Annotated in this window: 95 protein-coding genes and 1 tRNA gene; 82 read left to right on the plus strand and 14 right to left on the minus strand. The window is 57.2% G+C overall.

Annotated features, from left to right (window positions below; translation table 11 throughout):
• Positions 1–372: 372 nt before the first annotated feature.
• The 3 genes from VL197_04575 to prsR all read left to right on the plus strand — a co-directional run bounded on the left by VL197_04575 (position 373) and on the right by prsR (position 4,664).
• Positions 373–1,686: a nucleotide sugar dehydrogenase gene (locus tag VL197_04575; GenBank protein HUJ17247.1), complete on the plus strand. Its 1,314-nt coding sequence runs from the start codon at positions 373–375 to the stop codon at positions 1,684–1,686.
• Positions 1,687–1,695: 9 nt separating this feature from the next.
• Complete coding sequence (gene prsK / locus VL197_04580; GenBank protein HUJ17248.1) at positions 1,696–3,183, plus strand: XrtA/PEP-CTERM system histidine kinase PrsK; 1,488 nt, start codon at positions 1,696–1,698, stop codon at positions 3,181–3,183.
• Positions 3,184–3,269: 86 nt separating this feature from the next.
• Positions 3,270–4,664: a PEP-CTERM-box response regulator transcription factor gene (gene prsR / locus VL197_04585; GenBank protein ID HUJ17249.1), complete on the plus strand. Its 1,395-nt coding sequence runs from the start codon at positions 3,270–3,272 to the stop codon at positions 4,662–4,664.
• Positions 4,665–4,716: 52 nt separating this feature from the next.
• Here prsR and VL197_04590 read toward each other — a convergent pair whose 3' ends face one another.
• Positions 4,717–5,127, minus strand: coding sequence for a hypothetical protein (locus VL197_04590; protein ID HUJ17250.1), 411 nt, complete (start codon positions 5,125–5,127; stop codon positions 4,717–4,719).
• A 462-nt stretch (positions 5,128–5,589) separates the two neighbouring features.
• Here VL197_04590 and VL197_04595 point away from each other — a divergent pair, with 462 nt between their 5' ends.
• On the plus strand, positions 5,590–6,198 hold the full coding sequence (locus VL197_04595; protein HUJ17251.1) for a Crp/Fnr family transcriptional regulator: 609 nt from the start codon (positions 5,590–5,592) through the stop codon (positions 6,196–6,198).
• A gap of 134 nt (positions 6,199–6,332) precedes the next feature.
• Here VL197_04595 and VL197_04600 read toward each other — a convergent pair whose 3' ends face one another.
• From VL197_04600 to VL197_04610, 3 genes are all read right to left on the minus strand, one after another.
• Complete coding sequence (locus VL197_04600; protein ID HUJ17252.1) at positions 6,333–8,147, minus strand: GAF domain-containing protein; 1,815 nt, start codon at positions 8,145–8,147, stop codon at positions 6,333–6,335.
• A 72-nt stretch (positions 8,148–8,219) separates the two neighbouring features.
• The gene (locus VL197_04605) at positions 8,220–9,587 is read right to left on the minus strand and encodes a sigma-54 dependent transcriptional regulator (protein HUJ17253.1); all 1,368 of its coding nucleotides are present in this window, start codon (positions 9,585–9,587) and stop codon (positions 8,220–8,222) included.
• Positions 9,584–10,396: an ATP-binding protein gene (locus tag VL197_04610; GenBank protein HUJ17254.1), complete on the minus strand. Its 813-nt coding sequence runs from the start codon at positions 10,394–10,396 to the stop codon at positions 9,584–9,586. Before VL197_04610 ends, VL197_04605 begins: the two co-directional genes overlap by 4 nt.
• A gap of 1,948 nt (positions 10,397–12,344) precedes the next feature.
• On the opposite strand from VL197_04610, the gene surE reads away from it, so the two are divergent.
• Both surE and VL197_04620 read left to right on the plus strand, forming a co-directional pair.
• Positions 12,345–13,118 (plus strand): 5'/3'-nucleotidase SurE, encoded by a 774-nt coding sequence (gene surE / locus VL197_04615; protein ID HUJ17255.1) that lies wholly within the window; start codon positions 12,345–12,347, stop codon positions 13,116–13,118.
• The gene (locus VL197_04620; protein HUJ17256.1) at positions 13,118–13,759 is read left to right on the plus strand and encodes a protein-L-isoaspartate(D-aspartate) O-methyltransferase; all 642 of its coding nucleotides are present in this window, start codon (positions 13,118–13,120) and stop codon (positions 13,757–13,759) included. Before surE ends, VL197_04620 begins: the two co-directional genes overlap by 1 nt.
• Before the next feature lie 27 nt (positions 13,760–13,786).
• On the opposite strand, the gene VL197_04625 is transcribed toward VL197_04620, so the two are convergent.
• The 3 genes from VL197_04625 to crcB form a co-directional block, all read right to left on the minus strand.
• Entirely contained in the window at positions 13,787–14,383 is a 597-nt protein-coding gene (locus VL197_04625) for a phosphatase PAP2 family protein (GenBank protein HUJ17257.1), read from the minus strand.
• Positions 14,384–14,393: 10 nt separating this feature from the next.
• The gene (locus VL197_04630; GenBank protein HUJ17258.1) at positions 14,394–14,732 is read right to left on the minus strand and encodes a DUF190 domain-containing protein; all 339 of its coding nucleotides are present in this window, start codon (positions 14,730–14,732) and stop codon (positions 14,394–14,396) included.
• A 144-nt stretch (positions 14,733–14,876) separates the two neighbouring features.
• Positions 14,877–15,251, minus strand: coding sequence for a fluoride efflux transporter CrcB (gene crcB, locus VL197_04635; GenBank protein ID HUJ17259.1), 375 nt, complete (start codon positions 15,249–15,251; stop codon positions 14,877–14,879).
• Between the two features lie 177 nt (positions 15,252–15,428).
• Here crcB and VL197_04640 point away from each other — a divergent pair, with 177 nt between their 5' ends.
• The 11 genes from VL197_04640 to VL197_04690 all read left to right on the plus strand — a co-directional run bounded on the left by VL197_04640 (position 15,429) and on the right by VL197_04690 (position 26,567).
• Positions 15,429–15,653 (plus strand): NifU family protein, encoded by a 225-nt coding sequence (locus VL197_04640; protein HUJ17260.1) that lies wholly within the window; start codon positions 15,429–15,431, stop codon positions 15,651–15,653.
• Between the two features lie 299 nt (positions 15,654–15,952).
• A complete protein-coding gene (rsxC, locus tag VL197_04645; protein ID HUJ17261.1) occupies positions 15,953–17,287 on the plus strand; it encodes an electron transport complex subunit RsxC in 1,335 nt (444 codons plus the stop codon).
• Positions 17,288–17,403: 116 nt separating this feature from the next.
• The gene (locus VL197_04650) at positions 17,404–18,447 is read left to right on the plus strand and encodes an RnfABCDGE type electron transport complex subunit D (GenBank protein ID HUJ17262.1); all 1,044 of its coding nucleotides are present in this window, start codon (positions 17,404–17,406) and stop codon (positions 18,445–18,447) included.
• Entirely contained in the window at positions 18,444–19,031 is a 588-nt protein-coding gene (locus VL197_04655) for an RnfABCDGE type electron transport complex subunit G (GenBank protein HUJ17263.1), read from the plus strand. Before VL197_04650 ends, VL197_04655 begins: the two co-directional genes overlap by 4 nt.
• A complete protein-coding gene (gene rsxE, locus VL197_04660; protein ID HUJ17264.1) occupies positions 19,028–19,657 on the plus strand; it encodes an electron transport complex subunit RsxE in 630 nt (209 codons plus the stop codon). The genes VL197_04655 and rsxE overlap by 4 nt, the downstream gene beginning before the upstream one ends.
• Positions 19,658–19,768: 111 nt before the next feature.
• Complete coding sequence (locus VL197_04665; protein ID HUJ17265.1) at positions 19,769–20,353, plus strand: Rnf-Nqr domain containing protein; 585 nt, start codon at positions 19,769–19,771, stop codon at positions 20,351–20,353.
• A gap of 85 nt (positions 20,354–20,438) precedes the next feature.
• Entirely contained in the window at positions 20,439–21,599 is a 1,161-nt protein-coding gene (locus tag VL197_04670; GenBank protein ID HUJ17266.1) for a Fe-S cluster domain-containing protein, read from the plus strand.
• A 193-nt stretch (positions 21,600–21,792) separates the two neighbouring features.
• The gene (gene gcvH, locus VL197_04675) at positions 21,793–22,182 is read left to right on the plus strand and encodes a glycine cleavage system protein GcvH (protein HUJ17267.1); all 390 of its coding nucleotides are present in this window, start codon (positions 21,793–21,795) and stop codon (positions 22,180–22,182) included.
• 100 nt (positions 22,183–22,282) lie between these two features.
• The gene (gene lpdA / locus VL197_04680; GenBank protein HUJ17268.1) at positions 22,283–23,683 is read left to right on the plus strand and encodes a dihydrolipoyl dehydrogenase; all 1,401 of its coding nucleotides are present in this window, start codon (positions 22,283–22,285) and stop codon (positions 23,681–23,683) included.
• Positions 23,684–24,346: 663 nt separating this feature from the next.
• Positions 24,347–24,820, plus strand: coding sequence for a DUF2844 domain-containing protein (locus VL197_04685; protein HUJ17269.1), 474 nt, complete (start codon positions 24,347–24,349; stop codon positions 24,818–24,820).
• Positions 24,807–26,567, plus strand: coding sequence for a DUF3443 family protein (locus VL197_04690; protein ID HUJ17270.1), 1,761 nt, complete (start codon positions 24,807–24,809; stop codon positions 26,565–26,567). Before VL197_04685 ends, VL197_04690 begins: the two co-directional genes overlap by 14 nt.
• Positions 26,568–26,627: 60 nt before the next feature.
• On the opposite strand, the gene mazG is transcribed toward VL197_04690, so the two are convergent.
• Positions 26,628–27,401 carry a nucleoside triphosphate pyrophosphohydrolase gene (gene mazG / locus VL197_04695; protein ID HUJ17271.1) on the minus strand — a complete coding sequence of 258 codons (774 nt, stop codon included), beginning with the start codon at positions 27,399–27,401 and terminating at the stop codon, positions 26,628–26,630.
• 142 nt (positions 27,402–27,543) lie between these two features.
• On the opposite strand from mazG, the gene VL197_04700 reads away from it, so the two are divergent.
• The 3 genes from VL197_04700 to VL197_04710 all read left to right on the plus strand — a co-directional run bounded on the left by VL197_04700 (position 27,544) and on the right by VL197_04710 (position 34,293).
• Positions 27,544–27,963, plus strand: a complete 420-nt coding sequence (locus VL197_04700; protein HUJ17272.1) for a hypothetical protein — start codon at positions 27,544–27,546, stop codon at positions 27,961–27,963.
• Positions 27,964–28,135: 172 nt separating this feature from the next.
• Positions 28,136–30,628, plus strand: coding sequence for a [protein-PII] uridylyltransferase (glnD, locus tag VL197_04705; GenBank protein ID HUJ17273.1), 2,493 nt, complete (start codon positions 28,136–28,138; stop codon positions 30,626–30,628).
• A gap of 35 nt (positions 30,629–30,663) precedes the next feature.
• Positions 30,664–34,293: a translocation/assembly module TamB domain-containing protein gene (locus VL197_04710; GenBank protein ID HUJ17274.1), complete on the plus strand. Its 3,630-nt coding sequence runs from the start codon at positions 30,664–30,666 to the stop codon at positions 34,291–34,293.
• A gap of 74 nt (positions 34,294–34,367) precedes the next feature.
• Here the strand turns inward: VL197_04710 and polA are convergent, their stop codons facing one another.
• On the minus strand, positions 34,368–37,058 hold the full coding sequence (gene polA, locus VL197_04715) for a DNA polymerase I (protein HUJ17275.1): 2,691 nt from the start codon (positions 37,056–37,058) through the stop codon (positions 34,368–34,370).
• A 1,104-nt stretch (positions 37,059–38,162) separates the two neighbouring features.
• Here polA and VL197_04720 point away from each other — a divergent pair.
• The 23 genes from VL197_04720 (at position 38,163) to hemB (ending at position 63,574) form a co-directional block, all read left to right on the plus strand.
• A tRNA-Thr gene (locus VL197_04720) sits at positions 38,163–38,237 on the plus strand.
• A gap of 152 nt (positions 38,238–38,389) precedes the next feature.
• Complete coding sequence (locus VL197_04725) at positions 38,390–38,914, plus strand: CDP-alcohol phosphatidyltransferase family protein (protein ID HUJ17276.1); 525 nt, start codon at positions 38,390–38,392, stop codon at positions 38,912–38,914.
• 93 nt (positions 38,915–39,007) lie between these two features.
• Positions 39,008–39,442, plus strand: a complete 435-nt coding sequence (locus tag VL197_04730; GenBank protein ID HUJ17277.1) for a hypothetical protein — start codon at positions 39,008–39,010, stop codon at positions 39,440–39,442.
• Positions 39,443–40,735, plus strand: a complete 1,293-nt coding sequence (locus tag VL197_04735) for a DUF512 domain-containing protein (GenBank protein HUJ17278.1) — start codon at positions 39,443–39,445, stop codon at positions 40,733–40,735.
• Positions 40,732–41,583, plus strand: a complete 852-nt coding sequence (locus VL197_04740; GenBank protein ID HUJ17279.1) for a shikimate dehydrogenase — start codon at positions 40,732–40,734, stop codon at positions 41,581–41,583. The genes VL197_04735 and VL197_04740 overlap by 4 nt, the downstream gene beginning before the upstream one ends.
• Before the next feature lie 107 nt (positions 41,584–41,690).
• Positions 41,691–43,532 (plus strand): type IV-A pilus assembly ATPase PilB, encoded by a 1,842-nt coding sequence (gene pilB, locus VL197_04745; protein HUJ17280.1) that lies wholly within the window; start codon positions 41,691–41,693, stop codon positions 43,530–43,532.
• A gap of 46 nt (positions 43,533–43,578) precedes the next feature.
• Entirely contained in the window at positions 43,579–44,682 is a 1,104-nt protein-coding gene (locus VL197_04750) for a type IV pilus twitching motility protein PilT (protein ID HUJ17281.1), read from the plus strand.
• Between the two features lie 27 nt (positions 44,683–44,709).
• Complete coding sequence (locus tag VL197_04755) at positions 44,710–45,921, plus strand: type II secretion system F family protein (protein HUJ17282.1); 1,212 nt, start codon at positions 44,710–44,712, stop codon at positions 45,919–45,921.
• Between the two features lie 86 nt (positions 45,922–46,007).
• Positions 46,008–47,639, plus strand: coding sequence for an ATP-binding protein (locus VL197_04760; GenBank protein ID HUJ17283.1), 1,632 nt, complete (start codon positions 46,008–46,010; stop codon positions 47,637–47,639).
• 4 nt (positions 47,640–47,643) lie between these two features.
• Entirely contained in the window at positions 47,644–49,005 is a 1,362-nt protein-coding gene (locus tag VL197_04765) for a sigma-54 dependent transcriptional regulator (protein HUJ17284.1), read from the plus strand.
• A 54-nt stretch (positions 49,006–49,059) separates the two neighbouring features.
• Entirely contained in the window at positions 49,060–50,529 is a 1,470-nt protein-coding gene (locus tag VL197_04770; GenBank protein ID HUJ17285.1) for a menaquinone biosynthesis decarboxylase, read from the plus strand.
• A 51-nt stretch (positions 50,530–50,580) separates the two neighbouring features.
• Positions 50,581–51,930: a hemolysin family protein gene (locus VL197_04775; GenBank protein HUJ17286.1), complete on the plus strand. Its 1,350-nt coding sequence runs from the start codon at positions 50,581–50,583 to the stop codon at positions 51,928–51,930.
• Positions 51,908–52,792, plus strand: coding sequence for a phosphoribosylaminoimidazolesuccinocarboxamide synthase (locus VL197_04780; protein HUJ17287.1), 885 nt, complete (start codon positions 51,908–51,910; stop codon positions 52,790–52,792). The genes VL197_04775 and VL197_04780 overlap by 23 nt, the downstream gene beginning before the upstream one ends.
• Positions 52,793–52,903: 111 nt before the next feature.
• Entirely contained in the window at positions 52,904–54,391 is a 1,488-nt protein-coding gene (gene lysS, locus VL197_04785) for a lysine--tRNA ligase (protein ID HUJ17288.1), read from the plus strand.
• 138 nt (positions 54,392–54,529) lie between these two features.
• Positions 54,530–55,765: a lipoprotein-releasing ABC transporter permease subunit gene (locus VL197_04790; GenBank protein ID HUJ17289.1), complete on the plus strand. Its 1,236-nt coding sequence runs from the start codon at positions 54,530–54,532 to the stop codon at positions 55,763–55,765.
• A gap of 49 nt (positions 55,766–55,814) precedes the next feature.
• Positions 55,815–56,066, plus strand: coding sequence for a hypothetical protein (locus tag VL197_04795; GenBank protein ID HUJ17290.1), 252 nt, complete (start codon positions 55,815–55,817; stop codon positions 56,064–56,066).
• Between the two features lie 41 nt (positions 56,067–56,107).
• Positions 56,108–56,746, plus strand: a complete 639-nt coding sequence (locus tag VL197_04800) for an ABC transporter ATP-binding protein (GenBank protein HUJ17291.1) — start codon at positions 56,108–56,110, stop codon at positions 56,744–56,746.
• Positions 56,747–56,928: 182 nt separating this feature from the next.
• Positions 56,929–57,741: a c-type cytochrome biogenesis protein CcsB gene (ccsB, locus tag VL197_04805; GenBank protein HUJ17292.1), complete on the plus strand. Its 813-nt coding sequence runs from the start codon at positions 56,929–56,931 to the stop codon at positions 57,739–57,741.
• 12 nt (positions 57,742–57,753) lie between these two features.
• Positions 57,754–59,109, plus strand: a complete 1,356-nt coding sequence (gene hemA, locus VL197_04810; protein HUJ17293.1) for a glutamyl-tRNA reductase — start codon at positions 57,754–57,756, stop codon at positions 59,107–59,109.
• A gap of 182 nt (positions 59,110–59,291) precedes the next feature.
• Positions 59,292–60,260: a hydroxymethylbilane synthase gene (hemC, locus tag VL197_04815; GenBank protein ID HUJ17294.1), complete on the plus strand. Its 969-nt coding sequence runs from the start codon at positions 59,292–59,294 to the stop codon at positions 60,258–60,260.
• A gap of 101 nt (positions 60,261–60,361) precedes the next feature.
• Positions 60,362–61,894 carry a uroporphyrinogen-III C-methyltransferase gene (gene cobA, locus VL197_04820; protein HUJ17295.1) on the plus strand — a complete coding sequence of 511 codons (1,533 nt, stop codon included), beginning with the start codon at positions 60,362–60,364 and terminating at the stop codon, positions 61,892–61,894.
• Positions 61,895–62,013: 119 nt separating this feature from the next.
• Positions 62,014–62,388 carry an iron-sulfur cluster assembly accessory protein gene (locus tag VL197_04825; GenBank protein HUJ17296.1) on the plus strand — a complete coding sequence of 125 codons (375 nt, stop codon included), beginning with the start codon at positions 62,014–62,016 and terminating at the stop codon, positions 62,386–62,388.
• A 211-nt stretch (positions 62,389–62,599) separates the two neighbouring features.
• The gene (hemB, locus tag VL197_04830; GenBank protein ID HUJ17297.1) at positions 62,600–63,574 is read left to right on the plus strand and encodes a porphobilinogen synthase; all 975 of its coding nucleotides are present in this window, start codon (positions 62,600–62,602) and stop codon (positions 63,572–63,574) included.
• 95 nt (positions 63,575–63,669) lie between these two features.
• On the opposite strand, the gene VL197_04835 is transcribed toward hemB, so the two are convergent.
• Positions 63,670–64,083, minus strand: coding sequence for a PilZ domain-containing protein (locus VL197_04835; GenBank protein ID HUJ17298.1), 414 nt, complete (start codon positions 64,081–64,083; stop codon positions 63,670–63,672).
• Between the two features lie 245 nt (positions 64,084–64,328).
• Here VL197_04835 and VL197_04840 point away from each other — a divergent pair, with 245 nt between their 5' ends.
• Both VL197_04840 and VL197_04845 read left to right on the plus strand, forming a co-directional pair.
• The gene (locus tag VL197_04840) at positions 64,329–64,754 is read left to right on the plus strand and encodes a hypothetical protein (GenBank protein HUJ17299.1); all 426 of its coding nucleotides are present in this window, start codon (positions 64,329–64,331) and stop codon (positions 64,752–64,754) included.
• Positions 64,755–65,457: 703 nt separating this feature from the next.
• Entirely contained in the window at positions 65,458–65,952 is a 495-nt protein-coding gene (locus VL197_04845; protein HUJ17300.1) for a WbuC family cupin fold metalloprotein, read from the plus strand.
• A 45-nt stretch (positions 65,953–65,997) separates the two neighbouring features.
• On the opposite strand, the gene VL197_04850 is transcribed toward VL197_04845, so the two are convergent.
• Positions 65,998–71,478 carry an AAA family ATPase gene (locus VL197_04850; protein HUJ17301.1) on the minus strand — a complete coding sequence of 1,827 codons (5,481 nt, stop codon included), beginning with the start codon at positions 71,476–71,478 and terminating at the stop codon, positions 65,998–66,000.
• A gap of 331 nt (positions 71,479–71,809) precedes the next feature.
• Between VL197_04850 and rimP the strand changes: the two genes are divergently transcribed.
• The 12 genes from rimP (at position 71,810) to VL197_04910 (ending at position 84,785) form a co-directional block, all read left to right on the plus strand.
• Positions 71,810–72,274, plus strand: a complete 465-nt coding sequence (rimP, locus tag VL197_04855) for a ribosome maturation factor RimP (GenBank protein ID HUJ17302.1) — start codon at positions 71,810–71,812, stop codon at positions 72,272–72,274.
• A 146-nt stretch (positions 72,275–72,420) separates the two neighbouring features.
• Positions 72,421–73,749 carry a transcription termination factor NusA gene (gene nusA / locus VL197_04860; GenBank protein HUJ17303.1) on the plus strand — a complete coding sequence of 443 codons (1,329 nt, stop codon included), beginning with the start codon at positions 72,421–72,423 and terminating at the stop codon, positions 73,747–73,749.
• A 24-nt stretch (positions 73,750–73,773) separates the two neighbouring features.
• Positions 73,774–74,358, plus strand: a complete 585-nt coding sequence (locus tag VL197_04865; GenBank protein HUJ17304.1) for a DUF448 domain-containing protein — start codon at positions 73,774–73,776, stop codon at positions 74,356–74,358.
• Positions 74,359–74,399: 41 nt separating this feature from the next.
• Positions 74,400–76,979 (plus strand): translation initiation factor IF-2, encoded by a 2,580-nt coding sequence (gene infB, locus VL197_04870; GenBank protein ID HUJ17305.1) that lies wholly within the window; start codon positions 74,400–74,402, stop codon positions 76,977–76,979.
• 38 nt (positions 76,980–77,017) lie between these two features.
• Positions 77,018–77,299, plus strand: a complete 282-nt coding sequence (locus VL197_04875; protein HUJ17306.1) for a DUF503 domain-containing protein — start codon at positions 77,018–77,020, stop codon at positions 77,297–77,299.
• Positions 77,300–77,381: 82 nt separating this feature from the next.
• Positions 77,382–77,759 carry a 30S ribosome-binding factor RbfA gene (rbfA, locus tag VL197_04880; GenBank protein HUJ17307.1) on the plus strand — a complete coding sequence of 126 codons (378 nt, stop codon included), beginning with the start codon at positions 77,382–77,384 and terminating at the stop codon, positions 77,757–77,759.
• A 1-nt stretch (position 77,760) separates the two neighbouring features.
• On the plus strand, positions 77,761–78,753 hold the full coding sequence (locus VL197_04885; GenBank protein ID HUJ17308.1) for a bifunctional oligoribonuclease/PAP phosphatase NrnA: 993 nt from the start codon (positions 77,761–77,763) through the stop codon (positions 78,751–78,753).
• Entirely contained in the window at positions 78,737–79,615 is an 879-nt protein-coding gene (gene truB / locus VL197_04890; protein ID HUJ17309.1) for a tRNA pseudouridine(55) synthase TruB, read from the plus strand. The genes VL197_04885 and truB overlap by 17 nt, the downstream gene beginning before the upstream one ends.
• Positions 79,616–79,735: 120 nt before the next feature.
• Positions 79,736–79,999 carry a 30S ribosomal protein S15 gene (gene rpsO / locus VL197_04895; protein ID HUJ17310.1) on the plus strand — a complete coding sequence of 88 codons (264 nt, stop codon included), beginning with the start codon at positions 79,736–79,738 and terminating at the stop codon, positions 79,997–79,999.
• Positions 80,000–80,028: 29 nt separating this feature from the next.
• Complete coding sequence (pnp, locus tag VL197_04900; GenBank protein ID HUJ17311.1) at positions 80,029–82,125, plus strand: polyribonucleotide nucleotidyltransferase; 2,097 nt, start codon at positions 80,029–80,031, stop codon at positions 82,123–82,125.
• A gap of 202 nt (positions 82,126–82,327) precedes the next feature.
• The gene (locus tag VL197_04905) at positions 82,328–83,554 is read left to right on the plus strand and encodes an NAD(P)-binding protein (protein ID HUJ17312.1); all 1,227 of its coding nucleotides are present in this window, start codon (positions 82,328–82,330) and stop codon (positions 83,552–83,554) included.
• 73 nt (positions 83,555–83,627) lie between these two features.
• Positions 83,628–84,785 (plus strand): hypothetical protein, encoded by a 1,158-nt coding sequence (locus tag VL197_04910; protein ID HUJ17313.1) that lies wholly within the window; start codon positions 83,628–83,630, stop codon positions 84,783–84,785.
• 59 nt (positions 84,786–84,844) lie between these two features.
• Here the strand turns inward: VL197_04910 and VL197_04915 are convergent, their stop codons facing one another.
• The 3 genes from VL197_04915 to VL197_04925 all read right to left on the minus strand — a co-directional run bounded on the left by VL197_04915 (position 84,845) and on the right by VL197_04925 (position 90,138).
• Positions 84,845–87,286, minus strand: coding sequence for an ATP-dependent Clp protease ATP-binding subunit (locus VL197_04915; GenBank protein HUJ17314.1), 2,442 nt, complete (start codon positions 87,284–87,286; stop codon positions 84,845–84,847).
• A gap of 201 nt (positions 87,287–87,487) precedes the next feature.
• Entirely contained in the window at positions 87,488–89,389 is a 1,902-nt protein-coding gene (locus VL197_04920; GenBank protein ID HUJ17315.1) for a hypothetical protein, read from the minus strand.
• A gap of 98 nt (positions 89,390–89,487) precedes the next feature.
• Positions 89,488–90,138, minus strand: coding sequence for an Ig-like domain-containing protein (locus VL197_04925; GenBank protein ID HUJ17316.1), 651 nt, complete (start codon positions 90,136–90,138; stop codon positions 89,488–89,490).
• 155 nt (positions 90,139–90,293) lie between these two features.
• On the opposite strand from VL197_04925, the gene VL197_04930 reads away from it, so the two are divergent.
• The 25 genes from VL197_04930 (at position 90,294) to VL197_05050 (ending at position 115,178) form a co-directional block, all read left to right on the plus strand.
• The gene (locus tag VL197_04930) at positions 90,294–90,749 is read left to right on the plus strand and encodes an N-acetyltransferase (GenBank protein HUJ17317.1); all 456 of its coding nucleotides are present in this window, start codon (positions 90,294–90,296) and stop codon (positions 90,747–90,749) included.
• Positions 90,750–90,844: 95 nt separating this feature from the next.
• Entirely contained in the window at positions 90,845–91,975 is a 1,131-nt protein-coding gene (gene hemW / locus VL197_04935; GenBank protein HUJ17318.1) for a radical SAM family heme chaperone HemW, read from the plus strand.
• 79 nt (positions 91,976–92,054) lie between these two features.
• A complete protein-coding gene (gene bamA, locus VL197_04940; protein ID HUJ17319.1) occupies positions 92,055–94,421 on the plus strand; it encodes an outer membrane protein assembly factor BamA in 2,367 nt (788 codons plus the stop codon).
• A 44-nt stretch (positions 94,422–94,465) separates the two neighbouring features.
• On the plus strand, positions 94,466–95,020 hold the full coding sequence (locus VL197_04945) for an OmpH family outer membrane protein (GenBank protein ID HUJ17320.1): 555 nt from the start codon (positions 94,466–94,468) through the stop codon (positions 95,018–95,020).
• Between the two features lie 28 nt (positions 95,021–95,048).
• Positions 95,049–96,080 carry a UDP-3-O-(3-hydroxymyristoyl)glucosamine N-acyltransferase gene (gene lpxD, locus VL197_04950; protein HUJ17321.1) on the plus strand — a complete coding sequence of 344 codons (1,032 nt, stop codon included), beginning with the start codon at positions 95,049–95,051 and terminating at the stop codon, positions 96,078–96,080.
• A gap of 13 nt (positions 96,081–96,093) precedes the next feature.
• Complete coding sequence (fabZ, locus tag VL197_04955) at positions 96,094–96,531, plus strand: 3-hydroxyacyl-ACP dehydratase FabZ (GenBank protein HUJ17322.1); 438 nt, start codon at positions 96,094–96,096, stop codon at positions 96,529–96,531.
• Positions 96,528–97,325, plus strand: coding sequence for an acyl-ACP--UDP-N-acetylglucosamine O-acyltransferase (gene lpxA / locus VL197_04960; protein ID HUJ17323.1), 798 nt, complete (start codon positions 96,528–96,530; stop codon positions 97,323–97,325). Before fabZ ends, lpxA begins: the two co-directional genes overlap by 4 nt.
• Positions 97,326–97,346: 21 nt before the next feature.
• Entirely contained in the window at positions 97,347–98,159 is an 813-nt protein-coding gene (gene lpxI / locus VL197_04965; GenBank protein HUJ17324.1) for a UDP-2,3-diacylglucosamine diphosphatase LpxI, read from the plus strand.
• Between the two features lie 43 nt (positions 98,160–98,202).
• Positions 98,203–99,153, plus strand: coding sequence for a Gfo/Idh/MocA family oxidoreductase (locus VL197_04970; protein HUJ17325.1), 951 nt, complete (start codon positions 98,203–98,205; stop codon positions 99,151–99,153).
• Positions 99,154–99,195: 42 nt separating this feature from the next.
• Positions 99,196–100,296: a DegT/DnrJ/EryC1/StrS family aminotransferase gene (locus VL197_04975; protein ID HUJ17326.1), complete on the plus strand. Its 1,101-nt coding sequence runs from the start codon at positions 99,196–99,198 to the stop codon at positions 100,294–100,296.
• Between the two features lie 33 nt (positions 100,297–100,329).
• Positions 100,330–101,490, plus strand: a complete 1,161-nt coding sequence (gene lpxB / locus VL197_04980; protein ID HUJ17327.1) for a lipid-A-disaccharide synthase — start codon at positions 100,330–100,332, stop codon at positions 101,488–101,490.
• Positions 101,477–103,219, plus strand: a complete 1,743-nt coding sequence (gene msbA, locus VL197_04985; protein HUJ17328.1) for a lipid A export permease/ATP-binding protein MsbA — start codon at positions 101,477–101,479, stop codon at positions 103,217–103,219. The genes lpxB and msbA overlap by 14 nt, the downstream gene beginning before the upstream one ends.
• Positions 103,216–103,866, plus strand: a complete 651-nt coding sequence (locus VL197_04990) for a lysophospholipid acyltransferase family protein (GenBank protein ID HUJ17329.1) — start codon at positions 103,216–103,218, stop codon at positions 103,864–103,866. Before msbA ends, VL197_04990 begins: the two co-directional genes overlap by 4 nt.
• A 10-nt stretch (positions 103,867–103,876) precedes the next feature.
• Positions 103,877–105,142, plus strand: a complete 1,266-nt coding sequence (locus VL197_04995) for a 3-deoxy-D-manno-octulosonic acid transferase (GenBank protein ID HUJ17330.1) — start codon at positions 103,877–103,879, stop codon at positions 105,140–105,142.
• The gene (gene lpxK, locus VL197_05000; GenBank protein ID HUJ17331.1) at positions 105,129–106,205 is read left to right on the plus strand and encodes a tetraacyldisaccharide 4'-kinase; all 1,077 of its coding nucleotides are present in this window, start codon (positions 105,129–105,131) and stop codon (positions 106,203–106,205) included. Before VL197_04995 ends, lpxK begins: the two co-directional genes overlap by 14 nt.
• Positions 106,175–106,801, plus strand: a complete 627-nt coding sequence (locus VL197_05005; GenBank protein HUJ17332.1) for an HAD family hydrolase — start codon at positions 106,175–106,177, stop codon at positions 106,799–106,801. The genes lpxK and VL197_05005 overlap by 31 nt, the downstream gene beginning before the upstream one ends.
• Before the next feature lie 16 nt (positions 106,802–106,817).
• Positions 106,818–107,981: a glutamate 5-kinase gene (gene proB / locus VL197_05010; GenBank protein ID HUJ17333.1), complete on the plus strand. Its 1,164-nt coding sequence runs from the start codon at positions 106,818–106,820 to the stop codon at positions 107,979–107,981.
• Positions 107,978–108,484, plus strand: a complete 507-nt coding sequence (locus VL197_05015) for a TlpA disulfide reductase family protein (protein ID HUJ17334.1) — start codon at positions 107,978–107,980, stop codon at positions 108,482–108,484. Before proB ends, VL197_05015 begins: the two co-directional genes overlap by 4 nt.
• Before the next feature lie 15 nt (positions 108,485–108,499).
• Positions 108,500–109,756 carry a glutamate-5-semialdehyde dehydrogenase gene (locus tag VL197_05020; GenBank protein HUJ17335.1) on the plus strand — a complete coding sequence of 419 codons (1,257 nt, stop codon included), beginning with the start codon at positions 108,500–108,502 and terminating at the stop codon, positions 109,754–109,756.
• Positions 109,757–109,844: 88 nt separating this feature from the next.
• Entirely contained in the window at positions 109,845–110,501 is a 657-nt protein-coding gene (gene nadD / locus VL197_05025) for a nicotinate-nucleotide adenylyltransferase (protein ID HUJ17336.1), read from the plus strand.
• On the plus strand, positions 110,494–110,871 hold the full coding sequence (rsfS, locus tag VL197_05030; GenBank protein HUJ17337.1) for a ribosome silencing factor: 378 nt from the start codon (positions 110,494–110,496) through the stop codon (positions 110,869–110,871). The genes nadD and rsfS overlap by 8 nt, the downstream gene beginning before the upstream one ends.
• A complete protein-coding gene (locus VL197_05035) occupies positions 110,868–111,338 on the plus strand; it encodes a 23S rRNA (pseudouridine(1915)-N(3))-methyltransferase RlmH (protein HUJ17338.1) in 471 nt (156 codons plus the stop codon). Before rsfS ends, VL197_05035 begins: the two co-directional genes overlap by 4 nt.
• Positions 111,339–111,393: 55 nt before the next feature.
• Positions 111,394–112,701 (plus strand): tetratricopeptide repeat protein, encoded by a 1,308-nt coding sequence (locus tag VL197_05040; GenBank protein HUJ17339.1) that lies wholly within the window; start codon positions 111,394–111,396, stop codon positions 112,699–112,701.
• Positions 112,702–112,846: 145 nt separating this feature from the next.
• A complete protein-coding gene (gene gpmI / locus VL197_05045; protein HUJ17340.1) occupies positions 112,847–114,385 on the plus strand; it encodes a 2,3-bisphosphoglycerate-independent phosphoglycerate mutase in 1,539 nt (512 codons plus the stop codon).
• A gap of 70 nt (positions 114,386–114,455) precedes the next feature.
• A complete protein-coding gene (locus VL197_05050) occupies positions 114,456–115,178 on the plus strand; it encodes a ComF family protein (GenBank protein ID HUJ17341.1) in 723 nt (240 codons plus the stop codon).
• The last annotated feature ends 165 nt before the right edge of the window (positions 115,179–115,343 follow it).

Genomic DNA, 115,343 nt, shown 5'->3' on the forward strand with positions numbered 1-115,343 from the left:
CTTTTTCATGTGATAACAATCACACGAATTGGCAAAGCAATGTAGACCCGGTTTTTCACATTATCCAACTTTGGTTGCAGCGCAATATTTTCGAATTCACATCCAATTTATAGGAGTGAGATTAGCAGAATGGTGAAAAAGTAACGGTGATTCAAGTCACACGCGGAAATTAATCAAAAGATGACCCATGGAATGTCGAAGTCACAATACCCCGGCCGGCATCTTATTGCAATGACTTAATCCGCTTCGTTCGCAAAATCTGCGAATCTGGTATCTGACGTGCCTCCGCTGTTCTCAACGAATAAAAGTACACTTATGGGCCGTTCAAGATAAATAAGCCCGATATGATATTTCCTTCTAAAGGAGCGCGCCATGGATCTTCTCACTAAGATCAAGAATCATTCTGCTACAGTAGGGGTCATCGGCCTCGGTTACGTGGGGTTGCCTCTCGTCATTCAGTTCGTCAAGGCCGGGTTCGGCGTGACCGGCTTCGATCTGGACGAAGAAAAGATCAAGTTCCTGAACAGCGGCAAGTCGTACATCAAGCACATCCCCGGGGAAGACATCAAGGCGCTGAAGGAGAGCGGCACGTTCAAGGCCACGACGGACTCCGCGGCCCTGAAGGGCATGGACTGCATCATTATCTGCGTGCCCACGCCGCTGACGAAGCAGCTGGACCCGGACCTTTCCTATGTGCTGAACACGACGCGGACGATCGCCAAATACCTCCGCAAGGGTCAACTCGTCGTGCTCGAGTCCACGACCTATCCGGGCACCACGGACCAGGACATGCGCTCGATCCTGGAGGAGACGGGAATGAAGGCGGGCAGGGATTTCTTCCTTGCCTTCTCTCCGGAGCGGGAGGACCCGAACAACAAGAACTTCAATACGCATACGATCCCGAAGATCGTGGGCGGGTATACGAAAGCCTGCCTGGCCAATGCCGACGCTCTCTACAGTTCCATTGTCGAAAAGACCGTGCCGGTATCATCGACCCGGGTGGCCGAGGCGGCGAAGCTCCTGGAGAACATCTATCGCGCGGTGAACATCGCGCTCGTGAACGAATTGAAGGTCCTCTTCGACCGGATGGACATCGACGTCTACGAGGTGATCAACGCCGCCAAGACGAAGCCCTTCGGCTTCCAGGCGTTCTATCCCGGGCCCGGACTGGGCGGCCACTGCATCCCCATCGATCCCTTCTATCTTACCTGGAAGGCGCGCGAATACGATTTCCACACCCGGTTCATCGAGCTTGCCGGCGAGATCAATACCAGCATGCCGTACTATGTCACCGGCAAGGTCGGCGAAGCATTGAACCGTCAGGGGAAGAGCATCTCCTCGTCGAAGATCCTGATCCTGGGGCTCGCCTATAAAAAGGACATTGATGATACCCGCGAGTCGCCGTCCCTGAAACTGATCGAGCTCCTTTCGGAAAAGGGGGCGCAGGTTGACTTTAACGACCCCTACATCCCGCGGACGAAGAAGATGCGCAAGTACGACCTGAAGAAGAGCTCCGTGCCCCTTACGGAGGAAACCCTCAAGAGCTACGACTGCGTGGTGGTCGCGACCGACCACTCCTGCTACGACTATAAGTTCATCCTCGACCACTCGCAGCTCGTGGTCGATACGCGCAATGCCATGAACGGGGTCGTCAAAAAGGGCCAGTCCAACCTAGTAAAGGCGTAGAGCGTTCTCATGATAGAATCCACGCTGACTGCTCTCGCCGTCTTCCTGCTCCTGCCGCTCGCAGGGTATTCGCTGTATGCCAAGCTGTTCCGGAGGAATACCGTGCGGGTCGTGGTTTCCCGCGGCGTCATGTACCGTTCGATCACGCTCCTTTCCGTCGGCGCCTACTTCATAGCACTCGGGCTCATCAGCGGAGGGCTGAAGCATTTTGAAGTCTCTTTCGCCCGCTCGATCACGATCTTCTTTGCCTTTGCCGGTGCGATCGCATTGACCGCGCTGTTCCTGTCGGAGCGGCTGCGGCGCCGGGTGAAGGTCTTCATCAACAAGCATTTTTATGAGCAAAAGCACGATTACCGCCGGACATGGATGGCTTTGACCGGCCGGCTTGCTTCCTGTACGACGCTCTCCGACATGGAAAACGCCATCCTGGAGATGTTCCGGGAGACCTTCGGCCTCCGGGGCGTATCGCTGTATCTCTATAATCGAAGAAGCGGCGTCTATGCCCCCGCGATCGATCATTCCCTGCCGCGCGCGGAAGCGGGGCTCAGGCTTTCGGCGGGACTGCTCGGCTATTTCCGGGACCGGGATCGGGTCTGGAACCCTCTTGACAAGGAGTACGTTCCCGATGATGCTGAGGCATCCTTTGTCAGCTCTGCGGGCGCCCGGCTGGTCATACCGCTGGTCTCCGGCAGAGAGGTGGAAGGCGTCGTGGTCTTCGGAGAGAGGATGGCCAGGGAGCCCTTCACCTACGAGGATTATGATCTCATGAAGATCATGGCGAGGCAGTCGGCGCTGCTGCTGAGCAATCAACGGCTTACCGAGGAGCTTGTCGAGACGCGGGAACTTGCCGCGGTCGCCCGGGTGTCCTCTTTTGTCATCCACGACCTCAAAAACCTGACCCAGACGCTGTCGCTCATCATGGACAACGCCGATGAGCACATTGGCAATCCTGATTTTCAACGCGACATGCTGGCCAGCGTGAAGCAAACGGTCGGGAACATGAAGCACCTCATGCAGAAGCTGAACGCGATCCCCGGGACCGGCAAGCCGAACCTGGTGCGATACGATATACGGCTCCTGACCACGACCGTCGTGGGGGAATTGGCGAAGACACGTCCGGGGAAGCGTGTCGTCTGTCTCGGCACAACCGCTCCCTGCATGGTCGATACTGCAGAGATGAGCAAGGTCATCGTGAATCTCGTGCAGAACGGCCTCGACGCTACGGAAGAGGCCGGAATGGTCAAGGCTGAGACGGGCGCGAACGATGGCCGCGTCTTCCTCAGGATATCCGATACCGGCTGCGGCATGAATGGAGACTTCGTGCTGCGCCAGGTGTTCAAGCTCTTTCGGACCACGAAGGGGGAGGGGCTCGGGGTAGGACTCTACCAGTGCAGGCAGATCGTCGAATCGATGGGCGGTACGATCGAGGTGAAGAGCGAGGTCGGTAAGGGATCTGAGTTCACCGTGTACCTGCCCGCGGTTCGGCAGGATGCGTGAAAAGCGAAATAGAAGGCAGGCCGTTGCCGCTCTTCTCTGCGTCGCCATACCGGGGCACGCACAAGACCGAAAAAAGGAGCGTTTTTATGGAGAAGCTGCTGATCGTCGATGACTCCGAAGACATCTGTAAACAGCTGAAGTGGGGCTTCGGGACCGAGTATACCCTGTTGTTCGCAGGTGACCGGAAGGAGACGCTGACGCTCTTTCTGAAGCATCGGCCCAAGGTTGTCGTGCTCGATCTCGGTCTGCCGCCGCACGCAGACGGCGCAACGGAGGGGTTCCGCTGCCTTGAAGAGATGCTCGCAGGAGACCTTTTTGCGAAGATAATCATCGTGACCGGGCGCGACGACACGGACAGCGCGCTCCACGCCGTTCAGAACGGGGCCTACGATTACTTGCAGAAGCCGATCGACCTGGGGGAGTTGAAGGTCATCATCAAGCGCGCCTTCCACCTGTATGCCCTGGAAGAGGAGAACCGGCGGCTGCGGACCGTGCTGGGCAGGAAGAGCAGCGCCCTGTCGGGCATTATCGGCCAATGCCCCGCCATGCTCGACGTGTTCGCGACGGTGAGAAAGGCAGCTTCATCGGATGTGTCGGTGCTGATCCAGGGGGAAAGCGGAACAGGCAAAGAACTCGTCGCGAGGGCTATCCATTCCATGAGCCCGCGGCGCGAGCGTGACTTCGTGGCGATCGACTGCGGAGCGATCCCGGAAAATCTTCTCGACTCAGAGCTGTTCGGATGCGAGAAAACGGCCTTTACCGGCGCGCACGTCCTGGTCAGGGGCAATGTGGAGTATGCTCATGGGGGGACCCTCTTCCTCGACGAGATCGGCGGGCTCCCGGGCCCGCTGCAGGCCAAAGTGCTCCGGCTTCTTCAGGACAAGACGGTCCAGCGGTCCGGCGGGAGGGAAGAGATCACCGTTGATGCGAGGATCATAACAGCTACAAACCGGAATATCGCGGAAGATATGACAGCGGGAAGGTTCAGGGACGACCTTTACTACCGGATCGGCGTGATCACGATCAACCTGCCGCCGCTTCGGGAGCGGAGGGAGGATATCGCGCTCCTGGGTACGGTCTTCCTGATGCGCTTCGGCGAGGAGTTCAAGAAAAGGGTCAAAGGGTTCAGCTCTGCCGCCCTGAAGCAGATGGAATCCTACTCCTGGCCGGGAAACGTCGGGGAGCTCGAGAACAGGCTCCAGCGGGCCGTCATCCTGTCCGATACCGCGCTCCTAGAACCCCATGACCTTGGTTTCTCGCCAAAGCCGGCGGAGCCCTATGACACATTTCCGAAATCGGAAGGCATGACGCTGAAGGATGCGCGGGACCGGGTCGAACGGGAAATGATCATGCATGCCATGGACCGGTCCCAGGGGAATATAGCCCAGGCCGCTGAAGAGCTCGGGATCAGCCGGCCGACGTTCTATGACATCATGAAAAAGCATGGGCTGTTTCATGTATCGCACCAGCAGGCCCGGTAGGCCCGCGGCGCGGTGAAACAGCCGAAAGGGGGAAGAGACTGCGGGAGAAACCTTACTGGACGACCTTGCTCACCTCGTTCGAATAGCCGCTTTCCATGCCGCTCGTATCATAGGACGTTAGCGAGAAGTAGTAGGTTCCGGAGGTGAGATTATTGATCGAATAGCTCGTCACATTCCCGATGGTAATGGTATTCGGATAGGACCCGTGCGTCGTCCCGTAATGCACCTTATAGCCTGCAAGATCAGTCAGAGGCGTTCCGTCGGTGTTCGTCGTCGGCGCGCTCCAAACAAGCGTGGCTGTTCCTAATGTGGTACCGCCGCCTGTTCCGCTGCCACCACCGCTCGAGGGGGAGCTGGCGGGGAGCAACGAAGTCGTGGTGCTGCCGCCACTACCACATCCCGCTCCTGCTGACAGGATAAAGAGCAACAGTAAAAAGATAGATAAAAAATTCCTGACGGCCATGATTATCTCCTTATACGTCTGAGCAGATGAAGAAGAGAATACCATTATGACTCCGTTACCTGCTAGTGGAAAGGGCCATAAAACTCTCAAAATATTGTCGCTATAGTATCATAAATCGAAACAAAATATGTGAGCACAATCACATTTGCAACGACTTTTTTCGCATTTACTGCATTAAATCACATACTTTGGTTGTATTTGAGCACCGCGAACCTTTACTCAGGGAAGGTGATGAGCAACACGCGGAAAATAACCTTGCGACGGGGCGAGTATTCAGTATAATAATTAAAAGGTCCTATGAATAAAGTGCGTGATCATAGTGTGAAGCAGAAAAACCCTACGCGGAAAAGCAGGAGCGGACCAGGACCGGGACCGGGAAGTTCTTTAAAAGACCTTCACCGACATAATGGTCTGAACAAGATAGAAATATTCTCCTCCCTGACCGAAGCTGAATTGCATCAAGTGCGCGACCAGGTCACCATTAAAAAATTCAAAAAGAACGACATCATCCTTCGTGAAGAGAATACGAATGAGTACATGTATATTATTCTTGAAGGTGAAGCAAAGGTCGTCCAGGTGACCGATGAAGGAAAAGAGATTATCGTAACGATGCACAAGATGGGTGATTTTTTTGGCGAGCTTTCCCTGATCGACGGCAGGACCGCCCCGGCAACCGTGACGGCGATCAAGGATTCCGTGACGGCCATCATCTCAAAAAGGGACTTTTATTCGCTGCTCTACGGCCAGAAGAAGGTGCTCGATAACCTGCTCCATATCCTGTCGTCCAGACTTCGCGAGGCGTGGAAGCGGATACAGCTTCTGAACTTCAACAACGCCTCGCAGCGGGTAAAGATGCTCCTGATCATGCTTTCCGAGACCTACGGGATTGAAACACCGACCGGCACTGAATTGAATATCAAGCTTATCCACCAGGATATCGCCGATATGACCGGTCTTACCCGTGAAACGGTTACCCGAGTATTGGACAAATGGCAAAAAACGGGCGAGATAACGGTTCTCAAGAACAAACATATCATGCTTCGGCCGGAGTTCGAGTCGATATCGTTCTAGGGCGATTCAGGGAATCCATGCCCGTGAGCCGTGGGACACAAAAACGGGCAGGTAACGACAGGCCGGTTTCGAGAAAAAAAGCCGCTGAATGAGATTCAGCGGCTTTTTCGTTGAGGGAACGTTCTCATTCTTGCTCAGGGATTCGCAGGCGTACCATCCACGAGGCTCGGTGCCGCGTGCTGCAGTTCCTGACCGGGTTTGCCCCTGTCGAGCAGACGGTTCAGGGACGTCAGAAATTTCGAGAACTCATCTTTGGTGCAGGGACCGGCCTTTATCAGTCTCAGGAAGTAGGCGATCCTTTCACTCAGGACAGAGGCGATGTAAAAGTCGCGCAGGGTGAAGGGCTCGGACGTCTTTTTGTTGTTCAGGTTTAGCACCCCGACGACCTGGCCGTCTATTTTGAGGGGCAACGACATGAACGACTTCGAATTATACTGCGGGATGCTCTTCTTTGAGAAGCGGGGGTCGCTCTCGATGTCCTCGACAAAAAGAGGTTTGCCCTCGAGCGCCACCCAGCCGGCTATCCGGTCGCCGAACTTTACCCGTGTCCGCTTAACGACCTCGTCGTCGAGACCTCGAGCGCTCTTAACGGTTAATTCGCTCGTCGCTTCGTCGCTCAGCATGATGGAACAGATATCAAGGTCGAGCAACTCCGCAATGAATTCGACAAAAGAATCCATGCTCTTGTTCACGAAGACGTCGACCCGCTCCCGCGCGCTCGTTGGGATCGTCAGTGAAACGCTGCATCCATGGTCGCTGTTGATCGCCAGCAGTTTCCAGCGATGAAGACCGGCGGCGCTTCGGGCAAATGCAATCTTCAACAGGTCCTCGTCATGATCGGTCAGCGCTACGTCGCGTGTAGCGTTGAGAGCTGACAGGACCGCCTCAGGCAACGCTCGGGAAAGATCAAGATGAACGGACACGACATCGGCTCCATGGACGTTCAGATCAATCTTGTCCTCCGGCTCGAGGCTGGGGATAATGCCCAGGATGAGATTGGTGAAGAGTTGAAGTACAGTTCCCGCGTCCCCGATTACGTCGGGGAGCCCGTTTTCCGCAGGAAGGGTCAGGTGGATCCGTTTGGTGGCCAGCATGACCTTGAGCACGGGTGCGTTCGCCACCCTCTCGAACAGTTCTCCCAGCCTGATCACGTTTTTCTGCAAAAGTCTGGTCTCGTCCTCGAGCCTGAGAAAGTGCAGCAGGTTTTCCACGATACTAATGAGCTTGTCGGTCTCAGCGGCGATGATGGATTGGAACTCTCGCCGGTCCTCTTTTGGCAGGCGGTCCGCCTGCTGTTGCAGGTGGTAAATGGCGCCTTTGACGGAGTTCAGCGGCGTACGAAGCCCGTGAGAGACGCGGGTGAGGAACTCTGTCTTCCCGATGTCGGTCTCGATAAGCCGCCGGTTTATCGCCTCGAGCTCGTCGGCCTTCGTCTTCAGCTGGTTTAGGAGAAACGCGTTTTCCAGTGCAATGGCGGCATGGTTGGCTATGACCGTCAGGAGTTCGAACTCATCGGCGGTGAAGGAGGTCCCGTCCTTTTTGTCATTGATGTTGAGAACGCCGAGGAGCCGTTCCTTGCTCACCAGCGGACAGGAGATGAAGGACTTGGTCCGGTAGCGATCCCGAGTCGTGCTGTGGAACCGACTATCGGCATCTATGTCTTCCACCAGGACCGGGCGCCGCTCTTTGGCGACAATGCCGGCAATTCCTTCGCCGATCTTGCTGCGGTATATTTTTACGAACTGCGGGTCGATGCCCTTGGCCGCCAAGATGAAGAGCTCGTCGCAGTCCGTGACGAGCATGAGGGAACCCTTTTCAGCGCTCGTATAGCTGACGCCGAGGTCAAGCATGAGGTTTGCCAGAGAACCGATATCCTCAGACACGACAAGGGCGCTCGATATTTCCTGGAGAATGGAAAACTTCTTTGCGAATAAGTCCCGCTTATCCATAGATGAACCTGTTAATCTTGCGCCGGAGGGAACAGGGCTTGAGGTTGCAACCACGGTCTTTTTGCGCGCGCATCATCTGCTGCCGGGAAAGGAATGTTGGGATGAGGATTCGCGGAGCCTCGCGTAAAAGGCTTTTCTCGATATGCCGAGCGTCCGGGCGGCCTTCGATTTGTTTCCCTTGCATTCGCGAAGTGCGTCGTGGATCGCCTGGATCTCCAGTGCCTTCAGGGGAGTGATCGAGCGGGCGCCCGTGTCGGTGCGACGGCTGCGGCGCAGCTCGTCGGGAAGTTCCTCGGTGGTGATCTGTTTTTCCCGGGCGAGCACGACGGCGCGCTCGATGACGTTCTTGAGTTGCCGCACATTCCCCGGCCACGGGAATTCCCTGAAGAGATCCATCACCTCGTCGGACAGGGTGACCGGTTTTTTCTCCCGGATGCAGAATTGGGAAAGAAATTCAGCGGCAAGGAGCGGTATGTCGTCCGGCCGCTCCCGCAACGGCGGCACATCGATCTGCACCACGTTGAGACGGTAGAAGAGGTCTTCCCGGAAGGTTCCCGCCTGTATGTCATCCATCAACATGCGGTTCGTCGACGAGATGAGCCGGAAGTTGACCTTGATCTTTTTGTTGCTCCCGATCCGCTCGATTGTCCGCTCTTGCAAAACCCGCAGCAATTTCGACTGCAAGGAAAGCTCCATCTCGCCGATCTCGTCGAGAAAGAGCGTGCCGTCGGCAGCTTCCTCGAACTTGCCGATCCGCTGCGCTACAGACCCCGTAAAGGCCCCCTTTTCGCAGCCGAAGAGCTCCGCTTCGATCAGTTCCCGCGGGATCGCCGCACAGTTTACGGTAACGAAGGGCCTGGTGGAACGGTTGCTGCAATAATGAAGGTTGCAGGCAACAACCTCCTTGCCGGTGCCGGTCTCACCCTGGATAAGGACGCTGCTTTCGGAATCCTTTACCGCCGCGATCGTTTGACGGACGCGGGCCAGCGCAGGGGAAGCGCCGATGATGGGACTGGCGTTGTTCTCTGTCAGCCGCCGCAGCTGCGCCTGCTCGACCTCTTTTTGCATCGCGTGCTGTCCGACAGCCTGTTCCAGGACCGACTTCAGCTTGCCGTAATCGGGTGGCTTGATGAAATAGTAAAAAGCGCCGTTGGTCATCGCAGAGACCGCGGATTCCACCGTGCCGTAGGCGGTGAGGAACATGACCGGTATGTGCGGGTTATGCTCGTGGATATAGTCGAACAGGTGGAAGCCGTCCCGCACCGGCATCTTGACGTCGGTGATAATGGCGTCTACCGCCTCGTCGCGAATGATCCCGATCGCCCGGTCCACGTTCACCGACTCCCGGGTCGTGTAGCCCTCTTGCCGGAGAATTGCCGATAGGACCTTCAAAGCGTTCGGTTCATCATCTACGATCAATACCGTTCCCTTGTCCGTCATATCGCACCTGCCCGCGACTCCGCCAAAGGCAGATAGAGCCGCACGGATGTCCCTTCGTTTTTCTTACTTTCGATTTTCAAATGACCGCCGTAATATTTGAGCACTTCATAAGCGATGAAAAGACCGAACCCTTTGCCGGCGCTGTTCGTGCGCTCGGAGAGGTTGCCCATTGTCTGGTCGGTCATGCCTGGGCCTGTATCGGATACGCCGATGACGACAAAGGTCGAGTCCGACATCGTCTCGGTGGAGGTCCTGACCGTGAGTGTCCCTCCCCCCTTCATGGCGTCGATTGCGTTATTGACCACGTTCAGAAGAGCCTGCTCAACGTGGAAAGCGTCGACCGTCACCAGGGGAACCTCGCGAAGATCGAAAAACGGAGTGATATTCTGAGCAGAGACCTGATACGCCGTGAACACCTGTATTTTCTTCAGAAGGGAGTTGATGTCGGTGGATGCCCGTTCGGCATCGGAGAGAGAGGAACTGAGGAACCGCGAGATAAAAAGCTCAAGCCGGGAGATTTCCTCCTCCATCATCTTCGTGAACTCAATGAGCGGCGCTTCATAGCTGTATTTTTCCCGGAGGTATACGACCGATCCCTTGATCGCATTCAACGGATTGCGTACTCCGTGCGCGAGCGTTGATGCCATCTTGCCGATATCAATGAGCCGCTGAGAGTCCGTAAGTTTCTTGGCGATTGAGCATGGCGTTTGGGGTCGCACCGTTACCCTGATCTCGTTCACAACGCCATTGCCGTTCCACGCGGGATTGATCGTAATGTCAGCGCTGAAGTGAGCATAGAGGCAGGGCAAAGAATATCCTTCCAGCTGAACAGGATGCTTTCGTTGCGCAGCGACTGACAGGGCGTCATCTTCGCCGAGAAAGATCCGGGGAAATATTTCATAATATTTTTTGCCTTCCAGCTCACTCCCCGAAGATCCGCGCAGCTCATCCCCACCGCTCTCTTGCCATGAGCGTAGATTGAGTTCTCCATCGGTGGAAAAAGTAATTGCTTTCATAAGATGAATGATTTGTTATGGAACATGCCCGGCTCAGGGATTCAGACCCTGCCAGACTTGCTCCTCCAACGGCAAAATGTCCAAGCCAGCCGTTTCCTGAGTTAAGTCAGATGAGCAGGATTGACGCCGCCCAGGGGAATCATATATATTCCAAGTTACGCTCAAAATTACTTGGGTGAATGTTTATAAGAAGAAGGTAAATCTTTTACATTGCAATAACATGACAAAAGTAGAAAATTTGCTGCTAGGCGCCTTTTTTCGTCTGATACCCGGGATAATACCAATTTGCTGCGATTAGAAATAAAATTATTTGTCTGTAATCAAATTTAACAAAAATTAGCTGAATGTCAAGCCAGCGTATCGTTTCCCGACATAGTGGGCGTGTACCGTTGTGATCATAAACCTTTAATCCTAAAGATATGCCCGGAACTCCCTGAAATGGATATCGTTCTGGCTAAGAAGTACCTGTTTCTATTTCAATTGTAGCTGGCAACACAGATCCGAAATATTGTGATAATAAATTAATACAAACAATACTTTTTGTTTGATACTTTATAATTATGCGTTTTATAATCTCAATATTAAATAGCAAAAGCAATACCAAAATTACAACACCAAGTGAATGTTTTCATATCAAATAATTACGATCAATGCCTTAAATAAATCTAAAGTAAGAGGGTCAATATGAGTGGCCATATTAGACATGGGGATTCATTTTGAATGAGTTGTTTATATCTCCTGTATGAGTGATTATTTTAACGAGTCGGTGCTATTAAACAGTGATCTCTGGCCAAAGCCGTTACAGATTGAATCGAGATGATACCATTATCTCTTATCTTATCATGTATCGATACTATCATTGTCTGCTACCCCAGGCTAGATTCCACTATGGTCTAGGTGTTATCTTCTGGATATCAATAGTCCACGATAGGGTTCCTATGCAATCTCGAAGGGGTTTTAGCTCTTGTACGCTATTATGAATAAATTTAATTAACTTAACTATAAAATTCAATGCGTTATGTATGTAGGTGACTATTAATTATGGATAATTATGGAAAATAACAATACATGTGGAAAAATCAAAAAAATAATGTCATGCAGGTTTAGGTGATTCTATAGCATAACCGAGTTGAGTGCAATCATTAAATTGGGGTATTTATTGGTGAAGACTATAGTATTATATAAAAGCAGTTGTATAGCTTGAATCTTTAAAAAATGATAGTTAGTTTTTGAGGAAGCAAATATTGATTGAACATATCGTGTCATCCGGTCGGTGTTGGACAATCAGGATTGCATGGGCTGACGATTCTGCGGCCAGAATTGCTCTATCTTCATCAATTACCGGAAATGGGATTAGCATTCAGAAGAATGCCTCCACAAACTCATTGCAATGGCGATAAATATGATATAAAATCGCCGTCGTACCTACAGCAGTCTCCGATGTCTCTCTCACATTTAGACTTCCGCCGATGGATTGACAAGCCATGGATATGAAACCAGAGCTCCAGTATCAATCTATACCAAAGTTACATGATGCAGGGGAAGTCGAGGCGGCTCCGTGAAGAAGAGACCCGCATGACCGGACGGCCAACTGTCAATACGAACAGACGTAATCTCAGCTTGCATCGCTTTGCGTCAATGGTTCATCCCGCTCCTTGTCTTCGTCATCTATAAGATAATTAGATATTTATGCCATAGCGTATCCTGGCTGGCGGTCAGAATAATTCCAGGGGAAATACTCATGATCCTCGTAACCAATGACGATGGTGTCTATTCGCCGGGAATCCAGGTGCTGGCCAAGCGGCTGCGCGAACTGGACTCCGTCGTCATTGTCGCGCCTGATCGAGAACGGAGCGCTGCCGGCCATTCGATGACCCTGCACCGCCCGCTCCTGATCGAAGAGATCAGGGATTCCCTGTACTGCGTAAACGGCACGCCCACGGACTGCGTCAACATCGCGGTCAAGGGGCTGCTGAAGGAGGCGCCGAAGCTGGTTGTTTCCGGGATCAACAAAGGGCCCAACCTGGGAGATGATGTGACCTATTCGGGCACCGTGGCCGGCGCTATGGAAGGGATCCTGCTGGGGATTCCCTCCGTGGCCGTTTCTCTTAATGGGCGCGAGGATTTCCGTTTTGCCGAGGCAGCGGAGGTCGCGCTCAGCACAGCCCGTCAGGTACTGAAACAGGGGCTCCCGGCAGGGACTCTCTTGAATATCAACGTCCCGAACCTTCCGATGGAAGAAATCCGGGGGACGCGCATCACCCGTCTGGGCAAGCGCATCTATCACCAGATGACGGTCGAGCGTCTCGACCCACGGGGAAAGAAATATTACTGGATCGGCGGCGGAGAGCCGGACTGGGAGCGCGAGGAGGGGACGGACTTCGATGCCGTGGACCGCAGGATGGTGTCAATAACACCGCTCCACCTCGATCTTACGCATTATCCGTCGTTCGATCTGATCCGGAACCTGGAGTCCCTGGATTACGCGCGTATTGTGCGCAGGGAGCCTGAGTGATCAACGCTGAAAAAGAACGCATGCGGATGGTTGAGGAGCAGATCGTCGCACGCGGAGTCAGGGATGAACGGGTCCTCGCAGCCATGCGCAAGGTTCCCCGCCATGTGTTCCTGCCCGAGGCCATGCGGGGAATGGCCTACGCCGATAACGCGCTTCCCATCGGAGAAAACCAGACCATGTCCCAGCCGTACATGGTTGCGATCATGAGCGAGCTTCTCGGCCTCAAGGGCACGGAACGCGTGCTCGAGATAGGGACCGGCTCCGGCTATCAGGCGGCCGTGCTTGCAGAGCTGTGCGCGAAGGTATACACCGTCGAGCGAGTCAAGATCCTGGCCGAGAAGGCCCGGTCCACGCTTGACCGGCTGGGTTATCAAAGCGTTGCGATCAAGGTCTATGACGGCACCTACGGCTGGAAAGATGCGGCCCCCTTCGACGCAATTATGGTCACTGCAGGCGCGCCTGATGTGCCGTCGCCACTGGTCGAACAATTGAAGGTGGGCGGCGGGATGGTGATCCCCGTCGGTGACCGGTTCGGCCAGCGGCTCATGAAGGTGGTCAGGACCTCAGAAGGCCCGGTGACCGAATCGAGCATTCCCTGCGTGTTCGTGCCGCTCATCGGCAACCATGCGTGGAAGGAGTAGAGTAGCCGTCATGAGTACATTCCCCTCTTAATGCTTTTCCCCTTTCACCATCTCTTCCGAAACGATCACCTGATACAGAACCGACAACGCCAGCCCGATGGCCCCTCCGAGAACAGCCCCGACCAGGACATCCGTAGGATAATGAACGCCGAGATAGACCCTCGAAAACGCAATCAGCGAGGCGAGAACAAGAGGATACAAGCGTCCACCGGGAATGATATACTCCCGCGTCAGGTAAAAAAGCGGAACGGCGAAGGCGAAGGAACTGATAGCGTGGCCGGACGGCATAGAGTATGATTTCGGACAGGGGAGGATGAGCCTGACTCCTTCGAGGGCGCGGCACGGCCGCACCCGTGCAACAGCATCTTTCATCCAGTCCTCCACGAACCCTACTATATATACTGCGCAGCAGGCGACCAGAAGGGCTCCTATTGCCGTGCCGAGATAGGTTTTGCCCCGGTTGTTTTTCTGATATGCCGCCCGCAGGAGCATGGCGAGCAGAAAGGGGAGAATGAGAAGGTAGCCCCGGAGTGAGAGGGAAGGCATGAGGATGTCGAATCCCGGGTTTGTCAGGCCATGATTGACCAGGAACAGGAGCTGCGCGTCGAGGGACTGGAGTGTCATCGCCGGATACTTACTCCTGCCGGCTGCAACACTTGATGACGTGCGTGTCGCTCACCTCGATAAGCCCGTTTTCAACGATGGCGGAGATGTCCTTCAGGACTTCGTTGATCATCTCTTCCGAATCCACGACCTCGATCTTGACCGGGAGAGAGGTGGAAAGCTCGAGGATCTTGGCGGTGTGAAACACCCTGTCGCTGCCATATCCTTCGACCCCCCGGAACACGCTCGCTCCGGAAATCTTCTTTTTATAGAAGACGTCCAGAAGCGCTTCGTACACAGGCTTGCCGTGGGTCTTGTCCGCTTCTTCGACGAAGATCGTGAGTTTCTTCGCAGGGCCGCTCTTGATCATGAGATTCTCCTTTGAAATTCAGTCACGGACACACACGGAGAGGGTCTGAAATGGAACATGACGGGAATTGCGGGCTGCTATCGCCGCCTTTACACTACTTTTCAACTTCCGCTCTTGTTTGCCTCCGTGTCCCTGTGGCTGGCATCATGTGCTTTTTGCCAAGACCTCGCCGAGCTTCAACGCGATAAAGCCGACAAAAACACTCAAGACTACGTTCAGGCTCGCGTAAAGCCACTCACCATCCTTGAGCAGGGTTCCGGTTTCATATTCGAAGGTGGAGAATGTCGTGTAGGCGCCGAGGAATCCGACAACAAGGAACAGCCGCCATTGCGGGTTTTCAATGATCCGCTCGGTCATGAGGGTCATGAGGAGGCCGATGATAAAACTTCCGCTTACATTAATAATGAACGTCCCGAGCGGAAAGCTCCTCCCCCACCGTTCGCCGATCCAGACCGCGACAAGATACCGAACGACGGCGCCGATGAACCCGCCGATCCCTATGATGAGAATGTTTAGCATGAACGCAGGGCGAAAGGAACAGGTACGGCTCATTCATAGCAAAGTATCGCGTTGAAGTCAACCAAAATGGTTTCCGCAGGGTAGGGGAGTATGATGGCCGTCATAGAAAATGCTGCAAAAGAGGTTTAAAAAGAGATATAATAAATCAGCAAATCCATAGGCCAAGGAGAACCGGACATGAAGGAAAAAGTTGAAGAGGCACTGAAACAGGTTAGGCCGGCGCTGCAACGGGACGGAGGAGACATCGAACTCGTGAGCGTCGATGAGAAGGGCACGGTCAAGGTCAGGCTGAAGGGCGCCTGCGGAGCATGTCCGATGTCGACGATGACTCTCAAAAACGGTGTCGAGAAATACCTTAAGCAGCACATACCGGAGGTCAAGGAAGTGGTCCAGGTGGCATAGTCCGCCTGAGGGTGGACTTTTCGGAGCATTACCTTTGTGCATGCGGTGTACCTTCATATAGAGCAGAGGGGGCAGGCGGGCAATTCTTGTTCAACACCACCCCCTTTTTTTTCGCCACTCCAAGAATCAGCTGCCCAATTCAGCACGATTATTCCTCTTCTGTTTCTGCTCGTAACACCCCGCCCGGCTCACCTTCGTCCGAGAAATTGCTTGACACATCAGCATGGTTCTGTTATAAATTTTGCGGCTTTTTAAATATTCTCAAGCTGTAATTTCATAGCGATGGCAGGTGAGACCGAATGGAAGCCACGACTGAAAAAGCACGCAGCACGTTCAGCGGAGGTGTGCATCCTGCTGATAACAAAAGCCTCACAGCGCACAAGCCTACTGTCACCGCAGCGATCCCCAAGCGAGCAACCATCCCCTTGAGCCAGCATATCGGCGCTCCCACCAAGCCCCTCGTCGTCATCGGACAGGAAGTCAAAAAAGGCGAGAAGATCGCCGAGACGACCGGGTTCGTGTCCGCTCCGGTTCACGCGTCGATCTCAGGCAAGGTCGTGGCAATCGGCAATTTCCCGCATATCCTCGGCTCCGAAATGCCCTCGATCGTGATCGAGAGCGACGGGAAGGACGAATGGGTCGCAGGGCTCAAGGAAACTTCGGACTACGACAAGCTGAGCCCCGATGAGCTCAAGAAGATGGTCCAGGACGCCGGCATCGTGGGCATGGGCGGGGCCACCTTCCCGACACACGTCAAACTGTCTCCACCGAAAGAGAAGCCCATCGACGTGGTGATCCTGAACGGCGCCGAGTGCGAGCCCTTCCTGACCTCCGACCACCGTCTCATGCTGGAAAAGCCGAAAGAGGTCATCGAAGGCCTCAAGATCCTCATGAGGATACTGGGCGTCGGCAAAGGCTACATCGGGATCGAAGCCAATAAGCCTGACGCGATCGATACCATGACCAGGTCCGCTGTGGGTTCGCCCGAGATCAAGGTCTGGCCGGTCAGGGTGAAATACCCGCAGGGTGCGGAAAAGATGCTTATCAAGGCCATCGCCGGGCGGACCGTTCCGGCCGGCGGCCTCCCCATGGATGTCGGCGTAGTGGTTCAGAACGTGGGCACGGCCGCCGCGATCTATGATGCAGTCCGTTCCGGCAGGCCTCTCATCGAACGCTACGTGACCGTGACCGGCAGGGGTGTGAAAGAGCCCAAGAACTTCCTCGCCCGCATCGGCACGCCATTTTCGCAGCTCATCGAGGAAGCGGGGGGATTGACGGAAAATGCGGCAAAGGTGATTTCCGGCGGCCCCATGATGGGCATGAGTCAGTATACGCTTGATGTGTCTGTCATCAAAGGGACCTCCGGGATCACGGTGCTGCCCAGGAGCGAGGTGGGCACGGGCTCCTACGGCCCCTGCATCCGCTGCGGCAGGTGCATTGACGCCTGCCCCATGAAACTCCAGCCTTCCTACATAGGACTGTATATCGAGAAGGGACACTATCAGGATGCCAAGGACTACAACCTGATGGACTGCTTCGAGTGCGGGTCCTGCACATTCGTCTGTCCCGCCAACCGCCCGATGGTCCAGTGGGTAAAGAAAGCAAAGAAAGAGCTGGCGAAGAAAAAGAATTAGAGGACGGATAAAGGACGCACAGAGAACCGGCTGATTCCTGAGGTTCGATGCCATACGCATCAGCTTGAATTCCGTCTCCTGTCTTCTGACATCTGAAGAGAACGAGGGCCAATAGAATGGAAGCACCAGCACAGGTACAAGCGAAAGAGCCGCCGAAGGAACAACCCAAGCTTATCGTCTCGATCGGGCCGCATATGCACGACACCGAGAGCACGGCAAAGATCATGTGGACGGTGAGCGGCGCGCTCCTTCCGGCAACCCTCATGTCGGTCTACTATTTCGGCATGCCGGCGCTCATGGTCATTCTCGTCTGTCTTGCGACTTCTCTTGCTGCAGAGGCCGGGATGCAGTGGCTGCTGAAGAAGCCTATCACGCTGTCCGACGGGAGCGCGTTCCTGACCGGCCTGCTCCTTGCCCTGAACCTGCCGTCCAATGCGCCGCTCTACATCCCCTTTGTCGGGTCCATTGTGGCGATCATGATCGCCAAGCACCTCTTCGGCGGCCTCGGCTACAACATCTTCAATCCGGCGCTCGTCGGACGCGCCTTTGTCCTGGTCAGCTTCGCGAAGATCATGACGACCTATGTTGCGCCGGCGGCCCAGTTCATGGCTGTGGATGCCAAGACCACGGCCACGCCGCTGGTCCTCCTGAAAGAGGAGGGAATGTCGAAGCTCCTCGAGGTCTTTCATACGAAAGCGGCCCTGTATCAGGACCTCTTCGTGGGATACCGGGCCGGGTCTCTCGGCGAGACGTCGGTCATTGCGCTGCTGCTCGGCGGAGCCTTTCTCCTGATGAAGCGCTACATCACCTGGCATATCCCCATCCCCTTCATCGCCACCGTCGGCGTCCTCACCTGGATATTCGGCGGCAAGGAAGGTCTCATGACCGGTGACCCTCTCCTCCATATGATGTCTGGAGGGCTCATTCTCGGAGCATTTTTCATGGCGACTGACTATGTCACGGGCCCCTCGGTGCGCGGAGCGCAGGTGGTCTTCGGCATCTGCGCCGGAGCGTTGACCGCGCTCATACGCCTCAAAGGCGGATACCCCGAAGGCGTGATGTTCGCCATCCTCCTGATGAACTGCTTTGCGCCGCTTCTTGACCGCGGGATGAGGAGCCCGGTCTTCGGCAAGGCCGAGGCCAAGGGGGTGAAAAAATGAAGGATATGCTGAAAATAACTCTGAGCCTTGTCGCCATCTTTGTGGTTGCAGGCTTGATCATGGGGCTTACCTACCGATATACCTACCCGGTGCGCTTCGAGGCTGAAAAGAAGGAAAAGGAAGAGGCACTGAAAGAGATGGCCCCCGATGCGGCTGACCCCATTAAGATGGCGGGGAACTGGTCCGCAGACAACAAGCCCTATGAATATTTTGAGGCGACCACCAGCGGCAAACCGGTGGCGTATATCGCAAGCACTGCAGGCAAGGGCTATTCTAGTTATATCAAGATGCTCGTATCTCTTGGGACTGATCTCAAGATCAGGGACGTTAAGATTCTCGGCCATGAAGAAACTCCCGGCCTGGGGGACCAGGTCGAGGACAAGAGTTTTCTTGACCAGTTCAAGGGGAAGTCCCTTGACCAGATCAAACTGGTAAAGGGAGAGACAAAGGAAAACATCCAGGCCGTATCCGGCGCCACCTATTCGAGCCGCGGAGTGACGAAAGGCGTTAAGGAAGCCGCGCAGCTGCTCATCGATAAGTACGGCGCGGGCATCAAGTCGGCGATGCAAGAGGTGACGAAATGAGCAATAACGTCAGTTACTGGGCACTGTTCAAAAACGGCATCTTCGGCGAGAACCCGGTCTTCAGGCTCGCTCTCTCGCTCTGCCCGGCCGTGGCCGTGACGAGCGGCGTGAAAAACGGTTTCCTGATGGGCGTCGCGGTTCTCTTCGTGATGACCATGACGAACGTGACGGTTTCCCTGCTGCGGAACTTTATCAGCCCGAAAGTCCGGATTCCCTCCTACGTGTTCATCACCGCCACATGGGTTACCGTGATCGACCAGGTCATGGCGGCCTACCAGAGAGCGGTATACAAGGAAATGGGCCTCTATATCATGCTCATCGTCGCCTTTGCCATTATCCTTTCCCGCGCGGAGATGTTCGCGAGCAAGAACAAGCTTCTGCCTTCCTTCATTGACGGGGTAGGCATGGGACTGGGCTTTCTGCTTGCCTTGGTGCTGCTCGGCGTGTTCCGGGAATTCCTGGGCAAAGGGTCGCTCTGGGGCGCCCATATTTTGGATTCAAAACCACTGCTTATCATGATCATGCCGACAGGGGGGTTCTTCGCCATGGGTCTCATGATGGGCTGGCTTAACTGGATCGACCGGAAGTTCTTCGGCGGCTCGGGGGCAAGCAGCGGAGGACATTAGAATTGCGGATTGCCCCGGCTCTTGCGAAAGCGCCGGGACAGGCGGAATTCGGATTACCGAGAAAAATTCCTTTAAGCTGTAAATCCGAAATGAATTTAGTTGGAGGGTTCTATGTGGCAGCATGTCCTGACCATATTCATCGCATCAGCGCTCATTAATAACTTCGTGTTTTCCCGCTATCTCGGCCTTTGCATCTTTTTCGGCGTGACGAAAAAGATGGAAACGTCCATCGGGATGAGTTTTACCTTTACGACGGTCATGCTTATTTCCGCATCCCTGAACTGGCTTATTTATAACTACGTCATGGTTCCCTATCATCTAGGGTTCTTAAAGATTGTTATTTTCATCGGCGTGATCGCCGCCTTTGTGCAGGCTGCGGACACGATTATGAAGAAGGTCGCTCCGGCGTTGTACTACAAGCTGGGCATCTACCTGGCGCTGATCGTGACAAACTGTGTCATCCTGGCGGTGCCGCTGCTGAACGCCGATGAAAATTACAGTCTGTTCGAGAGCATGGCCATGGCAGTGGGCTCCGGTCTGGGGTTCAGTCTGGCCCTCATCATCATGGCGAGCATTCGCGAGAAGCTGGAACTCGCCGATGTGCCTAGGTCATTCCAGGGGCTTCCCATTTCATTCGTCCTGACCGGACTGATAGCCCTGGCATTCCTGGGCTTTTCCGGCATGATCACGCTGTAAGATCAAGGCGGAATGCGGAGTGTCAATCCCTCTGTGTCTCCCTTTGACCTGTTGCTCCAAATAACCACGTTGAAGGTGCAATGCCATGTATGAACAACTCATTTCTATCCTGATCCAGACGCTCACTCATGCGCTGAACATCGTTGCGAACAAGCTGGTGCCTCTTGCGGAAGCCGGCGGTTCGGCAGCTGCGGGAACGGTCCCCGCGTCTACCGTTTATGTTACCCTGATCGTGCTTGCAGGGCTCGGCGTAGTCTTCGGCGTTGCTCTTGCCATCGTAGCTGCCCGGTTCGTGGTCAAGGTCGATCCGAAGGTGGAACAGGTTCGTGAGACCCTGCCCGGTGCGAACTGCGGCGCCTGCGGTTTCGCGGGCTGCATGGGCTATGCCGAGGCGGTCGTCGGCAATCCGGACGTGGCTGTTCACATGTGCGCGCCAGGGAAAGCTGCTGTTGCCGAGAAGATAGCCGTGATCACCGGCAAGAAGGCTGAGAAGGTGGAGCCCAAGATCGCGCGGGTGTTCTGCCAGGGAGGCACCTCCCTCAGCCAGCGAAAGTTCATCTATACTGGCGTGAAGGATTGCACCGCTGCCGTTCTTGCGGCGGGAGGCGACAAATCCTGTGAATACGGGTGTCTCGGTTACGGAACCTGCATGCGCGCCTGTCCTTTTGGCGCCATTACGATGAGCGGGGATAATCTGCCGATTATCAATCCGGACAAGTGCACGGCCTGCGGCAAGTGCGTAGCCGCCTGTCCCAAGCAGGTGATCGAACTGGCCCAGATGTCCAAGGCCGTGGTGATCAGTTGCCACAGCAGGGACAAAGGTATCGATGTCAAGAAGAAGTGCCAGGTGGGATGCATTGCCTGCGGTATCTGCGTCAGGACCTGCCCCGTGGACGCCATCAAGCTCGAGAACAACCTCGCGCGGATCGATCACGGCAAGTGCATCGTCTGCGGTCTCTGCGTCAAGAAGTGTCCCACGAGTGCCATCTATGATTACATCCCGGTCCGGTCGAAGGCCTTTATCGATCCGGCGAAATGCGTCGGTATCGACGTCTGCGAAAAGGTCTGTCCGGTGAACGCGATCTCCGGCGCCGTACGGGAAGTCCACCGGGTCGATCAGTCCAAGTGCATCGGGTGCGGCATGTGCGCTCCGCGATGTCCGAAAAAAGCGATCGACATGGTGCAGGCTTCTTCGGGTGCCGGGCGACAGAAGCACGTTAAGGCTCAGGAGTCGGTTCGTGCGTGATCACCGCTGAGAAAACGTTAAACGATCACACCAAGGGATGCAGCCGCATCCCTTTTTTTATTTGCACCTTCGGCAAGCGGCACGCTCGCATGCCACTTTTTTGCTTGACAAATTATTTTGCATAGGCTAAAAACAAGTCACTTTACAAGCCATCGAAAAGATTTCGCCATACCCGGTTTCGCGGAGGTGCCCCATGAATCCCGATGACATAAAATATCACAGAGAGCATGCGTGGGTGCGCACGGAAGGAAAATCCGCTACGATAGGAATCACTGATTTTGCCCAGGAGCAGCTCGGCGATATCGTGTATGTCGATCTCCCGGAAGCCGATACTGAAGTTGACGCTGACTCGGAGCTCTCTGAGATTGAGTCGACGAAGGCCACTTCTCCCGTTGTCTCGCCGGTCTCGGGAACCGTAACTCAAGTAAACGAGGACCTCGCTGATTCACCGGAAATCATCAATGAAGATCCCTACGGCAATGGATGGCTTGTCGTTATCGAGATGAGTGACCCTTCAGAGCTGAACGATCTCATGACGAAGTCGGAATACGAGAAATTTCTCAAAGAGGAAGAAGGCAAGTAGCGCCTCATCATGAAGGTTGCAGGGAGGGGAGAGTGGAAACTCTCCCCTTTTTTAGTTCTCACAAAGCCCTTTCCCCCGTTCGATCGCGAGGAGGTGTACGATGACGATGCGACTGACAATCCTGGGTGCCGGCCCGGGAGGCTACGTAGCGGCGGTGCGGGCGGCCCAACTGGGCGCCCGCGTGACCGTCATAGAAGATACGGAGGTCGGCGGCACCTGCCTCAACAGGGGATGCATCCCCACGAAAACCATCATTGCATCAGCTGCGATCTTTGACCATGTCAGACACGCGGCGGATTTCGGCATCGAGGTAGCCGGTCCAGTCGTTTTCAGCCCGGGGCGGGTCCGCGAACGGAAGGACAAGGTCGTCGCCACTCAGGTGAGGGGGGTTAGAGGTCTGCTGAAGGGCTGGGGCGTGGAAGTCATTGAGGGCCGTGCTTCGCTCTTGAACCCCCGGAGCGTCCGCGCTCTGAGAAAAGACGGCACGACCACCGATCTCCCTACCGACAGGGTTATTATTGCGACGGGCTCGAGGCCGGCCCGGATCCCGGGATTTCCCTTTGACGGCAAGACCGTCATCACAAGCGATGAGGCGGTCCAGCTCAATCATGTACCCAAAAGCCTGCTCATCGTCGGCGCCGGCGTGATCGGCTGCGAGTTTGCCTTCATCTACCGGACCTTCGGCGCCGAGGTGACGGTCGTGGAGATGATGCCCCGCGCGCTTACCACGGAGGACAAGGAGATATCGGCGCTGATCGAGCGTGAAATGAAAAAGGCAAAAATACGGCTGATAACGGGTGTGAACGTACAGCAGGTGACCCAGGGCGGCAACGGCATGCTGGAGACGCGGTTATCTGATGGGCAGGAGCTGAAGCCTGAGCAGGTGCTTGTGTCCATCGGACGTTCCCTCAATTCTGAGGGTATCGGACTTGAGGAAACAGGTGTGGGCATTGGCAAGCGCGGCGAGATCCTTGTCAATGAAAAGATGGAAACGAACATTCCGGGCATTTATGCCATCGGCGACGTGACCGGCAGGTTCATGCTGGCGCATGTGGCCTCCCATCAGGGGCTGGTCGCGGCGGACAATGCGTTGGGAGGCAATTCGACGATGGACTATTCCGTGGTGCCCGCGGGCATCTTCACGATGCCGGAGATCGGCAGCGTCGGCATTCGTGAACAGGAGGCCGTTGCCCAGGGAATCGAGCATCGTGTGGGAAGGTTCCAGTTCCGGGCGCTGGGCAAGAGCCACGCGATCGGCGAGATAGCCGGCATGGTGAAAGTCCTCTCTCGGGCCGACACCGACAGGGTTATCGGTGTGCATATCTGCGGCGCTCATGCGACAGATCTGGTCCACGAAGGTGCACTGGCGATCAAGATGGGAGCCACGGCAAAGGACCTGGGCTCCATGATCCACGCCCACCCCACGCTTGCTGAAGCGGTCATGGAGGCCGCCGAGGATATCCATGGCACATCCATCCATGCGCCCAAACACCAACACTGAGGACTGGATTTCCGCCAGGAATCGTGACCCCGGACCTGTTCCCGGGTGATCGGCCCAGGCGATGAATGACTATCAGCCGCATCCCCGCTTTCAGGTCAAACACTGCCTGAAAAGACCTTCATTATGATGGGGTGCGGAAAGCCGCACACGTGATGAAGAGATATTTTTCTTCCTGTGTCTGACGAGAGCGCCCTTCGAAAATAAGAGCATTTTGTGCGTCACGATGGGGCTCGACCAATTTTGTGATTGTCTTCCTTAGTAGTTTAAAGAATCATTTATTCATGTACAGACAGCATTGTCTACTCGAATGGTTCAATCTTATATCCCCGTGTACCGAGCGAACTCTATTTCGGCCCCCTGTGTGATTCTAGCGTTATGTGTTATGAAATTGGATTTGACATTCACGGCGCTAGGCTTGCTTTTACAGCCTCATCCATGGGCATCTTCCATGTTTTCTCTTGATTTTATCCTGACGAGACAGGTATCATCACCAGGTTATTCGTGGAACCCTGGAGACTGATGTGTGTTTCCCTTACCCGCGATTCAAGGCATTATCTGGTCAATCAGGGTCAGCCGGGAAGAGGAGATATGATAACCGGGAGAGATGGTTAGTCATCAGGGTGACATGCGACATCTCAATCTCAATAGGGCGGAGCATATCATATGACCATAAAAAGAAGCCTCGAAGTCCCGTTGTTCTGCCTCGGATTGCTCGTTGCTTTGATGGGAGCAGCCCGGCCGGCCCATGCCGTGCTCGGCGAGCCGGCCGATTCGATTGCTTCTGACCGCAAGGCAATGGCGGCGCTGCGCAGCGCGACCACGGTGCGCAACGGCTATACTGTCGAGGAGGTGGTATCTCAATCGACCACCGTCAGGGAATATATCGCGCCATCCGGCATCGTGTTCGGTATTGCCTGGAATGGCCTGGTCCATCCCGACCTCTCGATGCTACTGGGTTCCTATTCGGGCGAATACCAGAAAGCGCTGCAGCAGCCACGCATACCTGGCCAGAGGTACAGGCGGGTGAAGGCGAACGGCGTTGTTGTCGAGAAATGGGGGCATATGCGGAACCTGCGGGGTCGCGCTTATGCGCCAGCCTTGATTCCCCAGGGAGTGAATGTCGATGATATCAAGTAGAATACAACTCATATTGGTCCTGGCTCTTGTGGCTGGTTGCGGAGGAGGCGGCTCCGGCGGTGGATTTATCATTCCTCCCCCAACGCTCAAATCTATCGCTGTCACGCCGGCAAACCCGAACGTTGCGCTCGGGATCACCGAACAGTTCACGGCAACGGGGACATATTCGGACAACTCTCTGCGGGACATTACCACATCGGTGACATGGACGTCGTCAGCACCCAATGTCGCGTCGATCAGTAATACGGCGGGTTCGGAGGGTCTGGCCGGCTCGGGCAGCCAAGGTCAGACGACCATTACGGCTACGTTGGGAATCGTCTCGAATTTTACCGATCTGACCGTGACCCCGCCTGTGCTGGCGACCATTGACGTGGATCCCGCAAACCCAAGCATCGCTCTCGGGTCAGGACAACAGTTTACTGCTACGGGCCATTACTCGGACAACACGACTTCGGACCTCACGACATCGGTGACATGGACTGCATCAGCACCGGACATCGCGATTATAAGCAATGCGACGGGATCGCAAGGATCGGCCACCCCGGTCGCGGCGGGAACTACTGCGATTATTGCAATATCCGGCCCTGTAAGGGGCGCTGCCGTCTTGACGGTGACCGGAGGCGTACCCACGGCAGCCAATGTGCTTCCCATCACGGTTAACGGCTCGCTCTGCTCTTCCAACTCATACCCCAACAAGCCGTGTATAAGCGTTACCGTCTGCACCCCCGGAACCGCAACGTGTCAGACCGTCAATGACATCGTAATGGATACCGGAAGCTCTGGCCTGCGCATATTTAAGGTGGCCCTGAACGGTCTCGCTCTTTTGCAGATTACCAGCGGCTCCGGTTCGCTGGCTACGTGCGCTCAGTTTGGTGACGGTTCATCGGAATGGGGGCCTGTACAGAGCGCAGACGTCATATTAGGGAATGAACCCGCTGTTAAAGTACCGATCCAGGTCATCGACGCGACATTTGACGCTATTCCCGCAGCTTCAGGATGCCAAAATGCAGATGCAACCCCGACAGCCGCAGGTTTTAACGGCATGCTGGGAGTGGGCCTCTTTAACCAAGATTGCGGCCCCTATTGCGAAGACCCTCATAATTTAAATATCAAAGGCTTGACTTATCCATATTTCTCGTGCACGGGCAAAAATTGCACTCAAGTCACGGTTTCGCTTGCCGATCAGGTACAGAATCCTATCGTGAGTCTTCCCACTGACAGCAACGGCGTGATCGTGCAGCTGCCGAGCGTTGTCTCGACCGGTACAACCTCGGTCAATGGTATACTCGTGCTCGGCATCGGCACGCAGTCCAACAACATTCCTTCGGGAGGAGTCACCGCATTTGCAGCCGATCCATTCGGAGATATCCGTACGATTTTCGGTGGTAATATCTACGGCAGCTTCATTGATAGTGGATCGAACGGATTGTATTTTGATGCCTCTTCCACGAGCGCGCTTCCCGACTGTGGAGGTTTTTATTCAGGCTTATTCTGCCCGCAATCTCTCTATACCAGCCCTGCCACTATCAATGCGAGTTATACAGGCTCGCCGAGCAATACGGTCACATTCCAGATCGACAACGCCATTACCCTCTTGAATTCGCAAAACAGCGTACTTCCTGATCTGGGCGGGTCTGCGCCGGGCATGTTCGACTGGGGTCTTCCGTTTTACTTGGGACGAAGTGTCTATGTTGGGATTGACGGGCAAATATCCGCTCTGGGTACCGGACCATACTTTGCATATTGAACGTGAGGAAAAGGCACAGTCGGCGTTACGCTGAAGATGCCCCCAACTCTAGCCAGGGAGTTATTTCCCCTTCGCCTCCTGCCACAGCTTCTCCATCTCGTCGAGTGTCATCTCGTTCAGTGACCTGCCCGAGTCGGCAGCGGACTCTTCGATATATCTGAACCGCCTGATGAACTTGCCAATGGTCTTCCGGAGCGCTTTGTCGGGGTCGACAGCGAGGAACCGGGACAGGTTCACGAGCATGAAGAATATGTCGCCCAGTTCTTCTTCTATCCTGGCAGCGTCCTCCGATTTCAAGGATTCTTTGAACTCCGCGATCTCCTCGTCGAGCTTGGGAAGCGCCTCGTCGATCCTGTTCCAATCGAAACCGACGCGGGCCGCCCGCTCCTGGAGTCTGTGCGCGCGGGTGAGCGATGGCATGCTCCGGGGCACCCCCTCGAGGATCGATTTGCGATGCTCGGAACCCCTTTCCTTTTTCTTTATCTCCTCCCAGCTTGCTATAACCTCCGTGTCGGTTGAGAGCTTTTCCCCGCCGAACACGTGGGGGTGCCGACGGATCATCTTCTCGACGTTCGTTTCGATCACGTCCCGCATCGTGAATTCACCCTTCTCCTCGCCGATCCGGGCATGGAAGATGATCTGGAACAGGAGATCGCCGAGCTCTTCCCTGACCTTCTCAGGGTCTCCCTCGTCAAGAGCATCGATCACTTCATAGGCTTCTTCGATCAGGAAAGGCTTCAGGGACTCGGTGGTCTGCTTGCGGTCCCAGGGACAGCCATCGGGACTTCGCAGCTTTGCCATGAGATCGACGAGCTTGCTGAGACTATCCGGCATAGAACTTACCTCGCATAGGGGGTAACGTTACACAAACAGCATGGTGTTTGCAAGCTTTTTTCTTGAAAGCCCTTTGTCAATATGGTAATCTTACACGTGCGAGTGGCGCCCGTAACTTTCTGATTCTGAAAGGAGTTCGAACATGTTGAGGCGAGCATTGACCGTCATCCTGCTGCTGTCCATCGTTGTTCTGCTCACTGCCATGGGAGGAAAGGGCGGAGGGTTCGAACGGGTGCCCCGTGTGGAAAAGGATTATGCAGTAGTGGTGACCGATGTTTCAGGCAGGAAGATCGATGGCGAGAAATTCAGCTGGGAAGGCCGTATCCGTTTTTCCGGCTACATGGGGATGGCCGAGGTGAACATCCCCTTTGAGAGAATAAAAGAAGTGACGGTGGGAGAGAAGCGGGACCGGAAAGTGCCGGTCACGGTCCGCCTTTCCGACGGCAGCGAAACAACCTTCGAGGTCGACGCGGACTCGCGCTGCTATGGAGAGGCAGGCTTCGGCAGTTTCATGCTTGTGATGAGCGATATTAAAGCAATCGGTTTCAAAGGCCTTCGCTAGGCGAAGCGCAGTGGCAGCGGGGTAAGCAGAGGAAAGCCCCGGCGTCTCTGAGTCCCCGTGGCGCACCTTTTCCGTCCGGCTTCCTATCGTGGAACCCTTGAATCAACAAATTCCCCAATCCCAGGAAAACAGTCTTAAAACCTTCCTTGCCGAGGAGAACGCGGTAATCCGGGTGGCGCATTTTGCGGGTGCGTCAGGCAGCGAGGTGGTCCAGCGGCGAACTAGCCTGATAGACACGATACTGCGCGATGCTCACAGAAAGGTCGCTGCATCAGGCCCTATGCCGGTGCTTGTTGCCATCGGCGGCTACGGCAGGGGAGAGCTCAACCCCCATTCCGATATCGACATCATGTTCCTCTGTAGGGACGAGTTGGACAGAAAACGGGCGCCGGAGCTCCTGTACCTGCTCTGGGACGCGGGACTCGACATCGGGTACAGCGTGCGCACGATCAAGGAATGCGTGACGCTCGCGAGGCAGGATATCAAGATCCGCACCTCGCTCCTCGAGTCCCGTTTGATCGCCGGGGAACTCTCCCTCTACCAGGTTTTTCTCGCTGCCATGCAAAGCGACGTGTTTTACTGGAAGGCGTCCGCGTTCATCGCTGAAAAACTGTCTGAACGGAGCAGCACCCGCAGGAAGTACGGCGGGTCTGTTTACCTGCGTGAGCCGAACATCAAGGACGGCGAGGGCGGGCTGCGTGACGTGCACACGGCCCTGTGGATCGCCTTTGCCCACTTCAGGATATCATCGCTCGCCGGGCTGGTACCCCGGGGTATCATCACGCAGGGACAGTATGACGTGTTCCTGCGGTCCCGCAACTTTCTCTGGAACGTAAGGAACGAGATTCATTACCTCTCCGGCCGCAAGAACGACCACATCACCTTCGACCTTCAGGAGCAGGCGGCCCGCGATCTGCGGTATCGTGATTCCGCACACCTGTTCGCCGTCGAACGGTTCATGAAGGCCTACTTCATCCATGCGAGGAACATCAGGGAATTCTCGAACCTGGTGGCCGAGGCCGTGCTCCCGAAACCCGCGCGCCGCTGGTTCGAGCGGACACGGGCGCTTGGGCCGTTCACGCTCGTCGGCAGGACGCTTATTATCAGCGGCAATGGAACGTGCCAGGGGGACGTTTCACTGATCATGCAGGCCTTCGAGGTCGCGAAGTCCCGCCGTGCCGTCTTCTCGGACAGGCTCCGAGACATGATCCGGTCCTGCAGGATCGAGGATGAAGCCCGGACATCGCCCGACGCAGCGAAGACCTTTCTGGCGATCCTGAATGAACCCGAGAATCTTCCGGACACGCTTGCGCTGATGAAGGACCTCCGGTTTCTCGGCCGCTACCTCCCGGAGTTCCGGGCAATCCAGGCGCTGGCGCGCCATGATTATTACCACATGTACGCCGTGGATGAACATATCCTGCTGGCCATCCGGAACCTGGAGATGCTCTGGTCGGGGAAATTCCCGTCGCTCGCGACGCTCCGCGATGCATTTGCCGGCCTCACCAAGCGATGGCGTCTGACGCTGGCCGTGCTGCTCCATGACCTGGGCAAGGTGTACCGTGCGGACCATGACGTGAAAGGAGTCGAGATCGCCGGACGGGTGCTCGACCGCCTGGGCGTTGAGGGTGATGACCGGGCTCGCATCATGTTCCTGGTCAAGAACCACCTTGTCATGTCGAGCCTGTCACAGCGGCGCGAGCTCGATGACGGAAAGGTGATTGCGGATTTTTCCCGGCTCGTCCGGGACCGCGAGAATCTGTCCATGCTCTACCTGCTCACCTATGCCGATATCTCGGCAGTGCATCCCACGGCATGGACGCAGTGGAAAGCGACGCTTCTCCAGGACCTCTATCTGCGGACGTTGAATCACCTGGAGTCGAGCGAGCAGGAGACGGAGATGGCGCAATCGCGGCTCGTCACGGCGTCCATCAGGATCAGAAACGCGGCCCAGGGGCTCTTTACGCCTGAGGCGATCGATTCCTTCCTGGTTTCGATGCCCGATCAATACCTCCTCTTTACCTCGCCTCGCCGCGTTGTCGACCATATGAACATGATGCTGAGGCTCCCGGCGGAAAAGCTGGTCATCGAGTATTATCATCGCCCGGAAAAGGGATATACAGAACTTACGGTCTGCGCCTATGATGCCTACGGCATGTTCTACCGCACAGCGGGCACGATCGCGTCCAAGAACCTGAACATCCTGAGGGCGCAGGTCTACACGTCCCGGACGGGCGTGATGATCGATACGTTCCAGATCACCGACCCGGAAGGGAAACTCGCCGCCTATGACGACGCGTGGGCGAGTCTCCTCATCGAGCTTCGCAAGGCCCTGATGAACGAGAGCAGGCCTCCCGAGCCGGGCCTGTACGCCGCTTCGCGCTACCTCGCCGTCAGAGTGACTCCCGACGTCGCCTTTGACAACGAAACATCGGATGCCTTCACCATCATCGATATCACGGCGCGGGACATGGTGGGCTTCCTGTACCGGGTCACGAGGACGCTCTTCCTGCTGAACCTCGACATCGCATCGGCTAAGATTGTGACTGAAGGCGCCCGGGTCATGGATTCCTTCTACGTGACGGATATGTTCCGCAAGAAGATCGTCGACCATGAGCGGCTCGATAAGATCAAAGAGGCGCTGCTCAAGGTCGTCGGGGAATAGCGCCGCTCCCGGCGAGCACTGCAGTCGACCTTACCATGATGAAACGAATACTGGTCATAGCATCGATCTCCCTTCTCGTGCTGCTCGCCGCTGTCGAGCTCTACGTCCAGAGCGATTCCTTCGCAGTCCGGCTGCGCCCCCTCGTCATTCAGCAGTTGAAGGACGTGCTGGGCGAGGAGGTCGGAATCGGCTGGGTGCGCGCGAATTTCATCCCGCTCTACGTCGAAGCGCGCGACATCGTCCTCCTGGACGCGAAGGGCGGGCAGGCCGTTGCCGTCCGCAAGGTCAAAATATACATCAACCCACTTCCGCTCATTCTGAAAAAGGTTAGCATCACATCGGTCTCCTTGCTGGAGCCAAGGATCTTTGCCGAACGCTCCAGCGCGGGAGACATCAATCTCGTTCCCCTCGTGGAGCGAATACGCGCGAACCTGAACCGGATGCAGGCACACGGTCCTTCCGGATACAGCATCGTCGTGCGGACAATCACGGTCAGCCAGGGTGCCATAACGTGGCAGGATGCTGCCACACCGCTGCTGGCATCCGTGACCGGGCTGCAGGCGAGCAGCAGAGTGAACGTGGCAGGAGACAGTTTCGCGCTTGCCCTGAAGAACGCTGCTGTCAGCGTCGCTACGCCGGCGCTGCCGGCCATGACGGGCAGGTTGAGCGCTTCCCTGCGCTATGATAGCGGCCTCGTTCGCTTTGATGCCGTCGATCTTAGCAGCGCCGACACGAAGATGTCCCTTTCGGGCACCATGGGCCTCCTCCCAGAAGGTCTGCTCAATCTGCGGTTCAGGGCCCGGTCGGGTCCGCAAACCATCAACCGGTTCGCCAGCCTGTTGAAACAGTTGAAAAAGGAAAGCATGTCCCGTCTCGAGGCTTCGGCAACGATCGAGGGCTCCATCAACGCGCCTTCGATCGCTGGAACCCTTCTGCTTCCCGCGATCGGGTACCAGGGGGTGCAGTTGAAGGACGCGGCGCTGTCCTTCTCCTACCGCAACAGGCACCTGGCGATTAGCGGCGAAAAATGGAAGGTCGTCCGCGGCGCCCGGAGCGTCGTGGTGAATAACATCGTGGCAGAACTCGGTTACAGCGCACAGGGATTCGATATTCAGCGTTTCGATATCCGGACCGAGGATCTCTCCGTCACCCTCTCCGGAAGGGCCGATCCTCAGAGGGGCTTTGACGTAGTCCTGGATGCGGAATCCCGCGACAAGGGGCAGGCCCTTTCATTGCTGACGACCCTGCCGATCGAAGGCGGGATCAGGGCCACCGGCTCCCTGACGGGTCCGCTCAACGCTCCGCTGTTCGATGGCTCCGTGTCCGCGCGTAAGCTCAGCGTTCGCGGGATTCTGTTCGACGAGGCCTCCGGCGGGCTCCGGTACCGCTCGAAAAAACTGAGCCTCGAATCCGTCGACATCCACCAGCAGGCATCGCGGTTCTTCTTCGACGGTTCTGTAGAGCTTGGCACGAAGGACCCGCTTTTCGCCGCGAAGCTCAAGGTTGTCCGGGCCGATGTGGCGCGCGTGGTGGCCCTTTTTTACGAACCGCTCCCGCTTCATTTCTCCGCGACCGGCGAGTTCTCCTTCTCAGGCACGGCCCGGGACTTCACCGGGAGCGCACGTCTAGCGCTCGATTCCGGGACGGCCTATCATGAAGCTTTTGCGCGGGGCGCAATCACGGCGCAGCTTACCAGGGACAGGATCTTTTTTTCGGAAGTCACGGTCCAGAAGGGTAGCGGCATTGTCAGCGGCACAGGATGGATAAGCTTTAATGGCACCTATCAGGCATCGATCCACGGGCAGGGCGTCAAGTTGTCCGAAGTCAATCTGATCGCACCGGCCCCGGTGGACGGCGCATTCGACCTTTCCATCGAGTCGGGAGGCAGCTTCAGACGGCCTGTCGTGACAGCGACCCTGGATATGGACGAGTTCATCCTGCGCCACACCGAATTGGGAGGCTTGAAGGCCGAACTGCTGATACAGGACGGCATCCTCACCGGCGCGTCATCGGTTGCCGACGACCGGATCATGCTGTCAGCACGGATGGTGCTCAGCAGACCCTATGCATGGACGGCAGACCTCCGGTTGAAGGGGGAGCGGCTCGATCCGCTCCTCCTGCTGGGCAAGAGCGAATTGAGGGGGCGCCTTCTGGCAGCCGTTAATGGGACCGTCACGCTCCGCGGGAACGGCGTCGATCCTGCATCCCTGGCGGGAAGCGCCCGCTTTCAGCAATTGGGCATCATGATCGGTGATTACCCGATCGAGAACGACGGGGCAGCCGTCGTTTCCATCCGGGGAGACCGTCTCAGCATCGCTTCGCTGAATTTCAAGGGGCAGGGGACCCAGCTCGCGGTCACCGGAGGTGCCCGCTTCCTGAAGGATGTCGATTGTTCCTTTCGGGGAACGGCCAATCTGTCGCTCCTTCGCCCCCTGTTTCGGGATCTGGAGTACAGCGATGGGGCGGCCGAGGTGAAGCTTACGGTCCGCGATGACTGGGAAAACCCCGATGTGGCGGGCGAATTGACCATCCGGAACGGCGAGGTCAAGATAAGGGACATCCCCCAGAGATTTTCCTCGTTGAACGGTAAACTGACCTTTGACCGGCAACGGATGGCCGTTGACCGGTTCACCGGTCAAATCGGCGGGGGCACGCTTACGGCGTCCGGGAATGCCGAACTCGAAGGCATCGGGATCCGGGATTTTTCGACGCGGGTCGTCTTCGAGAATGTGACGGTCAAGTATCCGGAAGGACTGACATCGACGCTTTCAGGTGATCTCTCTTATGACGGCAATATCGCCGAGCAGTCCCTGACGGGAGATGTGCTGATCAGACGGGCACGATACGAAAAGCGCGTGGAATGGAAGAGCATGCTCGTCGACATCGGGAAGGGGCTCTATCAACGGAAGAAGACCGAGGCCGGGTGGGTTGGCGACACGCAGATCAATATCCGGTTCAGCGGCAAGGAAAACATCCTGTTCCAGAACAACCTGGCCAAGATCCCGCTCGACGTCGACGTTTTCCTGCGAGGGACAGTGAACCATCCCCAACTCCTGGGAAGGATTGAGGCCCAGCAGGGATCGGTCTATTTCCGCCAGAATGAGTTCAAGATCCTCCACGCCTCGGTTGATTTTGTCGATCCCAGCCGGCTGAACCCCGTGCTCGATATTCAGGCTGAGATCCAGATACGGGAATATCTTGTCCGCCTCGCCGTCGCCGGAACCGCGGACCGCGCGGTGGTAACGTTGTTGTCCGATCCGTCGCTTCCCGATTCCGACATACTGACGCTGCTCGCGCTCGGAAAGACGGGAAACGAGCTCAAGGGGAAGGAGGCTGGCGTGGGCATGAGCGAGGCGGCATCGTTTGCGACCGGACAGTTCCAGGACATCTTCGAAAGCCAGGCCCGGAATCTGACCGGACTCGACCGCTTCCAGGTCGATCCCTACGTCAGCAAGGGAGACACGTCCGTTCCCCGTGTCACGCTCGGCAAGGAGATCGTACAGGACAAACTATATCTCACCTATTCATCGAACGTGGGAGCTACGACACCGGAGCAAATCTTCCGGATTGAGTATATTCTGAACAGGCATTTTTCTCTGGTCGGAGAGCGGAACGAACTGGGGAACACCGGCGCGGACATCAAATACAGGTTCGAGTTCAGGTAAAGTACGAGTCTGGAATGAAGAGCGTAACAGAATGGGGGGAATGAAAGCCTCCCTTGCTGATCCGGCATGGCCGCTCAGTGCGCTTCATCCCAGTTTCTGCCGGCTGCCAGATCGATCTTGACCGGGACGTCGAGCCGGACGACGCCCTCCATTTCCTCCCGCACCAACTTCTTCATGATCTCGATCTCGCCGTCGGGTACTTCGAACACGAGCTCGTCGTGGACCTGCAGGATCATCTTCGTGGACAACCGCTCACGGGACATCCGCCGGCTGATGCGGATCATCGCGATCTTGATCATATCTGCAGCCGTGCCCTGAATAGGCGTGTTCACCGCTGTACGCTCCCCGAAATTCCTCACCGGCGCCGAGGATGAGGACAGCTCCGGGATGAAGCGCCTGCGACCGAACAGGGTCGTGACGAAGCCGTTCGTCCTGGCATTCTGGATCGTCCTGTCGATGAACGCACGCACGTTTGGATAGCGACCGAAATAGTTGTCGATGTATCGCTTGGCCTCCGCATTCGATACGCCGATATCCTGGGCCAGTCCGAAGGCCGAAATGCCATAGATGATGCCGAAGTTGACCGCCTTCGCCTTGCGTCTCATCTCCGGAGTGATCTCCTTTGCGTCGAGTCCGAATATCTCTGAGGCTGTCCGGGTATGAATGTCCTCGTCGTCTAGGAAGGTCCGGATCAGCACGGGATCGCCGCTCAAGTGGGCAAGCACGCGGAGCTCGATCTGCGAATAGTCCGCTGAAATGAGGCTCGATCCCGACTCGGCGATGAACGCCTTTCGGATTTCCCTGCCGAGGTCGGTGCGGATAGGGATGTTCTGCAGGTTCGGCTCGCTACTCGACAGTCTGCCCGTCGCCGTGACCGTCTGGTTGAACGACGTGTGGAGCCTGCCGGTCCGCGGGTTGATCATGGCAGGCAGGGCGTCGACATAGGTCGATTTGAGCTTAGCCAGCATACGGTATTTCAGTATCTCCGCGGGCAGGGGATGCAGGTGGGCAAGATCCTGGAGGACGTCTACGTTCGTGGAAAATCCCGTCTTCGTTTTTTTGGTCGGCGTCAGCCCGAATTTACCGAACAGGATATCAGCGAGTTGCTTCGGGCTGTTGATGTTGAATGCGGTGCCCGCGAGCTCATGGATCGTTGTCACGATCTTTGCCGTCTCCGTTTCAAGCCTGACGGACATGGATTTCAGGAACCCGGCATCGACCTTGACACCGGTCCGCTCCATCTCGACAAGAACTTCCATGAGTGGCATCTCGATTTCGCGGAACAGGACATCGAGCTTATGGTCTCTCAACTGAGGCTCAAGCACCTGCTTCAGTCGCAGCACGATTTCAGCGTCTTCTCCCGAGTATTCCGTAGCCGTCTTGACATCGACTTCTGAAAAAGGGATCTGCTTTTTGCCGGTTCCGGTTATGTCGGCGTAGGTCGTGGTCTTGTAGTTCAGGAACTCGAGTGCCAGGGCATCCAGGCCGTGGGATGGTCTCTCCGGATGAAGAAGGTACGACGCTATCATGGTGTCGAAGTCGATTCCCTTCACGTCGATTCCGTAGTGGCCCAGCACCAGAAGGTCGTATTTCAGGTTCTGGCCGACCTTTCTGATGGACGGGTCAGCGAGGAGAGGCCCCAGTCGCTCGAGAACGTGCTCCAGGGCCAGCTGTCCCTGCGCGCCGGGGCCCGTGTGGCGGAGCGGCAGATAATAAGCCACGCGCGGCTGCACGGCAATGGATATGCCCACCAGCTCTGCCAGGAGAGGATTCACCGACGTCGTCTCCGTATCCAGGCTGATTTCCTTCGAGGCGGACAGCAGGGCAAGCAGCTCATCAAAATCTTTTTCTCCGAGCACGGACCGGTACTCTTTACCCTGCTCGGGCTCCTGCGTGACATACTTCAGAAGTGAGGGAAACTCAAGCTCGCGCAGGAGAGCCAGAAGGGCCTGGCTGTCGGGCTCTTTCAAGGCCAAGGCATCGAGATCGATCTCGATCGCAATATCGGTGTGCAGCAGCGCGAGCTCGCGGCTCAACCGGGCCAGTTGGGCGTTCTCGATGAGCGATTGTCTCAGCTTCGGCCTCGCAATATCCTGTGCATGAGCAAGCAGATTCTCTATGGTCCCGTACTCCCTGATCAGGGCCTGGGCGGTCTTCTCGCCGATGCCCGGGACGCCGGGAATGTTGTCCGACGCATCGCCCATGAGCCCCATGACCTCGACGACGCGGTCAGGCCCCACGCCGAACCGTTCTTCCACGTCCTTCGCTTCGTAAACCTTCTCTTTGAGCGTGTCGTATACTTTGATATCCGGCCCCACGAGTTGGAGCATGTCCTTGTCCCCGGTGACGATAGTGACGGCGATTCCTTCAGCAATTGCCTTCCGGGCCAGCGTCGCGATCACATCATCGGCTTCCTGCCCGTCCCGGACGTAGACGGGGATGCGGAATGCATTGACCAGTTTATGGATAAAGGGGATCTGTGACGCGAGGTCCCGCGGCATCGGGGGTCGGTGAGCTTTATAATCCCTGAATTCGACATGCCGACGCGTGGTCCCCTTGGGATCAAAAGCGAGAGCGACCAGATCGGGCTTCTTTTCCTTGATCACTTTCATCAGCATATTAGCAAAGCCGAATGTGGCATTGGTAGGAAGGCCATATGATGTAGAGAGGTTCTTGATGGCATAAAAGGCGCGGTAGATATAAGAATTGCCGTCGATGATATAGAGGATTGATCTTTTTTTGCTGTTATTCTTATTTTGTGTCATGGCCGCGAGTATAAACTAAAAACATTTTAAAAACAATAAGATAAAAATCAGCTTAAATAAAGACTAAGTGGTGGATTTCGCTCACCATGCTCACTATCGCTCAAAAAAGATCTTGAATTCGACACTGATGGTTTATTATAACACATTGAATTATTAGGTTAAATAAATAACATGACCGTGGTATCTATATTGCAGCTAACTGCCTGGCAAACAAAGGTTTTTGGAGAATGAGATGGATTGCTTCGTTAAAAATGCTAACTTTGAACGGGTTGTGGCCGTTATGGACAGATTCCTGAGGGAACGGTATAAGAAGGTCTGTTCCTGTCCTCGTTGCGTAAATGATATTGCGGCGATCGCACTTAACTATCTACCACCCCATTATTATGGAAACCAAGAAGCCAGCAGGGAGATCGGTTCACCTTGGGTGATGGTTGAGGCCGCGGTGGTTGAAGCGATTGATCGGGTCATGGAGAATCCGCACCATCCTGAACTGTTGAGACACGCAAATTTATCCGATTCCCCAGTGATGACGTGTTGACATTATCGAGGGGGAATGTTATCCCTGTTTCGTTGTGAAGAGACTTCTCTGGACAGAATCCTGCGACCGATCTCTGCTACAGGTGTCATCGCGCGAACGCCTAGTATCTTGGAACCAACCACCTCGACCGGAACAGAACAAAGAATTTTCATTACGATCGTATGAATCCGGTGAGTCTCGCTTACAAAAACACCGTACCCAGGAGATGCAGCGGCTGTCATAGAGTCTGTACCACGGCTCACACAGGAGCCGTATCGCATTCTATACTGCTGACGGGGCACCCTTAAGGTACGAACTCACCACTGACGCGGTATACTTACCCCGGCTCGGGGCTCTTTGAACGGGGCAGTTGTTCGGCTGCGGCCTGTTATGTAGGCGCCCATCTCTAGAAGATGACAGCGCCGGGAAATTGATCGTACAGAAAGGGTAAAAGATCGGGCGCATCTCCCCGATGAATTGTTGCGGTGGGAATTCGCTCCCACCGTTTTTTGTTTGGGCAATTATAGACTTGACATGACGGGACAAAATGTTGTATAAGCAATCTCTCGCGAGCCCCTTGCATACATGCCGGCGTAGCTCAGTGGTAGAGCAGCTGATTCGTAATCAGCAGGTCGGTGGTTCAATCCCACTCGCCGGCTCCACTCCGTGTCATTGTTCCTCTGTTCTTCCCTGTGTCCCGCCTCGCAATTTTCTCTGGTAAAAAAGCGGCGAACAAAAAGAAAAATGTTGACAATACAAATAAATATGTTATAAATATACCATATTTTTTGTTCGACACCGCCAGGGGCTGCCGATGAACATTCCGAACTACATCACTCTGCTCAGGGTGATCTTGATCCCTTTTTTCGTTAATTTCATGATTTACGGCTATTACGGGGGAGCGCTCTTGGTTTTCGGGGCTGCCTGCTTGACCGACGCGCTTGATGGCCTCATTGCCCGGATGATGAACCAGAAGACCGCTCTTGGCGCTTTTCTCGACCCTATGGCGGACAAACTGCTCATCCTGGCCGCTTTTGTGACACTGGTGCTGCTTGGCAAGCTTCCAGTGTGGCTGGTCATTATCGTTGTGAGCCGAGATGCCATTCTGACGATGGGAAGTCTGATCATTTATTTTACGACCAATGAGTTGAAAGTCCAGCCCTCCCTGACCGGTAAACTGACCACGGTCATGCAGTTGGCAGTCGTGGTCTTGTCGCTGCTTTCCATGACCTATGATGCTAAGATGGAATTCGTGCGCTATCTCGAGTGGGGCACGGCCGCGGTCACGATCGCTTCGGGCACCCAGTATTTTCTGAGAGGATTGAGACTGGTAGAATAAACCGATCGCCGGGCCCTCCAGCAGGTGCTCGAGGCAAGAAAGAAACTGAAAGATGATCCCCTCATCGACCTTGGAGAATAACGGAGGCAACCTATGAAGATTTCAGAAATGATCAGGCAGGCACTGGAAAAGAAAGGTTTCCGGAACCTGAAGGATGCGTCAAAAGTCCTGGGGATAAGCCCTGAACTGCTTCGGGTCACGATCAATAAAGGCCACATCCCAAAAGACAAGACGCTCATCATGATCGCCAACAAGCTGAACCTCGACAAGTCGGTGCTGATCCTTGCCGCGCATCAGGAAAAAGTGCCTGCAGAGGTGAAGGGGTTCTTCCTGTCGCCGTCCCAGGCCAAGTTTCGGAGGGGGAAAAGGAAATACCCTCTTTCTGAAGAACAGATCAATTATCTCGAGAAGATCATGAGCGCCGACGAGATCCTCATGCTCAGAAAGTATCGCCAGGTCTCCGATGAGGCCAGGACCCAGATCACGGGCTACGTCGATTATATGTTCGCGTCCAAGAGGAGCGCATGATTGCTTGAGATCGTTCATGTCCAGCCCGGAAGTACAGCAGCGCGGTCGGGCCTCAATCCCGGCGACCGCATCGTATCAATCAATAACCAGAACGTCAACGATGTGATCGACTTTCAATTTCTCGTTGCTGATGAGAAACTGGCGCTGGTCGTCAGAACGGCTGCCGGCGCCCAGCGCAGGATCAATGTCCGCAAGCATCCTGATGACAGGCTCGGTCTTGCCTTCCCCCCGCTCCCGGTAAAACGCTGCCGTAACAAATGTATCTTCTGCTTCGTGGACCAGATGCCCCGGGGATGCCGGAAGACGCTTTACGTGAAGGACGACGATTATCGGGCGTCGTTTCTGTATGGCAATTTTATAACGCTGGGTGCACTTTCTGAGACGGATTGGGAGCGGATATTCCGGCAGCGGTTGAGCCCTCTGTACATTTCCGTGCATACGACCGACCCCGGGCTGCGGTCGTCCCTGCTGAGGAACAAGCAGGCTCCGGATATCATGCAGAGCCTGAAGCGTCTGGCCGCGGGCGGGATCAGGATGCACACGCAGATCGTACTGTGCCCCGGGATCAACGACGGCGAACACCTGTCCCGGACCCTCTCCGATCTGGCCACTCTCTTCCCCGCAGTCGCTTCGATCGCCGTGGTCCCGGTCGGGGTCACCCGGTTCAGGAAAGGCCTGTTCAGTCTCAGTTCCTTCACGCGTCGAAGGGCTTTCGCGGTTCTGCGCTCCGTCAACAGCTTCGGTGACCGGTTCAAGAAGAGGTACGGGACTCGTCTGGTCTTCCCTTCCGATGAATTCTATATCAAGGCTCAGGAACCCATTCCGCCTCCGTCGTTCTACGAGGACTTCCCGCAGATCGAGAACGGCGTCGGTTTGGCTGCAACCTTTTTGCGCGAGGTCTCAAGGAGCCGGCTCCCGTCGCGGATGCCTCCGGTCTCTGCCACGGTCGTTACCGGCGTTTCCGCCAGCGGCATTTTGGACATCGTGCTCGCCCGAATGAGAACGATCGAGGGAGTGACGATGCGAAAAATCATCGCGAAGAACCGTTTCTTCGGGCCCTCCGTGACCGTGACGGGTCTCCTGACCGGTTCCGATATCCTGCATGCCCTGCGAGGCAAACGGCTGGGTGATGTGCTTATCATCCCGTCGTCAGCGCTGAACGAGGATGAAGCCCTGTTCCTGGACGGTATGAGCCTTGAACAGCTTCAACGGCAGGTTCGGGTGAAAGTCGTGGTCGCTGAGGGGTTCAAAGGGATGATGAAGGCGCTGCGAAGCACAGGGGGACGAGCATGATGATTTCCGGCAAGACGAAGATTTTTGGCATATTCGGCCATCCCGTCGAGCACACCTTTTCACCGGGGATGCACAACGCCGCATTCAGGAAACTGGGGATGAACGCATGCTATGTTCCGTTTGCGGTCCATCCCGAACGGCTTGCCGAGGCGGTCGGGGCCGTCGTGCCGCTTAATCTCCGGGGAGTGAACATCACCGTGCCGCACAAGGAGAAGGTCATCCCCTATCTCCACGAACTTTCGCGGGAGGCGGGGCTCATCGGCGCGGTGAACACCCTGGAGATACGGGAAGGCAGACTGATTGGTCATAACACGGACGGGAGGGGATTTCTCCGCTCTCTCGGGGAGCAGGCGCGCTTCAACCCGAAAGGCAAGTCATTTCTCTGCATCGGTTCAGGAGGCGCGGCACGTGCTGTGGGGTTCAGCCTCGCGCTCGCGGGTGCATCGTGTATCCGGTTCCATGATCTCGATCACGATAAAGCGGGGACGCTCGCCCGGGATATCCGTATAAAAACCCGTGTCGACGTTCAGGCAATCACCCGGGAGTCGCTTGCGACAGCCGCGGCCGGTGCGGACTGCCTGATCAACGCTACCCCCCTTGGTTTGAGGAAGGCGGATGCACTTCCGCTGCCCTCCTCCCTCATTCACGCACGGCATCTCGTGTGTGATCTTGTATACAACCCGCCGCAAACGCCCCTGTTGAAGCAGGCTCGTGCCAGAAAAGCAAGGACCCTCACGGGACTCGGAATGCTTCTGTATCAGGGTGTCATCGCATTTGAAATCTGGACAGGAGTAAAGGCGCCGGTGACGGTCATGCAGTCGGCATTGAAGCGGCAGATCCGGGACTGAAAAACTCCCGGGCGAGCCGTATGCCGGATCCGAGGTCTTACCTTGACAGGACTGGAGTATTTCAGTAATATTATGTACTATATATTTATGAAGGAGTTGCTATGGCTATGTCCGGTAGGCTCGGCGCGATGCTGGTATCGTCGGGCCTGATCACTGATGATCAATTGAAAAAGGCGCTATCCTCCCAGAAGACGGAGGGCGGCAGACTGGGGTCGATTCTCGTAAAACTCGGCTTTGTGCAGGAAGACAAACTGATGACCTTTCTGAGCAAGCAGTACGGCGTCCCCTATGTGGATCTGAACAAGTTCGAGATCAATCCCACCGTCATCAAGCATATCCCCGCCGACGTAGCCCAGAAATACCGGATCATGCCCATCAACCGGGCGGGCGCGACGATTACGATCGCCATGGTAGACCCGTCTAACATCTTCGCCATTGACGACATCAAGTTCATGACCGGTTACAACGTAGAAGCAGTGGTGGCAACCGAGGGCGCGATCGTTGAGGCCATCAAGAAATACTATGGCGGCGGCAAGGCCCTGGTGACTGCCCGTGGCGGAGCCGCGGTCGCGACCAAGGATGACAAGAGACTCACCCTCGATGCCAAGGATTACGATATGACCGACGAGAGTGAGAACGAGTTTGTTGACGAACTCGATACCGGCGGCGAAGTAGACATTGATGACTTTGACAGCCTTGTCCACGGCGCGGTCGATGAACTCGAGGTTGTCGAGGATCAGGGCCTTGATCAGCTTTCCGCGGAGGTCGAGGCTCCGATCGTCAAGCTCGTGAACGGGATCCTGCTCCGGGCGGCGAACATGGGAGTGAGCGACATTCATATCGAGCCCTATGAGAAAAAATTCAGGGTCCGCTATCGGCTCGACGGTGTCCTGACGACGGTCATGGGACTTCCCATGAAAATCAAGAACGCCATCATCTCGAGGGTGAAGATCATGTCCAGCCTCGACATCGCCGAGCGGCGGCTTCCGCAGGACGGCAGGATCAAGCTGAAGATGGGGAAGAGCAAGGTGATGGACTACCGTGTTTCGGTGCTTCCCTGCCTCTTCGGAGAGAAGATCGTGCTTCGTCTCCTGGACAAGTCCAACCTGCAGCTGGATATGACCAAGCTCGGCTTCGACGAGGACCAGCTCAAGGACTTCAAGGACGCGTTGAACAGACCATACGGCATGGTCCTCGTGACGGGTCCTACGGGAAGCGGCAAAACGACCACGCTCTATTCGGCCCTGAGCGAGCTCAATACCGACGATGTCAATCTCCTGACCGCGGAGGACCCGGTTGAGTTCAATCTCATGGGCATCAACCAGGTACAGATGAAGGACGAGATCGGGCTTAATTTCGCCGCGGCCCTCCGCTCGTTCCTCCGGCAGGACCCGGACATCATCATGGTGGGCGAGACCCGAGATTATGAGACGGCAGAGATCGGCGTGAAAGCCGCCCTCACGGGACACCTTGTCCTCACGACGCTCCATACCAATGACGCACCGAGCACGATCAACCGAATGCTGAACATGGGTGTTGAACCCTTCCTCGTGTCATCGGCGGTGATCCTGATCGTCGCCCAGCGTCTCGTGCGAAAGGTCTGCCAGAACTGCAAGAAGCCTGAGAAGATCCCCGTGCAGGCGTTCATCGATGCGGGGTTCGATCCCGAAGAGGCGAAGACGGTCGTCAGCCATAAGGGCGAGGGCTGCACCGTGTGCAACAAGACCGGGTATAAGGGCAGGGTCGCGCTCTACGAAGTGATGCCGATCAAGGACGAGATCAAGGAGCTGGTCCTGCAGGGCGCGTCGGTCTTTGATATCAAGAAGCAGGCCATTACCGGGGGCATGAAGACGCTCCGGCGAAGCGGCCTGTTGAAGGTAAAGAGCGGTCTGACCTCACTGGAAGAGGTCATTGAAAATACCTTCCCCGACAATCAGGAAAGCAGGTAGTCAGGCTGGTCGGGAGTTCACATTCCGGGAAGAAGGGGTTCTGTTCATGGCCAATCTGCACGATCTGCTGAAGTATATGATAGAAAAAGGGGCTTCCGATCTCCATATCACCACGGGAATCGCGCCGTCCATACGCGTCGACGGCAAGATGAAGCCCATCCCCGGCCTGGAGCCCCTTACCGGGACGCAGACCAAGGACCTCTGCTACAGCATCCTGACCGATGCCCAGAAGCACAAGTTCGAAGAGAACAGCGAACTTGATCTCTCCTTCGGCGTCAAGAACCTCTCCCGTTTCCGCGCGAACATGTTCGTGCAGCGCGGCGCCGTTGCCGCAGCCATCAGGACAATCCCGTTCAAGATAAAGACCTTTCAGGAACTGGGGCTTTCGGAAGTCGTGTCCGATCTCTGCAAAAAGCCCCGGGGGCTCGTCCTGGTCACGGGCCCGACGGGAAGCGGCAAGTCGACGACGCTTGCCTCCATGATCGACAAGATCAACAGCGAGCGGCAGGAACATATCATAACGATCGAAGACCCCATCGAGTACCTCCATCCGCACAAGAAGTGTCTCGTGAACCAGCGCGAGGTGAATGCCGACACCAAGTCATTCAAGGATGCGCTCAAATATATCCTGCGTCAAGACCCTGATGTGGTGCTCGTGGGTGAGATGCGCGACCTCGAGACCATTGAGGCCGCCCTGACCATCGCCGAAACCGGCCACTTGACCTTTGCGACACTCCATACGAACTCTGCCGCTCAGACGATGAACCGCATCATTGATGTGTTCCCGCCGCACCAGCAGTCCCAGGTTCGGGCCCAGCTGTCCTTTGTCCTCGAAGGCGTGATGTCGCAGCAGCTCATTCCGAAAATCGGCGGCGGCCGCGTGCTCGCTCTCGAGATCCTGGTCCCCAATTCGGCGATCCGCAACCTGATCCGCGAGGACAAGATCCACCAGATCTATTCGCAAATGCAGACCGGACAGTCAAAGTTCGGAATGCAGACATTGAACCAGTCGCTGTATGACCTGTATGTGAAAAAGATGATCTCCTATGAGGATTGCGTGGGCCGGTCTTCGGTCCCGGATGAGCTCATTCAGATGCTGAGCCGGTCCGGTCTCGCGTCCAGTCAGGTTGTTCAAAAGGATTATCGCTGATTCATTAAAGGGGACCTGGGGTAAACTATGGCTACCGTATTCACGTGGGAAGGGAAAACCCGGCAGGGGACCGTGCAGAAAGGGGAGCTGTCTGCCAGCAGCAAGGAGGAGGTCTTTACCCTGCTTCGCAAGCAGAACATCCTTCCCATCAACGTTTCGGCAAAGTCCAAAGAAATCAAGCTCAGCTTCGGAGCTCAGAAGATCCAGGACCGGGATATCGTCATATTCACCCGCCAGCTTGCGACGATGATCGACGCAGGATTGCCGCTGGTCCAGTGCCTCGACATCTTGGGAGCGCAGACCGAGAACCCGACGCTCGCGAAGACCATTGTGCAGGTAAGGACCGATGTCGAAAGCGGTTCCACCTTTGCGGATGCACTGAAGAAACATCCCAAGGCCTTCGACAACCTGTACGTGAACATGGTGGCCGCTGGCGAGGCAGGAGGCATCCTGGACACGATTCTCCAGCGGCTCGCCGCCTATATGGAAAAATTCGCGAAGATCAAGAAGCAGATCAAGTCAGCCATGGTCTACCCGGCGGTCATCCTGTTCGTCGCCGTTGCCGTCGTCGCCCTGCTGCTGGTCGTCGTCGTTCCGATGCTCGCTGCCATGTTCGCCGAATCGGGCCAGGCGCTGCCGCTGCCCACGCGGATCGTCGTTACCGCGAGTAATTTTTTAAAGGGGTGGGGCGGGCTGAGCGTTCTCATAGTGCTCGTCGGCCTCTTCATCGGCATCAAACAGGCGAGGAAAACCGAGAAGGGTCTCAGGGCAACCGATGGGATTGCCCTTAAGATGCCGGTAGCGGGAGATCTGATCCGCAAGGTAGCGGTCGCCAAGTTCACCCGGACGCTCGGGACGCTCATGACCAGCGGCGTGCCGATCCTGGAAGGCCTGCTGATCGTGGCCAGGACTGCGGGCAACAAGGTCGTCGAGGAGGCGATCCTCACCACGCGGCAGAGCGTCAGCGAGGGTAAGACCCTGGCGGAGCCGCTCACCAAATCGAAGGTATTTCCGCCCATGGTGACGCAAATGATCTCTGTGGGAGAGGCAACGGGCGCGCTCGACAGCATGCTCACCAAGATCGCTGATTTCTATGACGAGGAGGTCGATGGCGCCGTCGCCACGCTTACGTCGCTGCTCGAACCCATACTGATGATCTTTCTCGGGACGACGGTCGGCTTTGTCATCATCGCCATGTATATGCCCATCTTCCAGATGGGTTCTGTTGCGGGTAAATAACCGACGTGAACCGGGAATCCACAAGGAACAGAGAGGAATACTACGGGAGAATAAAGTGGCTTATCGTTAGCAGGGCCTCCCTGGTGATGCTGCTGCTCGGCACCCTGATCTTTTTTCAGCATGAATACAACATTTATCCCATCCGGACCGCTTTACTCTCCTATTTCGTTTTTGTCGTCGCCCTCCTGACCTGGATCTACTGGTACCTTCTGCAGAGAATCACGAACCTGCCCCTGTTCGCCTATGTCCAGATCGGCGTCGACATCTGTCTTGTAACGATCCTTGTCCATCTCACCGGGGGGATTGACAGCAACCTGTCGATCCTCTACCACCTGACGATCATTTCGGGAAGCATCGTCGTTTATCGCCGGGGAGGCTATATTGCGGCATCGCTCGCCAGCATACTGTATGGCGGAATGCTGGACATGCAGCATTACAGCGTTCCGGGTTTTGTCCGGAGCCTGAACTTCACCGCGATGCAGGTGCTGTCCCTCGTCTTTATCAACATCCTCTCCTTTTACAGCGTAGCTTTTCTGAGCGGGTATCTCGCCGACCGGCTTCGCAAGACCCGGCAGGAACTCAGGGAAAAGAGCATGGACTTTGAGGACCTCCGCGCCCTGCAGGACCATATCCTGAAGAGCGTGGGCAGCGGCATCATCACCATGTCCCTGGAAGGCACGATTACCTCCTGCAATCCTGCGGCGGAACAGATCACCGGGTACAGCTATGCCGAGATCAAGGGCAGGCTTGAAGACATTTTCGGAAACAGCATCAAGGGGCTGTTCGGGCACACGGAGGACCTCAAGGAACGGCCTTTCCGGTTTGAGGGCGAAATCATCAAAAAAGACGGACACACGGCTATTCTGGGCATGGTCGCTTCGCTCCTGAAGGACGAAATGAACAGCGTGCGGGGCATCATCCTTATTTTTCAGGACATCACCAAGATGCTCCAGATGGAGGAGCAGGTCAGGAGACAGGACCGGCTGGCCACGGTCGGAAGCCTCGCCGCGGGCATCGCCCACGAGATTCGCAACCCCCTGGCCTCCCTGAGCGGATCAATCCAGGTCCTGCAGGGTGAATTGGACCTGAAGGGCGACAACAAGCACCTGATGGATATCGTGGTGCGCGAGACGGACAGGCTCAACTCGATCATCACGGAATTTCTGGAATATGCCCGTCCGAAAGCGAACCAGGATGAGCCGATTGTGCTGTCGTCGCTGCTGGCCGAGACGTGCACGCTCTTGCGGAACAGCAAGGAATTCGTTCCCGGTCTTGCCATCACCTGCGACGTCGATCCCCGGATAACCCTGCGCGGTGATGCACAGCGCCTGCGCCAGGTCTTTTGGAACCTGCTGATCAACGCGTGCCAGGCCATGCCGCGGGGGGGCTCCCTTCGCGTCACGGCATTCCCTTTTTCCCACATCGAGGACGACTCCAACTGGTGTGAGATCATCATCGCGGATGCGGGAGCGGGCATTGCGCCAGAGCATCTTGGGCGGATATTCGATCCCTTCTTTACGACCAAAAAGGGGGGGACCGGTCTCGGCCTTGCCATTGTCTATCGCATCATCGAAGACCACGGAGGGACCATAACGGTGGACACCCGGGAGGGGCAGGGAACGAAGTTCCGCATCAGGATTCCCATGATAGAAGAGATCCCGATCGCCGAGATGAAGAACGGAACGACGGGAAGTGCCGCCCTGAAAGGGGTTGTGTGACGGTATGAGCGCGATACTCGTTGTCGATGATGAGCAGAGCATGCGTGATTTTCTCGCGATCATGCTGAAAAAAGAAGGCTACGACGTAGTGTCCGCCGAGACCGGCGCCGACGCGATCAAGGCCGTGCAGAACGAGATATTCGACCTGGTTATCAGCGATGTGAAGATGCCGGGGATGGACGGCATCGACGTACTGAGGACGGTCAAGGAGCTGTCTCCGGAGACCGTCGTGATCATGATCACCGCCTACGCCACAGCCGAGACCGCCGTGGAAGCGATGAAGCTCGGCGCTTATGACTACATCACGAAACCCTTCAGGGTCGACGAGATCAAGCTGATCATCCAGAAGGCCCTTGAGAAGCGCCATCTGAGGAAGGAGAACATTCTCCTCAAACGGGAGATGGAGTCGCGGCTGGGATTCGAGAACTTTATCGGCGGCAGTGTGCCCATGCAAAAGGTCTTTCTGCTCATCAGGCAGGTGGCGGACACGGGCAGCACGGTGCTGATCACCGGGGAGAGCGGGACGGGCAAGGAACTGGTGGCCCGGGCGGTCCACGCCAACAGCTCGCGGAAGGACAAACCCTTTGTAACGGTCAATTGCGGGGCGCTCCCCGAGACGCTGCTCGAGAGCGAGCTGTTCGGCTACATGAAGGGCGCATTCACGGGAGCCGTATCGAACAAACAGGGGCTCTTCGAGGCGGCCAACGGCGGGACGATCTTTCTCGACGAGATCAGCGCCACCACGCCGGCCCTCCAGATCAAGCTGCTTCGGGTCATCCAAGAGCGAGAGTTCATGCGCGTGGGCGGGACGACGGACATCAAGGTGGACGCGCGGGTCATCGCGGCCAGCAACCGTGACCTGCATGCCGAAGTGGCAAAAGGAGCCTTTCGGGAGGACCTCTATTACCGGTTGAACGTCATCCCGGTCCATCTCCCTCCCCTCCGCGAACGGAAGGAGGACATCCCGCTGCTCGTGGACTTCTTCCTGAAAAAGTTAAGTGCGGGCAGAACGGCCAAAAGAATTGCCCGCGATGCCCTGAAGATACTCATGGGTTATCGCTGGCCGGGGAACGTGCGCGAACTCGAGAACGCGATCGAACGGCTGGCGATCCTCTCGGCCGGCGAGGAGATCACGGCAGAGCATATGCCGGAAACGGTGATGGCTTTGCAGCCGCACGCGGATCTGGTCCCGGTCGAAATCCCCGATGAAGGCATCGACCTTGAGCGGCTTCTCGGCAACGCGGAACGTACGCTGCTCCACAAGGCGCTCGAAAAGGCCGGCGGCGTGAAGACCGAGGCGGCAAGACTGCTTGGTCTCACGTTCCGGTCCTTCCGGCACAGGCTCCAGAAGTACGAAGCATCCTAGGCCCGCCCCTTTTCTATTGCAAATCGATCATGATTCCGCTACAATTCTTTTTCTATGGCATATGAAAATCTAAGGGAATTCCTGTCTGTTCTCGAGAAGAACGGAGAACTGGTCAGGATCAAGGCGGAGGTCGACGCTGAGCTCGAGATCGCCGAGATCACGGACCGGGTCTCGAAGGAGAAGGGTGCGGCGAACAAGGCCCTGCTCTTCGAGCGAGTGCGCGGATCGGCTTTTCCCGTTCTGACGAATGCCTTCGGCTCACTGAAGCGCATGTGCCTCTCGCTCGAAGTAGGGGAGTTGGATGACATCGGCAGTCAGATACGAGAGATCATCGACCCCGTGAACCTCTTCCCCGGACCGGGGGCTGGCCTCATGGACAAGCTCCAGATGCTGCCAAAACTGGCGGAGCTCGCCAATTTCTTCCCCAAGACGGTCAAGAAAGCGCCCTGTCAGGACGTGGTGCTCACCGGGCAGCAGGTGGACCTCTCGAAGATCCCGGTGCTCAAGTGCTGGCCAGCTGATGGAGGCCGGTTCATCACGCTCCCCATGGTCTGCACCGTGGACCCTGTCACGAGGATAACGAATGTCGGCATGTACCGGATGCAGGTTTTCGACCACCAGACCACGGGCATGCACTGGCACAAACACAAGGACGGCGCCCGCCACTACCAGCACTACGAGGCTGCGGGGAAGCGCATGGAAGTGGCTGTTGCGATCGGCGGCGACCCCGCCATCATCTATTCGTCCACGGCGCCGCTGCCCCCGGCCATCGGTGAGTTCATCTTCGCCGGGTTTCTGAGAAAGAAGCCGCTCGAAGTCGTCCCGTGCAGGACGATCGACGTGCGCGTGCCCGCGGAGGCGGAGTTCGTGCTCGAAGGTTTCGTCGACCCCGGTGAACGCCGGATCGAGGGGCCCTTCGGCGACCACACGGGGTATTATTCGGAAGCCGACCAGTACCCCGTATTCCACATCACGGCGATCACTCACCGGAAGGACGCCATCTATCCCGCGACCCTGGTCGGCCGTCCTCCCCAGGAGGACGCCTATCTCGGCAAGGCGACGGAACGCATCTTCCTGCCGCTCCTCCAGATGGTCGCGCCCGACATTCTGGACATGGACATGCCGATCGAGGGCGTGTTCCACAACAACGTCATCGTGAAGATCAGAAAACGCTATCCAGGACAGGGGAAGAAGGTCATCAACACGATCTGGGGAACGGGCATGCTCATGCTTTCCAAGTTCGTCATCGTGTGCGACGAGGACGTTAATATCCATGATTATTCAGAAGTCACCTGGAAGGTCATGAACCATGTGGATCCCCAGCGGGACGTCGTGATCATTGACGGGCCGCTCGATATTCTCGACCATTCCTGCCCGCAGATCGGCTTTGGAGGCAAGATGGGTATCGACGCGACGCGCAAGGGTCCCGGTGAAGGCTTCTCCCGGTCCTGGCCCGACGAGATCAGGATGGACCCGCTTATCCGGAAAAAGGTCGAGGAACGATGGAGTGAATACGGTTTCTGACGGTTTCCTCCGGCTCGCTGACCGCGGCACTGCAGGTAAACTCCGCTCTCTATGTGGCTATCTGACATACTGCTTATCCTTTTCCTGGTCATCGTGAATGGCTTTTTTTCGGCATCCGAGATAGCGCTGATATACCTCCGGAAAAGCCGGGTGCGCCATCTCGTAAAAAGCGGAAACGTCAGGGCCCGGCGTATCCAGAAACTGCAGGAGGAACCCGAGCGTCTGCTCGGCACGGTCCAGATCGGCGTGACGCTGGTAGGCACGCTTGCATCCGCGATCGGCGGCGTGATCGCTGTTGTCCACATCAAGCCGGTCATCGCGTCGGTACCGTCCCCTCTGGTAAGTAGATTGGCCGAGCCCCTGGCAGTCGCACTCATGGTCGGCCTGATAACGTATGTCACGATCGTTATCGGGGAACTGCTTCCCAAATCGCTGGCGATCAGGAATGCCGAGCGGGTGGCTTTCTTCACGGCCAAGCCGATCGACCTCCTTTCGCGCTTCCTGTCCGTGGTGCTCCACGTCCTGGCAGCCTCCAGCAACGCCGTCCTGCGTTTTTTCAGGCTTGAGCAGCAGCCGGAACCGCCGTTCGTATCCGAGGACGAGGTAAAATACCTGATCCGGGAGGGCCGCAAGAGCGGGGTCTTTGAACCCTCCGAGGAGGACCTGATCCACAGCGTGTTCCGTTTCACGGACACGGTCGTGAAGGAAGTGATGGTTCCCCGGACCGATATCGTCGCCGTCGAGACGGGAGCCGGCATTGAGGATATCCTGCGGGTCATGAACGAGAAGGGGTTCTCCCGCCTGCCGGTTTATGCCGAGTCGATCGACAACATCGTGGGGATCGTGTATCTCAAGGACCTCTTGCCGCTCCATATGGCGAACAAGCCCTTTCAACTCGACAGCGTTTTGCGCAGGCCCTATGTGGTGCCGCCGAACAAGAACGTGAGCGTCCTGCTCAGGGAGATGCGTGAAAAACGCATCCATTTGGCGCTGGTGGGGGACGAGTACGGGGGTACCGACGGCCTGGTGACGATGGAGGACCTCATTGAGGAGATCATCGGCGATATCCGGGACGAGCAGGAAAAGGAATTGCGCGAGATCGAAGAGGTTGCCGCGAACCGGTATATCGTGGACGGGAAGACTGACATCGGCAGGGTGAACGAGCGGGTTGGCGTGACGATCCCCGAGGACGAGTTCGAGACCATCGGCGGTTTCATCCTCGGCCTCTTCGGCAGACTCCCCGCGGAAGGCGACCAGATACGCTACCAGAACGTGATGTTCACCGTGCTCCGGCTCAGGAAAAACCGCATAGCCCGGATCCGGCTGCTCAAGCTGGGCCCGGAAAACCATGAACGGGAAGGCGAAGGAAGAGGGGACGATGAAGACACCGCCGGTGCTTGAGACGAACCTGGCAGGCTTGAAGCCGCCGAAGCGCGGGAAAGTGCGCGACATCTACGATCTCGGAGACAGCCTCCTGATCGTCGCCACGGACCGGATCTCCGCATTCGATGTGATCCTGCCGAATGCGGTCCCGGAAAAGGGCAGAGTCCTGACTCAGATATCCAGGTTCTGGTTCAGCCGGACCGAAGGCATTGTCCGGAACCACCTGATCTCGACAGACGTCAGGGAGTATCCCGCAGCATGCCGGCCCCATGCAGCTATGCTCGAAGGCCGTAGCATGCTCGTCAGGAAGTGCCGGCCCCTTCCCATCGAGTGCATCGTGCGCGGGTATCTCACCGGCTCCGGGCTCAAGGAGTACCGGTCAACGGGAGCGGTAAGCGGCATCAAGCTTCCCCCCGGGCTGACCGAGGCATCGAGGCTGCCGGATCCGATCTTCACACCGTCGACCAAGGCCGAGGTGGGTGAGCACGATGTGAACATCGATTTCGAAAGCGTCGTCAAGCTGGTGGGAAAGGACGTTGCTGACAAGGTCCGGGCCTATACGCTTGCCGTCTACCGGAAGGCCTGCGAGATCGCCGAGCCGAAGGGCATTATCATCGCCGACACCAAACTGGAATTCGGCATGGATCATGACGAGGTGATCCTGATCGACGAGGTACTGACGCCTGACTCCTCGCGCTTCTGGCCGAAGGACGGCTACCAGGTTGGTGTTTCCCAGAAGAGCTTTGACAAGCAGTTCGTGAGGGACTACCTGCTCTCGCTCAACTGGAACCAGAAGCCGCCTGCGCCCGTTCTTCCCGACGACGTTGTGCACAAAACGAGCGAAAAGTACCGGGAGGTGCTCGCCATGCTCGCCGGATAGGCTTTTGTTCCTGACGGTGACTGGGCAGGATAATCCGCGATGGAATGCGGGTGATCCGGCCGTCCGGCGGTTGGCAACCAGCAGCCGCGGTCGGACAGGAAAGGGATTTTGATGGAAGAGTACAACGAGTTGATACAGCAGCGGTTCAAGAAACTTGCGGAAGTCAACGCGATGGGCGTGAAGCCTTACGCGGGCAGGTTCGAGGTGACGGCCTCGGCACAAGGCCTTTCCGACAAGCATGGAAGCAGGGCCAAGGAGGACCTCGAGAAGGAGCGGACCACGGCCACCCTGGCAGGCCGCATCGTTGCCATGAGGAGCTTCGGCAAGGCCTGCTTCTGTCACATTCAGGACGGCACAGGCAGGATCCAGCTCTATTTCCAGAAAAACACCCTGGGAGAGGAGCCCTATGCGCTCCTCAAGAAGATCGATATCGGCGACTTTATCGGCGTGACGGGCTTTCTGTTCAGGACCAGAACGAACGAGCTCACCCTTGACGTGGAATCCTTTACGCTCCTTGCGAAATCGCTCAGACCGCTGCCCGAAAAATGGCACGGACTTACCGACGTAGAGCTGCGCTACCGCCAGCGCTACGTCGACCTGATCGTCAACCCGGAGGTCCAAAAGGTCTTCGTCCTGCGCTCGAGAATCGTCCAGGAGATCCGCAATTTCCTGAACGCGCGCGGCTATCTCGAGGTTGAAACGCCGATGATGCAGTCCATCCCGGGCGGCGCGACGGCAAAGCCCTTCAGGACCCATCACAATGCGCTCGATATGGACCTCTACCTCCGCATCGCGCCGGAGCTGTATTTGAAGCGGCTCTTGGTGGGCGGGTTCGAGCGGGTCTACGAGATCAACCGAAATTTCCGGAACGAAGGCATCTCGACGAGGCACAACCCGGAATTCACGATGCTGGAATTCTACACTGCCTACGCGGACTACCGTGACCTGATCGTCATGACCGAGGACATGATCAGCTCCATTGCCCGGGCGGTCCTGGGGACGATGAAGGTCATCTACGAAGGCCGAGAGGTCGACCTGACGCCGCCTTGGAAACGGATCAGCTACCGGGATGCGCTCCGCGAAGCAGGCGTGGCAGAGGACGTGCTGGTTGATCCGGACAAGGCGCGGGTCCACGCGCTGAGGCTGGGTGCCAATTTGAAGGGCGGCGAACCCCACGGCAAGATCCTGAACGAGATCTTCGAGGCCCTGGTGGAGCCGAAGCTGATCCAGCCCACGTTCATAACCGACTACCCCACGGACATCTCTCCTCTTTCGAAAAAACGCGATGATGACCCTTCAACGGTGGAGCGCTTCGAGCTCTTCGTCGTGGGCAGGGAGCTGGCGAACGCCTTCTCGGAGCTGAACGACCCCATTGACCAGAAGGAGCGTTTGCTGAAGCAGGTGACGGAGCGGGAAGCGGGCGACGAGGAGGCCCACCAGATGGACGAGGACTTCATCCGCGCACTGGAGTACGGCATGCCGCCGGCCGCAGGCGAGGGCATCGGCATCGACCGGCTCGTGATGCTCCTCACGGGCTCCAGTTCCATCCGGGATGTGATTCTTTTCCCGCAGATGAAGAAGGAGAAGCCATCGTGCTGAATGAGAATAAACGAAGGGAATACGAATAATAACCATGGGCTTCGTACGCGGGGCTGCTGCTGACAGATTAGACTCTCGACGTTCAAGCGGGAACCGTGAAAGAGGTAACCACCCCCATCATTGTGGCATGAGCTTGTAATGAAAACTCCTTACGAAATATTTGTCAGTCTTCGCTATCTGAAGACTAAAAAACGGTACGGGACGGTGTCGCTCAACACGTTCATTTCCATCGCGGGCGTGGTCATCGGCGTGGCGACCTCTATCATCACCCTGTCGGTCATGACCGGATTCCAGGGCTACTTCCGGGACAAGATCCTGGCGGCCATCCCTCAGATCGTGGTCATGGAATACTCCGGCGTCGGGATCGAGGATGTGAAATCGCTCCAGGACAAGATATCCGGCGTCCCGCATGTGAAGGCGACGACGCCGTTCACCATCAGCCAGGCGATGCTGACGAGCCGGGACCGGGTTCAGGGTGTTGTCGTGCGCGGGATCGATCCACGGACCGAAGGCCAGGTGACCAGCCTTGGAAAGAACATGATAGAAGGGTCCCTCGATGCGCTCGAACAGCCCGGCAGGGAATACCCGGGCATCGTTATCGGCGAAGACCTGGCGCGTAAATTTGGCGCCATGGTCGGCGATACGGTCACGATGGTCAATCCCATCGGAGAGGAAACGGCAATCGGTGTGGTGCCCAAGATGAGGAAGTTCGAGCTCGTGGGGATCTTCGACGCGGGCATGTATGATTACAATACGAGCTTCGCATATACCTCGCTGCCGGAAGCGCAGAAGTTCTTCGCCATGCCGAGGAGGGTCAGCGGGATCGAGGTCAAGATCGACGAGATCTACAACGCGGACCGGATATCCGACACGATCCGCAACGCCGTCGGCTATCCCTATTACACGAGGAACTGGATCGAGATGAACAAGAATTTCTTCTCGGCGCTGAAACTGGAGAAAATCGGCATGTCGCTGATCCTCATCGTGATCATCATCGTCGCATCCTTCAATATTATCGGCACGCTCACCATGATCGTGATGGAAAAGAGCCGGGAGATCGCGATCCTGAAGTCCATGGGGGCGACCGCGGGCGGCATCATGCGCATCTTCATGTTCGCCGGACTCGTCATCGGCTCCGTGGGCACTGCCATCGGCGCGGTCATCGGATACGGAGCGGTCACGGTCATCACGAAAACCGGGATCGTCACGCTTCCCCGCGACGTGTACCAGGTAAGCCATCTGCCGCTCTCGATCACGGGGCTCGACGTTCTTTTCATCTGTGTGACGGCCCTTGGCATCAGTTTTCTGGCCACGCTCTATCCATCCTGGCAGGGGGCGCGGCAGGACCCGGTGGAAGTGTTGAGGTACGAGTAGGGAGAGCTCAAAAGAGCTTTTCAAAATGCGAAATGATAGGGAGGGACCCATGGCTCAGAAAGGCGGCACGTTTAAACGTTTTTTGTTGACGATCATTCTTCTTGCACTGCTCGCGGTCGTGTTCATTCTTCTCGGCGGGGGCGGCCTGCTCAGATCGGCGGGCAGATGGATCAGCGGCGTCGGGAAAGAGGCAGATGTCGTCAAGCAGAAAGTGGAGGACAAGGCTTCCAAGACCGGTCATGCCGTCGAGAAGGTCATTGAAACGGTAAAACCCGGAGACAAGACGGGAGAGAAGAAATAGAGCCGGTTCTTATTCATATACAGCAGCTCCGGAAGACCTTCATGAGCGGGCCGGTCGCCCTTGACGTGCTGAATGGAATCGATCTCGAGATCCAGCGGGGGGAAGTGCTCGCGATCGTAGGTGCGTCAGGCGTGGGCAAGAGCACGTTCCTGCATATCCTCGGGGGGCTCGACCGTCCCACGTCGGGCAGCATCGTTTGCAACGGCGAGGACATTTTCGCCATGGATGGCGACAGGCTGGCGCGATTCCGCAACGATCACGTGGGATTCGTGTTCCAGTTCCATCATCTGCTCCCGGAGTTCTCCGCAGGGGAAAATGTCATGATGCCTGCGCTGATCAGGGGGACCGACCGTGCGTCCGCCGCTGAGGCTGCTATGAAACTCCTGGACGATGTCGGGCTGGCCGGCCGGTCCCATCACCGGCCTGGCGAAATGTCCGGCGGCGAGCAGCAGCGCGTCGCCGTGGCCCGCGCCCTGATGCTGCATCCCGACATCGTTCTGGCTGACGAGCCGACAGGGAACCTTGACATGCATACGGGCGAAGCCGTTCACGAACTGCTCATGGGCATCAACAAGGAACGGGGAGTGACCTTTGTCATTGTCACCCACAATGACAAACTTGCGGTCCGTGCGGACCGGGTCCTTCGGATGGCGGAAGGCAGGCTGACACAGGAGCGCTAGCACCTGCGATGACCGATGATGCGCGATACAGGATTCATGATGCAATCAAAAATCCCGTTAGGTATCAGGGGACCTCAATCGTCCTTCCCGTTTTTCCCTTGACTTTGCATGCACTGAAAAAGTATTATAAAAATTCGCAACATCAACCCATTACCTAAACCTGACCTCCGGGGAACGGCTTTATGAACATCATCTTCTTTGAAGCGGCAATGGCCATCTATGTGCTGTCGGCTGCCGGTTATATCACCTACATCGTCAAGCCGGACCTGAAGCCTGCTGCCAGCTTCTCCCGGTGGGCTGCGGTCGCCGGTTTTCTGCTCCACGTCGTTTATTTTGCATCGCGCTGGGCCGAATCCGGCCGGGTCCCGGTTACCAGCTTTTTCGAGGCTGCCAATCTCCTTGGCATGGGCATCATGCTCATGTTCCTTATCATGGAATACCGATACCGGGTCGCGGCCCTGGGATCGTTCATGCTTCCCCTGGTCATCGTGCTCATGCTTCCGGCGCTCATCGTTTCGGGCGACATCCAGGAGCTGAAGCCGGTGCTCAAGAGCGGCTGGCTCGGCGTCCACACGAGCTTCGCGGTACTGGGGGATGCGGCCTTCGCATTCGCATTCATCGTGTCCGTCATGTACCTGATCCAGGAGCACCAGCTCAAGGCAAAAAATCTCGGTGCCCTGTTCCACCGGCTGCCGTCGCTGGAAGTCATGGACACGCTCGGGTACAAGGCACTGACGTTCGGCTGGCCCCTGTTCACGGTCGGCATGATCTCGGGTTCCATATGGGCGAACAGCGCCTGGGGCACGTACTGGAGCTGGGACCCGAAGGAGACCTGGTCGCTGATCACCTGGGTCATTTATCTTGTGCTGCTGCATTTGCGGACCATCGGGTGGCGGGGGAGGAAAATGGCACTCCTGTCCATCGCCGGGTTCGCTTTCGTGCTCGTCAGCTTCTTCGTGGTGAGCCGTGTCAACCTCGGGAAGCATACCTTTTAAGGTGACGGAAGAATGAGCATCATAGTCGTCGGCCTCAGTCATAAAACGGCGCCCATCGAGGTGCGTGAGAAGCTGAACTTCCCGGAAAGCACGCTCCCGGACGCGCTCAGGAAACTCATGACCTATGACGGCGTACGCGAGAGCATGATCGTCTCCACCTGCAACCGCGTGGAGATCTATGCGTCGGTCCCGGACAGCGCCAAAGGCATCGACCGCATCAAGCAGTTCATCTCCGATTACCACGGGCTCGACCGGGACGCCTTGGAACAGGCCCTGTACGTGTATCCCGAGGCCCAGGGCGTGCGCCACACCTTCCGGGTGGCATCGAGCCTCGATTCCATGGTGCTCGGCGAGGCGCAGATACTGGGGCAGCTCAAGGACGCCTTCGATATCGCTCTCAAGACCAAGACCACCAGCACGATCCTGAACAAACTGATCAAGAAGTCCATATCCGTGGCAAAGCGGGTGCGTACCGACACCCGGCTTGCCGAGGGGGCGGTCTCCATCAGCTCCGCGGCCGTGGAACTGGCCAAGAAGATATTCGGTGAACTGGAAGGCAAGCACGTGATGCTGCTCGGAGCGGGCGAAATGGCCGAGCTCGCCGCCCAACACCTCCTGGGCAACGGCGTTAAAAACATCATGGTCGCGAACCGCACCTTTGAACGGGCCGAGGATCTGGCAAAGGAGTTCAAGGGAGACGCCATCCGGTTCGAGCATTTCCCCGACGCCCTGGTCATGGTGGACATCCTGATCTGCGCGACCGGCGCTCCCCACTATGTCGTAAGCCGGGAGATGATCGCGAAGGCGCTCAAGGAGCGCCGCAACAAGCCGATCTTCATGATCGATATCTCCAACCCGCGCAACATAGCTCCCGATGTCGACAAGGTCGACAATGTCTACCTGTACGATATCGACGACCTGCAAAGCAAGGTGGACGTCAACACCGAGGGCAGGGCTCGGGAAGCCCGCAAGGCGGAGGAAATCGTAACCCAGGAAGTGGAGACCTACCTCCAGTGGGAGCGGACGCTGGACGCCGTGCCGACCATCGTGGACCTCAGGGAAAAGCTGGAGGACATGAGGAGGCGCGAGCTCGAGAAGACGCTTGGCGGCCTGAGCGGTATCACGGAGGAGCAGAAGCGGGCTATCGACATCATGTCGCAGTCCCTCGTGAACAAGCTGCTCCACGCACCGCTCGTGGTCCTGAAGCAGGCTGCGTCCACGCCGGGTGAAGGTGACCAGACCATTGCCCTCGCGCGCAGGCTGTTCAACCTGGACAAGGAATTGAAGCGTCCGGGCCATGACAAGGCCGGCGAGACCCCGTCACCGGCCGCAGAGATCCCTCGCGGCGCGGAATCAAAATGCCGGTGAACAGTTCCGCCTGGAGTTGTGGGTCCTCGGTATGATCATGGGGAGCTACCGGCTTCGCATACAGGGTGCGCGCCCGTATTCTACGTGATCAAGAGGTAACCGCGTTCATCCGTGGATAACGATATTGCTCAATCCCTGTTTCCCCGTTTTTATCTGAAGTTAATAACAGTATTCTAAGGAGCATTTCATTGAGAAAAGAGATCAGGATCGGCACCCGCAGCAGCGCGCTTGCGCTCTGGCAGGCTGAATGGGTGAAGTCGGAACTTGAGAAAAAATACGCGGGCCTGCTGGTTTCGCTCACCAAGATCAAGACCACCGGTGACAAGATCCTCGATGTGCCGCTGGCCAAGGTGGGCGGAAAAGGGCTCTTCGTGAAGGAGATCGAGGAAGCCATGCTGGCGAACGAGATCGACATCGCGGTCCACAGCATGAAGGACGTTCCCACGTTCTTTCCAGACGGTCTTCATCTCGCCTGCATCACGAAGCGCGAGGATCCGCGGGACGCGCTCCTGACTCGGAACAAGGTCAGGTTCAACGACCTGCCCAAAGGCGCGAATGTGGGCACGAGCAGCCTTCGGCGGCAGGCTCAACTCATGAGTGTTCGACCGGACTTCGTGATCCACCAGCTTCGCGGCAACGTCGACACGCGGCTCAGGAAGCTCAAAGAAGGGCAGTATGATGCCATCATCCTTGCAGCGGCCGGTGTCAAACGGCTTGGACTCGCGGAGAATGTAACGGAATTCATCGATCCCGCGATCAGTCTTCCCGCGATCGGACAGGGAGCCCTTGGCATCGAGTGCCGGGTCGACGACCGGGAACTGAACGACATGATCGCTTTCTTCAACCATGCCGACAGCCGCGTCTGCGTAACCGGCGAGCGCGCGCTGCTCAGGAGGCTCGAGGGCGGGTGCCAGGTGCCGATCGCCTGCTACGGCGAGATGAAGAATAAGATTCTGCATCTCACGGGGCTGGTCGGCAGTGTGGACGGAAAGCGCATCATCAAGGACACGATTGAAGGCTCCCCGGACAAGGCCGAGAAACTCGGGGTCACGCTCGCGGAAAAACTGCTTTCCCGCGGTGCGGACGTAATCCTGCGGGAAGTGTACGGACACACAAACGACATCAGCGGGAACAACCTGCTGGAGAGCTAGCAATACAAATAGTAACCACAGATTACCAGGGATGAACACGGATAGGAATTTTATTGCCTGATCCGTGTTCGCCTGTGTCCATCTGTGGTTTCTCATTTTCTATGACATCATCAATCGGAAAAGTCTATCTCATCGGGGCCGGGCCGGGCGACCCCGGCCTGATCACGGTCAAGGGCTTGGAATGTGTCAAAAAGGCCGATGTGATCATCTACGACTACCTGGCGAACGAACGGCTGCTGGACCAGCGTCGCCCCGAGGCGGAACTGGTCTACGTAGGCAAACAGGGCGGAAGGCACACCCTGCCCCAGGACGAGATCAACAGGCTCATCGTGAAACGGGCAAGGGAGGGGAGGATCGTCGCCCGTCTCAAGGGCGGCGATCCCTTCATCTTCGGACGGGGAGGGGAAGAGGCGGAGGAACTTGTCGACAACGGCATTCCCTTTGAGATCGTACCGGGCGTGACGGCGGCCACGGCGGTTCCCACTTACGCGGGCATTCCCCTCACCCATCGAGACTACACCGCGAGCGTGGCCTTCATCACCGGGCATGAGGACCCCACGAAGCCCGAGTCCACGGTGCACTGGGACCGGATAGCGACGGGTATCGGGACGCTGGTGTTCTTCATGGGCATGAAGAATCTCCCGAACATTGTCGACAATCTCGTCAATCACGGCCGCAGCCCTGAGACCCCGGTAGCTCTGATCCAGTGGGGCACCCGAACCGATCAGAAGGTCGTGACCGGTTCGCTCAGGGATATCGTATCGAAGGTACAAGCGGCAAAGCTCGGTCCGCCTGCCATCATCGTGGTTGGCGATGTCGTCAGGCTACGGGACAAACTGAACTGGTACGAGTCCAAACCGCTCTTCGGCAAGAGGGTCATTGTGACGCGTTCCCGGGACCAGGCGAGCGTGTTCGCCGAGATGCTGATCGACCGCGGTGCCACGACCATCGAATTTCCTACGATCGACGTGGTTCCTCCGTCCAGCTGGGATGAACTGGATGCGGCCATCACCGCGATCGAGGCCTACCAGTGGATTATCTTCACGAGTGCGAACGCGATACGGTTCTTCATGGAAAGGCTGCGGACGCTCAACAAGGACCTGCGCCTGCTCAAAGGCGTGAACATCTGCGTGGTGGGGCCGAAAACAGCTGAAGCGCTCGATTGCTACGGCCTGAAACCCGACCTGGTCCCTTCCGAGTTCAAGGCCGAAGGCGTGCTCGCGGCCCTGGGCGGCACAAAAGTCAGGGGCCTGAAAATCCTGATCCCGCGGGCGAAAGTTGCCCGGGAGCTCATCCCCGATAAGCTCAGGGAGCAGGGGGCCGAAGTGACGGTCGCGACCGCCTATGAGAACGTCAGGCCTGCCGCTGACCTGGAGCGCGTCCTGAAGCTGTTCAACGAGAAGAAGATCAACGCGGTCACCTTCACCAGCTCGTCGACGGTTCATAATTTTATTGAAATACTGGGCCCAAAAGAGTATAAGAAGCTCATGGAAGGCGTGGCAGTCGCCTGTATCGGGCCGGTCACGGCAAAAACGGCTGAAGAATTCGGCTTGAAAACGGACATCATGCCAAAAGACTATACGATCCCCGCTCTGGTTGACGCGATGGTGGAGTTCTATAACAGAGTGCATTGATATCATCCGGAAACGGGGATAAAAAAGAGATCATGGTTCTTTGGCTGATTTGTCACCTGGTGTGCATCTGTGCGTCCCGGCAGCTCCGGGACCCGTGGTTACTTTAAAGGAGGCTACTCATGATAACGATTTCAGAAATAGCAGCCGACAAAATTAAAGACATTCTCAAGGTGGAGGGCGTGCCGAACCATGCGCTGCGGGTGACCGCCGGCGGCGGGGGTTGCTGCGGTCCTTCCTACGAGATCATGATCGATGACAAGGCAGGCGACGGAGACATCATCGTGGAAATGCATGGCGCAAGGGTGTTCCTTGACGAGGCTACCTCGAAAAAGCTCGACGGCGCCGAGCTCGGCTTCATCCGCGACGAGCGGGGAGAGGGGTTCGTGCTCGGGTTCCCGAACGGCGCGCCGGCCGGCGGAAGCTGCGGCTGCGGAGGCGAGGAGGCAAAGCCGAGCCATGGAGGGTGCGGTTCCGGCGGCTGCGGGTGTGGATAGCATTCTGAACGCGAATACCAGGACAACGGCGAAATCATTTAAGATCCAGTAGCCGGAGTGTTCAGCTACATTATCTCGAACGAGGTTTTTTTAAAAAGATCTGACGTCTCAGGGCGTTTCGCGGGGCTCGTATTCGCGGCCAATCGCAGCACTGTTCGTTATTCTCATCTAACCGCGTTCATCCGCGGTTAAATACTTTTCAGGAGATCCCATGTTCCAACCGATGTACCGGCCGAGGCGTCTGCGGGCAAACGAGAACATACGGCGTATGGTCCGGGAGACGAAGCTTTCACCCGACGATTTCATCTATCCGCTCTTCGTTACGCACGGCACGGGAGTGAAGAAAGAGATCGGCTCCATGCCCGGGAATTTTCAGCAGTCCATCGAGAACATCGTGAAGGACTGCGACGAGGTCAAGGCTCTGGGCATCCCCGCGGTCATTCTCTTTGGGATTCCGGAGCACAAGGACGAGGAGGGCACCGAAGCCTATTCCGATGAAGGCATCATCCAGCATGCCATCAAGGCCATCAAGAACAGGCATCCCGAACTCATCGTGATCACCGACGTGTGCCTCTGCGAATATACGAGCCACGGCCACTGCGGCGTCATCAAAAACGGCGTTGTCCAGAACGACGCGACGCTCGAACTGCTTTCAAAGGAAGCCCTGTCCCACGCAAGGGCGGGCGCGGACATGGTCGCCCCGTCGGACATGATGGACGGCCGCGTGGCCGCCATCCGGCAGACGCTCGACAGCGACGGCTTTTACGACATCCCGATCATGTCCTATGCTGCGAAGTATGCATCAGGCTTTTACGGACCGTTCCGCGAGGCGGCCGAATCGACGCCCCAGTTCGGAGACCGCCGGTCCTATCAGATGGATGCTCCGAACAGCAGGGAAGCCCTGCGCGAGGTCGCCCTGGATATTGACGAGGGCGCTGACATTGTGATGGTCAAGCCCGCACTTGCCTACCTTGACATCATTTACCAGGTCAGGCAGCAGTTCAACCTTCCGGTGGCGGCCTACAACGTAAGCGGCGAGTTTTCCATGGTCAAGGCAGCGGCGCAGCTGGGATGGGTAGATGGCGAACGGGTTATGATGGAGTCGCTCATCGCAATGAAGCGGGCAGGGGCCGATATGATCCTCACCTATTTCGCAAAAGAAGCTGCGGCCCTGCTGAACAAATAGCATCCGCTATCCGCTGGCGAGGGATGAGGCAACGGCAATCCGGGCTGATATCGGGTTGCCGTTTTTGTTGTCTGCGCGGCATAGGGCCGGTCCCTTTAACTGATGGTTCCCGGTTTAATGTCTTTCAGGAGCGTTTCGAGGATCTTTTCGGGGTCACGGAGGGCCTTGTGGTGCGGGGAAAGGCTGAGCTGGTTCAAAATGTATTGTTCATGAGGGTGCGAAAGAGTGACAAAGCTTATGCCGGCCCTGTATCTGTCGCCATTCTGTCTGCACCAGGCCACAACACCGAACCGGTGGCCGCTTACCGGCTCGTCGAAACAGGCGAGGCCAGGCTCGATTGGATCGGGTGATTCAATCCCGACACCGATTATGCTGAGATCTGCAATTCGTACGGTATGTCCGGAGCAGGTCAGTTGATCGAAGGGGATCACTTGGACCGACGCCGTGCGGTGGGATGCGACGAAATAGCGCTGAACCCCGCGCGTTCGTTTGTCTGCATCTTCGGTCATAAATACTAATGTAGCAGAAAAAAATATTAATGTGAAAAAAAGTGGTTGTTATTGTATATAATATAGTAATTCTAAAGTATTATACATGTTCCTGCTTACGATGAACAGGGGAGAAATTGATGAAAGTGGTTTGCGCATGGTGTGCGCGAGAGATTGGAAAGGCTAAAAACAGCGGCCTTCCGGACACGGAAATATCGCATGGTATCTGCGAGCAATGTGCGGACAACCTGTCTTTTCAGAAAGGCGTGCCCATTCAGTCTTACCTCGACAGCATGATGCTGCCGGTCATGATGGTAGGTGTATATGCGGACCAGTATTTGATCGTTAAAATAGCCAACAAGGCCGCCTGCACACTGCTCGGCAAGGAGCCCCGGGACATGGTGCAGCATCTCCTCGGGAACGTCTTCGAGTGCTCCCATGCACGGCTGCCGGAAGGCTGCGGCAGAACAATCCATTGTTCCGGGTGCACGATCAGGCGTGCGGTCATGAAGACTTACACTTCGGGAGAGACGCAGTCCCGGGTCCCGGCCACCCTGAAGCGGTTCAACGCCGTGCAAGCGTCGTCCTCGTCGTCCATCTCTTTGTACGTCACCACGACGATGGGCGAGGACATGGTTGCACTCCGGATTGACTGGTTGGGTACCGAGCCTCCGTCAGCCGCGCCCGACTGATTTGTGCTCCCGCGGTTGTCATGAAAAGGCCGTCCTCTCCGCCGGGGGCAGCACGTGGTAGATTCCTTTGGGATTACAATATGTTCCAGGACAGGTTGTGGCCCTCGTGCTCCTTTCGATGCAGCTCTCGCCCGTAATAGAGGTCAGGATCAGGGGCACGAAAAAATGCGCTCCTGTCGCGCGCCTTAATCTGCTCTTCAAAGAGTTTGACTTCACACCCTTCTCTTTATATAATCATAGCCGTTCATGCCGCGGAGAGGCTCAAGCGTCTGAGACAGGAACAGGTCCCCCTCCTCAGAAGCTGCAATCATGTCCGGATGTCCGGAGAAGTTATGCATACGCCGACAAACCCACCGAGTTGAATGAACTGATCTTTGACCTCATGCTCCTGCGGGAGACGATCCGGATTGGTCGCGCCGCTTTTTTCCTGGCCGGTTCACACCCGGTGCGGCAGCAATCCCGGTAAGGCGTGCGGTCAGCGGGAAGTTCATCGCGACCTGCAGCGGAGACGAAAGGTCCCGCTACGCCGTGGAGACCGCATTGAAGGCCTCCACGTGTCATTGCGGTCTTCCAGAGGGCCAAAGTCGTCAAGAGGCTTGTCAGTATGGGCGTTCCCGCGGAGCGGATCGCCGGATTCTGCGATACCGTCAGGCTCGACGATGACACCTGTTGCAGTGACCAGGAATAGAGTGAGGAGAAAGACATGAAGCAGATAGATCGGGCGCTGCTCGATTCCCTCGCGGCAAAAGCGAAGAGCTCCCCGCGGAAACGCGCTCACTTCAATCTCCATCCCGAGTTGAACGACCCGGTGCAGCGCCTCTGCATCGCCATGGAGCCGGAAACCTATGTTCGGCCCCACCGTCATTCCGACCCTGAAACGTGGGAGATACTGCTCATCCTTCGCGGGTCCTTGGCCCTGAATATCTTTGATGAGCAGGGTACGGTGGTCCGGCGTACCGTACTGAGTGCCCGCGGCCCGGTGACCGCGGTCGAGTTCGGAAGGAACACCTGGCATGCGCCGGCATCGCTCGAACCGGGCACGGTCGTGTTCGAGATCAAGCAGGGGCCGTACAGGCCGATCGAAGAGGCCAACCATGCTCCGTGGGCGCCCCGTGAGGACGAACCCGCCGCGGCTCAGTTCCTCGATTGGTACCGGATCGCGAAAGTAGGGGATGTGCCGCCGAGGATCGAGAAATAAAGAAGTACGCAGTCCCTGTTCAATGAGACCGCTGCAAGGAACGGTTTATGAGTGCGATATTCGTGACAGCGGTATTTCCAGGGAGATGCACATGCCTTCCGCCGCGGTGATCGTGACGGAGCCCCCGAGCTCCGAAGCCCGTCTTTTCATATTGTTCACACCGCGGCCTTTTCCGACGATAGCTGCCTCATCACACCCCTGACCGTTGTCTTGGACTGCGAGAACGAGACGCTCTTGATCAACGCGGAGGCGTACCGTGACCCTCGTCGCTCTTGCATGCTTTATGACGTTCGTGAGCGCCTCCCGATAGATCCTGAATAGATGTAAAAACAAGAGACCCCCCGGCTCAGCAGCGGTGTTCTCAATCTCCGTGATCATCTCGAACGCTATCGCATGAGGTTGAAATGTTTTCGCCCCATGGCTGTTCATCTCCGCTGCGAGCGAGCGCCAGCTGTGGTCCCTGCTGTCAAGGCTGAACATGAGGCTCCTGATTTCCGTAGTGCCTTCGCGCGCAAGGCTCGAGATCGTGTCGAGCGAATTCTTGATGTCGCCGCGGGAGAGCGCTTTTCGGGCGACCTCGGACAGCAGTCCGATGTTGGTTGTTATACCTCCGATGCCGTCATGAATATCCATAAGGATGTTTTCTTTTTCCCGCTGATGACGCTGTTCTTCATCGATCTTTTCCCGGTAGTGCCGTACGTTTTCTTCATGCAGGCGCAACTGTTCCTGTTCAGCTTTCTTCTGATCTGTGACGTCAAGGAGGGTTGCGATCATTGCCTTTTCCCTGCCGTACTCGATCCGTCGGGCCGTCGCCAGCACCCATCGATCTTCGCCATCCTTTCTGACGATCTTGAACTCGTACTGCTCCGGAAGGGGCCTCCCTGCAAGTCGGTCAGCGGCACGCTCACGCACCAAATCCAGGTAGTCGGGATGGATAATGCTGCTGAAATCCATTGCCGGAAATTCATCGCGGCTATAGCCCGTGATGGACTCCGTTGCCGGATTGACGTAGAGAAATGCATCCTCCCGGTAGATGACGATCCCCGACCTCATGGTCTCGGCGAGGGTCCGGAATTTTTGTTCGCTCTCCTGAAGCGATTCCTTTGCGCTCCGGGACTCCTCGTACAGCGTGGCATTTTCCAGAGAAATGGCAATCTGGGAGGAAAGGGCGTCAAGGATTTCCACCCTGCTTGGAGTGAAGGCATGGGACGTAAGATCGTTTTCGAGGTAGAGGATGCCGGTGAGCCGTCTCTTGTTGATGATGGGAGTGCAAAGGATTGACTTGGATGCTTGGTCTATGATGTAAGGGTCATGAGTGAACATGCCTTCATTCTCCGCATCGTTCAGAACCACGGCCTCGAGCGTTCTTGCCGTATAATGGACGACGGATTCGGCCAACACCCTGCTGCCTTCCACGGGCAGGGACCGGAGAACGAAGAAGGCGCCATTCTCAGCCCTCCCTTCAGCTTCCAGATAGAGTCGGCCGTCCCGCTCCAGGATCAGTAGACCTCTCCTGGCCCCGGCATTTTCCATCACGATCTTCATCAGTTCCCGCAGCAGCCTGTCCAGGGAGATCTCACGGGAGATCGCCTGGGAAGATTTCAAGACCGCCGTAAGATCGAGGGCAGAAGAACCCGTCGGAGGAAGCTGCTCTGAGCGTTCTGCGCTTATGGTCCTGACAGAGACCGGATTGGAGAAGAGTTGAGCTGTGCTCGCGAACAGCGTGGCATATTTATCTTCAAGCTGCTTAACCTTAGCCGTTGCTCCCCATTTTTCATAGCAGGAGAGGGCTTCCATCAAATAGGCCCTAGCGACGTGCTCCCGCGCCCGCGTAAGATGGAACCGGGCCGCCAGCTCGTTGGCGATCGCCTCTTCCTGCACGAACTCATTTTCTCGTGCCAATTTGATTGCCTGATCGTACAGATCCTCTGCCTGCTGATATTTACCCTTGAGACGTGCCATTTCAGCTGCGACAAGCGAGTATTTATGGAGGTAGTTTGCGTGACAGTTGTTAGCCCATGTTTTCATCGTCTTTTGATTTTTTTTCAGCCTATTCCAGTATGAGCGTTTATCCCTGGAATCTCCTGTGGGATATAATGCCGTCAGCGTGAGAGAATAGTAAAAATTGTGATGGGGGAGATAGTACATGCCGAGCAGGTGGTCCCTGTCTTTCTGCAGCTCTTCGGACATCTCGAGAGCGCTGGCAAAATCGTCGAACAGGAACAACAGGGGGAGCTTCAAAATACGGTATATGCTCAGCACAAACTGCCGGTCATAGGTATTTAATTTACGGACGAGTTCCCCCTCATCGAAATGATCGCTGTCAAAGGTCGTGGGCCCCTTAGTCAGGCCGCGCAGCGCTTGGATGGTCCGATGAAAAGCAGTTACCGACAGGAGCATGTCCTCGTTCTGGATCTGTTCCAGAACTTCGAGGTAGCTCTCCGCCAGTTGCTGAACGTCCTTCAGGTGATCGCCTTTGACGAGGCTCGTGAAGGTGTGTACGCCGGCGCAGTACCCGGCATATACGAAATTGCCCGATTCCAGCCCGGAAATATGGCCGTCGATGAAAAGGCCGACACTGGTGCTTAGATGCCGCACCCAGTGATTTACAAATCCGGCCAGGATGAAATCACATTGCGACCGCAGGGACAGGTCGTGCTGCTGATTGCTCAAATGTACGGCAAGGTCTGCCAGTTCGTATCCGCGTTGGTACTTGCCAAGGACAGCGCTGAGGATCAGGCCGTACGTGGCATACCCCAGGGGAGCTGCGTTCGTGCGCCCGTACCTGAGCGTGATTGTGAATACTTTGAGCATGATCAGGCTTAACAAGTTTTTATCGGAGAAGTAAGCCGCCGGAGCCATGCTGATCAGGATCTGGGTGATCACCTGCCGGGCCGGGTCCCGCATCTCCGGTAGCAGGACCAGATCATCAGCTTTTCGCCTTCTGATATACCACTTGATCTTGAGGATCTCTGCGAACTGTATCAGACTGCCCGGGTGGGCAGGCAGGTTGAGGCCGAGCAGTTTCAAGCCCTCACTGCCGTATTCCAGCGCTTCTGCAGACCTGCCCCTGTTCTGCGACAGGGCGGTCTTGATGCTATACGCCTCCGCTTTTTCCCGGTTCGTTCTAACATTCTTCAGGATCACATCAAAGAGTTTCTCTGCTCCCTCGAAATTACAGTTGAGATACCGGCACTCCGAACACTCCATGAACAGATCAAGGGTCAATGCATATTGCTCCCGCCAGCTGTCCAAGGCAAGGAGATCGATCCCTTTTGACAGATACCTTTCCGCCGCCGCATAGGCGGTCGACGCTTTTGCCTTTTTCCCGGCCATGAGATTCAGTGCCGCAAGTTCGTACTTTTCAGCCTGATCGGTTATCAGCTCGGCCCCTGCGTTCAATTGGTCGGCTATATAAAAAACTTTTGCATGTACGTTTTCTTTTTTTGTTTGCCGCAAGACGAGATAGCCGATCTTATAGTGGATATTCTTTTTCTCTTCGCCGGGGATCAGGGAGTAGGCAGCTTCCTGGATCCGGTCGTGGAAAAACAGGAAGTTCTCATTTGCGGGTATGACGAGCCCCTCCCGTAGGGCTTGGTTGAGGTCCGCCAATGCCTGGTCGGATGATTTGTCATACACAATCGCCAGGGTTTCCAGATCAAACCGGTTCCCGATACATGAAGCCAGCTTTAGTATTTCCTGGGTCGCGGTCGAAAGCTTGCTGATTTTTCCCACCAGGAGATCGACCACATTATCGGTAACGTTGAGATGACTGATTTCATCAATGCTCCATCTCCAGCCATGCATGGCTTCGTAGACGAGCATCTTTTCCTCATAGAAGACCTTCAACATCTGGCTCACAAAGAAGGGACTTCCTCCCGTTTTTTGATAGACGATCCGGGCCAAGGGTTCGGACTGTCCAGGGGAGCACCTGAGCGTATCAACGATCAATTGATTCACATGCTCAACGGTTAAGGAGGGCAGGTTAATGCTCGTAACGTTCACGCCTCCCGCTGAGAGTTCGTCGAACAGGAGCAGCAACGGATGGCCGGCTTTGACTTCATTATCACGATAGGCCCCGATGACAAAGAAATGTTTAATGTTAGGATCGGTGATCAGGATCTTTATCAGGTTTAGACTGGCCAGATCAACCCACTGCAGATCATCCAGGAAGAGGACCAGGGGATGCCCTTTCTCTGCAAATGCTCCGACAAATCTCTGAATGACCCTGTTAAACCGGTTCAGCGCTTCGGTGGGCCCCGCGTGGGACAGCGCCGGCTGCTTGCCGATGATGAGCTCAACCTCGGGGATCACATCAACGATTATCTGCCCATTGACACCGAGGGCTTGCGTGAGCCGTTCTTTCCAGAGGTGGACCCGTTCTTCACTCTCGGTCAGTATCTGCCTGATAAGAGTCTTGACGGCCAGAATGACGGCACTGTACGGCACGTTTTTCTTCAGTTGATCATATTTGCCCGAAATGAAATAGCCTCTCTGCGCAAGGATCGGCTTGTGGATCTCATTGATCAGGGCTGTTTTGCCTATGCCCGCATGGCCGGTCACGAGCAGGAGCTCGGTGGTTCCCTGCCGTATCCGATCAAACGCAGCCATCAGGCTCTCAATCTGGCGCTCCCGGCCGTACAACTTCTGGGACAGAGTGAACGTCTGAGGGATGTCACGGGTGCCGAGTTCAAAGCGTTCGACCCGGCCGTCATTGTTCAACTGGGCCAGACAGGTTTGAAGGTCTGCCTCCAAACCGTATCCGCTCTGGTACCGGTCCTCGGCGTTCTTCGCAATGAGCTTCATGACGATGTCTGAGACAGCCGAAGGAATACCGGTCTTGACCTTGCTCGGATATTCCGGCTCCATGGCAATATGGCTGTGAATAAGCGCCAGGGCGTCGGTCGCTTTGAAAGGGAGTTCCCCGGTCAACAGTTGATAGAACACTACACCCAGGGAATAAAAATCCGTCCGGTAATCAACGGACCGATTCATGCGGCCTGTTTGTTCGGGAGACATGTAGGCGAGGCTGCCGCCTGACAGGTCAGGGCGGTGCTCCTGCCCGAGCAAGGACGACATGCTGAAGTTGGTGATCTTGACCTGTCCGGTGTCCGGATTGACGATGATGTTGGAGGGCCTGATATTTTTGTGAATAATCTGGCTTTGATGCAGTTCGCTCAGTATCTTCGAGACCCGGATTGCCAGGTCTAGAAAAACCTGCAGTGGTGCCCCTCTTTGATTGAGGAGGCTTTTCAGTGATACGCCGCCGAAATCTTCGAGGATCAACACCGGACCGCAGTCTGAGGCAACCATTCCGTAGGGTCTGACAATGCCTTCCAGTCCCAGGGACTTCGATAACTCATATTCGTGCCGGAGCGCCTCGATGTTTTCAGCGGTCAGTTGTTCGGGCCGAAGCGTCTTAATGGTGACCGGCTTCTTTTCGTCAACGTTCCATCCATGGTAAACGATCGCTCGGTTACCTTCGTAGAGCTGGCGTAAGACCTTGTATCCAGGGATCGTGATCATATGTTGCATCCCTCTTCTTCCGCTCGGCCTGGCGGGTAGGAGACGATGTCGCTCTCAGCGAGTTCATAAGGAGAATAGGCTGGAATAACCAAAATATCGCAATGTACGCAGTATTACAAACTGGTTTTCTACTGTCAAGTCAAATAAGTGTTCCGGACCTTCTCGTTTCCACTGAAGACCTCGCACCAGCGGCCCAATGCAGCCTGATTTGATCGTTTGCATCACTTTTCCCTTGCTTTCCTCTTCCTGCTGTGTTACAAAGTAACAACACTCTCGGAAATCTCGTGAAGAGTGGGCATCTTTTGCCCACTCTTTTTATTTGGGGGAAACAATGTCCGATGCCGAGGACCGGATACGGCAGGTGCTCGACCCGATACTGCGGTCGCTGGGGCTGGACCTCTGGGAACTGGAGTTCCAGAAATCCGGGCCCAAGTGGCTTCTCCGGGTCTACATCGACCGGGAGATAGGCGGTGGCGTGACGCTGGGCGACTGCGAGGCGGTGAGCAGGGACCTGGGCACGGCGCTCGATGTGGAGGACTTCATCCAGCATGCATACACACTCGAGGTGTCGTCGCCCGGGCTTGACCGTACGCTGACGAAACCGGAGCACTTCATCCGCTTCACCGGCCTGGCGGTCAAGATAAAGACCTATCAGCCGATCGACAAGGAAAAGGTGTTCAAAGGAAAGCTGCGGGGCATTCTTGATACCTTCGTGAGAGTGGAGGTCGCAGAGGGAGAGATCCTGGCGATACCACTCAGCAATATCGCGAAGGCCTCGCTCGAGGTTGAGTTTTAGCGAGACAGTTGGGGCGCAGATTGATGCAGTTAAAGGCGGATTAACCGGACAGGACGCATATCGTGTCTGAGAAAAAATCTTAATTCATCCGCGTGTATCCGCGCAGTGTTTTTTGATTTTGTGTATTCATTTTCAGGAGGAAAGCAATGAGCCAGGAATTGATCCAGGTGATCGATCAGATCAGCAAGGAGAAGGGAATCTCGAAGGAGATGGTGGTCGAGGCCGTCGAATCGGCGCTCGTGAGCGCGGCCAAGAAGAAGTACGGAACGCAGCGGATCGCGGTCCAGATCGACCCGAAGCGCGGTGATATCATCATGTACGCCTACAAGAAGGTGGTCCCCGAGGTCGCCAACGCCGAGGAGGAGATCACGCTGGCGGAGGCGATCGAGCTCTTCCCCGAGGCCCAGTTGGACGGCGAGGTCCCGCTCCAGGTGCAGTTCGAGGGGTTCGGCCGCATTGCGGCCCAGACCGCGCGCCAGGTGATCGTGCAGAAGGTGCGTGAGGCCGAGCGCGACGTGATCCTGAAGGAATTCAACGACAAGATCGGCCAGTTGGTCAACGGCATCGTGCTGCGCCATGAGAAGGGCGCCTACTATATCGACCTGGGAAAGACCGAAGCCGTGCTGCCCGCGCGCGAGCAGGTGCCCCGAGAGAGCTACCGCAGAGGAGACCGGGTCAGGGCCTTTGTGCTTGAAGTGCGGGACACCTCCAAGGGACCGCAGGTCGTGCTTTCCCGGGCAAATCCCGACTTCGTCTCCCGGCTCTTCGAGATGGAAGTGCCGGAGATCTATGAGAACATCGTCGAGGTCAAGGGCGTCGTCCGTGAAGCGGGGGACCGAACGAAGATCGCCGTGGTATCCAAGGACTCCCAGGTGGACCCGGTGGGCGCGTGCGTCGGCATGAAGGGTTCGCGGGTGCAGGCCGTCGTGCGCGAGCTCCGTGGCGAGAAGATCGATATCATCCCGTGGTCCGAGGACCCGCGCATCTACATTGCGAAGGCGCTCAGCCCGGCCGTGGTCGAGAAGGTCGGTGTGACCGAGGAGGACCGGTCGGCGCTTGCCGTGGTCGCCGACAGTCAGCTGTCGCTCGCGATCGGTAAGAAGGGCCAGAACGTCAGGCTCGCGGCGAAGCTGACGGGCTGGAAGATCGACATCCTGAGCGAGTCCGAATACGACCAGGAGCGCCAGAAAGAACGCGAACAGGAGATCGAGGCGGCCATCGTCGAGGAGACGCGCAAGATGGCCGAGGAGACCGAGGCTGCCGAGACCCTCGAGGCCGAAGCGGCAGCCGCCGACGAACTGACCGCGATCGAGGGCGTGGGGCCCAAGACCGCCCAGGCCCTCCGTGAGGCCGGTTACGATACCATTGCGAAGGTGGCGGCCATGGCTGACGAGGAGATCCTTGCCGTGCCGGGGATCGGTGAAAAGACGGCACAGAAGATTCTCGATGCCGCGCGCGCCCATGTGAAGAAGTAAAACGCGGCGGAGGGCCGGATTGATATGAAACACGGACCGGAGCGGACCTGCATAGGGTGCAGGGGCGTCTTCCCGAAGGATGAGGTCGTGAGGATCGTGGCAGGTTCAGACGGCACGGTTGTCCTGGACTACCGCGAAAAGCTGCCCGGTCGTGCAGTCTATGTCTGTCCCAAGCGGGCATGCATCGAGGGCGCGATGAGCAAGGAGGCCCTGTCGCGGTCGCTTAAGCTCAGGATCAAGTCGCCGTCGGCGTCAGAATTCACGGCGATGCTCGTTTCGGCCATTAACGGCAAAGTCAGAGCTCTCATTTTCATGTCGGCCAAGTCGGGGAAATTGGCGGCAGGGTATTCAGCGGTGCAGGACGCTCTGGAAAAAGGCCGAATCGAAATGCTGATCTGGGCCCAAGATCTGTCGGACGGCACGAGGGAAAAGCTCCAGCAGGCGGGGGCAGCGTCCCTCCGCCAGGCAACGATGCTGAGCCGTGACGACATGGGGGAGATGCTGGGCCGGGAGCTGGTCGGGGTCATTGCCCTGCTTGACCGGGGCCTTGCAAATGCTGTCTGGAACGAGGCCGGGAGATTAAATAGCTTGATAAATAACGGTGAGTAGAGTAATATACTTTCGCTTAACTTGTTGGGGGTACGAGATTAATGACCGTGATCAGGGTACATGAACTGGCAAAAAAAATGGCGGTGGAAAGCAAAGACCTCATTACTGTTCTTGAAAAAATGGGGATCAAGGGAAAGACTCCGTCAAGCGGTCTTGATGACAAAGAGACCAAGTCCCTGATTGAGAAGTTAAAGGCCATTCGCAAGGACAAGGAAAAAGACAAGGTCAAGAAGGACAAGGAGACTGTTGGCGAACCCGTCGTTTCGCGCGAGGAAAGAATGAAAAAGGCGGCGGCGCTGATCGGAAAGTTCTCGTCTACGCTCGAGAAGCCGGGCGCAAAGCCCAAGCCGGTTCCGATCCCGCCGATGCCGAAGCCGACCATGCCAGCCCCGCCAGTCCTCCCGCCGGCCAGCCAGCTGAAGCCGGCTGTGGCCGCTCCTCCGCCTCCTCCCGCTGCTCCCGTCATTCCCCAGCCGCAGACAGTGGCGGCCACTGCCCAGAAAACCGCTCCCGCAACAACGAGCGTCCGGCCCGCGCAGGTGCAGCCGGTTCCGCGGCAACCGGGCATGGGACCGCGCCCGTCGTTTGGAGCACGCCCCGGTGGACGACCGAGTTTCGGATCGCCGGTGCTCGTGCCGTCCCAGGTGCCGCCTGCTATGTTGCCAGCTCAGGCGCCGGGTAAAGGTTCCAAGAAGAAGTGGCAGAAAAAGAGCGAATTCGAGCAGAAGCAGGAGCGCGAGTTCCGGGAAAAGCCGTCGTTCAAGAAGCTACCGGACCTGAAGACGCTTCCTGCCGGCAAGAGGCCGCACAAAAAGGATGAACGTCACGGTTTGCAAACCGATGTCGCCGACATCACGAAGCCCAGGAAGAAAGTGGTCAAGATCCAGGAAGGCTGCACCATCAAGGAATTTGCCGAGGTAATGGGCCAGAAGGTCGGCGACGTGATCAAGAAGCTGATGACCATGGGAGTTATGGCGACGCAGAACCAGACCATGGACATGGATGCCGCCATGCTCTTCGCCGATGAGTACGGGATCAAGGCGGAGATCGCGAGCATCGAGACTGCCGAGGATATCCTTGAGGAGGCGGCCGACACGGTAGAGTCCATGGTGACCCGTCCTCCGGTGGTCACGATCATGGGCCACGTGGACCACGGAAAAACATCGCTCTTGGACGCTATTCGCGAGACGAACGTCGTTTCCCGGGAGGCGGGCGGCATAACGCAGCATATCGGCGCTTACCAGGTAAGCCTCAAGGGGAGGGATATCACCTTCCTGGATACCCCGGGCCATGCGGCATTCACGGCCATGCGGGCGCGCGGCGCCCAGGTAACGGACATCGTGATCCTCGTGGTGGCGGCGGACGACGGAGTCATGCCCCAGACGAAAGAGGCCATCGCCCATGCGAAGGCGGCCAATGTGCCGATCATCGTTGCCATCAACAAGATCGACAAGCCGGAGGCAAAACCGGATCGCGTGAAGCAAGAACTGACCGAGTTTCAGCTGATCCCCGAGGCGTGGGGCGGCCAGACCATCTTCTGTGAGGTGTCCGCCAAGAAGAAGATCGGACTTGAGCAACTGCTCGAAATGATCCTGATCCAGGCCGACGTGCTCGAGCTCAAGGCGAATCCCGACAAGATGGCCCGCGGAACCGTCATCGAGGCAAAGCTGGACAAGGGCCGCGGCCCCGTTGCGACCGTGCTGGTCCAGTCCGGTACGCTGAAGGTCGGTGATTTCTTCGTAACCGGCGCCCAGTTCGGAAAAGTGCGCGCGCTCATCAATGACAAAGGCGAACGCGTCGACCGGTCGGGTCCCTCAGCCCCGGCTGAGGTCATCGGGTTCTCGGGGGTGCCGCTTGCCGGCGAACGGTTCGTCGTGCTCGAAGAGGAGCGGAAGGCCCGGCAGATCGCCGAGTTCCGGCAAGCCAGGCAGCGAAGCACCGAAATGGCCGCAATGAAAAAGGTCACCCTCGAAGACCTGCATGCCCAGATCCAGGACGGCATGGTGAAGGAACTGAACATCGTGATCAAGGCTGACGTGTCCGGATCGGCGGGCGCCATAGTCGATTCGCTGGAAAAGCTGTCGACGCCGGCCGTCAAGCTCAAGGTCATCCACAGCTCCGTGGGCGCCATCACGGAAACCGATGTGATGCTCGCAGCGGCATCGAATGCCATCATCATCGGCTTCAACGTGCGGCCCGAGCCAAAGGGTGCCGACCTCGCCCAGCGCGAAGGCGTGGACATCAGACTGTACAACATCATCTACAATGCCATCGATGATATCAAGGCGGCTATGGAAGGGCTGCTCGAGCCCACGCTTAAAGAGAAGGTCCTCGGAAGGGCGGAGGTGCGGCAGACATTCCACGTGTCCAAGGTGGGCACCATTGCCGGCTCCTACGTGCTCGAGGGCACCATGACGAGACAGGCGGACGGCGTCCGGGTGCTCCGCGACAACGTGCTCGTGTACGAAGGGAAGCTCCACTCGCTCAAGCGGTTCAAGGACGATGTCCGCGAGGTGCAGGCCGGCTACGAGTGCGGACTCGGCGTGGAGAACTTCAATGATATCAAGGTCGGCGACGTCGTCGAAGCGTATGTCATGGAAAAGGTAGCGGCAAAACTGTAGAAGTGCGTCGTCGCGGCATCGTCCGGTTGACAGAGATCATGTTTATCGGTGTTTGTACTTTTGAACTGCATGTGCCCGACAGCGGCTCGCTCAAGACGAAGAGACAGTCGCTTCGCAGCCTGAAGGACAGGATCCGGAACAGGTTCAATGTCTCCGTTGCGGAAGTCGGAGACAACGACTTGTGGCAGAAAGCGTCCCTCGCAGTCGCGGCCGTGAGTAACGATAGATCCCACCTCAATCAGACGATGGACCATGTCATGAACCTGGTCCGCGCCGTTCCCGAACTGAGCCTCCTGGACTATCATATAGAGATTTTTTAAGAGAACAGAGCAGAAGGCAGAGCGCAGAGAACGGGCAAGCATCTGCGGCTTTTCGTCTGTCCTCTGGGTTTCGACCATTCCTATGTCAAAACCGTCATTTAAAAGAGCCGACCGGGTGGGCGATCAGGTCAAGCATGAGATCGCCGACATCCTGATGCGCAAGATCAAGGACCCGAGGATCGGTTTCGTCACCGTTACGGACGTTGACGTTGCCGACGACCTCAGGAACGCGACGGTCTACGTGAGCATTTACGGCAGCGATGCCGAAAAACAGGAATCACTCAAGGGATTGCGGAGCGCGGCAGCGTTCATCCGGTCGGAGTTGGGCAGGCGGATGAGGATGCGGTACGTGCCCGAGCTGTCGATCCGCTTCGACGCCACGGTGGAGCGCGGTGCGCATATCATGGAGCTCCTGCGCCAGATCGAGGAAAAAGAAAAGAAAGACCACGGGGATGAGTAGCGTGTCCGACATCGCAGCTGCGCTGCGACGCGCAAACAGCATACTCCTGTCGGTGCACAAGAGCCCCGATGGGGACGCGCTCGGTTCGCAGCTCGCGCTGAAACTCGCCCTCGAGAAGCTGGGAAAGTCGGTGACTGCCCAGAACATAGACCCCGTACCCGAGATCTACCGCTTCCTGCCGGCTTCGGAGACGATTCTGACGGGAGGCCGCATCGAGGGCAGGTACGATGCCATCGTAGTGCTTGATTGCGATCCGCCCCGCACGGGACTGTTCGACAGCGGGTGCCCGGCGGATGTGCTTATCAACATCGATCACCATGTTACGAATCCGGATGAGTGGATGCTGAGCCTGATCGATCCCCACGCTGCAGCCACGGGAGAAATGGTCCATGCGGTCATTGTGGAGCTCGGCGTTCCGATCGATCGCGACATGGCCCTCTGCCTGTATACGTCTATCTTCACGGATACCGGGTCATTCCGGTATACGAATACGAGCGCCAAGAGCATGCGCATCGCCGCGGACATGATTGAAGCGGGTGCCGATCCGTGGCTGGTGACCGAGAATGTGTACGAGTCCTTCGCCTACCGCAGACTGAAGCTGCTCGGCACGGTCCTTGCCGGCATGGAGCGAAGCGAGGACGGCCGTATCGCCTGGGTTGTGGTCACCGAGGAGCTGTTCCGCTCGAACGGTGCGACGGCGGAAGACACGGAGAATTTCGTGAATTTCGTCCGTTCCACGAAGGGAGTGGAGGTAGCGGTCCTGTTCCGCCAGACTGCTGAGGCGCAATACAAGATAAGCCTGCGATCAAAAGGCCGCATTGACCTCTCGACGCTTGCCCGTGCGCTCGGCGGGGGGGGGCATGCGAACGCCGCCGGGGCCGTTTTGGACGGCACCCTTGGCGAGGTCCGGAAAACGGTCATCGATGAAGTTGCCGCCGCCATCAGTGCGCAGCTCGGCAGCGGGAACGCGGTTGAACATGGAAGGCATTCTTAACGTCCATAAACCGTCAGGCATCACCTCGCACGACGTGGTTCAGCGCGTGCGACGGATGCTCGGGGAGCGCCGCGTGGGCCACACGGGAACACTGGATCCTGCAGCAACGGGCGTTCTGGTGCTTTGCATCGGCAAGGCGACCCGGATCGCGCAGTACCTCGAGGCGGGCGAGAAGGAGTATCAGGCGGTCATGCGCCTGGGGGTGACGACGGATACCTTTGATGCGGACGGCCGCGTAGTCGAAACGCGAGGGTATGCGCCGCCGGATCGTTCGAGCCTGCTGCAGGCGCTGAAGGGTTTTGTCGGATCGGCCCTGCAGACGCCGCCGGCGTATTCCGCGGTAAAGGTGGGAGGAGTCCCGTCGTACAAGCTGGCGCGACAGGGGAAAGCACTGCCGCTCACTCCGCGGCAGGTGACCATTCGGGGCATCGAGCTTGTGGCCTACAACGATCCGCTCCTGACCGTCACGGTCACCTGTTCGAAGGGCGTCTATATCAGGACGCTCTGCTCGGACCTCGGCAAACAGCTGGGCATGGGAGCGCACCTGCTGAAGCTCGTCAGGACACGGTCAGGCGGTTTTCTGATCTCCGACGCGCTCACTCTTGACCAGCTTGACGGACTCTGCCGTGAGGGCGGGGCTGAGGCCGTGATTATTCCCATGGAAAGGGCGCTTTCGGATGTTCCGGCCCTCACGGTGAGCGATGATGATGCGGACAGGATCACGCACGGGAATGGGATTTCCCGGCCTGTAGCCTTCTCCGGGGAAGGCGTTCTGGTTCGCGTCCACGATCAGCCAGGCAGATTTCTGGCCCTGGCGAGGGTGCGGGGCGGAGAGATAAGGCCGGAGACCGTTTTTGCCTGAGGGAGCAGCGAGCGTGCATGGGGATTATTCTTTTCGCGGGTTCCAACAAAATGCTTTACAATACACGGAAAATATGATATTTTCCTGCTTTAAAACTCACGGAAAGGAGGGTACGGTTGAATGGATAAAGAACAGAAAACCAGTCTGATCAATACGTATCGCAGGCACGGCTCGGATACCGGTTCTCCGGAAGTGCAAATTGCGCTTCTGAGCGGCAGGATCAGCCATCTGACGGAGCACCTGCAGGCGCACAAGCAGGACCACCATTCACGGAGAGGTCTCCTGAAGATGGTCGGTCAGCGTCGGCGCCATCTGGATTATCTCAAAAAGAACGACCTGGAGCGGTACCGTCAGGTGATCGACCAGCTCGGCATACGCAAATAGCACAGGCAGCTATGGAAAAGTGAGGTTTCATGGTAACAACAGTAGAAACAGAAATAGGCGGCAGGCGGCTCGTTTTGGAAACGGGCCTGATGGCCAAGCAGGCGGGAGGCGCCGTCGTTGCTCGATATGGCGACACGGTCGTCCTGTCGACAGCGGTCGCGTCGAAGGTAGAGCGGGAGAATGTCGATTTCCTCCCGCTGACCGTCGACTATCAGGAGAAGGCATATGCCGCGGGAAGGATCCCCGGCGGATTCTTCAAACGCGAGGGGAGGCAGACCGAAAAAGAGATCCTGTCCTCGAGGCTCATCGACCGCCCGATCAGGCCGCTGTTCCCCGACGGGTATTATTTCGACACGCAGATCATCGCGTCGGTTCTGTCCATCGGTGATGAAAGCTCGACGGATCTTATGGGCATGATAGCCTCTTCGGCCGCTCTCGCCGTTTCCGACATTCCCTTCAAGGGTCCCATCGGCTCCGTGCGGGTCGGGTTTATTGACGGGAAGTTCGTCATCAACCCCGGCCTCAAGGAACTGGAGGCTTCGAACCTCAACCTCGTGGTTGCGGGCACGGCCGACGCCATCATGATGGTCGAAGGCGGTGCGAAGGAGCTTACTGAAGACCAGATGCTCGAGGCCCTGGAGACCGCACACCGCGAGATAAAAAAGATCGTAGCACTCCAGAATGAACTTGTTGCGAAGATCGGGAAACCGAAGCGGACCGTCAAGGTCGTGGCGATCGACAAGGAGCTTGCCAAGGAGGTCGTTGCGCTTGCGATGGATCGTTTGCTGACCGCCATCGTCATTCCGAACAAGCTGGAGCGTCAGAAGACCCTCGATGTCCTGCTCGACGAGATCAAGCAGAAACTGAAGAAGGAAGACGACCCCACGAGGAGCCGCCAGATATCGGCGATCTTCGTCGATCTGGAAAAGGATGAGGTCAGGAAGATCATCCTCGAAAAGAACATCCGGGCCGACGGCAGGATGCCGGATGAGATCAGACCGATCACCTCGGTGGTCGGGCTGCTTCCGCGGACCCACGGTTCGGCACTCTTTACCCGCGGAGAGACCCAGGCTCTCGTGGTCGCGACGCTCGGAACGTCCGAGGACGAACAGCGGATCGACTCGCTCGAGGGTGAATACTTCAAGACCTTCATGCTCCATTACAATTTCCCGCCCTTCAGCGTCGGCGAGACAAAACCGCTCCGCGGGCCGGGCAGGCGGGAGGTCGGCCACGGTGCGCTTGCGGAACGGGCGCTCAAAGCGATGGTCCCGACCAAGCTGGAGTTCCCCTATACGATCAGGATCGTGTCCGACATCCTCGAGTCCAACGGGTCTTCGTCGATGGCCACGGTTTGCGGCGGGACTCTGGCACTGATGGACGCCGGCGTGCCGATCAAGGCTCCGGTTGCCGGAATCGCGATGGGCCTGATCAAGGAGGCCGACAAGGTCGTCGTGCTCTCCGACATTCTGGGCCTCGAGGATCATCTCGGCGACATGGACTTCAAGGTAACCGGTACGAGCCAGGGGATCACCGCGCTCCAGATGGACATGAAGATCGAAGGCATCACCATCGACGTGATGCGCAGCGCGCTGCAGCAGGCAAGAGAGGGAAGGCTTCATATCCTCGGCAAGATGCTCGATACGCTTCCCGCTCCCCGCAAGAACCTGAACCCCTTTGCACCGAGAATCATCACGATGCAGATCAATCCCGACAAGATCAAGGATGTGATCGGGAGCGGGGGCAAGGTCATTCGCAGCATCGTGGAGCAGACGGGAGCCAAGATCGACATCGAGGACAGCGGCGTGATCAATATCGCGTCTTCGGACGAGGCCGCCGCAAACAAGGTAAAAGAGATCATCCGCGGCATTGTACAGGAAGCAGAGGTCGGGAAGCTGTATATGGGCAAGGTACGGAAGATCATGGACTTCGGAGCATTCGTCGAAATATTCCCGGGCACTGACGGTCTCCTTCACATATCTCAGATATCGGAAAAGAGGCTTGAAAAGGTGACCGACGAGCTGAAGGAAGGCGATGAAGTGCTCGTGAAGGTGCTCGAGATCGACCGGCAAGGGAAGATCCGGCTCTCACGGAAAGAAGCGATGCGGGAGAAGGCCAAAACGCACTAACAATATCTAACTCTGATTATGAACGCTATGGGAAAGGAAATAGGGGACTCGGCGAGACGACCTATTTCCTTTTTTTATTTCAGGTGAAACGCCGTGCACCGCATGAATGCGCGGCTGTCGTTTCGGGAGCGGTACAATTCAGGCCATCCTGCGCAGGACCCTGTACCGGTCCAGGGATGTTTTCGAAAAGACGGGGGCTGTCGTGCCGAAATATGATCTAGTCGTGGTCGGCGCCGGGCTGGGTGGACTTGCAGCAGCGGCGCTCGCCGCACGCATGAACAGAAGCGTGATCGTGCTCGAGCCCGGTGACACGGCCGGCGGCGCCCTGGCGCCGTACCGGAACAACGGCTTTCTGTTTTCACCCGGCCCCATCCTTTCCTTCGGGTTCGAACGGGGAGGCATATTTCAGCGGCTCAATGAGCGCCTGGGGATCGTCCAGAGTTCCTCGCTCCGGTCTCCCTGCTACCAGGTTGCCCTTCCTGACCGGCGCATCACCGTTTTTTCGGGGCAGACCGACACCCTTCGTGAGCTTGACCGCGAGTTCCCGCGCGAGAAAGACAGGATACGAAAATTTTACGAGACGCTGAGCAAACAGTCCGTACAGAATTCCAAAAGCCGGTTTTCATCCTTCATTTCCAGGAACAGGCGGGCCGCCCGGCTCATTCTGGGTTACGGGTTCAGCCGTGAATTCTGCGCATTCCTGGACATCCAATCCCGTTCCTTTTTCGGTGTGCCAGCCGGAAGCCTTTCCGTGGGCTCCCTGATCACCCTGTTTGACTCATCCCCCCTCTTGGTCCCGGGCGGATTCCAGAACATGATCGATCAGATGGTCAACGTGATACTCAAGAACGGCGGCGAGATAAAATACCAGGTGCCGACCGGCGATATCGGGATCAGCTCCCGATCGGTCACGACACCGCTGGGAGTGATCGATGCCAGAGCCGTTCTGCTGAATATGGAGCAGCAGCAGGCAGGACAGGCGCTGTTCATGGGTATCCGGGAAGAAGTTCTTCCCGTGGGGATGGTCGAGGAAGTGCTTTTCATCCCTGTCTATGAGCATCCTGAGCGCTTCATCCGTATTTCAGTGAGCTCCGGGGATGATGAAACCGCGGCGCCCCGTGGGATGCGGACGCTGACGGCTACGTTCCAGGACCGGGACGGAGCGGGGTCTGTCGCCGAGCGGATACAGCAGGTCAGTGATCTGATCCCCTTTCTAACGGAATTCACTGTGTTCACCGGCGAGTACCCACATGAGCGGAGAACCACACCCTTGCCCGGAACCCTGTCATTGAAATCGGTCCGTACCAAAGATCAATCAGGAATTCTGAACCGTACCCTGATCAAGGGGGTATTCGTTCTTTTCGACGGCCGCGGGGCACCCGCACAGTCCGTAGCAGCAGCGCAACTGTTCATGAAATATATCGAGTGATACTGCAGCGACCAGATTCAAAAGAGCGACAGCACCATCGTGAGGAATCGGGAAAGGCAGGGGAGGGTGAGATATGAATATCTCTAGCGGCTGTTCCGCTGTCAGGCGGCTGGTCCTCGCATTCTTCTGGGTCGCACTGGCATCCGGCACTGCGGGGACTGATTCAAATGCTGCAGAATTGCAACTGACCGTCAATGGCATTTATCTCCTTGCGCCACCAACCGATTATAAGGTGTTTGAAGAGCGTGTCATCGTCTATAGGAAAGCAGGGGCCGATACCCTGATCATCAGGCCCGTCACGGACAGGGGTGGCGTGAACCGGCAGCTGCTGGCGAAGGCCGTTTTTTTTGCACATCATGCAGGTATGAGGCTTTTCGTCGTTCTCCCGACGAGGAGCATGAGCGCACTGATCGAACAGCATCCGGACTGGGAGGATATGTACTATGATCCCCGCAGCGGCACCGTCGAGCCATCAGGCACCCTTGACCTGTTCAACCCCTATGTCACGGTTTACCTGTCGGACCTTTTCCGGGATATCGCCGGTTACTCCGTCGACGGCATCATCCTGGATGAAGATTTTAGCTACAGCGACACGGAAGGGATGAGCGACCTCGCATTGGACCGCTACCGGAAGAAATACGGGTCATCGCTTTCGGTACGATCGGCCTTTGGGATGCTGCCGGGAATCCGGGATCAGAAAACCCATTCGCTTGAGCTGTACGGGGAGGGTTTCTGGAACCTTGCTGAAATGAAAAAAAATGCGCTGCTGGTCCTTCTGAGGAACATCATGCAGGCTTCACGGGCCGTGAACAAACAGGTGACGTTCGGCATCGCGCTGCACGTCCCCGGATTATTCCTGAAAGACAGGGAACTGCTTGCCTGGTACGGTCACGACCTGGAGACGCTCAAAAAAATGGATATCAATTATTACTGGCTCGCCATACCACACCGCGAAGACAGGACACAGCAGGATAGCACTGATAAGATGGCCATTGAAACCGCTTCCCGCACGGTCATATCCTGGCTTGCACTCGTGAATGAGCCCGGAAGGATCATTATCGCAATCCAGACATTCTCGAGTTCGGGCAAGATCCTGCCCTTGAGCGAGATCGAAGAGGTTGCCATGCAGGTGAAGAAAACGGGAAATCCCGGCCTGGCTTTCATGGTCGAACAGGAAACCGAACTTCCTCCGGAATTGACCAGGAAGATTTTCCGGTATCACCCGGAGTGAGCAGGGAACAAAAAAGCCCCCGACATTTGCAGTCGGGGGCTCCATAACTTTCAGGGTATTTATACTTTTGCGAGCAGGTTCGCCTCTTCTTCCTGGAATTCCACGACGCCGTCTCTGAGCGTCACCATCACTTTGTGAACATCCTTGAACCTGCCTCTCAGGATATGCTCGGAGAGCGGGTCCGCGATGTATTTCTGGACCGCCCTTCTCATTGGTCGCGCACCATAGGTCGGCTGGTAGTTCTCCTGAATCAGCCACTCCTTGACATCCCGCGTAACAGTCAATTCGATGCTTCGGTCGCTCATCATCTGAATATTCAGCTCTCCCACCAGGATGTCGACGATTTTGATCAGGTGTTCCTGCGTCAGCGGATGGAAAACGACCACTTCATCGATCCGGTTCAGAAACTCGGGATTGAAGGCCCGCTTCAACTCGGATGTGACGTTGTCCTTCATTTTTTCATATTGCGTCGCAGAACTGTCCTTCTGGAACCCGAGGCTCGTGTCCTTGTCGATCATCCGCGCGCCGAGGTTCGACGTCATGATTATGACCGTGTTCCGGAAGTCCACCTTCCTGCCGAAACTGTCGGTCATGAAGCCGTCATCAAGTACCTGGAGCAACATGTTGAAGATGTCGGGATGGGCCTTTTCGATCTCATCAAAAAGGACCACCGAATAGGGCCTTCGGCGTATCTTTTCCGTCAACTGCCCGCCGTCGTCATATCCCACGTAGCCCGGAGGTGAACCGACCAGGCGCGAAGAACTGAACTTTTCCATATATTCGGACATGTCGACCCGGATCAGGGCGTCCTCGCTGTCGAACAGGAACGACGCAAGCGTCCGGGCGAGTTCGGTCTTTCCCACGCCCGTCGGTCCAAGGAAGATAAAGGACCCGATGGGTTGCTTCCGCGTTTTGAGACCGACTCGCGATCTCCGGATCGCCCGCGAAACGGCTTCAATGGCTGGATCCTGCCCGACAATCCGTTTGTGCAGTTCCTCCTCCATGCGGAGGAGACGGGAAACCTCTTTTTCCTCCAGCCGGGAGAGAGGAATGCCCGTGATGTGCGATACGACCGCCGCCACGTCCTCCTCACCCACGACGGGGACGTTCTTTTCCTGGTTGTCCTTCCAGTCCTTGTGGATGCCGTCCAGGGTCTCCCGCAGCCGGTCCTCTTCGTCGTGGATCGACTCTACCCGCACGTAGTCCTTGATGCGGGAGAAGAGGTTCTTTTCCTGCTCCAGCTTTTTGAGCTTTTTCTCTATCGACTTCATCTCGGCAGGATAGGTGTAGCGGTTGAGCTTAGCCTTGGCACCTGCTTCGTCGATGACGTCGATAGCCTTGTCCGGGAGATACCGGTCGGTGATATAGCGGTCGGACAGGCGCGATGCAGCCACGACCGCCTCGTCGGTGATCCTGATCTTGTGGTGCGACTCGTACCTGGGTCTAAGTCCCTTGATAATATTGATCGTTTCGTCAAGGCTCGGAGGTTGCACGTAGATGGGCTGGAACCGCCTCTTCAGGGCGCCGTCCTTCTCAATGTGTTTCCGGAACTCGTCCAGGGTCGTCGCACCGATGCACTGGATCTCGCCGCGGGACAGGGCGGGTTTGAGCATGCTCGAAGCGTCGATCGATCCCTCAGCCGCGCCTGCCCCGACCAGCGTGTGGAGCTCGTCGATGAACAGGATGATGTTGTCGGCCTGAACGATCTCCTTCATGACGATCTTGAGCCGCTCCTCGAACTGGCCGCGGTACTTGGTGCCCGCGATAAGAGCACCCAGATCAAGGGAAACCACACGCCTGTTCAGGATGTTCTCCGGAACGTCGGCGTTGATGATCCTCTGGGCCAAGCCCTCGACAATGGCGGTCTTCCCGATGCCGGGCTCGCCGATGATAACGGGGTTGTTCTTCGTCCGGCGGGAAAGGATCTGGAGGACCCGGTCGATCTCGGAATCCCTGCCGATGACGGGGTCGAGCTTGCCGCTCTTCGCAAGGAGCGTGAGGTCCCGGCTGAATTCGTCCAGAGCCGGCGTCGGGCTTTTCTTCGCGCTGACCTGGGTTGCGGCCCTGCGGAGGTAATTGATGACCAGCTGGCGAGAACCGAGCAGGTTCACCCCGAAGCTGCGGAGGATCTTGCCGCCGATGCCCTCCTCTTCGCGAATGAGGCCGAGCAGCAGATGCTCGCTGCCGATATAGTTATGGCCCAGGAGCCTTGCTTCTTCGACTGCATATTCGAGGACTTTCTTTGCGCGGGGGGTAAAGGGGATGTCGCCGAAGGTGAGTGTGTTTCCGCTCGAGGGTAGGTTCCGTTCCACTTCCATCCGGATCTGGTCCACATCGATCCCCATCTTGCGGAGCACGGCAACCGGGATGCCGTCTTCCTCCCGAAGCGTTCCGAGCAGGATGTGCTCCGTGCCGAGGTAATCGTTCTGGAGCCGCTCGGCCTCTTCCCGGGCATAGACTATGACTTTTCTTCCTCGTTCAGTAAATTTCTCAAACATCATACGATAACCGCCTTCATTATGATCATTCAGGCCACAATTACCTTTCCTTATACCTTAGTTAAAATATACTCCAATCCCGCGCGTAAAGTCAAGAGCGCGTTTGTTAATACGATTATAACATCATTCACGATGAAGCAGTGTGTTTTCTCGGCTGGTGATCAAGAAACCATCCGTACTTGTCTTTGTCACGCGATGCTCTTATTACCATGGCGAACCCGTTGGGGAACTGATGATCCCTCCTCCCTCCATGGCTGCCACGAATTCCGTGCCTGTCCATGATACGCTGGTCAGGTTGTTACCTGTATTTGATGTTTGCTGCGTCCATGTTGCTCCATCAGAAGAGGTGATGATGACTCCACCGTTACCGACAGCCGCAAAGAGCAGTGACGTGTCGGACCATGCGATGCTGTTGAGCTTAACCCCGGTTGTTCCCGAGTTCCGGAGTGTCCAGGTTGTCGAGCCGGTGGGCTGAGTTATGACCGTGTCAAGGTCTCCCACTGCGACAAACTTATCCCCGGACCAGGCAATGCCGTTTAAATTATTCGTTGTGTTCGTAGTGCTCGAAGTCTGGGTTGCCCAACTTACGGTTTCACCCTGAGGTGAAGTGACAACTACTCCGCCTTCGCCGACGGCGGTGAACTGTATTCCCGAGGAGGCAACGCTGTTTAGATTTACCGACGGGGCCGCATTCGCGATCGTCCAAATCGAACCCGTCACCGACGTCATCAAATTGCCACTGTCACCTACTGCCGCATATTCAATTTCTGACTTGTTCAAACTGTTCAAGTTGATAATTGTCGAAGACGTTTGGCGTGTCCATGTCACCCCTTCGGGGGAAGTCAGTATTGTGCCATTGAGACCGACAGCCACGAATTGGTTCACGAACCAGGCGATGCTCCAGAGGGAATTAGACGTACCGGACGACCTGGAAGTCCAGTTTATTCCATCAGGAGAGGTTAGAATGGTGCCGCCTGTCCCGACCGCTACGAAGAGACCGTTATTGTTATTTTGGTCCGGGGGGGCCCAGGTAACGCGCAGAAGGGAATACGCTGCTGCTGAACTTTCCGGCGTCCAACTGGATCCATCATTCGAGGAGAGGATGGCTCCACCTGATCCAACGGCAACGAATAAACTGCCGTTGGAGACAACATCCATTAAGTAACTCGTCGTCAATGTACTGGAAACCTGCGACCAGATTGCTCCATCAGTGGTGGTGAGGATGGTCCCGCTGTCGCCTACTGCAACTGCGACCTTATATGTCGGCGAAGCGGCAACACCGTTTATATTCAGATTGTTAAAGTTCGTCATTGTCGGTGTCGTCCATAGAGTTCCTGAAGGAAAGGTCAGGATTGTGCCTCCTGAACCTACGGCGATGAACTCTGGTGGTGTCGCATTTCCGAACCATGCTACACTCCATAGCTGGTTGTTTGTGCCCGAATCCTGAGCAGTCCATGTTGCTCCAGTTGGCGAGGTAAGAATGACTCCGGAATCTCCTACTGCAACGAACTCCCTTGGCGTATTCGATGGTGTGTCCGACCAGGCCACGTCCCACAAATAGTTCTGCGTTGGCAACGGCTGAACACTCCATGTTATGGAATTAGAAGTGCTCGTGGGAGCGGTCATGATGATTCCCTGTCCTACAGTGACGAGTTGTGGTCCTGACGATGAAAGCCCGAGAAGGGCATTGTCGATATCAACAGTCCAATTATTAGCTTGTGAAGGCGTTACGACCAGGTTAGTGCTGCCGGATACGACCCCGAACGGCGTGGAATAAGATGCTGTGACCGCTGTCGTTCCCGTCGATAGCGACGTGAGCAGTCCCATGTTGTTCGCGTTATTGCCGATCGTTGCCGTGGGAGCACTTAATACTCCCCAGGTCACCAGCCCGGTGAGGTCGGTGATGGTGCCGTTTGAGTAGATGCCCGTCGCCATGAACTGCAAAGCCTGCCCGGTCCCGATCACGGGGGCTGATGGCGTTACCGAGATCGTTGTCAGCAGCGTGATCGCTACGGGTGTTCCCCCTCCTTTGCTCCGGCAGGAGGGGAGCGCGATGATAATGAGTGTCAGCAGGAACAGAATCGAAAGGCTTGAAAACTTCTTCATGACAATGACCTCCAGATATCTTGAAGGGGCTGTCTCCGTGGAGCGGGCCGGGAAATTCGGAGAGACAGCGCCCCTTCGGGCAAGAAATAAAAGGATCTCTATTGTACGTTCACTATGGTGAACCCTGAAATATTCGTTCCTGAATCAATGGCGGTTATGATGGCGCTCCCTGCTCCGATTGCCGTGACGATTCCCTGCGACCCGCTCGAGTCGCTCACAGTCGCCACAGCCGGATTCGAAGAGCTCCAGGATACTAAATCCGTAAGGTCATGCTGTTCACTGCTGTCTGCATAAACCCCCGTCGCGGTGAACTGCTTTGTGGTCCCGGTGGGCAGGATTGCTAAGATGGGTAGTGCCTGCTGGACAGTGATTGCGATAAGCGGGGTATGAGTGACGATCAAGGTAGCAGATCCGGATACGTTGTTAACCACGTCTATCGCTTGGATCGTGATGAAGCCGGTCGTGAACGATGTCGCCGTTACGAGACCAAATGTTCCTATGACGTTTCCAACCGTGGCAACACTCGGATCGGACGAGACCCACGTTGCGGCCGAGGTCCAGTTCAGAGATGAGCCATCGGTGAATATGGCTGTTGCTAAAAGTTGTTGAGTGGCGCCTTCGGTCATGCGGGTCTCCGATGGAGTCACCTCGATGACCGCGAGCTTACCGCTATGCCCGACGCAGCTGAATGCGGCTGCCACGATGGCAATCAGAGCGAGGGCGATTCTAATATTCTTCAGGGTTCCCATCCTTCTTTTCCTCATCCTCAGGGCACATCATCTTAGCGACGCATCTTAACAGAAAGGATTTCGATTATCAATAGCAAAGCGGGAAAAAGCCCGCGCCACGCCGGAGATTCCGTTTTTTATTGACTTTGAACGTTCTCCTATAGTAGTTTCTGTGTATGATTCGTAAAGCGAAACTCGCTGATGTGAAGACGATCCAGTCGCTCGTGAACCGATACGCGGATTCGGGCCAGATGCTGCCGCGCTCGCTCAATGAGCTGTACGAGGATTTGCGGGATTTTCATGTTTATGAGGAAAACAGAGACATCGTCGGGGTCTGCGCGCTCCATGTAAGCTGGGACGGCCTTGCGGAGATCCGTTCGCTCGTCGTTCGCGAGGACAGGAAGAAGAACGGCATCGGATCAATGCTCGTGCGGCAATGCCTCGACGAGGCAAAGGAACTCCAGGTCAGGCAGGTTTTCGTGCTCACCTATCAGTCCGGCTTCTTCAAGAAGCTGGGTTTCCACGATATCGACAAGAAAGAGCTGCCCCACAAGATATGGACCGACTGCCTCAACTGCGTCAAATTTCCTGACTGCGATGAATCGGCCCTCGTCATCACGGTCCCGGGATAAGCATCATCGCCCGGCCGAATGGCACAGCAGTTGCAATTCTCACACCTGCGTCTGAATCTCATCACGGCCGTAAAATATTTAATCAATAAATCAACATGCTAACTCTCTATATACACATCCCATTCTGTGTCAGAAAGTGCCATTACTGTGGTTTTTATTCAACAGAATACACGCGTGAAAATGCCGATGCATATCTTTCGGCGTTGAACCGTGAGGCAGAAGCGAACCGGCCGCTGGTCGGCACTCAGACGATCAGGAGCATCTATATTGGCGGGGGCACGCCAACTGTTCTTGCCGGCAATCATCTGCAGAGCGTGCTCGCGCTTCCCCGGAAACATTTTCCTGTCGCACCCGGCGCTGAGTTTACCGTTGAAGCAAACCCCGGATCGCTGACCCGGGAGTGCGTCCAACTCATGCTTCAACAGGGTGTGAACCGGCTGAGCCTCGGGATCCAGTCCTTTTCGGACGAACTGCTCGCTTTTCTGGGAAGGCCGCACTCGACGAAAGAGGCGCTGGATGCCTACGCACTTGCCCGGACCGAGGGCCTCGGCAATATCGGCATTGATCTGATCTTTGGCATCCCGGGGCAGAGCATGCGACAGTGGGAGGAGACCCTGGACACCGCAATCGCGCTCAGGCCCGAACATATCTCCGCATACAGCCTTTCTCTCGATGAGGGGTCGAAGTTCATGCGCGCATCGGCATCGGGTGTCTTCACGCTGCCTGATGATGACGACGCGGCAGACCACTACGCTTCCGCGTTGGAGAGCCTCGGCAGGGCCGGGTATGAGCATTATGAGATATCCAACTTTGCATTGCCCGGGTTCTCCTGCCGGCACAATCTCAACTACTGGCAGCGGGGCCAATACCTTGGACTTGGCCCTGCCGCCTGGTCCTCTATCGGGAACAGGCGGTATCAAACCATTCCCGAACTCCATGAATACGCGAGGCGGATGAACTCCGGACAACCGGCAATCGCCGAGGAGGAAACGATCGATGACCACCAGGCCGCTCAGGAACGGGTCATGCTGTCGCTCAGAACGAGCCGGGGTCTGGACCTCAGTGCCTTCGGGGAAGCCTGCGGGGCAGGCGAAGTCCTCCGTATTAGAGGGAATGCCGAACCCCTGAAGCTTTCCGGACTGCTCGAGGAGGCAGGAGGCTGGTTGAGGCTCACGCGCAGCGGATTTTTACTCGCGAACGAGGTCATTTCGAGGCTCTCTCCATAGATTTTTGTTTACACATGTTGCGGTAAATGCTATAGTATTCCGTTCTTAGCGGGGATCTCGGGAGGTCGTCATCACGGTGGTGAAATATGCGGTTGCGGGAGCCCTGTGCATCCTGCTGCTAATCGGTCTTGCTGCTCACGCCGGCGCTGTGGAAGGGCCGAAAGTGACCATGGTCGAGGTCCAAGGCAACCGGAGAATCGAGACATCGACGATCCTCGCCAAGATCAAGACCAGGGAAGGCGGTGTTTTTTCTCCCTCCCAGGTCAAGGAAGACATTAAAACCCTGTACCAGCTCGGTCATTTCGAGGACGTGCAGGTAAAGACAGAGGGCTTTGAGAACGGCCTGAAGGTGATCTTTATGGTCAGGGAAAAACCCCTGGTCAGGGAAATCACCTTCGAAGGCAATGAAGAGCTGACAACGGAAAAACTGAAGGAAGGGTTGACCCTGCTGCCGCGGACCGCGTTCAACATGCAGATCATCCAGGAGAACGCGGAGAAGATACGCCTGAAATATCAGGATGCCGGCTATTATGACGCGATCGTCGTTCCCGTGATCAGTGAACTCAAGGGCGGGGACCGCAACGTCGTATTTTTTATTGAGGAGGGTCGCAAGGTAAAGCTGAGCAACATCAGTATAACCGGGAACAAGGCCATCTCCAGCGACGAGATCAGGTCCCACCTTAAAAATCAGGAATACTGGCTCTTTTCATTCATGGGCCGGAGCGGCGTGTTGAGGACCGATGAACTCAAGGAAGATCTCGAGACGATCCGGAACCTGTACTACAACAAGGGGTATATCCAGGTGCAGGTGGACGAACCGGTCATCAAGTTGAGAACGGAGACGACGAACCGCATCTGGCTGCCCGAGGAGGGACGCTTTGCGTCGGGTCCGACGCTGACCACGCCCATCCGGGACGAGCTCGAGGTGAGCATCACCATCAAGGAAGGCGACCAGTTCAAGGTCGATTCGATCGCGTTCAAGGGGAATGTCCTTCTTTCCGACAGCGAACTCGGCAGAGAGGTCAAACTCAAGAAGGGCGATGTCTTCAACCGGGACACGCTCAGGCAGGATGTGGCCAGGATCACGGACCGCTACGACGGGATAGCGCGGCCCTTTGCGAATGTGATCCCGCTTTTTAACATCAACCAGGACAAAAAGGCCGTTGCCATCACCATCGAGATCGAGGAGGGCGGAGAGGTCCACATCGGCAGGATCAGCATCACGGGAAACTCCAAGTCCAGGGACAAGGTCATCAGGCGGGAAATGCGCCTGAACGAGGGGGATGAGTACAGCAAGAAGGCGCTCAAGAGAAGCTATGAACGCGTCAACAACCTGAACTTTTTCGAGACCGTTGATATCGTACCCGAACGGCGTGCGCAGGAGCCGGTCATGGACCTGAAGGTGAAGGTCAAGGAAAAGATGACCGGCACGCTGAGCGTGGGCGGCGGGTACAGCTCCGTGGACAAGCTCGTCGGCATCGCGGAAGTCACCCAGGGAAACCTCGGCGGGCGGGGCCAACTGATAAAGTTCAAAACGCAGTGGGGCGGCACGCACCGTATCCTGCAGCTCAGCTTCATGGAACCCTATCTCTTCGACGAGCCGATCTGGGGCAGGGTCGACGCATACCGCACGTCGCAGGACTATACCGGGTATAAAATCTACTCCAACGGCGTTGCGCTGAGTGTTGGAAAGAGCTTCAACGAGTATTTGTCCGCTTCCATTCGGTACAGCTATGACCAGTCCAACGTGAGGGACGTAACTGATATCATCATACCCTACGTATTGCAGCAGCAGCTCGAATTCTACGGCACGACGATCTCGACGAGCGCCGTGACCGTGAGTGTGTCCCGCGACTCCCGGGATTTCTACCTGGATCCGAAAACAGGGTCCCGAAACACGATGTTTGTGGAATATGCCGGCGGCCCGCTGGGTGGCGACCCCGAGTTCATCAAGTCCGTGGCGGATTCGGCCTGGTATTTCCCGCTTTACTGGGACACGGTGTTCATGCTTCGGGGCAGGATCGGGATGGTAGGATCATTGATTGACAAGCCCGTCCCGATCAGCGAACGCTTTTTCGTGGGCGGCTCGGGCACGGTGCGCGGGTTCCGCTACGGTACGGCCGGGCCGGTGGACCCGGCCGGCAACATCGTAGGCGGCAACAAGGAACTGATCTTTAATTTTGAATATAACTTTCCGGTCGTTCCTGCCGCGCACCTGAAGGGCATCGTCTTTTATGATATGGGTCGCGGCTTTGACGATGGAACCGCCCGGAAGATAGGGGAGCCCGACCGCATCAATTTTCGTGATCTCAAACGCGCCTGGGGGTGGGGTTTCTGGTGGCTGTCGCCGATGGGGCCGCTCCGCTTCGAGTGGGGCTACATTATCAACCGGAAGCCGGAGGATCAGGCGAGCGAGTTTGAATTCAATATTGGGACGCTTTTTTAGCGGTAAATGCACGTGATCATAAAAATAGCGAGGAGGCTTTAAACATGAAGAGGATTCTGTTGGCAGTAGCGGCATTCAGCCTGATAGTGGCCACGAGCGCAACGGCCGCGGGCGGAAAGATTGCCTATGTTGATACCCAGGTGGTCTTTGACAAGACAAAACTGGGGAAAAAATATCAGGGCATCGTACGCGAGTATTACGAGAGCCGCAAGAAGATACTCGATATTGATGCCGATGAGATCCAGAAACTGCAGGAGGATTACACCAAGCAGAAACAGGCAAAGCTGCTGAATGAGAAGGCGCAGAAGGAGAAGGAAGAGTCCATCAGCCGGAAGATCAACGATTTCGAGAAAAAGCGCAACGAGTTCAGCGGCGAGATCGGGAAAAAGAACGAGGACCTGTCGCACGAGTTCAACGAGCAGATGATGGTCGTGCTGAAGGACATTGCCAAGCGAGAGAAGGTTTCGGTCGTCCTGAACAAGACGCTGAATATCATGCAGAAGGCTGAGGTCCCGTCCGTCCTGTACGCCGATGAGGACCTGGACCTGACCGAGAAGGTCATCGTCGAGATGGATAAGAAGGACGATACGAAGAAATAGCGGAGCCCTGTCAAAGGTTAGGCGAGACATGAAACTGAACAGGCTGGCGGAATTGCTGGGCGCGGAGTTTTCCGGGCCGGCCGACCTCGAGATCACCGGTGCCGCGGGCATCGGGGAGGCCGGAGCGGGACAGCTCACGTTTGTCGCGGGACCGCAGTATCTGAAAGAACTGCAGGCTTCCCGGGCCTCGGCCGCGCTTGTGTCCCTGGATATGCCCGCCGTGCCTCTGGCTGTACTGCGGGTGAAGAATCCGAAGCTGGCGTTCGCCCGCGTGCTGGAGCTTTTCTATGTCATGCCCTACCGTTCGTCGGGGATCAGCGACAGGGCGGTCGTGGGAAGGGACGTTACGATCGGCGCGGAGTGCTCGATCCATGCCTGCGCGGTGCTCGGCGACCGGGTGACGATCGGCGACCGGGTCGTGCTCTATCCGGGCGCCTATGTAGGCGATGACTCAGTCATTGATGATGATTCGGTGATCAACGCCAATGTCACCATCGGGCATGCTACCCGTATCGGCAAGCGAGTAATCGTGCATGCCGGCACCGTGATCGGCAGCGACGGTTTCGGGTTCGTGACCGATGGCGGCCGCCACCACAAGATACCGCAGGTGGGCGGCGTGATCATCGAGGACGACGTGGAGATCGGCGGCAACTGCACTATCGACCGCGCCACGCTCGGGAACACGCTGATCCGGAAAGGCACCAAGCTCGACAATCAGGTGCATGTTGCCCACAATGTGACCATCGGGGAGCATTGCCTCCTTGCCGGACAATCGGGCATCGCGGGCAGCAGTACCCTCGGGAACTATGTTGTCCTGGGCGGCCAGGCAGGGGTTTCGGACCACACCAACGTGGGAGACCGTGTCATGGCCGGCGGCAAGGCGGTCATCGCGAAGGACGTTGAGGCGGGACAGATCATTGCCGGGTACAATGCAATGCCTATCCGGGACTGGCTCAAGGTTCAGGCTGTCCTGCCGAAGCTGCCGGAACTCAAGAAAACCGTAGCCCGGCTGGAAAGACAGGTTAAGGAACTGCAAGATAAGATTCGTGAGACTGAATAAAGGGGGAAATGCTATGATCGGCATACAAGAAGTCATGGACTTGCTTCCTCACCGGTATCCTTTTCTGCTCATTGACCGGATCCTCGAATTTGAAATGAACAAAAGGATCGTTGGCCTGAAGAATGTGACCATCAATGAGCCGTTCTTTCAGGGTCATTTTCCCGGCCACCCGATCATGCCGGGCGTGCTGCTGCTCGAAGCGATGGCGCAATCGGGCGGCGTGATGGCGCTGAAGTCCATCCCGGCTGAAGACGTCAAAAAGAAGGTGCTCTATTTCATGAGCATCGACAAGGCCAAATTCCGCAAACCCGTGGTTCCCGGCGACCAGGTGCGGTTCGAGCTGGAATTGATCAGGCAGCGCGGGCCGGTGATGAGCTTCAAAGCTGTAGCTATCGTGGACGGCGGCGTGGTCGCCGAAGCAGAGATGATGGCCATGATCGTGGATAAATGATGATATCGGGAGCGCAGGAAGTGAGCATTCATCCCACAGCTATCGTGCATCCGAATGCGCGCATCGCGGAAGGCGTGGAGATCGGCCCCTATTCCGTCATCGGCGAGCACGTGAGCATCGGCAAGGGCACGAAGGTTGCCTCCCATGTTCTGATCGAAGGCTGGACCACGATCGGGGAGCGCAACCGCATATTTTCTTTTTCCAGCATCGGCACGCCCCCGCAGGACATCGGATACCGGAACGAAGAGACCTACCTTGTCATCGGGAACGATAACGTGATCCGTGAGTGTGCCACCGTGCACCGCGCCACGACCAAGGCGGACCGCAGGACCGAGATCGGGCACGGGAACTACCTCATGGCCTATTCTCACGTTGCCCATGATTGCAAGCTCCGGAACAACATCATCATGGCGAACTCGGCGGGCCTGGCCGGCCACATCGTGATCGAGGACCACGCGATCCTTGGCGGCATCGTCGGCGTGCACCAGCATGTTCGCATCGGCGCCTACGCCATGATCGGGGGACAGTCGGCGATCGTCCAGGACATCCCTCCCTACGTTAGCGCCGCCGGCAACCGGGCCCAGCTGTACGGCTTGAACACGATCGGCCTGAAACGGCGGGGTTTCAGCGACGAGACGATCAATCATCTGAAGAAGGCCTACAAGATCATCTTCCGGTCGGGGATGACCATCGAAGAGGCAATCAATAAGGTGGTTGAGGAATTCCCGGATTCACGAGAGGTCAATTACTTCGTGGATTTCATGCGCCATTCGAAACGGGGCGTGACTCGGTAACGCGGGAGAGAAAAAAGTCGAGTGCCACCAGCGATGCGGAAGATCGGATTAATAGCCGGGAACGGAAATTTCCCTCTTGCCTTTGCCCGTGCGGCGAAAGAGAAGGGGCTGCAGGTCATCGCGGTCGCTCACGAAGGGGAAACTCTGCCGGAGCTCGCGGAACTCGTGGACGGGATCTTCTGGGTGAAGGTCGGTCAGCTCGGCAAACTCATCAAGATATTCAAGGACCAGGACGTCTCCGATGTCCTGATGGCGGGCGGCATCAAGAAAACGCGCCTCTTCGGAGGCGGACTGCCGGATATGCGGGGCATGACCGTGCTTGCGCGGATGATCCACAAGAAGGACGATTCCCTTTTGCGCGCCGTAGCCACGGAGCTCGAATCAGAGGGCATTACCGTCCGGGAGTCAACGCTGTATCTCGACAACCTGCTTGCGCAGGCGGGCGTTCTCACGAAAAGAAAACCGACGAAGGACGAGCTTCAGGACATCGAGTTCGGATGGCATCTGGCGAAGGAGATCGGCAAGCTGGATATCGGCCAGACGGTGGTCGTGAAGGACCAGGCCGTGCTCGCAGTGGAGGCGATCGAAGGGACCGATGAGGCCATCCGGCGCGGCGGACGCCTGTGCCGGGAGGGAGCGGTCGTGGTCAAGACGTGCAAGCCGCAGCAGGACCTCCGGTTCGACCTCCCCGCCATAGGAATACAGACCATGCAGACCATGCGGGAGGTGAACGCCTCCTGTCTGGCTGTTGAAGCTGGCAAAACAATCATCCTGGACCGGCAAGCGGTCGTGCTCGAAGCCGACCGCGCCGGCATCTCGATCATAGCGCGGTGATGCGCGGTTCCCGTCATCCCGGACAGGCAAAGGCCGGCAGACAATGCAAAAGGTAAAGGTAGGCGTAATCGGCGTAGGCTACCTCGGGCAGTTTCATGCCGAGAAGTATGCGGTCATGCCGGGTGTTGAACTGGTCGGCGTCGTTGACACCGATGCCGTCCGAGGCGGCTTTATTGCCCGGAAATTGAACACACAATGGTTTCCCGAGCCGTCGCGACTGCAGGGGCTCGTCGATGCGGTAAGCATTGTCGTGCCCACGGCCCTGCATCACCGCGTGGCCCTGCCGTTTCTCGACCGGGGGGTCCATGTGCTTCTGGAGAAGCCGATCACGGCCACGCTGGAAGAGGCCGATGAACTGATCGCCTTGGCCGGGAAGAAAAAGGCCGTCTTCCAGATCGGCCACATCGAACGGTTCAACCCTGCCGTGGGTGCAATCAGGCCACTCCTTGCGTCACCCCGCTACCTGACGGCGGAACGGGCTGCTCCCTTTACGGTCCGTTGCACCGATGTGAACGTGGTGCTCGACCTGATGATCCATGACCTCGATATCGTGACCGATCTCGCCGGTTCGGAGCCGGACGCGGTAAGCGCGGCGGGGGCATCGGTCATCACCCGGGAGGTCGATGTGGCCATGGCGCGCATCCTGTTCCGGAACGGCTGCGTGGCCGATGTCACGGCGAGCAGGGTATCAGATGAGAAAAAAAGAATTCTCCGCGTCTTCGACGGTGAGAGCGTCTACACGGGGGACTACCAGTCGCAGAAAGCAACGGTTGCGAGGAAGAACGGCAACGAAGTGCCGGAGCTGAGAGTGGCCGATATCCCGACCGAACGGCGGGACACGCTGAACGACGAGATCACGGAATTCGTACGCTGCGTCCGGACCGGGAGCAGCCCCCTCGTATCGGGCCGGGAGGGCAGGAGGGCGCTTGCCCTTGCAAGCCTCATCACGGATTCCATCGCCCGGGGGATCAGCGGGTTTGTCGGGGTCTCCTGAAGAGGCGGAATCAAAAAATCCTGTATTGAGGGGCGGTTGAGCATGTCGGTACCTATGGTGGACCTGAAGGTCCAATATGAAGCGATCAAAGACGAGATCAACAACGCCGTGCTCGGCGTCTTCGAGAGCACCCATTTCATTCTCGGTCAGCACGGCAGGGCGCTTGAAGAGGCTGTAGCCGCCTATCACGGCGTCAGGCACGCCGTGGCCGTCGCTTCGGGCACCGATGCGCTCCATCTCGCCCTGATCGCCGCAGGCATCCAGCGTGGCGACGAGGTGATCACGACGCCGTTCACGTTCATCGCGACCGCCGAAGCGATCTCCTATATCGGCGCCGTCCCGGTCTTCGTCGATATCGATCCCGTGACCTACAACTTGGACGTTACGAAGCTCGAAGCCGCGGTAACGCGCAGGACCCGGGCAATCATACCCGTTCATCTCTACGGACAGTCCGTGGACATGGATCCGCTCATGGCAGTCGCGAAGAAGCACGGCCTCCGCGTCGTCGAGGACTGTGCGCAGTCCTTTGGTGCGGACTACAGGGGCAGGAAAACGGGGTCCGTGGGCGACATTGGTTGTTTCAGTTTTTTCCCGAGCAAGAACCTGGGTTGCTACGGCGACGGAGGCATGGTGGTCACCGATGACGCGGGGCTGGCGGAACGCATGATGAGCCTCCGGAACCACGGGAGTCACGTCCGTTACTATCACGACGAGATCGGCTACAACAGCAGGCTCGACGAGGTCCAGGCGGCGATACTCCGGGTCAAGTTCAGGCATATCGATGCGTACAACGCAAATCGCAGGAACAACGCACAGCTGTACAACCGGCATCTAGCCGGCGCGGACATCAGGACGCCGTCCGAGCAGAAGGGCTCCACGCATGTGTACCACCAGTACACGGTCCGGGTACGCAACCGGGACGCCGTGAAACAGAAACTGGACGAAGGGAACGTGACGTCCTCGATGATCTACTACCCTGTCCCCCTGCATTTGCAGGCCGCATACAGGGAACTCGGCGTGAAGCAGGGGAGCCTGCCCGGATCGGAACTGGCGGCTCAGGAGGTCCTCTCGCTTCCCATGTACCCCGAACTGACCGAGGCGCAGATACAGACAGTTGCCGCCGCGGTCAAAAAAGCGCTCTAGAGGGCTTGCGCCCGATGCAGGCGGGTTTCCCCGATGAAAAAAATCATGATCATGTCCGGAGAGGCCTCCGGCGATCTGCACGGCGCAAATCTCGCGAGGGAGATCAGGAAAAAAGACCCGTCCATCGCGTTGTACGGCGTGGGCAGCAGGCGCATGCAGGAAGCCGGCGTGGCTATGCTGGCCGATGCCTCGCAGATATCGGTCGTGGGCATAACGGAGGTCATCACTCATCTCGGCACGATCTACGGCGTTCTTTCGCGGCTTAAACGGTTTCTGAAGCAGGATCGACCCGACCTCCTCATCCTGATCGATTTCCCAGACTTCAATATCATGCTTGGCAAGGCAGCACGGAAGCTGGGGATCCCGGTCCTGTATTATGTGAGCCCGCAGGTCTGGGTATGGCGGAAAGGACGGATCAAGACGATCGCGCGCCTGGTAAAGGCCATGATCGTGGTCTTCCCCTTCGAAGTGCCGCTGTACCAACAGGCCGGCGTGGACGTCCGGTTCGTCGGACATCCCTTGACGGACGTGGTGGGATCCGGTCTCTCGCAAGAGCAGGCGAAGGCCCTTTTCGGAATGGATCCGAAGCGCCGCACGATCGCCCTGCTGCCGGGCAGCAGGAGAACGGAGATAGCAAACCTCCTGCCGGACATGCTGCGCGCGGCGGAGATGCTGCTGACGCGCTTCCCGGACCTGCAGTTCGTGCTTCCCGTCGCACCGACGCTGGACCGGGAAATCATCGCGACAGCCGTCTCAGAGAGCGGGGTGCCGGTGTCCGTGACTGACGGCCGGGTGTACGACGTGCTCAGAGCTGCCGATGCGGCCATCGTGACGTCCGGCACGGCAACCCTCGAGACGGGATTGATGGGCGTGCCGATGGTGATCGTGTACCGGATTTCCCGGCTCACCCATGCCGTCATCTCCCGGCTCGTGAGCGGAGTGAAGCATGTCGGCCTCGTCAATATCGTGGCAGACAGACGCCTGGTCCCGGAGTTCATTCAGGAAGAGGCGAACCCGGCGAACATGGCGGATGCCGTGTCGAAGATGCTGCTCGACCGGAGCTATGCCGACGAAATTCGCGAGGGCCTGGACGAAGTCCGCAAACGCCTGGGGGACAAGGGGACGTCGGCGCGGGCCGCGGCTGTCGTGATGGAAATTCTGCAGGGGTCATCTCAGGGTCATGGAAATCTATAAGAGACTCTTAATCTATCTCAAGCCATACCGCACGCGGCTTCTCCTCGCTGGGGTCTTCATGCTGCTCACGAGCGGAATGATCGCCGCTCAGACATACCTGGTGAAGCCCGCTTTCGATAGAGTGCTGCTGAACAGGGACCTGAGGCTGCTGTTTTTTCTGCCGCCGGCGATTATTATCGTCAGTATCTTGAAGGGCGTGACGTCCTATGCGCGCGATTACTTCATGGGCTATGTGGGGCAGAAGGTCGTCAACGACATCCGGGACCAGTTGTATTCGCATGCCACATCGCTTTCCTTTTCCTATTTTACGAAGACTCCGACGGGCGTCATTATCTCAAGGATCATCAACGACGTGAACCTTGTGCAGGGCGCGCTGACCCGGGCGCCGTCGAGCCTGGTCCAGGGCCTGACCACGATGCTTGCCCTCACCGGGTATATCCTCTATTTGAACTGGCGCCTCGCGGTATTCTCCATCGTTGTGCTGCCCCTCGCGGGGTTTGCGCTGTCGAAATTCAGCAGGCGATTCAGAAAGATAAGCACCCAGATGCAGGAACAGGTCGGAGGCCTGACCATCCATCTCCATGAAACGATCTCCGGCGTCCGCATCGTCAAGGCGTTCGGTATGGAATCGTATGAAAACCGGCGCTTTGCCGAACGCAATAAGAACCTCTTCAACTCGCTCATGCGCTCGCTGAAAACATCGGCAATATCGCATCCGGTCATGGAAGTCATTTCCATGCTGGGAACCTCCCTCGTCATCCTCTTTGGCGGCTACTGGATCATCCGGGGGAGCATGACCGTCGGCGAATTTCTCTCGTTCATGACCGCATTGGTGTTTTTTTACCGGCCCCTCAAGGACCTGAACGGCATCAATAACACCTTGCAGGACGGGATTGCCGCCGCGCAGCGCATCTTTGACGTTGTCGACACGGAACCGGAGATTAGGAACAGGCCCGGGGCTAGCGAAGTACCGCGCAATTTTCGCGTTATTTCCTTTCGTGACATCTCGTTCAAATACGACGATGTCGCTGTGCTGAAACATATCAATCTTGACGTTCACGCGGGCGAGACCATCGCGATCGTCGGAAAAAGCGGCGGCGGAAAGACGACGCTTGTAAACCTCATTCCGAGGTTTTATGATGTTTCGGAGGGGGCGATCCTGATCGACGGACTGGATATCCGCAATGCCACCCTGGAATCCCTCAGGGCCTGCACGGCCATTGTTACCCAGCAGACGATCCTCTTTAATGATACGGTCCGGGACAATATCGCCTACGGCAGGGCCGCGGTGTCCGACAACGATGTGGTCCGGGCCGCACGTGCCGCGTACGCAGACGAGTTCATCAGGGCGCTGCCGCAGGGATACGACACGGTGATCGGGGAGTCGGGAGTCAAGCTTTCAGGCGGCCAGCGGCAGCGCGTCGCCATCGCTCGCGCCATCCTGAAGGACGCTCCGATTCTGATCCTGGATGAGGCCACGTCATCGCTGGACACGGAGTCGGAACGCGAAGTGCAGAAGGCCCTCGACGTCCTCATGAAGGGCAGGACGAGCTTCGTCATCGCTCACCGGCTGTCGACGATCATGAATGCCGACAGGATCATCGTGCTGAAAGACGGCATCATCGTGGAACAGGGCGGGCACGAGGAGCTTCTGGCACGGGGCGGCGAATACAAGAACCTTTATGACCAACAGTTCCGGGATGAACCGGCGGCACGGGTCGCGGAATGATGCGGGCCAGACTGCTGTCTTCGATCGGCTGGCTCCTGATCTCTTTCTGGAGCAGATCGGTACGGATCCGGTTCGTGAACAGAAGCGTGCCGGACCGTCTCAAGGCGGAAGGGAAAAATTTTATTTATGCGTTCTGGCATGGACGGCAGTTCCTGCTTTTTCACAATCACCGCGATTCAGGCGTTGTCATTCCGGCCAGCGAAAGCAGGGATGGTGAAATCCAAGCCGGGATCCTAAAACGGTTCGGGTTCGACGTGGTGCGCGGTTCCAGTAAACGGAAGGGCGACCGGGCGCTCCTCGGGCTGGTGGAGGGACTGAGGGCGGGAAAGAACATCGCCCTTGCGGTGGATGGCCCCCGCGGTCCGATCTATGAGGTGAAGCCCGGCGTGACCTATCTAGCCGGCAAACTCGGCAAGGTCATCGTACCCGTCGCGGCCAGCGCGAAACGGTTCTGGATCCTGGAAAAGATCTGGGACAAGTACCTGCTTCCCCTGCCGTTCACCCGCGGCGTGATCGTCTACGGGGAACCGGTCGTCGTGAAGGGGATCGGCGAAGAAGAGCTGGAAGCCACGCGGCACACGCTGACCGATGCGCTGAACAAGGTGATGAACCAGGCGGACGCGTGTTTTCAGAAAAAGGGCTCCTGACAAGGTGATCATGTACCTCCTGTACAACATATTTCTGGTCCTGCTGACCATCCTGATGTTCCCGGTCATCCTGTTCAAGCTCGCGTCGGCCCCTAAATACCGTGGCGGAATAACGCAGAAACTGGGGCGTGTCCGAAAACGCGTCAAGAGGGTCATCGGCAGAACCCGGCCGATCTGGGTGCATGCCGTGTCCGTCGGAGAGGTCATGGCAGCCCATCCCCTGATCCGGGAGCTCAAAAAAAAATATCCCGGAAGGAAGCTCATCCTGTCGACCGTTACGGTAACCGGAAACTACACGGCACGGCAGCGTGTCCCGGAAGCGGATGCCGTCTTCTTCTTCCCCTTCGACTATCCGTGGATCGTGCGCAGGGTCATCCACAGGATCAATCCCGCCATCGTCCTCATCGCGGAGACCGAACTCTGGCCCAATTTTTTCCGAGAACTGAACCGGATGGGTATCCCGTCAGCGGTGATCAACGGCAGGATATCGCCGCGCTCCTACCGGAACTACCTGAAGTTCAGGAAATTTTTCTCCGCTGTGTTCAGCAACGTGACCCTGTTCTGCATGCAGTCCGCGTCGGACGCGGAGCGCGTCAGGGAAATCGGGGCACCGGAAGACCGCGTGACGGTGACGGGCAACCTCAAGTTCGACCAGAAGATGCCGCCGGCCGTGTCCAACCCCGTGACGTTGCCCGCGGGGAGCCGCGTCATAACAGCGGGCAGCACGCACCGGGGGGAGGAAACAGTGCTGCTTGACGTGTTCCGGCGGCTGCGGGAAAAATTCCCCGAACTCATCCTGATCATCGCGCCCCGCCATCCCGAGCGCTTCGACGAGGTGGCAGGCATCGTCAATCGTGCGGGCTATGAGTGTCAGCGCAGGACCCGCCTCAGCAGGGACATCAAGGATGTCCTCCTCCTGGACACCATCGGCGAGCTGAGGTCGTTCTATGGGATTTGCGACATTGCCTTTGTAGGCGGCAGCCTGGTCAAGGTCGGCGGTCACAATCTGCTGGAGCCGGCCATGATGAAGAAGCCGGTGATCTTCAGCCGATACATGTTCAACTTCAAAGAGATTTCCGAGGCGCTCATCTCCGCCGGGGGCGGGATCCTCGTCAAGGACAAAGAGGAATTCTATCTGCAGTGCGAGAAGCTTCTTTCGGACCGGGACCTCGCGCGAAGCATCGGATCCAGGGCGTTCTCGGTGATCGAGGCCAATTCGGGATCCGCCGCGAGAACGATCGACGCGATCAGCAGGCTCATCGGTGACAGCCGCTAGGGAATATATCGAAGACGTCATGTATGGAAGGCGGAAGTCCCCGGTCGTCGAGGCCTTCCTGAGGCTGTTGTCCCTCGTCTACGGTCTTTTAATCCGGCTACGCCATGGCCTAGTCGCCGCAGGCGTGCTGAAGCGGAGAAGACTTTCACAGCGGGTCATCTCCGTGGGCAATGTCACCCTCGGGGGAACCGGAAAAACTCCGGCCGTGATGGCGCTTGCCGTACTGCTGGAACAGCATGATCAGAAGCCCGTCGTCGTGAGCAGGGGGTACGGGCGGAGCGACGAGTCCCGCATCCTCGTCGTTTCCGACGGAAGCAGGCTGCTTGCCGACACTACAGCAGGAGGCGATGAGCCTGTCCTGATCGGTTCGAGGCTGAAGCGCGTCCCCGTTGTCGTCGGCAGCGACCGTTTCGAGGCGGCACGGTTCGCCTGCGGGCAGTTCGGCAGCGATACGGTCGTGCTGGACGACGGATTTCAGCATGTCCGGCTGAGAAGAGATCTCGATATCGTACTGATCGACGCCGTCGACCCCTTCGGCAACGGCAGGCTGTTTCCGGCAGGCATCCTGCGTGAGCCCCTGTCGGCGCTCCGCCGGGCCCAGGTCGTGCTGATCACCGGCGCAGACCGCACGCCCGACGTGGAGCCGTTGAAGCAGGCGATCAGGCGGTGGACGGCCGCGCAGATATTCACGTCCCGGCACATGCCCACAGCCCTCGTGAATATCCTGACCGGCGATCCGAAACCCCTGGCGGCGCTCAGGGGGACCCGTGTACTGGCGTTCGCCGGCATTGCGCGTCCGCAATCGTTCATCGCGACGCTCGGTTCTCTGGAGGCGGACGTCAGGGTGGAGCGGACTTTTGCCGACCATTATCACTATGGGGCATCCGATCTTGCCGGCATCTATCAGGCGGCGGCCGATCACGGGATCGCCATGATCGTGACAACCGAAAAAGACGGGGTGAGATTGAAAAGCCTGAGGCCGGAAGGTATCTGGTTGCTCAGGATAGAACTGGCCGTCACTGAGAAGGAAGCATGGGAAACGGCGGTACTCGGCAGGCGATGAGCAAAGCGGTCTTCCTCGATCGGGATGGCACCGTGAACGAAGAGGTCGGTTACCTCAGGGATCTGGCGCACCTGCGGCTGATACCCGGCGCCGGCCTCGCGGTGCGGAGACTGAATGAAACGGGCTTCGCGGTCATTCTCGTGACGAACCAGTCGGGCGTGGCCCGGGGCTATTTCCCGGAATCCCTTGTCCATGATGCGCATAGCCGCCTCGACGAGTTGCTGAAGCTCGACGGGGCGAGAATCGACGCTGTGTATTATTGCCCCCATCATCCGACCGCCGGCAACTCATCCTATACCGTGGAGTGCGATTGCCGGAAGCCAAGGACCGGCCTGATCGACCGGGCCGTCAGGGATCTGAGCATAGATCGCGCGCGGTCCTGCATGGTGGGCGACAAGTGGAGCGATGTCGAACTCGCGCAGCGCGCCGGCCTGTGCAGCATCCTGGTCATGAGCGGATTCGCGCCCGACGATCCGGGCAATGAGAGGCCCGACCGGGTGAAGGACCCCGACTTTATCGCCCGCAGTCTCCTTGAGGCGGCGGACTGGATCATCAGCCGGGACCGGCACGCGCCGGGTCGCGGGGAAAAGGGCTGATTCAAGGCAGGATGGCATGAAGAAGAACGTCAAAGTCGACAGGAATTCCCTTCTGGGGGAAAAAAGCCGCATCGTGCTGAAAGTGGGAAGCGCTGTCCTGGCGTCGACGGGCAGAGGGCTCGACCAGAACCGGATCGAACGCCTCGCCGCTGAGATCTCCGAGATCCTCGGTGAGGGCCATGAAGTGATCCTGGTTTCGTCCGGCGCGATAGCGGCGGGACTCATGAAGCTCGGCCTGATGAAGAAGAAGGAAATGCCCCTTTCGCTCAAGCAGGCCGCCGCTGCGGTGGGCCAGTCCGAGCTCATGTGGTTGTACGAAAAAACATTCAGCGGACACGGACGCAAGGTGGCCCAGGTACTGCTGACGCGGGAGGACCTGTCCAACCGGACACGGTTCCTGAACGCGCGGAACACCCTCCAGACCCTGCTGGATTATGGCGTAATTCCGGTCATCAACGAGAACGATACGGTCTCGGTGGATGAGATCAAGTTCGGCGACAACGACAACCTTTCCGGCATGGTAACGCATCTTGCCGACGCCGACCTGCTCGTGATCCTGTCCGACATCGACGGGTTGTACACGGCCGACCCCAAGCTGGATCCTTCGGCACAACTGATCCCGCTTGTCGAGAAGATCACTCCTGAACTCGAGCGGGGCGCCGGCGGTGCCCAGTCTACGGTCGGTACGGGCGGGATGCGGTCCAAGATCATGACGGCAAAGAAGGTGGGTGCCTACGGCGTGCCGATGGTGATCATTAACGGGAAGAAGCCCGGCGTGCTCCCGGCCCTGTTCGAAGGCAAAGACGTGGGTACGCTGTTCCTGCCCCGGACTGAAAAGCAGGACAGCAGAAAGCACTGGATCGCATATACCATGAGCGCTTCCGGCAAGCTGGTCGTGGACGATGGCGGACGCGAAGCGCTGGTGCACAAGGGAAGGAGCCTGCTCCCGGGAGGCATTCTCAAGGTCGAGGGATCCTTCAGGCCAGGCGCATGCGTCACCTGCGTGGACCGGAGCGGGCGGGCCTTTGCCCGTGGTCTGGTCAAGTATTCTTCGGAAGACCTGGACCGGATCAAAGGGCTCAAAACCTCCCAGATCGTTTCCGTGATTGGCCACAAGGATTATGACGAGGTCATCCACCGCGACGACCTTGTATTGCTCGATGAGCGGGGGAATCCATGAAAAAGATTCTGCTGGTGACCCTTATTGCGCTGCTGCCGTATCATGCGGTTGCAGCCCTGAAGACGAGCGAATCCGCCCCCGTTTTTTCCCTGCAGGATCTCGGGAATAAGGAGTTCTCCCTTGACAATTTTGTCGGCCCGGCACGCAGGGGGAAGAGCAGGGGAGTGGTACTGAGTTTCTTCGCATCCTGGTGTCTGCCCTGCCGCATCGAGTTGCCGATGCTCGACGCCCGCGTCGATGAACTGGCCGGCAAGGGGATCCGGGTCGTGCTCGTGGGCGTGCGGGAAGATCGGGCTAAGATCGAAGCGCTGATGACGGAGCTCAAGGTGAGCAAACCGACGGTCCTGAGCGACAGCGCCGGAAAGGTCTCCGGGATGTACCAGGTGCGATTTCTTCCGACCACATTTTTTATCGGGTCCGATGGGCAGGTGAAGGACATCATCTTCGGCGAGATAAGGGACGAAGCCGAGTTACGGGCGAGCATCGAAAAGCTGTTGAAATAAGGACAGGAGGCACCGGTGGACGTCAAACAGTATGTGTCCGACAAGGCCAGGAAGGCCAAGGCGTCGTCGCGCAGGCTTGCGAACCTGTCGACAGAGATCAAGAACAACGCCCTGTTTAAAATGGCGGCGGGACTCGAGCAGGGTGCCCAGAAACTGATCAAGGAAAACAAAAAAGACCTGATCGCTGCGGAGACGAAGGGACTGTCCAAGGCCATGATCGACCGGCTGACGCTGAATCCGGACCGGATCCGGACCATGGCTGAAGGCCTGCGCGAGGTTGCGGCCCTGCCCGACCCCGTGGGCGAAGTCACGAGGATGTGGCGCAGGCCGAATGGCATGCAGGTGGGCAGGATGCGCGTGCCGATCGGCCTCATCGGGATCATCTATGAATCAAGGCCCAATGTGACCGCTGATTCGGCGGCGCTCTGCATGAAGTCGGGGAACGGCGTGCTGCTCCGGGGCGGTACGGAGGCCGTTCACTCCAACACGGCGATCGTCGAGGTACTGTCCCGGGCAGGGGCCGAAGCTGGGATTCCCGACGGCGCGGTCTCGTTCATCGAGAACCCCGACCGCACCTGCGTCATGGAAATGCTGAAGCTGAACGGCGTTGTGGATCTCATCATCCCGCGCGGCGGGGAAGGCCTCATCCGCATGGTCTCCGAGAACTCTACCATTCCCGTGATCAAACACGACAAGGGCATCTGTCATGTGTACGTCGATTGCAAGGCCGACCCGGAGATGGCGAGCGAGATCTGCTTCAATGCCAAGGTCCAGCGGCCGGGAACGTGCAACGCCATGGAGACCATGCTTGTGCACAAGGACCTGTCCTCATCCTTTCTGCCGGCGATGCTCGACCGTTTCATGAAGGCCGGCGTCGAGATCAGAGGCTGCGAGCGAACCAGGGCTCTCGTGCCTGCCGTCAAGGCCGCCACCGACAGGGACTGGGACACCGAGTACAACGATCTGGTGCTCAACGTGAAGGTCGTGGACGGCATGGACGATGCCATGGAACACATCGCTGCCCACGGCTCGCAGCACTCCGAAGCGATCGTGACCGACGACTATGCGAGCGCAATGCGGTTCCAACGGGAAGTGGATGCTTCGGCCGTGTTCGTGAACGCCTCCACCCGGCTGAACGACGGCTTCGAGTTCGGCCTGGGGGCCGAAATCGGCATCTCCACGACCAGGATCCATGCCCGGGGACCGATGGGCCTGGAGGAGCTCACGTCCACCAAGTTCATCGTGTTCGGGAACGGACAGATCAGAAGATAAAGCGCGGCGCGGTTCCCGGCATACGGCATCGGAACGATCCCGATTCCTGGCGGATGATGTTCAACGGACCGGACTTTGCGGAGGCAGTTTGCAGCAGCGTATCGGTATTCTCGGCGGGACCTTCAATCCAATCCATTACGGTCATCTCGCAGCGGCCGAGGAAGTGCGGGAGAGGCTGAGCCTCGATTCCATCCTGTTCATTCCTACCGCGCTTCCTCCTCACAAACAGGAAGCGATGCCCGATGCCGCGCATCGCATGGAGATGGTCCGTCTCGCGATCTCCGGCAATCCCCCCTTCGAGCTTTCCGACATCGAGGTCAAACGGGGCGGCAGGTCCTATACGATCGACACCATCGACGCGCTCCGTTCTTCCCTGCCCGGCGCTGAACTTTATTTTCTTACCGGCGTGGATTCTTTTCATGAAATCAAGTCGTGGCACCAATGGGAACGCCTGCTTGGACGGTGTGCGTTCGTCATCCTGTCGAGGCCCGGCTACCCCTTTTCGGAACTTGCCGCAATCGATTTCATGAAGCATGCCGCCAAGGATCTTGACCGGCTGGACCGTGGAGAGATGCGCGAGATTACGATGAGGACGGCAACCGCGTGCCTGTATCTGGAAAAGATCCCGCACTACGACATTTCCTCAACGGACATCCGGGAGCGGATCAGGGATGGCCGTTCGGTCAAATACCTCTTGCCTGAACCCGTTGAACGCTATATAATTACCAACACATTATATGCTTAATTCATGGGAAACGGCACAACAGTGCGCAGAGGCGGCTGACAGCAAGAAAGCATTCGACATCATCATTCTGGACCTGCGCAAGCTTACATCCATCGCCGACTATTTCGTGATCTGCTCCGGGGGCAGCACCACGCAGGTATCGGCCGTCTCCGAGGCAATCGGCCAGGTCCTGGCCGGGTCCGGGATACATCCCTCCCACGTGGAGGGGCAGGCAGGATCCAGCTGGGTGCTGATGGACTACGGTGATGTCGTCGTCCATGTCTTCGATGAGCAAACGCGTCTGTACTATTCGCTGGAAAAGCTCTGGGGTGACGCTGTCCGTGTGTCTGCTGGCATCCGGGTCGCAGGAATCGGGCACGCCGCTCCATGAAACTGACCGTGCTCTGTATGGGCAAGACCCGCGAGCGGTTCATTCGGGACGGCATGGAGAAGTTCGTTCGGTTCCTGGGACACTATGCGGACCTGGAGGTCCGAGAGCTCAAAGAGGAGAAGATCCAGGACCTGAAAGAGGCCCCGAGGATACGGAAACGGGAAGCCGAACGGATCGGCAAGGCGATCGCCGCCGGCGCCTTCACGGTGAGCCTCGACGAGCGTGGTGAAGAATTCACGTCCCATGAATTTGCCGCATTCTTAAACGGAGTGAGAGAATCGGGCGTCCGGGAGATCGTTTTCATTCTGGGCGGCGCGCTGGGACTGGATGAGCGGGTGACGACAGGCTCGAACAGGACCGTGTCCCTGTCTCGGTTGACGTTCACCCACGAGATGGCGAGACTGGTCCTTCTCGAACAGCTCTATCGCGCCTTCACGATCGTGACGGGAAAGACCTACCACTACTGATGCCCGGATCTGTCTGCATACGCGTGCGGTGATCTTCTGGCGAGAAAGGATGAGGATGAGATTCTTCGTTACATTGATGTTGTTTGCGGCGGTCCTGATTGTCGTGGCGTTGCGCGAGTTCAACCCGGGAATGATCACGGTCAATCTCCTCCCGTCCCGATCTTATGAGGTATCCAAATCGGTCTTTTTCCTTGTTTCGCTCTCTTTCGGCGCCGGAGTCGTCTTCCTCGTCTATTTTCTTCGCGACGTGAAGCGGTTCCTCCGCGGACTCCGGGTCCAGCGGGAGCAGAAGAAGCGTTCCCGGATCCAGGAACTGTACACCAAGGGCCTCAACGCCCTGCTCGCGAAGCGCAATCCCGAGGCCACGAGCTTCTTCCAGAAAGTGCTTGCGATCGATCCGAATCATGTGGATACGCTGCTCCGGATGGGCATCAGCCAACTGCGCGAGAAGAACCCGCAGGAGGCGATCCTGCTGCATCAGCGGGCGCTGAACCTTGACCCCGATAATCAGGAAGTGATGTTCTCCCTGGCGGCAGACTATGAGGAGGCCAAGCGGTACGATGATGCCCTGAAGGTCTACCAGCAGATCATTGCTAAGGATTCCTCCAACCTGACGGCACTGATCAGGATGAGAGACCTCTACCAGCGGCTCAATCAATGGGAAGAGCTCTATGAGTCCCAGCGCCGCCTGCTTGCCAATCCCATATCGCCGGCGGAGCAGGAGGTCGAACACCGCCGGCTCGTCGGTTTTAAGTATGAATTCGGGCGGTCACTCCTGGAAGCGGGGGACAATGAACGCGCGAAAAAGATATTCCGGGGCGTGATCAAGCTCGACAAGGACTTCATCCCGGCCTACCTGGGGCTGGGAGAGGTGTATTTCGAAGAGAACAAGACGAAGGATGCGGCAGAACTCTGGGGAAAGGCCTATAAGATGACATCGTCGATCCTGCTGCTGCACCGGCTCGAGGACCTCACCCTGAAGCAGGGTGAGCCGGGCCAGGCCATCGAGATTTATAAGCAGGCGCTGTCCTGGAAGCCGCAGGACATCCAGCTCAAGTTCTTCCTCGGCAAGCTGTATTACCGGCTCGAAATGATCGACGAGGCTTTCGACATCCTCTCCTCTGTGGATTGGGGAGACAGGGAGTTTCCCGATGTGCACAAGCTGCTTGGCAACATCTACCTGCGCAGAGGTTCCCTGGGACTCGCGGCGTCGGAATTCAAGAAGGCCCTCGGATTCCGGAAGCAGATCATCATTCCCTATGTCTGTTCGAGCTGCGGATTCCGGACGACGGACTGGTCGGGACGTTGTCCGAACTGCGGCAAGTGGAACACCTTCGGAGTGAATCTCGAGAAAACCTGCTAGGACAAGCACCCGTCATTACATTCCCAAGAAGCCACGAGCGCCAATCCCGTGCAGCCACAGCACGTTTCGAAGTCCGAAAAGTGCCGGTGGGAGTTATTTGAGATCCGGCGATTCGAATTTGAACTGGTTAGACAGGGGAGCACCGATGGCCGCCAAAGCAGTAATACTGATCGTCCTCGATGGATGGGGCATCAACAGCAGGAAAGAGGGAAATGCCATCGCATCGGCCGATACCCCGGTCTACTCGGCGCTCCTGCGTGAATGGCCCCACGCGGAGCTGAATGCGGCGGGGGAGGCGGTAGGCCTCCCGGACGGCCAGATGGGGAACTCCGAGGTCGGTCATTTGAATCTGGGAGCGGGCAGAATCGTGTATCAGGATTCAACGCGCATCAGCAAGTCCATCCGGGACGGCGACTTTTTTAAAAACCCCGTGCTCCTGTCAGCCCTGAATGGTGTCAAGCAAGCGGGGGGGCGGCTTCATCTCATGGGGCTCCTTTCGGACGGGGGTGTGCACAGCCGCATGGATCACATTACCGCCCTCTTCGACCTGGTCAAACAACAGGGCATCTCCCAGGTTTTTTTTCACGCTTTCCTCGACGGAAGGGATACGCCGCCCAAGAGCGCTCTGGACTACATTGCACGGCTAGAAAGCCAACTTGCAGCCATCGGCATAGGCCGGATCGCCACCGTCTCGGGCCGCTACTACGCAATGGACCGCGACAAGCGCTGGGACCGCGTGCAGAAGGCGTACGAGGCGCTCGTCCAGGGAGAGGGAATCAGGAAATATTCGGCCGTCGAAGCCGTTCAGCAGAGCTACGAACACAACAGGACCGATGAGTTCCTGCTCCCGACGATCATCATGGGTCCGAGGACGAACCGGGCTGTAGCTACGATCAGCGACAACGATGCCGTCATCTTCTGCAATTTCCGGTCCGACCGCGCCCGTGAGATAACGCAGGCATTGACCGACCCCGCGTTCCAGGGGTTCAGCCGGAAGCGCCTTCCGAACCTGTCGTCTTTTGTCTGCCTCACGACCTATGACGAGACCTTCAATCTGCCCGTCGCCTTTGCTCCGGTCCGTCTTACGAACATCCTGGGCGAGGTGCTGAGCGCGCGCGGGTTGAGTCAGTTCCGCATCGCCGAGACGGAAAAGTACGCCCACGTCACGTTCTTTTTCAATGGGGGGGAAGAGCTCCCGTTCCCGCTCGAGGACCGGGTGCTGGTCCCATCGCCGCGGGATGTGGCCACGTACGACAAGAAGCCGGAGATGAGCGCACGGGAGATCACGGAAAAGCTGGTTGGCGCCATTCACAAGCGCCGGTATGGTTTCATCCTTACGAACTACGCCAACCCCGACATGGTAGGCCATACGGGCGTGCTCCCTGCAGCGATCGCCGCCGTTGAGGTGCTCGACGAGTGTCTGGGTCGTGTCGTTCGCGCAGCGCAGGAAACAGGCGCCCGCGTGCTCATCACCGCCGACCACGGCAACCTCGAGATGATGGCCGACCCTGCGACGGGACAACCCCATACGGCCCATACGACCGATCCGGTTCCCTTCATCCTCGTGGGAGAAAAGGCCGGCTTGAGAGAACGCGGAATCCTTGCCGATGTCGCTCCCACGGTCCTTGAACTGCTCGAGATCGAGAAGCCGGCTGACATGACGGGGAGCAGCCTCATCGCATAGGCGAATCGTCAGGGGGTCCGCAGAACGCCAGTCTGCCGCGATATTCCAAAAGGGATAGGAGCGCGTTCCCATGCACGTCCTGCGCCGAATCCTCGATATCCTGATGCCGACCGCCTGCTCCTACTGCTCCTCTTCGGTCGGCGATTCGGCCGTTCCCTTTTTCTGCTCTGCCTGCTGGAACGATTTCGCCGTCATGAGCGGCCCGCTCTGCCCCTCCTGTGGAAGGCAATTTGAGTCTTCCGAAGCGCTGCGGCACAGTCCCGACCACTGCTGTCTCGACTGCCGGAAGCAGACTCCCTTCTTTGATCAAGCGGTGTCCATCGGCTATTTCGAAGGACCGCTTCGCGAGGCGATCCATCAGTTCAAGTACCGCCCGTGCAGGTCGCTGGGCGTGCCGCTGGGGCGCTGGATGGCAGAAAACCTCGGCGCTGTCCGCGCCCTCGACCTGGTCATTCCCGTACCACTTCACAGCAGCCGTCTTAGACAGCGGGGATTCAACCAGGCGCTCCTCCTCGCGAACCAGGTGGCCGATTCCTTTTCCCTTCCCCTCTGCTATGACAATCTGGTCCGTCTCAAGCGCACAAAGCCGCAGGTCGAGCTGTCCCCCGAGGAACGGCTCCAGAACGTCAAGAACGCATTCTCGCTGCTCGTCCCCGACCGGATGATCGGGAAATCGGTCCTCATCGTCGATGATGTGTACACGACCGGCGCAACGATGAATGAGTGCTCGCGGATTCTCAAGGAAGCGGGAGCTGTTCGCGTGAGCGCCCTCACCATTGCACGCGCTGTCTGACGATTTCGGGAGGGGGCGATCGCGGGGAACACTTCTCGCTGAGCTGGCCAACGCAGTCATTGCTGTCTTACTTGACAAGAGATGGAGCATTCTGTATAGTCACCTATGCCTTTTCGGGGGATGCATTCTCCACGCTCCCGTGCTGCAGCGATGAGACCAGACATG

This window comes from Nitrospirota bacterium, from assembly GCA_035516965.1.
GTDB lineage: Bacteria > Nitrospirota > UBA9217 > UBA9217 > UBA9217 > MHEA01.

Bases quoted from the DNA above. Each gene is read 5' to 3' on its own strand.
- VL197_04575 (HUJ17247.1), top strand. From the start codon at position 373: ATGGATCTTCTCACTAAGATCAAGAATCATTCTGCTACAGTAGGGGTC.
- prsK (HUJ17248.1), top strand. From the start codon at position 1,696: ATGATAGAATCCACGCTGACTGCTCTCGCCGTCTTCCTGCTCCTGCCG.
- prsR (HUJ17249.1), top strand. From the start codon at position 3,270: ATGGAGAAGCTGCTGATCGTCGATGACTCCGAAGACATCTGTAAACAG.
- VL197_04590 (HUJ17250.1), bottom strand. From the start codon at position 5,127: ATGGCCGTCAGGAATTTTTTATCTATCTTTTTACTGTTGCTCTTTATC.
- VL197_04600 (HUJ17252.1), bottom strand. From the start codon at position 8,147: ATGGATAAGCGGGACTTATTCGCAAAGAAGTTTTCCATTCTCCAGGAA.
- VL197_04605 (HUJ17253.1), bottom strand. From the start codon at position 9,587: ATGACGGACAAGGGAACGGTATTGATCGTAGATGATGAACCGAACGCT.
- surE (HUJ17255.1), top strand. From the start codon at position 12,345: ATGATCCTCGTAACCAATGACGATGGTGTCTATTCGCCGGGAATCCAG.
- VL197_04625 (HUJ17257.1), bottom strand. From the start codon at position 14,383: ATGACACTCCAGTCCCTCGACGCGCAGCTCCTGTTCCTGGTCAATCAT.
- VL197_04630 (HUJ17258.1), bottom strand. From the start codon at position 14,732: ATGATCAAGAGCGGCCCTGCGAAGAAACTCACGATCTTCGTCGAAGAA.
- crcB (HUJ17259.1), bottom strand. From the start codon at position 15,251: ATGCTAAACATTCTCATCATAGGGATCGGCGGGTTCATCGGCGCCGTC.
- VL197_04640 (HUJ17260.1), top strand. From the start codon at position 15,429: ATGAAGGAAAAAGTTGAAGAGGCACTGAAACAGGTTAGGCCGGCGCTG.
- rsxC (HUJ17261.1), top strand. From the start codon at position 15,953: ATGGAAGCCACGACTGAAAAAGCACGCAGCACGTTCAGCGGAGGTGTG.
- VL197_04650 (HUJ17262.1), top strand. From the start codon at position 17,404: ATGGAAGCACCAGCACAGGTACAAGCGAAAGAGCCGCCGAAGGAACAA.
- VL197_04655 (HUJ17263.1), top strand. From the start codon at position 18,444: ATGAAGGATATGCTGAAAATAACTCTGAGCCTTGTCGCCATCTTTGTG.
- rsxE (HUJ17264.1), top strand. From the start codon at position 19,028: ATGAGCAATAACGTCAGTTACTGGGCACTGTTCAAAAACGGCATCTTC.
- VL197_04665 (HUJ17265.1), top strand. From the start codon at position 19,769: ATGTGGCAGCATGTCCTGACCATATTCATCGCATCAGCGCTCATTAAT.
- VL197_04670 (HUJ17266.1), top strand. From the start codon at position 20,439: ATGTATGAACAACTCATTTCTATCCTGATCCAGACGCTCACTCATGCG.
- gcvH (HUJ17267.1), top strand. From the start codon at position 21,793: ATGAATCCCGATGACATAAAATATCACAGAGAGCATGCGTGGGTGCGC.
- lpdA (HUJ17268.1), top strand. From the start codon at position 22,283: ATGACGATGCGACTGACAATCCTGGGTGCCGGCCCGGGAGGCTACGTA.
- VL197_04685 (HUJ17269.1), top strand. From the start codon at position 24,347: ATGACCATAAAAAGAAGCCTCGAAGTCCCGTTGTTCTGCCTCGGATTG.
- VL197_04690 (HUJ17270.1), top strand. From the start codon at position 24,807: ATGATATCAAGTAGAATACAACTCATATTGGTCCTGGCTCTTGTGGCT.
- mazG (HUJ17271.1), bottom strand. From the start codon at position 27,401: ATGCCGGATAGTCTCAGCAAGCTCGTCGATCTCATGGCAAAGCTGCGA.
- VL197_04700 (HUJ17272.1), top strand. From the start codon at position 27,544: ATGTTGAGGCGAGCATTGACCGTCATCCTGCTGCTGTCCATCGTTGTT.
- VL197_04710 (HUJ17274.1), top strand. From the start codon at position 30,664: ATGATGAAACGAATACTGGTCATAGCATCGATCTCCCTTCTCGTGCTG.
- polA (HUJ17275.1), bottom strand. From the start codon at position 37,058: ATGACACAAAATAAGAATAACAGCAAAAAAAGATCAATCCTCTATATC.
- VL197_04725 (HUJ17276.1), top strand. From the start codon at position 38,390: ATGAACATTCCGAACTACATCACTCTGCTCAGGGTGATCTTGATCCCT.
- VL197_04730 (HUJ17277.1), top strand. From the start codon at position 39,008: ATGAAGATTTCAGAAATGATCAGGCAGGCACTGGAAAAGAAAGGTTTC.
- VL197_04740 (HUJ17279.1), top strand. From the start codon at position 40,732: ATGATGATTTCCGGCAAGACGAAGATTTTTGGCATATTCGGCCATCCC.
- pilB (HUJ17280.1), top strand. From the start codon at position 41,691: ATGTCCGGTAGGCTCGGCGCGATGCTGGTATCGTCGGGCCTGATCACT.
- VL197_04750 (HUJ17281.1), top strand. From the start codon at position 43,579: ATGGCCAATCTGCACGATCTGCTGAAGTATATGATAGAAAAAGGGGCT.
- VL197_04755 (HUJ17282.1), top strand. From the start codon at position 44,710: ATGGCTACCGTATTCACGTGGGAAGGGAAAACCCGGCAGGGGACCGTG.
- VL197_04760 (HUJ17283.1), top strand. From the start codon at position 46,008: ATGCTGCTGCTCGGCACCCTGATCTTTTTTCAGCATGAATACAACATT.
- VL197_04765 (HUJ17284.1), top strand. From the start codon at position 47,644: ATGAGCGCGATACTCGTTGTCGATGATGAGCAGAGCATGCGTGATTTT.
- VL197_04770 (HUJ17285.1), top strand. From the start codon at position 49,060: ATGGCATATGAAAATCTAAGGGAATTCCTGTCTGTTCTCGAGAAGAAC.
- VL197_04775 (HUJ17286.1), top strand. From the start codon at position 50,581: ATGTGGCTATCTGACATACTGCTTATCCTTTTCCTGGTCATCGTGAAT.
- VL197_04780 (HUJ17287.1), top strand. From the start codon at position 51,908: ATGAAGACACCGCCGGTGCTTGAGACGAACCTGGCAGGCTTGAAGCCG.
- lysS (HUJ17288.1), top strand. From the start codon at position 52,904: ATGGAAGAGTACAACGAGTTGATACAGCAGCGGTTCAAGAAACTTGCG.
- VL197_04790 (HUJ17289.1), top strand. From the start codon at position 54,530: ATGAAAACTCCTTACGAAATATTTGTCAGTCTTCGCTATCTGAAGACT.
- VL197_04795 (HUJ17290.1), top strand. From the start codon at position 55,815: ATGGCTCAGAAAGGCGGCACGTTTAAACGTTTTTTGTTGACGATCATT.
- VL197_04800 (HUJ17291.1), top strand. From the start codon at position 56,108: ATGAGCGGGCCGGTCGCCCTTGACGTGCTGAATGGAATCGATCTCGAG.
- ccsB (HUJ17292.1), top strand. From the start codon at position 56,929: ATGAACATCATCTTCTTTGAAGCGGCAATGGCCATCTATGTGCTGTCG.
- hemA (HUJ17293.1), top strand. From the start codon at position 57,754: ATGAGCATCATAGTCGTCGGCCTCAGTCATAAAACGGCGCCCATCGAG.
- cobA (HUJ17295.1), top strand. From the start codon at position 60,362: ATGACATCATCAATCGGAAAAGTCTATCTCATCGGGGCCGGGCCGGGC.
- VL197_04825 (HUJ17296.1), top strand. From the start codon at position 62,014: ATGATAACGATTTCAGAAATAGCAGCCGACAAAATTAAAGACATTCTC.
- hemB (HUJ17297.1), top strand. From the start codon at position 62,600: ATGTTCCAACCGATGTACCGGCCGAGGCGTCTGCGGGCAAACGAGAAC.
- VL197_04835 (HUJ17298.1), bottom strand. From the start codon at position 64,083: ATGACCGAAGATGCAGACAAACGAACGCGCGGGGTTCAGCGCTATTTC.
- VL197_04845 (HUJ17300.1), top strand. From the start codon at position 65,458: ATGAAGCAGATAGATCGGGCGCTGCTCGATTCCCTCGCGGCAAAAGCG.
- VL197_04850 (HUJ17301.1), bottom strand. From the start codon at position 71,478: ATGATCACGATCCCTGGATACAAGGTCTTACGCCAGCTCTACGAAGGT.
- rimP (HUJ17302.1), top strand. From the start codon at position 71,810: ATGTCCGATGCCGAGGACCGGATACGGCAGGTGCTCGACCCGATACTG.
- nusA (HUJ17303.1), top strand. From the start codon at position 72,421: ATGAGCCAGGAATTGATCCAGGTGATCGATCAGATCAGCAAGGAGAAG.
- VL197_04865 (HUJ17304.1), top strand. From the start codon at position 73,774: ATGAAACACGGACCGGAGCGGACCTGCATAGGGTGCAGGGGCGTCTTC.
- infB (HUJ17305.1), top strand. From the start codon at position 74,400: ATGACCGTGATCAGGGTACATGAACTGGCAAAAAAAATGGCGGTGGAA.
- VL197_04875 (HUJ17306.1), top strand. From the start codon at position 77,018: ATGTTTATCGGTGTTTGTACTTTTGAACTGCATGTGCCCGACAGCGGC.
- rbfA (HUJ17307.1), top strand. From the start codon at position 77,382: ATGTCAAAACCGTCATTTAAAAGAGCCGACCGGGTGGGCGATCAGGTC.
- truB (HUJ17309.1), top strand. From the start codon at position 78,737: ATGGAAGGCATTCTTAACGTCCATAAACCGTCAGGCATCACCTCGCAC.
- rpsO (HUJ17310.1), top strand. From the start codon at position 79,736: ATGGATAAAGAACAGAAAACCAGTCTGATCAATACGTATCGCAGGCAC.
- pnp (HUJ17311.1), top strand. From the start codon at position 80,029: ATGGTAACAACAGTAGAAACAGAAATAGGCGGCAGGCGGCTCGTTTTG.
- VL197_04910 (HUJ17313.1), top strand. From the start codon at position 83,628: ATGAATATCTCTAGCGGCTGTTCCGCTGTCAGGCGGCTGGTCCTCGCA.
- VL197_04915 (HUJ17314.1), bottom strand. From the start codon at position 87,286: ATGATGTTTGAGAAATTTACTGAACGAGGAAGAAAAGTCATAGTCTAT.
- VL197_04920 (HUJ17315.1), bottom strand. From the start codon at position 89,389: ATGAAGAAGTTTTCAAGCCTTTCGATTCTGTTCCTGCTGACACTCATT.
- VL197_04925 (HUJ17316.1), bottom strand. From the start codon at position 90,138: ATGGGAACCCTGAAGAATATTAGAATCGCCCTCGCTCTGATTGCCATC.
- VL197_04930 (HUJ17317.1), top strand. From the start codon at position 90,294: ATGATTCGTAAAGCGAAACTCGCTGATGTGAAGACGATCCAGTCGCTC.
- hemW (HUJ17318.1), top strand. From the start codon at position 90,845: ATGCTAACTCTCTATATACACATCCCATTCTGTGTCAGAAAGTGCCAT.
- VL197_04945 (HUJ17320.1), top strand. From the start codon at position 94,466: ATGAAGAGGATTCTGTTGGCAGTAGCGGCATTCAGCCTGATAGTGGCC.
- lpxD (HUJ17321.1), top strand. From the start codon at position 95,049: ATGAAACTGAACAGGCTGGCGGAATTGCTGGGCGCGGAGTTTTCCGGG.
- fabZ (HUJ17322.1), top strand. From the start codon at position 96,094: ATGATCGGCATACAAGAAGTCATGGACTTGCTTCCTCACCGGTATCCT.
- lpxA (HUJ17323.1), top strand. From the start codon at position 96,528: ATGATGATATCGGGAGCGCAGGAAGTGAGCATTCATCCCACAGCTATC.
- VL197_04970 (HUJ17325.1), top strand. From the start codon at position 98,203: ATGCAAAAGGTAAAGGTAGGCGTAATCGGCGTAGGCTACCTCGGGCAG.
- VL197_04975 (HUJ17326.1), top strand. From the start codon at position 99,196: ATGTCGGTACCTATGGTGGACCTGAAGGTCCAATATGAAGCGATCAAA.
- lpxB (HUJ17327.1), top strand. From the start codon at position 100,330: ATGAAAAAAATCATGATCATGTCCGGAGAGGCCTCCGGCGATCTGCAC.
- msbA (HUJ17328.1), top strand. From the start codon at position 101,477: ATGGAAATCTATAAGAGACTCTTAATCTATCTCAAGCCATACCGCACG.
- VL197_04990 (HUJ17329.1), top strand. From the start codon at position 103,216: ATGATGCGGGCCAGACTGCTGTCTTCGATCGGCTGGCTCCTGATCTCT.
- VL197_04995 (HUJ17330.1), top strand. From the start codon at position 103,877: ATGTACCTCCTGTACAACATATTTCTGGTCCTGCTGACCATCCTGATG.
- VL197_05005 (HUJ17332.1), top strand. From the start codon at position 106,175: ATGGGAAACGGCGGTACTCGGCAGGCGATGAGCAAAGCGGTCTTCCTC.
- proB (HUJ17333.1), top strand. From the start codon at position 106,818: ATGAAGAAGAACGTCAAAGTCGACAGGAATTCCCTTCTGGGGGAAAAA.
- VL197_05015 (HUJ17334.1), top strand. From the start codon at position 107,978: ATGAAAAAGATTCTGCTGGTGACCCTTATTGCGCTGCTGCCGTATCAT.
- rsfS (HUJ17337.1), top strand. From the start codon at position 110,494: ATGCTTAATTCATGGGAAACGGCACAACAGTGCGCAGAGGCGGCTGAC.
- VL197_05035 (HUJ17338.1), top strand. From the start codon at position 110,868: ATGAAACTGACCGTGCTCTGTATGGGCAAGACCCGCGAGCGGTTCATT.
- VL197_05040 (HUJ17339.1), top strand. From the start codon at position 111,394: ATGAGATTCTTCGTTACATTGATGTTGTTTGCGGCGGTCCTGATTGTC.
- gpmI (HUJ17340.1), top strand. From the start codon at position 112,847: ATGGCCGCCAAAGCAGTAATACTGATCGTCCTCGATGGATGGGGCATC.
- VL197_05050 (HUJ17341.1), top strand. From the start codon at position 114,456: ATGCACGTCCTGCGCCGAATCCTCGATATCCTGATGCCGACCGCCTGC.